Raw genomic sequence first — 111,999 nt, 5'->3', positions numbered from 1 at the left:
AGTAGTCGTCCCCGTCACGTCCGACCCCCGAAACCGTCAGCGAGATGCCGTCGACGGTGATCGAGCCCTTCTCCACCACGTAGCGGGCCAGCGCAGCCGGCAGCGCGACCCGCACCACCTCCCAGTGCTCGCCGGGTGTGCGGGCCAGCACCCGCCCGGTGCCGTCGACGTGGCCCTGCACGATGTGCCCGCCCAGCCGGCTGCCCAGTGCGGCGGCGCGTTCCAGGTTGACCGGGCCGCCGACCTGCAGCGATCCCAGACTGGAGCGGTTCAGGGTCTCCCGCATCACGTCGGCGGTGAACCGGCCGCCGTCCAGCACGTCGACCACCGTCAGGCAGACCCCGTTGACCGCGATCGAGTCGCCGTGGCGGGCGTCGGAGGTGACGGTGGGGCCCGCGATGAGCAGCCGTGCGGCGTCGGCCAGCTCCTCGCGGGCCACCAACTCACCCAGTTCCTCGACAATTCCGGTGAACATCACATCAGGCTAGGTCCCCGGCAAGGCTTCTCCACAGAGTGGCCTCGATACGATGTCTGCCATGCGCAGACTCCTCACCGCCCTGGTCGCCACGACCGCCGCCGCCACGCTGTTCACCGGTTGCTCCGGAAAGCACTCGGGCGGACCGCTGCCCGAAGCTGCACCGCTGGTCAAGGAGGCCAGTGCCACCACCGCCGGGATCAAGAGCGCACACCTGGTGCTGTCGGTGGCCGGCAAGATCAAGGGTCTGCCGGTGAAGACGCTGGAGGGTGACCTGACCACCGACCCGGCGACCGCCGCCAAGGGCACCGCGAAGATCACGCTCGGCGGCAGCGACATCGAGGCCAAGTTCGTCGTGCTCGACGGTGACCTGTACGCCGCGATGTCCGGCGACGACTACCTCGACATCGGCGCGGCCAAGGACGTCTACGACGTCGGCGCGATCCTCGACCCGAGCCGCGGGCTGGCGAACCTGCTGGACAACCTGACCGACGCCAAGTCCGTCGCCCACGAGAAGATCAACGGCCAGGACACGGTCAAGATCACCGGTGAGACCCCCGCCGACGCGGTGAACAAGCTGGCCTCCCAGCTGAAGGCGTCCGCGCCGATGCCGACCACGGTCTGGATCGTCGAGGGCGGCAACCACGACCTGGTGCAGGCGCAGCTGGAGCCCAGCGCGGGCAACTCGATCACGATGACGCTGTCCAACCCGAACGTCCCGGTCACGGTCGAGAAGCCGGCTGGGGTCTGATGCGGGCCAATCGCGGGCTGGCGATCAGCGCCGGCAGCCTGGCCGTCCTGCTGGGGGCGCTGGACACCTACGTCGTCGTGACGATCATGCGCGACATCATGGACGGTGTCGGCATCCCGATCAACAAGATCCAGCAGGTCACCCCGATCATCACCTGCTATCTGCTCGGCTACATCGCGGCCATGCCGCTGCTCGGGCGCGCCTCCGACCGGTTCGGCCGCAAACTGCTGCTGCAGCTGAGCCTGGCGGTGTTCGCGATCGGGTCGGTGGTGACCGCGCTCGCGATGGACCTGGACACGCTGGTGATCGGCCGCACCATTCAGGCGGTCGCCGCCGGTGCGCTGCTGCCGGTGACGTTCGCGCTCGGCGCCGACCTGTGGGCCGAACGCAACCGGTCGGTGGTCCTCGGCTGGATCGCCGGCGCCCAGGAACTCGGCAGCGTGCTCGGACCGCTCTACGGGATCTTCGTCGTCTGGGTGCTCCGCGACTGGCGCGACGTGTTCTGGATCAACGTGCCGATGACCCTGCTCGCCATGGTGATGATCCACTTCAGCCTCCCGCCGCGCGCCAAGGACGACGGGCCGCAGGAGCGGGTCGACGTGGTCGGCGGGCTGCTGCTGGCCGTGATCCTGGGCTTGCTGACGATCGGGCTGTACAACCCGGACCCCAGCGCCAAGCAGGCACTCCCCGACCACGGGGCGCTGTACCTGATCGGTGCCGCGGCCACGCTGGTGGCGTTCGCCGCCTGGGAGTTCTTCTCGCCGACCAAGCTGATCGACCCGAAGGGTGCCCGGTTCGGGCCGTTCCTGGCCGCGCTCGGCTCCTCGGCGTGCGCCGGGGCGGCGCTGATGGTCACGCTGGTCGACGTGGAGCTGTTCGCCCAGGGTGTGCTCGGGAAGGAACAGGACCAGGCGGCGATGATCCTGCTGTGGTTCCTGGCCGCACTGCCGATCGGCGCCGTGGTCGGCGGTGTCATCGCCACCCGGATCGGCGACCGGATCGTCACACTGATCGGCCTGCTGATCGCCGCCGGCGGCTACTGGTGGATCTCCACCTGGAACCTGGATCTGGTGACCCAGCGACCGGAGATCTTCGGTGTGGTCGTGCTGCCCGAACTGGTGGTGGCCGGCCTCGGACTGGGGCTGGTGATCGGTCCGCTGACCTCCGCGGTGATGCGGGTGGTGCCGGCCCGCGAGCACGGCATCGCCGCGTCCGGCGTGGTGGTGGCCCGGATGACCGGGATGCTGCTCGGGATGGCCGTGCTGTCGGCGTGGGGCCTGCACCGGTTCAACCAGATTCTTGCGGGGCTGCCCAAACCGCAGACCCGCGACCTGATCGAGATCGCGGTTGCGGTCGGCCACAACTCCCGCGTTGCGCTGTCGATGATGTACGGCGAGATCTTCACCATCACCGCCGTCGTCTGCGTGGTGGGTGCGGTGCTCGGGCTGCTGATCGGCAGCAACAAGACCCGCGTCGAGGACCCCGAGTCGGCAGCGGCCGAACCGGTCGTCCCGGTCGCCTAGTTGGGGACCAGGCTCAGCAGCAGGTCCGGTCCGATCTGCTGCAGGGTGTCGTAACGCCAGCGCAGCGCGCGGGCGATGTTCGGCACGCCGACGTCGCCGACGGCGGTGATCGGTCCGCCGAGCAGGATCGGTGCCACATACGCCAGGATGCGGTCGATCGCCCCGGCTCGCAGGAACGCCCCCGCCAGCGTGGGGCCGCCCTCGAGGATGACATCGGTGCGGTCCGAGAGTGCCCGCAGCACCTCCGCCGGGTCGTGGGTGCGGATCACCATGGTGCGGGAGTCGTCGTTGAGCACCTTGGCGTCCGTGGAGATCTCCCGATCTCCGACCACCACCCGCAGCGGCTGACGGTCGGCCAGGCTGCCGTCGGGCAGTCGGGCGGTCAGCGTCGGGTCGTCGGCCAGCACGGTGCCGGTGCCGACGACGATCGCGTCGGCGGCAGCCCGGCGGCGGTGCACGTCGGCCCGGGCCGCCTCGCTGGTGATCCACTGGCTGGACCCGTCCGCGGCGGCGCTGCGGCCGTCGATGCTGGCGGCGTACTTCCAGGTGACGTGCGGCCGGCCGGTGCGCTGCTTGTGCAGCCATTCCCGCAGTGGTCCGGTCGTCACGGCGTCGGCCTGCACCCCGGTGAGCACCTGCACGCCGGCGTCGGCGAGCCGGGCCGCCCCGCCCGCGGCGACCGGGTTGGGATCCGCGACGGCGTACACCACCTGCGCCACCCCCGCTGCCAGCAGGGCCTCGGTGCACGGCGGCGTCTTGCCGTGATGGTTGCAGGGTTCCAGGGTGACGACGGCGGTGCCACCGGCCGCCAGTTCCCCGGCGCGGCGCAGCGCCACCACCTCGGCGTGCGCCTGCCCGGCGGGCTTGGTGGCGCCGACGCCGACGACGGTGCCGTCGCGGTCGAGGATCACCGCGCCGACCGGCGGGTTGGGGTAGGTCGCGCCCTTGACCTTCTCGGCCTGCTCGATCGCGAGCGTCATCGCTGCGTCGAAGACGGTGCTCATCAGCGCAGATGTGGTGAGGCGGCCACCGCCTGGCGGCGCAGGGACTCGACCGCGGCGGCCGGGTCTGCGGCGCTGTAGACGGCGGAGCCGGCGACGAAGCAGTCCACCCCGGCCTCGGCGGCCTGTTCGACGGTGTCGGCGTTGATGCCGCCGTCGATCTCCACCAGGATCGAGAGCTCCCCCGCGTCGACGAGTTTGCGCACGGTCCGGACCTTGTCGAGCACCTCCGGGATGAACGACTGCCCGCCGAAGCCAGGCTCCACCGACATCACCAGCAGGGTGTCGAAGTCGCGCAGGATCTCCAGGTAGGGCTCCAGCGGGGTGCCCGGTTTGATGCTCAGCCCGGCTTTGGCGCCGGCGGCGCGGATGTCACGCCCGACGGCGACCGGGTTCTCGGTGGCCTCGGCGTGGAAGGTGACGTTGTAAGCGCCGGCCTCGGCGTAGCCCGGCGCCCAGCGGCCCGGGTCGTCGATCATCAGGTGGCAGTCCATCGGGATGTCGGTGGCCTTGAGCAGACTCTGCACCACGGGCAGTCCGAGCGTCAGATTCGGCACGAAGTGGGCGTCCATCACGTCGACGTGCAGCCAGTCCGCACCCTTGACCGCGGCGACTTCGTCGGCGAGGCGGGCGAAGTCGGCGGACAGGATCGAGGGGGCGATAAGGGGGTGCGACATGGGGTTAAGGGTAATCGGCGCAGTGCCGGGCTACCCCAGCACCCGCAGCGCTGCCGCGAACATCGCGTCGGTGCCGTGCCGGTGCGGCCACAGCTGCACGTAGGGCCCGTCCCCCAGTCGGTCGGTGGGCGCGAAGAACTCGCGGGTGTCCAGTGCCTGCACGCGGTGCCGGCGCAGCGCGTCGGCGACGACGCCGACGGTCTCGACCAGGTGCGGCGAGCAGGTTGCGTACAGCACCACCCCGCCGGGCCGGGTCAGCGCGATCGCCGCGCCCAGCAGTTCCCGTTGCAGCTTGGTCAGCGTGGGCACGTCAGCGGGCTGACGCCGCCAGCGCGCCTCCGGGCGCCGCCGCAACGCCCCCAGCCCGGTGCACGGCGCATCCACCAGCACCCGGTCGAAGCCTGGTTGCAGGCCGGCATCGCGGCCGTCGGCGGTCAGCACCTGCACCGGCAGACCGCGGGTGTTCTCCTCGACCAGCGCGGCCCGCTTGGCCGCCTGCTCCACGGCGGTGATCTGCGCGCCTACCCCGGCGCCGATCCCGCCCAGCAGCGCGGTCTTGCCGCCGGGGCCGGCGCACAGGTCCAGCCAGCGCCCAGTGTCGACGCCCTCCACGGGTGCCACCGTCAGCGCGCGGGCCACCAGTTGGCTGCCTTCGTCTTGCACCAGCGCCTGGCCGTCGCGCACCGGCGCCAGCAGGCCCGGATCACCGCCGGGCAGATACACCGCATACGGCGAATACCGGCCGACGGTGCCGTCCACCGCGGTGGCCAGGTCCGCTGCGGTCAGCGTTCCGGGTCGTGCCGCCAGGTGCACCTGGGGGCGTTCGTCGTCGCTGGCCAGCACCGCGTCGAGTTCGCCGGCGTCGGCGCCGAGCGCATCGGCGAACGCCTGGGCGATCCACCGGGGGTGCGCGTGGGTGAACGCGGCGTGGCCCACCGGGTCGGTCGTCGCATCCGGTGCGAGTTCGGCGACCCAGGACGCCTCATCGCGGGTGCTGATCGTGCGCAGCACGCCGTTGACGAATCCGGCTCGCGCCGAGTCGAACTCGATTCCGGCCTGCTCCACGGTGGTGGCCACCGCGGCGTGCTGCTCGACCCGGGTGCGCAGCAGTTGGTAGCTGCCCAGCCGCAGCAGATCCAGCAGCACCGGGTCGATCGCGCCGGGTGACCGCCCCGCCGCCGCGCTGATCACCGCATCCAGCAGCCCGCGGACCCGGCAGGTCCCGTAGGTGAGCTCGGTGGCGAAAGCGGCGTCACGACCGGTGATTCCGCGTTCCCGCAGCAGCGGCGGCAGCGCCAGGTTGGCGTAGGCGTCGCGTTCGGAGACCGCACGCAGCACATCGAAAGCAGCCTGCCGGGCGGGGTCCAGCGGCTTACGCCGGGGCCTGCGGTCGAATGACTTGCGGCCCGGCGCATTCCGGTCGGTCCGGTCGCCGCGGCGGGGGTGGTTCACGATGCGCGTACCTCCGCGTCGAGTCGGGCGCCGCGAGCCCAGTCGGCGGCGTCCATCAGTTTCTTACCCGGCGGCTGAATCCGCCCCAACCGGATCGGCTCCGATCCGGTGCCCACCCACACGTCGCGCCGGTCGGCATGAATCTCCCCGGGCGCCAACACTTCCGGTCCACCACCGAGCGACACCGGTCCGACCTTGACCCGCAGGTCGCCGATCACCGTCCAGGCACCGGGGTGCGGGGTGACGGCCCGGATCTGCCGGTCGATGACCTGCGCGGGAAGCTCCCAGCGCACCCGGGCGTCGTCGACGCTGATCTTCGCCGCGTAGCTGACACCCTCAGCCGGCTGCGCAACAGCGGTCAACGCGCCCTCCGCGACGCCATCGAGGGTGGCTTCCAGCAACTCCGCGCCGCTGTGCGCCAGCCGATCCAGCAACTCACCGGCGGTGTCGTCAGCCCGGATCGTCTCGGTGACCACCCCGTACACCGGACCGCTGTCCAGGGCCGGTTCGATCACGAACGTCGTCGCGCCGGTCACTGCGTCCCCGGCGGCGATCGCGGCCTGCACCGGTGCCGCGCCTCGCCACGCCGGTAGCAGCGAGAAGTGCAGGTTGATCCAGCCGCGGGGCGGCACCGCGAGCAGGCCGTCGCGCAGCAGCGCGCCGTAGGCGACCACCGGGCAGCAATCCGGGGCGAACTCGGCCAGTGCGGCGACCGACTCGGCGCCGTTGGGCTGCGCCGGTCGCAGCACCGGAATGCCGCAGTCCAGGGCCCGCTGCGCCACCGGTGACGGCTGCAGGTGCCCGCGCCGGCCTGACGCGGCATCGGGCCTGGTCAGCACGGCGACCACGTCGTGGTGCGGCGAATCGATCAGTCGCTGCAGCGAGGGCAGCGCGGTTTCGGGGGTGCCGGCGAAGACGAGACGCACCGGGACAGTCTAGGGACACCAGCCACGGCGGCGATGCGGGGAATTAACGGCCGCGTCACCCGGTTACTTAAATTTGCTTGGCTAATCAATTTTTTTCCCAGTTGTCCATCCCTTCAACTTTCCGGGAGTCCGCCCCATGAGTAACAGCACCGTTGTCACCGAGACCGTCGAGTCGGGCCCCAGCCTGGCCGCGCACGCCGTCGCCGAGGCCACCCGTCTGACCGTGGGCAACTTACTGTCGGTCGGTTACCGCGCCCTGCGGCTGCCGCTGCCGTTCGGTGCGATCGAGCACGTCGCGCATCTGCTCCCGGCCCCGGCCGGCACGCACCGGTCGTCGGTGGAGTTGCCGCACGCCCACGCGGAGCTGATCCGATCCCGCGGTGTGGCACAGCGCACCGGCCGGGTGGTGCTGTACTGCCACGGCGGCGCCTTCCTGTGCTGCGGGATCAGCACCCATCTCCGGCTGATCGAGCGGCTCTCGGCGTTCGCCGATGCCCCGGTGCTGGCGGTCAACTACCGGATGCTGCCCAAGCACACGGTGACGATGGCGCTCGACGACTGCGCCGACGCCTACCGGTGGCTGCGCAAGAACGGGTACGCCGCCGACCAGATCGCGATCGCCGGGGACTCCGCCGGCGGCTATCTGGCGCTGGCCCTGGCCCAGCGGCTGGTCCGCGAGGGTGAGGAGCCCGCGGCGCTGGCACTGCTGTCGCCGCTGCTGCAACTCGACGGCGACCGCCCGGATGCGCACGGCCCGATGCTGCCGCACAACGCGTTCGCCGCGCTGACCGCGCTGATCGAGGCGCACGACGGTGCCCTGTACGAGCCGCTGGACCACATCACCGCGGAGCTTCCCCCAACGCTGATCCACGTATCGGGTTCCGAGGAGCTGCTCTGCGACGCGCGGGCGGCGGCGGCCAAGCTGGCCGCGGTCGGAGTCGACGCCCAGCTGACGGTCTGGCCCGGCCAGATCCACGTGTTCCAGATCGGTGCCCCGCTGATCCCCGAGGCCACCCGGTCGCTGCGACAGATCGGCGAGTACATCCGGGCTGCGGTACCGGACGACGAGTGCTCGGAGCCGGCGGCCTGAACTCATCCGATGTGCAGCGGGTCGATCTGCACCCGCACCGGATGCTGCGATTGCCGGGCGCTGAGCACCCCGATCCCGTGCCGCAGTGCCGCGGCCAGCGCGGATCCGTGCTCCCGATCGGTCCGGACCAGCATCCGGATCACACCGAGCTCGGCGGGGACCCCCGGCGGCCGGCGCACCCCGGGCGGCAGTGGCACCGGGCCGAGCAGGTCCGCCCCGGCCGATAGCCGCGCCGCATCCAGCAGTGCTGTCACCGCGTCAGGGGCACCGTCCAGCGCGGCCATGTGCACGCTCGGCGGTAGCCCGACCTCGGCCCGGCTGGACAGTTCGGATTCGGCGTGGCCCACCGGATCCCAGCGGACCAGCGATTGCACGGTGCGGATCGCCGAGTCCGCGACCACGCTCACCAGCCCTCCCGCCTCCCGGGCGCGCACCAGGGCCGCCGCGGCCATCCAGCGCCGCAGCGTGTCCTCGGCGGCCCGCAGGTCCTGGCGGCCCAGCAGAGCCCAGCTGTCCAGCAGCAGCGCGGCCCCGTAGCCGCCGGGGGCATGCGGTTCGGCCCCGGGGGTGGCGATCACCAACGCAGGTCCGGGTTCGATGCGATCCACGATGGTCTCCCCCGCCGATGTCACCACCGCGATGCCGGGGAATGCGCGGCCAAGTTCCTCGGCGGTGCGACGGGCACCGACGACGACGGCACGCACCGCGTCCGAACCGCAACTCACGCAGCGCAGGGACGAATCGGCCCGGCCGCACCAGCGGCATTCGGCTGCCCCGGCGCCGCGCCCGGTCAGTGCCAGTGGCCCGGTGCAGTGCCGGCAGCGGGCGACCGTGCGACAGCGGGCGCAGGCCAGCGAGGGCAGGTATCCGCGGCGCGGCACCTGCACCAGCACTGGGGCGCCGGCCTGCAGCGCGGCCCGGGCGGCGTGCAGCGCCACCGTCGGCAGCCGGGCGGTGCGGGCGGCCGGGTCGCGCTCGTCGGCGTACCCGGTGTCATCGAGGGCCACCACCCGCGGGGCGACCGCGCGCACCGTCGCCCGCGGGGCCACCAGGTCGTGCGCCCACCCGCTGCGCACCAGGGCGTGCGCCTCCGCGGTGCGGGCATAGCCGCCGATCAGCGCGGCGCAGCCGGCCAGGTGCGCCCGCAGCATCGCCACCTCGCGGGCATGCGGATACGGGGCACGCGGTTCGGCGAGAGTGTCGTCGCCGTCGTCCCACACCAGCACCAGCCCCAGGTCGGTGATCGGGGCGAATACCGCACTGCGGGTACCGATCACCAGTCGGGCGGTGCCCCGCAGCGCCGCCAGCCAGCGCCGGTAGCGGGCGGCCGGTCCCAGCCCGGCCGACAGTGCGACGACACTCGTCTCGTCGATGCGTGCGGTGGCCGACAGCGTCAGCGCGTCGATGTCCCGCTGGTCGGGCACCACCGCCAGCACGCTGCGCCCGGTCTGGATGGTCTGCGCGGCCGCGTCGGTGAACCGCTCGGTCCAGGAATCCCCCGGCAGCACCTGCCAGACCGCGCGGGCGGCTCGGCCCTCCGCCAGCGCCGCCAGGAACTTCGCACCCGCCCCGTACCGCTGCCAGCCCGCCGGGTCCACCGGCGCGATCACCGGAAGCCCCGGCGCAGAGGGGGTTTCGCGTTCCACCCGAGCATGCCGGGGCGGTATCGCCAGCCGCAGCACGTCGGCCCGACTGCCGGCGTACCGGCCGGCGACGGCCTCCACCAGTTGCCGAACCTCCGGGGTCAGCACCGGTTCACCGGAGATCACCCGTTCCAGCCTGCCGAGCTTGCCGGTGTGGTCGGTGTCGTCGCGGCGCTCCAGCAGGAACGCGTCGACCAGTCGGCCGTGGAACCGCACCCGCACCCGCACTCCGGGCCGGGCGTCGGCGGCCTGCTCGGCGGTGACCAGGTAGTCGAACTCCCGATCCAGGTGCGGCACCGACAGCATCGGCAGCACCCGCGCGATGGGTCGCTCCACCCCGTCGCGGTGCTGGTCGTCGACGCTCACCACGCAGGTTTAGCAGACGCCACCGGGCCGGGCACCTCAGGTCGCGCTGTCACCCCTGGCCCGCCGGCGGTCCTCCTCGGTGAAACCGACCTCACTCGCCGATCCCACCGGCGCCGAACGCATCCGGTCCCGGACCCCCGTCACGGTCAGGAACGCACCCGCCACCCCGGTCGGCGACGCATCCCAGGTCAGTGAGCGGTGCGGCGCAAAACCGAGGTCGGCACCGACCGATACCGCGTCCATGTTGGCCCCGAGGAAGATGAACGTCCAGCCGTAGTCGTTCTCGTACTGCGAGATCAGTTGCCGCACACCGTCGCCGGTCCACTCGACGCTGGAGTTCTCCTCTCCGTCGGTCATCACGAGCACCGTGACACTGCCCGGACGGTCCGATTCCGGTCGAGCCGCGAGTGCGGCGCCGACGTCGGTGATCAGCCGCGCCAGCGAATCAAGCAGCGCCGTGCCGCCTCGAGGCTGCAACGCCAGCGCCGGAACGTCCGCGATCGGCCGGTCGGCGTACACCAGTTCGTACTCACCGTCGAACTGCGCCAGCGTCACCTGCGTGGTGGCTGCGGCGGCCCGCTCAGCGGCGATGAACGCGTCGAATCCGCCCTGCATGTCGGTGGCGATCGACGTCATCGATCCGGACCGGTCCAGCAGTGCCGCAATCAAACTCAGTTCGGAATTGGTCATGGGGTCCCCTCCTCATCGGTGTTGCCCGCAGACTAGCGACGGGCACCGACAGCGGAGCGGCCGAAGAAGAAGCCGGCGGTGATCGCCAACTGCGCGGCGGCGTAAAACCACCAGATCGGCGCGGCCAGTGCCTCATTGCCCAGCACGAACCGGCCGATGCCGATCATCGCGTCCGACACCGCGAAACACACCGCACCGATCGCCGTCCACCGGGTCGGCAGATCGGCCAGCAGCGCCGCGCACACCATTGCCCCCAGCACCGTCACATACACCGCCACCGGCACCGTCAGCTGTTCGCGGACCAGGCCCGGCCAGAACCACACCAGCAGACCCACGCAGGCCGCACCCACCGCCGCGGCTCCGGCCAGTCGCCCCGGCGACACCACCGCCAGCGGCAGCAACGCACCCAGGTAGCACAGGTGCGCCACCAGAAACGCGGCCAGCCCGGCCACGAACGACGGCTCCCACCACGGGATCGCCAGCAGCCAATCACCGGCCGCCGAGAAGACCAGCGCCGGGATCAGCCACCGGGCGTCGCGCAGGATCGGGTGCGCGGCCGCGGCGACCGCCAGCAGCGCCGCCATCGCCGCCTTGCACGCCGGCTGCCCGAACCAGTGCCCGGTCAGCGGATCACCGGGCGGTGACCGCAGCGCCAGCACCGTCAGGGCGACGCCGTAGCCCACCCCGGCCCAGCCGGCCGCCACCCAGGCCCGGGACACCAGCGGCGGTGCGTACGGTGTGTCCATGTCTGGTGACGCTGAATCCGCTATCGACCCCATAGTGCGCAAGGTACTGGACCTCGTCCCGTACCGGTTGACTCTTGACGACGGGATCGACGCCGCGCGCGCCGCCCTGCGGAACCTGCCGCGTCGCCCGGTCTATCCGGAGCTGCCCGCCGAGGACCGCATGATCCCCGGCCCCGGCGGTGACCTGCCGGTGCGCATCTACCGGCCGACCGGCCTCGGTGAACCGGCCCCGGTGGTGGTGTTCTTCCACGGCGGCGGTTTCGTCGCCGGCGACCTCGACACCCACGACGGCACCGCCCGTCAGCACGCGGTCGAGGCCGACGCGGTGGTGGTGTCGGTGGATTACCGGCTGGCCCCCGAGCATCCCTTCCCCGCCGCGGTCGAGGACGCCCTGGCGGCCACCGAGTGGGTCGCGGCGCACGCCACGGAGCTGGGCGTGGACCCGGCCCGGCTGGCGGTCGCCGGCGACTCGGCGGGCGGCAACCTGGCGGCGGTCGTCGCGCAACTGGCCCGCGACGCCGGCGGCCCCGGCATCTGCTTCCAGCTGCTCTGGTATCCGGCCACCAGCTACGACACCAGCCTGCCGTCGTTCACCGAGAACGCCGAGGCCCCGATCATCGACGGGAAGGCGCTGGCCCAGGTCACCCTCGCCTACGCCGGCCACGTGGATCTGAGCAATCCGCCGGCCACCCTGGCGCCGGCCCGCGCCGCGGACCTGGCCGGGCTGCCGCCGGCCTACATCGCGGTCGCCGGCCACGACCCGCTGCGCGACGACGGCATCCGCTACGGCGAACGGCTGGCCGCCGCCGGGGTGCCGGTGCAGGTCGACAACGCCACAACCCTGGTGCACGGCTTCCTCGGCTACGCCGGCGTCATCCCGGTGGCCACCGAGGCGACCGACCGCGGGCTGGCGGCACTGAAAGCGGCGCTGCACGGCTGAGTCGCCCCTACAGTGAGGTATGGCCGTACCTGACCACCACATCCTGATCGTCGGCGCGGGTTTCTCCGGCATCGGCTCGGCGATCGAACTCGACCGGGCCGGCATGTCCGACTATCTGATCGTGGAGGCCGGCGACGGGGTCGGAGGCACCTGGCACTGGAACACCTATCCCGGTATCGCCGTGGACATTCCGTCGTTCTCGTATCAGTTCTCGTTCGAGCAGAGCCCGGCGTGGTCGCGCACCTACGCACCCGGCCGGGAGTTGAAGGCCTACGCCGAGCACTGCGCCGACAAATACCGCATCCGCGACCGGATCCGGTTCAACACCAAGGTGCTCTCCGCCGAGTACGACGACGCGGACTCGCTGTGGCGGGTGCAGACGGACCCGGGCAGCGAAGTCACCGCCCGGTTCCTGGTCAACGCCAGCGGCGTGTTGACGACGCCGAATCCGCCCGACATCGCCGGAATCGACACCTTCGACGGTGTCCTGATGCACACCGCCCGCTGGGATCACGCTCAGGATCTGACCGGCAAGCGGGTGGCGGTGATCGGGACCGGCGCCTCCGCGGTGCAGGTGGTCCCGGAGATCGCGCCGATCGTCCAGCGGCTCAACGTGTTTCAGCGCACGCCGATCTGGTGCTTCCCGAAACTCGATGTGGCGCTGCCGAAGGCCACCCGTGCGCTGATGCGGCTGCCCGGCGGTATGACGCTGCAGCGACTGGTCAGCCAGGCGTTCGTCGAGGCGACGTTTCCGATTGCAGCGCAGTACTTCACGGTGTTCCCGCTGGCCAAGCTGATGGAGTCGGCGGGTCGGGCATACCTGCGCCGTCAGGTGCGCGACCCGGTGGTGCGGGACAAGCTCACCCCGCGCTACGCGGTGGGCTGCAAGCGTCCCGGCTTCCACAACACCTATCTGTCGACGTTCAACCGCGACAACGTGCGGCTGGTCACCGAGCCGATCCGCGAGATCACCCGCACCGGGGTGGTCACCGCCGACGGTGAGCACCACGAGGTGGACGTGCTGATCCTGGCCACCGGGTTCAAGGTGATGGACACCGACAGCGTCCCGACGTTCGCGGTCACCGGCGCCGGCGGGCGGTCCCTGAGCGCGTTCTGGGAGCAGCACCGGCTGCAGGCCTACGAGGGTGTCAGCATTCCGGGCTTTCCGAACCTGTTCAGCGTGTTCGGGCCGTACGGCTACGTCGGCTCGTCGTATTTCGCCCTGATCGAGACGCAGACCCATCACATCATCCGCTGCCTCAAGCAGGCCCGGCGCCGCGGCGCCACCCGGGTGGAAATCTCCGCGGCCGCCAACGACCGCTATTTCGCGGAGATGATGCGCAAACGGCACCGGCAGGTGTTCTGGCAGGACAGCTGCCGGTCGGCGAACAGCTACTACTTCGACCGCAACGGCGACGTCCCGCTGCGGCCCGCCACCACCGTCGAGGCGTACTGGCGCAGCCGCCGGTTCGACCTCGACGACTACCTGTTCAGCTGACCGTCCGGATCACCGTCGTACAGCTCACCGGAGTCCGGTGTCCAGGCCGGCGGCGGAACCACCGGCCGGGGCCCGCCCAGCGCCGCCCGGTAGGAGTCGGTCCCGTCGCCGACCGACCGGTCCGGGAAGCCCTTCGCCCGCACCCCGCGCACGAATGCCACCAGGACGGCGCCGGCGCCGATCACCAGGAATCCGATCAGTGCGATCTGTGCGACGGCGATCATGGCGTCGAACCTATCCCAGCGCGGGCCTCGGCTAGCGTGGGGCGGTGCGCAGAACCCTGACCCGCCCGCGCTACTGGCTGCCGCTGCTCACGGTGATGCTGGTCGCAGCGGCGCTGTGCTGGTGGCAGCCGTGGCGGCCGGCCACCGCGATCGAGGGCACGCGGGAGGCGACGTTCCCGGCCGTCGACACCGCCGGACTGGACCCGGCGCGGATGCAGATCGTCGAGCAGGCGCACGCCCAGTTCGACGCCCGGCACCGGGGCGCGTTCTACTCGCAGGGCGTCGAGGAGCCGTGGTGCGCGGATTTCGTCAGCTGGGTCATGAACGCCGCCGGACAGCCGCTGACGAACCCGAACTCCGGGTCGTGGCGGATTCCCGGGGTGGCGACGCTGCAGGAGTTCTACGAGGCCGCCGGACGGTTCCAGCCGGTCGGGGCTTACCGGCCCCGAGTCGGCGACGTGGTGCTCTACGGCGAACCCAGCCCGTTCGGTCAGCACACCAACATCGTGCTCGGCTACGACGACGGGGTGCTGACGACGGTAGGCGGCAACGAGGACCGCGGCGTCAGCGTGCACCGGTTTCCGCTGGCCGGCGATCCCGGCGTGCTCGGCTTCGGCACGCTGTAGCCGGTCGACGCGAGCAGACGCCACAGACGCCAGAGCCCCCGTTTCGGCGGCGAAACGGGGGCTTCGGCTGGGGGCACCTCCCGCTTGCGCGGGACTGCTGGGTGACTAGATCGCGCGCTTGAGCTCGTCGACCTTGTTCAGCCGCTCCCACGGCAGGTCGATGTCGGTCCGGCCGAAGTGGCCGTAGGCCGCAGTCGGCGCGTAGATCGGCTGCAGCAGCTCCAGGTCGCGCACGATCGCACCCGGCCGCAGGTCGAACACGTCGCCGATCACCTTCTCGATCTTGACCGGGTCGACGGTCTCGGTGCCGAACGTCTCCACGAACAGCCCGACCGGGGCGGCCTTGCCGATCGCGTAGGCGACCTGCACCTCGACGCGCTGCGCCAGTCCGGCGGCGACGATGTTCTTGGCGACCCAGCGGGTGGCGTAGGCCGCCGAGCGGTCCACCTTTGACGGGTCCTTGCCGGAGAACGCGCCGCCACCGTGCCGCGCCCAGCCGCCGTAGGTGTCGACGATGATCTTGCGGCCGGTCAGACCGGCGTCGCCCATCGGCCCGCCGACGACGAACTTGCCGGTCGGGTTGATCAGCAGTCGCACCTTGGAGGTGTCCATGGTCTCGTGGCCGAGGTCGCGCAGCACGCTGTCGATCACGGCCTCTTTGATCTCCGGGGCCAACTGGGCGTCCAGGTCGATCCCGTCGGCGTGCTGGGTGGACACCACCACGGTGTCCAGCCGCACCGGGGTGTGGCCGTCGTACTCGACGGTGACCTGGGTCTTGCCGTCCGGGCGCAGGTACGGCAGCACGCCGTTCTTGCGCACCTCGGTCAGCCGCCGGGCCAGCCGGTGGGCCAGCGCGATCGGCAGCGGCATCAACTCGGGCGTGTCGGCGATGGCGTAACCGAACATCAGGCCCTGGTCGCCGGCGCCCTGGGCATCCAGCGGGTCGGAGGCCTTCTCCACGCGTGCCTCGTGCGCGGTGTCGACACCCTGCGCGATGTCCGGCGACTGGGCGCCGATACCGATGTTCACGCCGCAGGACGCGCCGTCGAAGCCCTTCTCCGAGGAGTCGTAGCCGATCTCCAGGATGCGCTCGCGCACGGTGTTGGTGATGTCGGCGAACGCCTCCTTGGCGCTGGTCGTCACCTCGCCCACCACGTGCACCTGGCCGGTGGTGACCAGGGTCTCCACCGCCACGCGCGACTTCGGGTCGCCGGCCAGCAGTGCGTCGAGCACCGAGTCGCTGATCGCGTCACAGATCTTGTCGGGATGTCCTTCGGTCACCGACTCACTGGTGAACAGCCGACGATGTTCGCTCACAATGTCACCCTTCCGTGCTTGCGCACCGTGAAAAATTAGGCTCGGAAAATATAACGTTCATCGGTCCCGGCGTCGCCCCCCGGCCTGCCCCCAAACGTCAGGCCACCACCGTAGCAGTGCCGCTAACAGTCGTGCCCGTGCAGGAACTCCGCGATCGCGTCCACGATCCGGCTGGCCATCAGCGTCTTCGATCCGGGCTCCAGTGCCGATTCGGTCCCGTCGGCGGCCAGCAACCATCCGTCGTTGTGGTCGACCTCGAACGCCCGGCCATCCCCCACCGCATTGACCACCAGCAGGTCGCAGGCTTTGCGGCGCAGCTTGGCCCGGGCGTGGAACAGCACGTCGCCGTGCTCGTCGCCGGTCTCGGCGGCAAAGCCGACGATCGCGGCCATGTTGGGCAGCTGGCCGTCGGCACGCGCCCGCACCGCACCGGCCAGCACGTCGTCGTTGCGGACCAGTTCGATGGTGGGCGCCGCGGTGGAGTCGGGGTTGTCCGGGGTGTCCTTCTTGATCTTGGCTTGGGCCATCTGCGCGGGCCGGAAATCGGCGACCGCGGCCGCCATCACCAGCACGTGGGCTTCCGGGGCGTGCTTGGAGACCGCGTCGCGCAGTTGCTGGGCCGAGCTGACGTGCACCATCTCGACGCCGGCCGGGTCGATCAGGCCTGCTGTGTGCGCGGCGATCAGCGTGACCTCGGCGCCGCGCTGCGCGGCCACCCGGGCGACCGCGTATCCCTGCTTCCCTGAGCTGCGGTTGCCGATGAAGCGCACCGGGTCGATCGGCTCGCGGGTGCCGCCGGCGGTGACCAGCACCCGGCGGCCGGCCAGGTCGTGCGGCAGGGCGTCGGACCGCTCCAGCAGCAGCGACGCGAACGTGTTGATCTCCTCGGCCTCTGGCAGGCGGCCGGCGCCGCTGTCGGTGCCGGTGAGCCGGCCTGAGGCGGGTTCGAGGACGACGGCACCGCGCTGACGCAAGGTGGCGACATTCGCGACCGTGGCCGGGTGCTGCCACATCTCGGTGTGCATGGCCGGTGCGAACAGCACCGGGCAGCGGGCGGTGAGCAGGGTGGCGGTCAGCAGGTCGTCGGCGCGACCGGCGACGGCGCGGGCCAGCAGATCCGCGGTGGCCGGTGCCACCACCACCAGGTCGGCCTGCTGGCCGATGGCGACGTGCGGAACCTCGGAGACGTTGTCGAAGACCCCGGTCTGCACCGGGTGCCCGGACAGCGCCTCGAAGGTGGCAGCCCCGACGAACCGCAGCGCCGACTCGGTGGGGATGACCCGCACCTCATGGCCGGCTTCGGCGAGCTGCCGCACCACGGTGCACGCCTTGTAGGCGGCGATGCCCCCGGAGACGCCGACTACGACGCGTTTACCGTCCACCGACGCTTCCTGCTACTCGCCTTCGGTGTATTCGAGCAGGTCGCCGTGGATCTCACGCAGTGCGATCGACAGCGGCTTCTCCTGCAGGCCGGGCTCCACCAGCGGCCCGATGTACTCGAGGATGCCCTCCCCGAGCTGGTTGTAGTAGTCGTTGATCTGCCGGGCGCGCTTGGCTGCGTAGATCACCAGGGCGTACTTGCTCGACGCACGCTGCAGCAACTCGTCGATCGGCGGGTTGGTGATGCCCAGCGGCGTGTCATAGCCGCCGATCAGCGCCGGGTCGAACTCGGTTTCGGTGGCCGTGCCGGCCTGCGAGGTGCTCACTGAAGACAATCTCCTGGCGATAAATAGTGCTGAGTTTTCAAGACTTCTGGTTGCGTCCGGTGCTGCCGGGGCCGCTCACGTCGGGTCCGGCGCAGTTCCCATCAGCAACGATACCAATTCTGAGCAGGCATTTTCCAATCGGCGGTTCACGACGACCCGATCGAAGTCGCCCTGGGCCGCCAACTCGGTGCGGGCGGTGCCCAGCCGGCGCTCCCGCACCTCCGCGGATTCGGTGCCGCGGCCGACCAGTCTAGCCTGCAGCGTCTCCCAATCCGGCGGTGCCAGGAACACCGTGAGCACCGTCGGGAGGGCCCGCTTGATGGCCCGGGCTCCGGCCAGGTCGACCTCGATCAGCACCGGGCGCCCGGCCGCCGTGGCATCGGCCACCGGGGCCGCCGGGGTGCCGGACCGCTGCAACCCGCCGTGGATGTCGGCCCACTCCAGCAGCTGATCCGATTCAATCAGCCGACCGAACTCCTCGGCGGTCACGAAGTGGTAGTCGACGCCGTCCACCTCGCCGGGCCGCGGGGCCCGGGTGGTCGCCGAGACGCTGAAGTACAGGTTCGGAATCCGCTCACGCAGGCAGCGAACCACCGTCGATTTGCCGACCGCAGACGGACCGGACAGCACGACCACGCGCCCCGCTGTGGGGGCCCGGTCACCTACGCTGCCCGGTCCGCTGCCGGCACTCACCGTAGTCAGGTTAGGAGAAGTCGAACTTCTCCAGCAGCGCCTTGCGCTGCCGGTCGCCCAGGCCACGCAGGCGGCGGGTGGGGGCGATCTCGAGCTCGGTCATGATCTCCTGCGCCTTGACCTTGCCGACCTTCGGCAACGCCTCGAGCAGCGCCGAGACCTTCATCTTGCCCAGAACCTCATCGGTCTCGGCGTCCTTGAGCACCTGCTTGAGGTTGGTGCCGCCGCGCTTGAGCCGGTCCTTGAGCTCGGCTCGGGCCCGACGCGCGGCCGCAGCCTTCTCCAACGCGGCGGCGCGCTGCTCGTCGGTCAACTGGGGAAGGGCCACGATTCCTCCGTCTCATCAGCATCGACACCTGTCGATGTTCGGTTGTCTGGGCCGGGTACTCCAGCCAGCGACGACGACCGTACTCACGCCGTCTGACGAAATCTAACCCCACCCCCCGATTCCGGCTACAAACCCCCAGCGTGCGGCGTCGTGGAGCGCTTCCCGCCGAGCCCCGCCGGTCGCCCCGCCGGCTGCCGCCACACCCGGCGTCACAGCGGGCGATCGACCCGCAAACACCGATCCCACCTGCGGTTTTCCTCGGAAAGTCGGGATGGTGCCGTCGGCCCGGCCGCCCGGTCACCGGGCGGTCGAAGGCTGTCCGCACCCGAACCGGCATTGATTTCACCGCTCACGGCGTGTCGCGCGTGTCGCCGCACGTCCTACGCCGGCTCCATGGATCCGGACCCCCGCTCAGCGGCGCGCAGGCACCGCCGCGGACGGTCGGATACCATCGCCGATCATGAAGTGGACGCAGATTCTCGGTTCCGCCGCAGCGCTGGTCGCGGCCTGTGCGATCGTGTCACCGGCCACCGCCCGGGCCGACGAACCCACCGCCGGCACCGACTGCAACAGCAGTGAGCTGAACCTGACCACCACCAGCACCGCCGGCGAGGGCCTGCGCTGCCTGGCCGACAACCTGCGGGGCTACACGTGGCAGAAGGACGACGGGACCACCCAGAGCCCCGATGACGCCGAGCGCGTCGCCCGGGATGCCTGCGCCAAGCTGCCGCACCACTCCAACCGGTCGAGCTGCCGGTCGCTACTGGACAGCCTGCCGCAGCGCTGAGCCCGCGCGGCTACTTGCCGCGCCAGGTCCGATCGAACGGCAGCCGCCAGGCGTGCGGTGCGATCAGCTGGTGGATGGCGTTCGGCCCCCAGGAGCCGATGTCGTAGCCGTGCACCGGCGGCGGGTCGTCCAGCAGCGGCGCGGAGACCTCCCAGAGCCGTTCGATGCCCTGCGCGTGCGTGTAGAGCGTGTGGTCGTTGTGCATGGCGTCCAGGATCAGCCGCTCGTACGCCTCCAGCACGTCGCCGGCCGACTCCGTCTCGGCCATCTCGAACTGCATGCTGTGCTTGTCGAGCTTCATGCCGGGGCCGGGACGCTTGCCGTAGAACGACAGTGACAGCTTCGACTGATCCGCCAGGTCGAACGTCAGGTGGTCCGGCCCGTGCGCGCCGACGCCCGAACCCGTCGGGAACATGCTGCGCGGCGGTTCCCGGAACGCGATCGAGATGATCCGCTGGCCCTGCGCCAGGCACTTGCCGGTGCGCAGGTAGAACGGCACCCCGGCCCAGCGCCAGTTGTCGATCTCGCATTTCAGCGCGATGAACGTCTCGGTGTCGGAGTCCGGGGCCACCCCCGGCTCGTCGCGATAGCCGCGGTACTGGCCGCGCACCACGTTGCGCGGATCCAGCGGCACCATCGACCGGAAGACCTTGTTCTTCTCGACGCTGATCGCATCCGAGGCCAGTTCGGTGGGCGCCTCCATCGCGACGAACGCCAGCACCTGGAACAGGTGGGTGACCACCATGTCCTTGAACGCCCCGGTCGGCTCGTAGAAGGCGGCCCGACCCTCCAGGGACAGCTTCTCCGGGATGTCGATCTGGATGTGGTCGATGAACGTCCGGTTCCAGATCGGCTCGAACAGGCCGTTAGCGAAGCGGAACGCCAGGATGTTCTGCGCCGGTTCCTTGCCGAGGAAGTGGTCGATGCGGAAGACCTGGGACTCGTCGAACGTCTCGTGGATCGAGGCGTTCAGCGCGACCGCGCTGGCGAGGTCGGTGCCGAACGGCTTCTCCATGATCACCGCCGCGCCGTCAACCAGCTTGGCTTCCTCCAGCATCCGGATCGCCGGGATCGCCGCGGCCGGCGGCACGCTCAGGTAGTGCAGCAGCCTCGGATCTCCGTCGAGTTGTTCGGCCTGCGCCCGCACCGCCGCCGCCAGCGCCTCCGGTCCGGCGCTCTGCGGCACGTAGGTGAGGTTCTGCGCCCAGCCGTCCCGTTCGGCCGCCGACTCCCCGCCGCGCGAGAACTGCTCGCACGCCGAGGATGCGATCTTGCGGAACCCGTCGTCATCGAGCTCGTCCAGCGAAGTGCCGACGATCCGCAGCTGCGGCGCGAGCTTGGACATCGACAGGTGGAACAGGCCCGGAAGCAGCTTGCGCCGCGCCAAATCGCCCGTGGCACCGAATAAAACGACGACGTGCGGTGCGGCGTTGGAAGCTGCCCGACGACTACTGACCATGGTTGCCCCCTCTCGGTTTGCACCCTACCCACGCGGTGGCGTCGCCCTGTCCGGGGGCGGGCCGGTACAGGTCAATAGGCGGGCTGGAACTCACCGGCCTCCACGTCCTCTTCGGCCCGGATCACGTGCACGACGGCGTTGATCAGTGCCAGATGGGTGAACGCCTGCGGGAAGTTGCCCAGATGCCGGCCGGTGCGGGTGTCGATCTCCTCGGCGTAGAGCCGCAGCGGGCTGGCGAAGGCCAGCAGGCGTTCGCAGAGCTGTTTGGCCCGGACCAGCTCACCGATCTCGACCAGCGCCGACACCAGCCAGAACGAGCAGATCGTGAAGGTGCCCTCCTCCCCGACCAGCCCGTCGTCGGTCTCATCGACCTTGTAGCGCAACACCAGTCCATCGATGGTGAGTTCGTCGGCGATCGCCAGCACCGTCGCGCGCACCCGGGGATCGTCGGGCGGCAGGAAGCGCAGCAGCGGGATCATCAGCACCGATGCATCGAGTGCGTCGCTGCCGTACCGCTGGGTGAACACCCCGCGGTGGTCGACCCCGTTGGCCAGGATGTCGGCCTTGATCTCGTCGGCGACCGCGTTCCACTGCTTCGCGTAGGCCTTCTCCCCGTGCAGCAGTGCGAGTTTCGCGCCGCGGTCCAGCGCCACCCAGCAGAACACCTTCGACGACACGAAGTGCTGCGGTTCGCCGCGCACCTCCCAGATGCCGCGGTCGGGGAGTTTCCAGTTCGCGATCGCCTGCTCCACCTGCTTCTTCAGCACCGGCCAGAGCTGTTCGGGCACATGCTCGTCACGCGAACGGGCATGCAGGAACACCGAATCCAGCATCGCACCCCACACGTCGTGCTGCTGCTGCCGGAACGCGCCGTTGCCGATCCGCACCGGCCGTGCACCGTCGTAGCCGGACAGGTGATCCAATTCGGTCTCGGTCAGCGTCTTCTCCCCGCCCACCCCGTACATCACCTGCAGCGTCTGCGCTTTGCCATCCGCATCGATCGCCGCGTCGGACAGGAAGTGGAAGAAGTTGTTGGCCTCCCGGTCCAGTCCGAGCGTGTGCAGCCCCCACAGCGCGAACGTGGAGTCCCGCACCCATGCGTAGCGGTAATCCCAGTTACGCACTCCCCCGGGTGTTTCCGGCAGCGACGTGGTGGACGCCGCCATCAGCGCACCGGTCGGGGCGTAGGTCAGCCCCTTGAGCGCCAGCGCACTCTGCTGCAGGTAGCCGCGCCACGGGTGGTCCGGGAACTTGCCGATCGTGATCCACTGCCGCCAGCATTCGGCGGTCTGCCACCGTTTGCGCAGCGCCTCCTCCTGGGTGCGCGGCGCCGGCAGCGGTGACCAGGACAGTGCGACGAACGCCTCGTCGCCCTCGGTCATCCGGGTTCGGGCGTTGGCCTCCGGCCCCTCGATGCCCAGTCGCAGGCTGGTGGTGAGTTTCAGGGTGGGGTGGCTGCCGTCGGCGCTGCCCGCGCAGGTGGCGGTGGCCTCCTCGTAGACCTCCCCGGTGTACTCCCAGTGCGCTTCCTGGCGGTGATAGTCGAACGCCGGCTCGCAGCTGACCTCCACCTCGACGGTGCCGCTGACGCACCGGATGGTGCGCAGCAGGATGTGCTCGGCGTCCCAGTCGGTCGGCGCACGGCGGTGGGTCCGCGACCGTTTGTCGGTGTTGTGCCAGCCGCCCATCACCAGGCAGTCGTGCACGGTCAGCCAGCCGGTCTCGGTCTGCCAGGTGGTCTCCACGATCAGCCCGCCGGGCTGGTAGATGCGTTGCGACGGCACGCTCTGGCCGTACGGGCCGACCCGGAAGTGTCCGGCGCCGCGGTCCAGGATCGCCCCGAAGACGCTGGGCGAGTCCGGTCGTGGCAGGCACATCCACTCGACCGACCCGTTCGGCGCGATCAGACAGGTGTTCTCGCAGTCGGAGAGGAACGCGTACTCGTCGATCGGCGGGAACGGACTGCGGGTCGACAGCAGCACGTCGAGCGCCCCGGGCTCCGATGGTGGCGGCGCTCCGGACCTGCCGTTAGCACTGATCTCCCCCGCCTGTTTCCTGCTGGTCCCCATGTAGATCATCTTGATCCGCGCACCCCGCGTTTGTCCGGGTTATCAAGCGAGCCATCGGCGGCATCGGCGGACCGGTCACAGCGGCGGTCAGGCCGGACCGGGGCGCGCGCCGGGACCATCGGGGCGCCGGTATCACCGGTCCGACCCCCACCCATCCCACCGGCATTGTTTGTTCCCTTTGAATTTGCCCGCCGGATTCGGTGATGAGCACACCCTGATCGAACACGGTTATCAGAATTCGATTCCATCGGTGACGACGCACGTGAACTGTCGGTTACGGGGCCGCTACGGGTCCGTGTCCAGTACAGGAACGACAGCGTGACCAGCTCGGATGTCGCCCGTCAGACCTGCGGCGGTCGATAGACATCGGAATTGAATTCCCTCAGCAAGTAAAGGTTGTCGATCTCCGGTTGCCTGGATATATTCGCGGCTTGGGGGGATAGTCCGCCCGGGGGGTATCAACACGGGGGCGCGTTTGTGCACATGCACGTTTCCCATTGGGTTGTACCTGTTCAGTAACGAAAGAAGGACCCGATGTCTCGCAAACTGCACAATCGGACGCTCGCCGCGTCCATCGGCATTGCGCTCAGCGCGTTCGGCCTGGGCGCCGGAGTAGCGGGCGCCGATCCAGGCGGTGTCGACGGCAGCGTGAACAGCAGCAGCAGCGACAGTGCCAACCTCGGCCCGTTCAACGGGGGCTTCCAAGAGCACACCGGCACCGACGCCAACCTGGGACCGTTCAACGGGGGTTTTCACGACGGCGACGGCGGCAGTGCCAACCTCGGGCCGTTCAACGGGGGCTTCCAGGAACACAACGGCACCGACGCCAACCTCGGTCCGTTCAACGGCGGCGTGAACGACAGCAGCAGCACCGGCGGCCAGTTCGGTTTCTGACGGCACACCCCGGGGTGGGGCGGGTCCACGTGCCCGCCCCTCCTCGGGGTCACCGCACCCGGCGCGGGCGCCGTTGCCGCCCCGGCCCCCGGTGCGGAATGCGCGTAGGGTCGGGGGACGTGCTGCCGTCCGCAGAGCGACGGGGAAACGGAGTTGACGCCATGACCTTCACCCGCCCGCTCACCGCGGCCGCCGTCGCTGCCGTAGCCGCCGGGATCGCCCTGACCGGCGCATTCGGGGTCGGCATCGCCGCGGCCCAGGTGCCATCGCCGGCACCGCTGTCGCCGAGCCACGACAACCCCGACCCGCAGCTGCCGCCCGGTGTGAAGCTCGATCACCACGACAAGCGCCAGCTCAAGAAGTACCTGAAGGAGCACCCCGAGGCGATCCCGCCCGGCTACGGCCAGCGCTGAGGCTCAGGCCAGGTAGGCGACCGCCTCCCGCAGCCGTTCCGCGGCCGCGCGCAGCGCCACGACGTCCGGGCCCGCCCGCAGCACCTCCCGCGACACCGCCGGCAGCAACTGCCCGGGTGCGGCGCCACCCAGTCCGGCCAGCGCGTCGGGCCGACCACCCTGCGCACCGACCCCTGGCACCAGCACCGGCCCGCCCAGGGCACGGAGGTCGGGCACCTGCGCCAAGGTGGCGCCCACGACGACGCCCACCGAGCCGGGCTGCGGCGCGGCGGCCCGGTTGACCTCGGCCGCGGCGTCGACGATCGACTGCGCGACGGTGCGGCCGTCCGCGGTGGCGGCGCGCTGCACGCTCGCGCCCTCCGGGTTGGAGGTGGCGGCCAGCACGAACACCCCCCGACCGTTTTCGGCCGCGACGTCCAGCAGCGGCTGCAGCGAACCGAAGCCCAGGTACGGCGAGGCAGTCACCGCGTCGGCGGCCAGCGGTGACTCCCCCGCCCAGGCGGCGGCGTAGGCGGCCATCGTCGAACCGATGTCGCCGCGTTTGGCGTCGGCGAGCACCAGCACCCCGGCGGCCCGCAGGGCGGCGATGGTGCGTTCCAGCACCGCGAAGCCGGCCGAGCCGTACGCCTCGAAGAACGCCACCTGCGGTTTGACGATCGCGAACCCGGCGAACGCGGTGACACAGGCGTCGCTGAACGCAGCCAGCCCGTCCACGGTCACCGGCAGGTCCCACGCGGTCAGCAACTCCGGGTGCGGGTCGATGCCCAGGCACAGCGGACCGCGGGCCGCGATCGCGTCGGCCAAGCGACTCCCGAACCCGGCCGGCACTACCGGCCGCCGATGGCGCTGTGCAGTTCCTGCAGCGAGCGCACGCCGATGTCGCCCCGGATGCCGGCCTCGATGCCCTGCACCGCAGCCGCGGCGCCCTGCACCGTGGTGACGCACGGGATGTTCATGCTGACCGCCGCCGACCGGATCTCGTAGCCGTCCACCCGGGGACCGGAGTTGCCGTACGGGGTGTTGATCACCAGATCCACCTCACCGGCCTTGATCGCGTCGACCGCGGACAGCGCCGGCCGGTCCGCACTGGGCTCCTCGAAGTTCTTGCGCACCACGTTGCACGGAATCCCGTTGCGGCGCAGCATCTCCGCCGTCCCCTCAGTGGCCAGCACCCGGAAGCCGAGATCCGCCAACCGCTTCACCGGAAACACCAGGGAGCGTTTGTCGTGGTTGGCGACCGAGACGAAGACCGTGCCCTGCACGGGCAGCGACCCGTAGGCGGCGGTCTGGCTCTTGGCGAACGCCGTGCCGAAGTCCCGGTCGATGCCCATCACCTCACCGGTCGACTTCATCTCCGGTCCCAGCAGCGAGTCGATGCTGGAGCCGTCGGCCCGCCGGAACCGGTGGAACGGCAGCACGGCCTCCTTCACCGCGATCGGCGCCTGCGGCCCGACGGTGGCGCCGTCCCCGTCGGCGGCCAGCAGGCCCTCGGCCCGCAACCCGGCGATGGTGGCACCCAGCATGATTCGCGCGCAGGCCTTCGCCAGCGGGATCGCCGTGGCCTTGGACACGAACGGCACGGTGCGACTGGCCCGCGGGTTGGCCTCCAGCACGTAGAGCACGTCGTCCTTGAGTGCGAACTGGACATTGAGCAGTCCGACGACGCCGACACCGTGCGCGATCGCCTCAGTCGCCGTGCGCACCTTCTCGATGTCGCTGCGGCCCAGCGTCACCGGCGGCAGCGCGCACGCCGAGTCGCCGGAGTGGATGCCGGCCTCCTCGATGTGCTCCATGATCCCGCCGATGTAGACGTCGGTGCCGTCGCAGAGGGCGTCGACGTCGATCTCGATGGCGTCCTCCAGGAACCGGTCGACCAGCACCGGGTGCTCCGGGGAGAGCTTCGTGGCCCGGGTGATGTAGCCGCGCAGCGTCTCCTCGTCGTAGACGATCTCCATGCCGCGCCCGCCCAGCACGTACGACGGCCGGACCAGCACCGGATAACCGATCTCGGCGGCGATCCGCTTGGCCTGCTCGAAGGTGGTGGCGGTGCCGTACCGCGGCGCCGGCAGACCGGCGCCTGTGAGCACGTCGCCGAACGCGCCGCGGTCCTCGGCCAGATCGATGGCCTCCGGTGTGGTGCCGACGATCGGCACCCCGGCGTCGGCCAGGCGGGCGGCCAGGCCCAGCGGGGTCTGCCCGCCGAGTTGCACGATCACCCCCACCACGCCGGGCCCGCCGGCGCCGGAAGCCTGCTCGGCGTAGTAGACCTCCAGCACATCCTCGAACGTCAGCGGTTCGAAGTAGAGCCGGTCGGCGGTGTCGTAGTCCGTGGAGACCGTCTCCGGGTTGCAGTTGACCATCACGGTCTCGAATCCGGCGCCGCTCAACGTGGTTGCGGCGTGTACGCAGCTGTAATCGAATTCGATGCCCTGCCCGATCCGGTTCGGCCCGGAACCGAGGATCAGCACCTTGGGCTTCTCGGTCTGCGGGGCGACCTCGGTCTCGGCGGCCGGGTCCAGCTCGAAAGTGCTGTAGTGGTACGGCGTCCTGGCTTCGAACTCCGCGGCGCAGGTGTCGACGGTCTTGAACACCGGGTGGATGCCGAGGCGGTCGCGCAGCAGTCGCACGCCGTCCTCGCCGGCCAGTTCCGGTCGCAGCTCGGCGATCTGGTGATCCGACAGGCCGCTGTACTTGCACCGGCGCAGCAGGTCACCGTCGAGCACCGGGGTCGCGACCACCTCGGCGCGCAAACTCACCAGGGTGTTGATCTGCTCGACGAACCACGGGTCCACCCCGGACGCCTCGGCGACGGTCTCCACCGGAGCACCGAGCCGCAGCGCCAGTTCGATGTCGTAGAGCCGCCCCTCGACCGGGGTGCGCAGCCGGGTCAGTACGTCCTCGACGCCGCCGTCCGGGTCCGGGGTGGTCCAGAACCCGGCCTTGTCGGTCTCCAGCGAACGCAGCACCTTGCCGAGCGATTCGATGAAGTTGCGGCCCAGCGACATCGCCTCGCCGACCGACTTCATCGTGGTGGTCAGCCGCGGGTCGGCGCCGACGAACTTCTCGAACGCGAACCGCGGCGCCTTGACCACGACGTAGTCCAGTGCCGGTTCGAAGCAGGCCGGGGTCTCCCCGGTGATGTCGTTGATGATCTCGTCGAGGGTGTAGCCGATCGCCAGCTTCGCGGCGATCTTGGCGATCGGGAACCCGGTCGCCTTGGACGCCAGCGCCGAAGACCGCGACACCCGCGGGTTCATCTCGATGACGATCAGCCGGCCGTCGCGCGGGTCGATGGCGAATTGGATGTTGCAGCCGCCGGTGTCGACGCCGACCTCGCGCAGAATCGCGATGCCCAGGTCGCGCATCGTCTGGTATTCCCGGTCGGTGAGTGTCATCGCCGGGGCGACGGTCACCGAGTCGCCGGTGTGCACCCCCATCGGGTCGACGTTCTCGATCGAGCAGACCACGACGACGTTGTCGTTGCCGTCGCGCATCAGCTCGAGCTCGAATTCCTTCCAGCCGTAAATGGATTCCTCGATCAGCACGTTGGCAGTCGGGGAGGCGGCCAGCCCGTCGCCGGCCATCCGCTCCACCTCGTCGAGGGTCTCGGCCATGCCCGAGCCGAGTCCGCCCATCGTGAACGACGGGCGCACCACCACCGGCAGTCCCACCTCGGCGACGGTCTCGCGGACCTCGTCCATCGTGTAGCAGACCCGGGAGCGGGCCGATTCGCCACCGACCTTGGCGACGATGTCCTTGAACTGCTGGCGGTCCTCGCCGCGCTGGATCGCCTCGAAGTCGGCGCCGATCAGCTCCACGCCGTAACGCTCCAGCACCCCGTTCTCATGCAGCGCGACCGCGGTGTTCAGCGCGGTCTGTCCGCCCAGTGTGGCCAGCAGCGCGTCGATCTTGTTGCCGCGCTCGGCTTGCTGGGCGATCACCTTCTCGACGAACTCCCAGGTGATCGGCTCGACGTAGGTGTTGTCGGCGTACTCCGGGTCGGTCATGATCGTGGCCGGGTTGGAGTTGACCAGACTGACCTGCAGTCCCTCGGCCTTGAGCACCCGGCACGCCTGGGTTCCCGAGTAGTCGAACTCGCAGGCCTGGCCGATCACGATCGGCCCGGAGCCGATCACCAGGACGTGGTTGAGATCGGTACGGCGCGGCACTAGCTCTCTCCTCTACTTGCGCGAGCGTGCACAAATGTGCGGCAAATCCCAGGTCGCAGCGGACATTTCTGCACGCTCGGCGGAGATGGGGTCATTACTTCTCCCCTGCCATCAGGTCGACGAACTGGTCGAACAGGTATTGCGCATCGTGCGGTCCGGCCGCGGCCTCAGGGTGGTATTGCACCGAGAACGCCCGTCCGTCAGCCAGTTTCACTCCTTCGACGACGCCGTCGTTGGCGCAGGTGTGGCTGACCAGCCCCGGCCCGAAGTCGGTGTCGAACCGCTGGCCGGCCTCGCCTTCCAAGGCGAAGCCGTGGTTCTGCGCGGTGACCGCCACCCGCCCGGTGGCGTGGTCGATCACCGGGATGTTGATGCCCCGGTGGCCGAAGACCATCTTGTAGGTGGACAGGCCCAGTGCGCGGCCGAGGATCTGATTGCCGAAGCAGATGCCGAACAGCGGGATTCCCGCGCCCAGCACCTCCCGGGTCACCGCCACCAGGTGGTCGGCGGTGGCCGGGTCGCCCGGGCCGTTGGACAGGAACACCCCGTCCGGCTTCAGGTCGACGATCTGCTCGAACGTCGCCGACGACGGCAGCACGTGGCTGCGGATGCCGCGCCGGGCGAAGTTGCGCGGCGTGTTGGTCTTGATCCCCAGATCCAGCGCTGCGACCGTGAAGCGGTGCGCGCCTTCGGGTTCCACCACGTAACCGGTGTCGGTGCTGACCTGGCCGGCGAGGTCGGCGCCGAGCATCGACGGCTGGCTGCGGACCCGGCTGAGCAGTTCACCGGCATCCGGCGAGTGGGCCAGCGCCGGACCGGAGAACACCCCGGCCTTCATCGAACCGTGGCTGCGCAGATGGCGCACCACGGTCCGGGTGTCGATGCCGGCGATCCCGACGATGTTCTGGCGCACCAGTTCGTCTTCCAGCGTTCCGGTGGCCCGCCAGTTCGACGCCCGCGGCGACGGGTCGCGCACCACATAGCCGGCGACCCAGATCTTCTCGTCGCGACTCTCGCCGTCCTCGCCGTTCCAGCCGGTGTTGCCGATCTGCGGCGCGGTGGCGACCACGATCTGCCGGTGGTAGCTGGGGTCGGTGAGCGTCTCCTGGTAGCCGGACATGCCGGTGGAGAACACCGCCTCCCCGAGGGTCTGCCCGAGTGCACCGAACGGCACACCGGTGAAGGTCCGGCCGTCCTCCAGGACGAGCACGGCACGGGGGTCGGTCATTGTTGCTCCTCTAACCAGCGGGTGTACTCAGCACGGTCGTCGGCCCGGAAGCCGGTGTCGATCTCGGTGCCCGACGGCAGGCGCCAGCGGATCGCCAGCACACCGTCATTGTTTCGGGTCGGGATGGCGCGGCCGACGATGCCGCGTTCGGTGCGGACCGCGATGATCGAGTCCTGCGGAATCCAGATCGGCCGGCCGCCGCTGCGCTGCACCATGATTCCCTGCGCGTAGCGGGTCAGCACCGCCTTGGTGCGGTAGCCCAGATCGCCCACCACCACCCGGTCGTTCCACTTCGGGGCCAGCGTGCAGCCGATGTACACGCCGCGGGTTTCGGCGACGGTGGGTGCGCTCACCGTGTCGGGAACCGGGGGCAGCGTGCCGATCAGCGCCTCCTGCAACCGGCCGCGGTGCTGCCAGCCGCGCATCATCGCCCGCATCAGGAACCCGATCACCACCACCAGTACGGCGGCGAAGATCAGCGAGCCGACCATTGTTCCGGTGTTCACCGCGGGGTCTCCCCGTCTCGGGCGGTGATCTTGCCGCGCAACAGGGTTGCGGTGACGACGGCGGGCAGTTCCATCGCCTCATACGGGGTGTTCGCCGACCGGCTGGCCAGGTGCTCGCCGTCCACCGTCCAGCGGGCGGCCGGGTCGACCACGGTCAGGTTGGCCGGCTCGCCCACCGCCAGCGGCCGGCCCTGATCGGGCAGACCGACGATCTCAGCCGGGCGCTCGCTCAGCACCCGGGCGATGTCACGCCAGGTCAGCAGGCCCGGCTCCACCATGGTCTGTACCACCACCGACAGCGCGGTCTGCAGCCCGAGCATGCCGGGCCGGGCGGTGGCGAACTCGCAGGTCTTCTCGTGCTCGGCGTGCGGGGCGTGATCGGTTGCCACGCAGTCGATGACGCCGTCGGCCAGCGCCTGGCGCAGTGCCTGGGCATCGGATGCCTCCCGCAGCGGCGGGTTGACCCGGTTGCGCCCGTCGTAGTCACTCAGCCGACTGTCGTCGAGCAGCAGGTGGTGCGGGGTGACTTCGGCGGTGACCGAAATCCCCTGCGCTTTGGCCCATTTCAGCAACTCCACGGTGCCGGCTGTGGAGGCGTGGCAGATGTGCAGTCGGGCGCCGGCGTCACGGGCCAGGATCGCATCCCGGGCGACGATCGACTCCTCCGCCGAACGCGGCCACCCGGCCAGCCCCAGCTTCGCGGCGTTCGGCCCCTCGTTGGCGACCGCGCCGACGGTCAGCCGCGGCTCCTCGGCGTGCTGGGCGATCAGCACCCCCAGCCCGGTGGCGTACTCCAGCGCCCGGCGCATCACCAGCGGATCGGCCACGCACACACCGTCGTCGGAGAACATCCGCACCTGCGCGGCACCGGCGGCCATCAGACCCATCTCGGTGAGCTGGGCACCGCCCAGGCCGACGGTGACCGCCCCGACCGGGTGCACGTCGACCAGGCCGACCTGCTGCCCGCGCTGCCAGACGTGCTCCGTGACCACCGGGTTGTCGGCGACCGGGTTGGTGTTGGCCATCGCGAACACCGCGGTGTAGCCGCCGAGAGCCGCTGCCGCCGAACCGGTCTCGATGTCCTCGGCGTACTCCCGGCCGGGTTCGCGCAGGTGGGTGTGCAGATCGACGAAGCCGGGCAGCAGCACCTGACCGGACGCGTCGATGATCTCGGAACCGTCGGGAACCGCAAGGCCCACACCGATTTCGGCGATCTGGCCGTCAGCCACCAGCACGTCGACGGCGTCGCCCTCACCGTAGAGCCGCACCCCGCGGATCAGCACGCTCATGCTGTTGCCTCCCCTGATCCCGACCCTGATCCCGACCCTGATCCCGCAGAATCGCCGCCCACCAGCAGGTGGAACAGCACCGCCATCCGCACATGCACACCGTTGGAAACCTGTTGCAGCACCGCTGATTGCGGCGAGTCCGCCACCGCCGAGGAGATCTCCATGCCGCGCAGCATCGGGCCGGGGTGCAGCACCACCGCGTGCTCGCCCAGCATCGCCCGGCGCTTCTCACTCAGCCCGTAGCGCACCGAGTACTCCCGGGTCGACGGGAAGAACCCGCCGGTCATCCGCTCGGCCTGCACCCGCAGCATCAGCACCGCATCGGCGGCCGGCAGTTCGGCGTCGAAGTCGCTGGTCACCGTCACCGGCCAGTCGGTCACCCCGGCCGGCAGCAGGGTCGGCGGCGACACCAGCACCACCTCCGCGCCCAGGGTGGTCAGCAGGCTCACGTTGGAGCGGGCCACCCGGGAATGCACGATGTCGCCGACGATCACCACCCGGCGGCCCTCGATGCCGCCGAGGCGCTGCCGCAGCGTCAGGGCGTCCAGCAGCGCCTGGGTCGGGTGCTCGTGCGTGCCGTCGCCGGCGTTGATCACCGCCGGGCCGCCCCCGTCGAGCTCGGCAGTCCACTCACTGAGCAGATGCGCGGCACCCGAGGCTGGGTGGCGGATGATCAGCGCATCCGCGCCGGCGGCCCGCAGCGTCAGCGCGGTGTCGCGCAGCGACTCCCCCTTGTTCACCGACGACCCGGAGGCGCTGACGTTGATCACGTCGGCGCTCATCCATTTGCCGGCCACCTCGAACGACACCCGGGTGCGGGTGGAGTTCTCGTAGAACATGGTGATGACGGTGCGGCCGCGCAGGGTGGGGAGCTTCTTGACCTCGCGGCCGAGCAGGGCTTCGGCGAACCGGTCGGCGTCGTCGAGGATCGCGGTGGCCTCATCGCGGCTGAGGTCGCCGGCGGCCAGCAGGTGCCGGGTGGTCATCGGGAGATCACCACCGCATCACGGTCGTCGTCTTCACTGAGCAGCACGTGCACGCTCTCCCCCCGCGCGGTCGGGACGTTCTTGCCGACGTAGTCGGCGCGCACCGGCAGCTCCCGGTGGCCGCGGTCCACCAGCACCGCCAGCTGCACGATCGCCGGGCGGCCCACGTCACGCAGCGCATCCAGCGCGGCGCGCACCGACCGTCCGGCGTAGAGCACGTCGTCGACGAGGATCACCAGCGCGTCGTCGATGCCACCGGCCGGGATCGACGTCGTCTCCAGCGGCCGCGGCGGCTTGGTCATCAGGTCGTCGCGGTACAGCGTGATGTCCAGGGAGCCGCAGGGCACCTGAACGCCGCAGAATTCCGCGATCTTGGCGGCCAGCCGCTCGGCCAGGGTGACGCCGCGGGTCGGGATGCCCAGCAGCACCACTTTTGGGGGGCCGGCTGGGTCATCCAGGGCGGTCTTCTCGATGATCTGGTGCGCGATGCGCGAAATGGTGCGACTCACGTCCGCCGAGGACATCAGTTCTCGGTCGGTGCTGGAATTACCGGCAGCGCCCATGGGAAACCGCTGGACCTCCTTCTCCGCCTCACGGGACGGCTCGTTAAAGGATGTCGAACTGTCCGGCAGCCTAACACCGGCGATTAGCCTGGGCGAAATGATCGACCGACACGAGGGCATGCCCCTCGACTTCGACGCCCTCTACCGCGGGGAGAGCCCCGGCGAGGGGATTCCCCCGATGCCGACGCCGCCGTGGGACACCAAAGCCCCCAAGGAGAACGTGCTGGACTGGCACCGTCTCGGGCTGGTGCACGGGCGGGTGCTTGACATCGGCTGCGGTCTCGGCGACAACGCCGTCTACCTGGCGCAGCAGGGCTTCGACGTGACCGGACTGGACATCTCGCCGGCCGCGCTGGTCACCGCCGGGCAGCGCGCCGCCGCCGCGGGCGTGCAGGTCCGGTTCGCGGTCGCCGACGCCACCACGCTCGACGGCTACACCGACGCGTTCGACACCGTCGTCGACTCCGGCATGTTTCACTGCCTCGACGGTGTGAGCCGGCGCCGCTACGCCGCCGCGGTGCACCGGGCGACCCGGGCCGGGGCGTCGCTGCTGCTGTCCTGCTTCTCCGAGGAGAACACGCCACCCGCGCCGGAGCGGCCGCGGCCGACGGTCTCCGAGGCCACGCTGCGCGACGTGCTCGGCGAGGCCGACTGGGAGATTGCATCGCTGCAACCGGTGACCGTGCACCGGCAGGGCTGGGGCGGCGACATGAACTTCTGGTACGTGAACGCCCGTCGGCGCGACGGCTAACCTGGCCCGGTGAATCTCGACCCCAACCAGGCGGCCATCACCGAGGCCTGTGACGCAGGACTGCTGGCCGGTGCGGTGACGCTGGTGTGGCAGCGCGGACAGGTACTGCAGGTCAACGAGATCGGGTACCGCGACGTCGGTGCGGGGCTGCCGATGACCCGCGACACGGTATTCCGGATCGCCTCGATGACCAAACCGATCACTGTCGCCGCGGCGATGAGCCTGGTCGACGAGGGCAGGCTGCACCTGGACGATCCGATCGCCCGATGGCTGCCCGAGTTCGAACGGCCGACGGTGCTGGTCGATCCGGCCGGGCCGGTGGAGCAGACCGTGCCCGCCGGGCGGGCGCTGACCGTCGATGACCTGATGACCCATCGCAGCGGCATCGGCTACGGGTTCACCGTGTCCGGCCCGATCGCCCGGGAGTACCAGCGGTTGCCGTTCGGCAGGGGCCCGGAGGCCTGGCTGACGGCGCTGGCCGCGCTGCCGCTGGTGCATCAGCCCGGTGAGCAGGTCACCTACGGTCAGGGCATCGACGCGCTCGGCGTGCTGCTCGCCCGCATCGAGGGCAAACCGCTGCCGGCGGTGCTCGACGAGCGGATCCTGGGTCCCCTGGGCATGGCCGACACCGGGTTCTTCATCTCCCCGGCGGCCCGGCGGCGCGCGGCGACCATGTACCGGATCGGCGCCGATGGCCTGCACGACGACGCCATGGGTCCGATCCCGATCGCTCCCCCGGTGTTCCCCAACGCCGGCGGCGGACTGCTGTCCACCGCCGACGACTACCTGGCGTTCACCCGAATGCTGTTGGCGGACGGCGAGTTCGACGGGATGCGGGTGCTGTCGGCGGAGTCGGCACGAGCGATGCGGACCGATCGGCTCACCGACGAGCAGAAGCGCCAGCAGTTCCTCGGTGCGCCGTTCTGGGTCGGTCGCGGATTCGGGTTGAACCTGTCGGTGGTGACCGACCCCGCGAAGTCAGGACCGCTGTACGGGCCCGGCGGGCTGGGGACGTTCAGCTGGCCGGGCGCCTACGGCACCTGGTGGCAGGCGGACCCGGCCAACGACCTGATCCTGATCTACCTGATTCAGAACTCGCCGACGCTGACCGCCGACGCCGCCGCCGAAATCGCCGGCAACACCTCGCAGGCGGCGCTGCGGGTCGCCCTGCCCCGGTTCGTGCGCCGCACCTACCGGGCGCTGGGGCTGTGATCGGGCCAGGCGGATCGGTTCGGTGATCGCCGCCGACGGCGCCGGGTTCGGTGCCGCCGGCGGGCGCGGCCGGTGGTCGAACTCGATGCGGTCGACGTCGACGGTGCCGGTACGCACCGCGCGCAACTGGGCGCCCAGGTACAGGCCGATCCCGGCCAGCAGGTAGCCGATCAGGATCAGTACCGGTCGGGCACCACCGTGTCCGTCGAAGAACGTGACGTCACGCAGCAGCGCGCCGGTGGCGCCTGGCGGCAGCAGTTGACCGAACTGCCCCCACGGCGACGGCAGCAGTTCGGGGGCGCTGGCCAGCCCGGACAGCGGGTTGCCCAGCAGCACCAGCAGCACCGCGGCGATGCCCAGGCCGGCGCCGCCGAGCAGTTCCCGCAGGCCCAGCACGGTGAAGCAGGTGGCGGCGATCCCGAGCATTCCGGCGAGGCTGGTCAGCAGGTAGTTCCCGTCGAAGGTGCCGATCACGAACTGCAGGCAGCCGACCACCGCCAGGCCGCCGACGACGGCCACCCCCACCGCGGCGACCGCGCGCCGGCGCGGGTCGGGTACCAGCAGCATGATGATCATTGCGCCCATCCAGCCACCCAGCGCCAGCGGCAGCGCCCCGGCGGCCAGCCCGGTGCCGCGAGGGTCCCGGGCGGGAAACGCCCGCAGGTCGACCGGGTGCACGCTGCGTCCGGTCGCAGCGGCGACGCGCTGTCCGAGCCCCTGGACCAGGGTGGCGACGGCCGGTCCGGCTGCGGTCGCATACAGCACGTCCACGTCGCTCATCCCGTCCAGCACCAGCGCCCCGTAGATGTCGCGGTCGGTGATCGCCTGGCGCGCCTGCGCCTGCGACGCGAAGATCTCCACGGCGAACCCGGCGGCGCCGCGTTCGAAGGTCTGGATCTGTTCCGGGGTGCCGACCACGCCGATCGGCACCCCGTGCGGGGCCGAGCGGGACGCCGGTAGGGCGAAGGCGATCACCATGATCGTCAGCAGCGCCGCGGTTCCGACGATGGCGGCCGCCGCTTTGACCCACGGGTTTGCTTGCGCCGCATCAGGATTGGCTGTGGTCATGTAGGGTTCCTTGCCGAGGTGAGGTATGCCGTTGTCATGTCGGCGATTTCGCGGGCCCAGCCGTCCCAGTCCAGGCCGTCCGGCCACCAGCGGATGATCGCGGTGCGGTGCACGGCCGCGCCGGCGACGGTGCGGAATGCGATGCGCAGCGCCCGGTCGGGATCGGGGTGGGCGATCTCGCCGCGATACGGGGTGATCGTGTCGAGGAAGCGCTGCTGCAGACCGGCGAGCACCTGACCGGCCTGCTCCGGCGCCTCCGGCACCCGGGAGCCGGCCAGGATCACCGGGATGACCTGGCCGCTGCCGGCCAGGATCTCCCCCAACGCCCCGGTGAACGCGGCGAGCACCCCGGCCACCGACGGTGCGGCGCCGGCCAGTGCGTCGTCGACGGCGCGCTCCATGCGGGCCAGCAGATCCTGCCGGACCGCCTGGATCAGCTGGTCCTTGCCGGCGAAGCGCCGGTACACCCCGCCGACGGACACCCCGGCGTGCTCGGCGACCCGGGCGATGGTGAATTCGTCGACCCCGTCGTTGATCAACACGTCCTCGGCTGCGGTGAGCAGCCGCTGCAGGGCGGCGCGGCTGCGGGCCTGCTGCGGTGCGGGCATGCCGGTGGTTTCGGCGTTCTCGGCGGCCATGAGCTCAGGCCGCCGCGGTGATGTCGGCGTCTTTGAGCCGCGCGCTGCGACTGCCGGCCACGATCCGGGTGAACAGCGGCTGCGCCCAGGATAGTTGCCGAATGCGGGTCATCACACCGCGGAACACGAGTTCGGTGCGGTTGTCGGGCACGAAGAAGAACCGTTGCCGCACAACGAATCCCTGATAGGCGGTGACGTACGGCCGCAGGATGCGCTCCCACTCGCTCAGCGCCCGGTCCAGGTCGTCGCCGTAGCGCGCCAGCATGGTGCCGAGCAGGTCTGGTCCGGCCAGCGAGGAGGACACCCCCATCCCGGAGTACAGCGTCTCGCACCAGGCGGCGTCACCGACCAGCACCACCCGGCCCCGCCGCCAGCTGTCCATGTGCACCTGCTCGACGGAGTCGAACAGGAACTCGCCGGCGACCTCGAAGGCGTCGAGCACCTCGCCGAGCAGCCGGCCGGTGGGCTGCGGCCCGAATGCCTTGCGCAGCCGGGCAATCGGCGGCTCGCTGAACTCGGCGTCGACGTCGTCGGTGTAGTAGGACAGCAGCGCGGTCTGCGGATGGTCGCGGAACGGGTAGACGACCAGGGACCGGCCCGACTCGACCAGGAAGGCGCCGTCGTCGGCGGCGAGATCGCTGAGACCCCGGGGCAGTTCGAAGGTCGCGATCATGTGGTCGAGCCGGCGCAAGTAGTTCTCGGCCGGACCGAACACCAGGCTGCGCACGCCCGAGCGCACCCCGTCGGCACCCACCACCAGGTCGAAGTCCTCGGTGACCAGTTTCCCGTCGGCGGTGCCCCGCAGCGTCACCGCCACGCCGTCATCACGCTGGACGATCTCGGTGGGCACGGTGGCGTAGCGGATCTCGACGTCGTCGGGCAGCGCGGCGAACGCCGCCGCCTCGACGTCGCCGCGCAGCGCGGTCCACGCCTCACCGGGCAGGTCGTTGAAGCTCAGCCCCACCCGCCGGTTGCCCTTGCGGTCATAGTCGTAGACCGCCCCGGTGGGCCGGCGGTCGTGCAGATGCTCGGCGATGCCCAGTCGCGTCGCAGCCTGCCGTCCAGACCCGAACACCCCGACGAAGTACCCGCCACGACGCCGGCCTGCCGCCCGTTCGACGAGCACCGGGGTCCAGCCGATCTGGCGCAACCGCACCGCGGCGGCCAGGCCGCTGATGCCCGCGCCGACGATCAGGGCACGACGGTTGGTCATGACACTCCTCGAAGCAGAACGTGAATATCGCTTCCGATATTAGGTCGACGGGCCGACCGTCGTCAACAGCACGGCATCCGGGCGCTGGAGCGCTGAGCCCCGCGCGCCGAGTGGAAATTCAGGCACGCTGATCTCGGCAGGTCCGATGCCGGATACCCACTCGGCGAGGTGGGCGGCTGTTAGCCTGCGTCACCATGAACCCCTGGCAGCAGCCGCCCGGCCAGCCGAACTGGGGCCAACCCCCGAGTCCCTATGGCGCACCCCTGGGCCCTCCAACCGGTCAGTCGTCGGGCCCGAGCGGACGCACCGCCATCGCAGCTGTGGTGCTGAGCTTTCTCGGCTGCGCGTTCTCGCTGGTGTACATGGGGTTCTGCGTCATCGTGGCCGCCGATACGGGCGACAGCGCCGCTGCCAGGTTTTTCGGTGCGGTCTCCGGACTGACAGCATTCTCAGTCGCGCTCGGGCTCCTGGTCGGCGGGATCATGCTGGCCCGCCGGCGATTGCCCAGCCGGGCCATCATCACCGCGGCGTGCTTGGTCACGAACTTCGCCGTCATCGGAACCGTCATCTGGACGAGGATGCAGACCACCGGGAACAACGACGGCCCAGAGATGGTCGCCGTCGTCAGCGGATTCGCCCTCATCCCCATCATCGCGTCCGTCTCGACCATCGCCTGCGCATTCACCGACGCCACCCGGCAGTGGTTCCTGGCCGCACCCCCGACCCCACCGCCGCCGCAGACCAATCCCTGGTACCCGCCGCACCCCGGCTGACGCCGCGATCGGCGACGGCACCCTGTCGGCATCCCGAACATGAACCCCGGCTGTCCGGGCTACCCCCGCCGAGACCGAACGCTCAGATCATCGCGACCGGTGAGACCTGCACCCCGGCTTCCAGCGCCCCGGCCAGCTCACGGGCCACGTCGTAGTCGAAGACCACATGCCCGCAGATGACGTCGACATCGCGTTTGATCCGCTGCAGTGGGTTGTCGAGGAACTGCGCACTGGCCCCGGACGCCGCCAGCAGATCGGTGATGACCGCGCGGGACTCATGCACGATGTGTGCGGCGGCGGCCCGCGCGTCGGCGCGGGTCGGCCGGTCGCAGTGCCCGCCGCCGGCGGCGATGTCCTGGATTCGGGCCACCGTGGCGTCGAGCAGACCGTGCAGCGCCCGCAACCGCACCCGGGCGTCCGCCAGCCGGATCTGGGCGGCTGGCTGATTCTTCTGCGCCGCACCGGAATACGCCAGCACCCGCCGGCTCAACCGCTCGGCGTAGAGGTCGGCGGCGCGCTCGGCGCCGCCCAGCGCCGGCATCGCGGCCAGCAGTGCCAGCGCTGGCACCATCGGCCAGCGATACGCCGACCCGTCGCACAGCGCGGCACCGGGCGCGTTGCCGCGGTAGACGTCGGCGACGTTGACCACCCGGTGTCCGGGCACCAGCACATCGGCGACGGCGACGTCGTTGGATCCGGTGGCGCGCATGCCGGCGGTGTGCCAGACGTCCTCGACGACGGTATCGACGGCCGGCAGCAGGACCAGCGCCGGGTACGGCGCGTCATCCAGGCCGCAGAGCGCACCGACCATGATCCAGTCGGCGTGGGCCACCCCGGTCGCCCAGGACCATCGGCCGCTCAACCGGATACCGCCGTCGGCCGGCACCCCGCGCCCGGTCGGGGCCAGCGGCGCCGGGCAGAGCACCGGGCCGTCGGCCAGCACCTCATCCTGGGCACGCTCACCGAACAGCGCGATCATCCAGTTGTGCAGGGTGTAGAAGCCCAGCGTCCAGGCGCTGGAGACGCAGCCGTGCGCCATCCGGCGAACCGGGTCCAGGATCTGCGGGAAATCCGCCTGTGCGCCGCCGTGGCGGGCCGGCACCAGCAGGCCGGCCAGCCCGGAGGCGCGGTAGTCGTCGATGGTGGCCGCTGGCAGCCGACGCAGCCGTTCGGCCTCGTCGGCGCGATCGGCCAGTCCGTCGATGAATTCAGCGGTGACCTGCGGCAGCGTGGGCGTTCCCGTCACACGCCGGACCATACCGTACCTTTCGGTATGGAGTGGTCAGTGTCGCAGCATCAGGTCGAGGAAGCTCTCGTGCCGCTCGGCCTGCTGCGAGCCGGGACTCCGCCCCGCCAGGTGCAGGAACCCGATCCCGGCGGCGAAGGTGGCTTCGGCGCGCAGGTCGGCATCGTCGGGGCTGAAGCCGTCGTCGACGAACACCTGCCGCACGGCCGCCAGCACCCGGCGGTCGGAAGCCCGCACCGCGGCGGCAACCGAGGCATCCGAACGCGCCCACTCACGCATCGCGCGCTCCAGCATCCAGTGCCGGGGGGCGATCAGCGCGGCCATCATCGCCGACAGTCGCTGCCGGGGCGGGCCGGAGGCGTCGTCGAAAAAGCTGCGGTCCTGGTCCTGTACCGCCGCGAAGGTCTCGGTCAGCGCGCCGCGATAGGTCGCCAGGTCGGCGAAATGCCAGTAGAAACTGCCCTTGGTCACCCCGAGTCGGCTGCAGAGCCGGCTGATGGTCAGCGCTTTGATGCCCTCCTCGGCCAGGATCGCGAACCCGGCCGCAACCCAGTCGTCCACCGACAGTCGCGGCGGCCCGATGGTGCTCATCGCCGGTCAGCGTAGTCGGGCGCGCCCGCTGCCCGGAACCGATCGCGGTCGCTAGCCTCGGGGCGTGGAGTTGCTGATCGCGGTCAACCCGAACCCGGAGTCGCGGCTGCGCTACCTGCTGCGGCTGCCGCTGGGCGGCGGGCAGGTGTTCGCCACCTCCGATGTATGGCCGCGCACCAAGGCGCTGTACTGCCACCCACTGCCCGCCGGGGACTGGCCGGCGGACCCCGAGTTGATCGAGACCGTCGAACTGCGGTCCTGCACCCGGCGCGGCGCGGCGATCGACGTGGTGGCCGCCCGGGCCCGGGAGAACCGCTCCCAGTTGGTGTTCACCACCGCCCGCGGGCGCGACGTGGTGTTCTGGCAGAGTCCGCGCACCGCCAAGCAGTCCCGACCCGGGGTGCGCACCCCGACCGCACGGGCCGCCGGACTGGCCGGCCTGGATGTCGTCGTCGACACCCGGGAGCGCTACGGCTACACCTTCGCCGGGATGCCGGTGAGCATCACCCGCGCCGCCCTGCAGTGCGGCGACTATGGGCTGACGATCGAGGGCCGGCTGGTCGCCGCGGTGGAACGCAAGTCGCTGGCGGACCTGACCGCCGGGCTGCTCAACGGCAAGCTGAAATACCAGCTCACCGAGTTGACGACGCTGCCTCGCGCCGCAGTCGTCGTCGAGGACCGGTTCTCGGAGGTGTTCACCCTGACCCATGCCAAGCCGGCGGCGGTCGCCGACGCCCTGGCCGAACTGCAGATCGCGTTCCCGACGGTGCCGATCGTGTTCTGCCAGACCCGCAAGCTCGCGCAGGAGTACACCTACCGCTACCTGGCGGCCGCGCACAACTGGGCTGTGGACGCCGGTTATGCCGCAACCACTTTGGGCGCTGATGAGTCGATCGCAGCCGCCCCGGCCCGGCCCGAGCCGCGCACCGCCGACGTCCGCGCCTGGGCGCTCGCCACCGGGCTGGCGGTCTCCGACCGGGGCCGGTTGCGCCCCGAGATCATGCAGGCGTGGCGCGACGCGCACCAGTGAGCACGCGCCCAACGTGAACACAGATTCACGCTCGAAGTACGAGCGTGAGCGTAGGTTCACGCTCGGCGCGGCGGGTGGCGGCTCACGCCGAACCAATCCCGATCAGCGCCCGGCCGCGATCCGGGCCAGCGCCTCCGCGGTGAACACCGACAGTCCCAGGTCCGGGTTGTAGCCGTGAATCTCTTTGACGTCGAGTTCCGCCAGGAACACCAGGATCTCCTTGGAGACCACCTGGCCGGGCACCAGGACCGGGAACCCCGGCGGATAGGGCACCACCAGCGTCGTCGACACCAGCGTCGCACCCTCCGCGATCCGCCGGCCGGCCTCCCCGATCAGCACGTGCTCGCGGTCGCCCTCGGCGTAGCCGTCGTAGAACGCCGCCCGCATGTCACCGAACGCGCAGGCCGGATCCGGCCGGAACGTCGCGTCGAACTCACTGAAGTCCGGCAGATGCGGCAGACCCTCGGTGATCTCGGCGACCCGACGCTGGTGCAGTGCCAGATCGTCGGGGCCGGCGCCGTCCTGCTCGCGCTCCAACTCGGTGGCGATCCGGCGCAGCACGTCGAGCAGGAAGTGCACGCTCGACCAGGTGACGCCGATCGTGAAGATCAGCAGCACCGAGTTGATCGACGTCTTGTTGATCTGAATCCCGAACTGCGCCATCAGGATCTTCTCCCGGAAGTCGTAGCCGTTCATCCCGGTCTTGCCGATGAACAGCGTGACCCGGGTCGGGTCGAGGACGAACTCGTCGGACCGCCACGCCTCGTTCCACTCGGTCAGCAGGCCCTCCCGCACCTGTCGATATGAGCTGACCCCCGACTCACGGAACTCCTCGGGAATCAGGTCCGCCTCGTCGAGGATGTGAAACCACTTGCCGATCAACCGATCCCGACGCACCCGATGCCGGAACACCAGCGCCATGTCGTAGACCCGGCGGACCATCAGGAACCCCTCGATGTCGACCTGCCGCCGGGCCAGATCCAGCGACGCCAGCAACTGCTGGTTGGGCGAAGTGGAGGTGTGGGTCAGAAACGCCTCCGCGAACGCGTCCCGGCTGCGGGCGTTGAAGTCCCGGTCCCGGACGTGGATCATCGACGCCTGCCGCAGCGCCGACAGCGACTTGTGCGTGGAATGCGTGGCGTACACCCGGATCCGGGCGAGTTCGGGGTCCGGCAGCAGCCGGTGATTCACCCACTCGCTGCGCGGCACACCGGCCATCGACTCCCGCCACGCTTCATACCGGGCGGCGTAGGACTCCGACGCCAGCTCGGCCTCCAGCGCCTGGGCCGCCACCATCGCGGTGCGCTGCCGCGCCCAGGGCACCGCGGTGGCGAACGCGTACCACGCCTCGTCCCACAGGAAGCAGATGTCCGGCTTGATCGCCAGCACCTCCGCCATCACCCGGCGCGGGTTGTAGACGACGCCGTCGAAGGTGCAGTTGGTCAGCAGCAGCATCCGCACCCGGTCCAGCTGCCCGGCGGCCTCCAGATCCAGCAGCACCTGTTTGATCGTGGCCAGCGGCACCGCGCCGTAGATCGCGAACGGTGCCAGCGGGTAGGCGTCCAGGTAGAGCGGATAGGCGCCGGCCAGCACCAGGCCGTAGTGGTGGGACTTGTGGCAGTTGCGGTCGATCAGCACGATGTCGCCGGGCCGGGTCAGCGCCTGCACGACGATCTTGTTCGCGGTCGACGTGCCGTTGGTGACGAAGTAGCTGTGGTCGGCGTTCCAGGTGATCGCCGCCTTGTCCATCGCGGCGCGGATGGTGCCGTGCGGTTCCAGCAGCGAGTCCAGCCCGCCGGAGGTCGACGACGTCTCCGCCATGAAGATGTTGCGGCCGTAGAACTCCCCCATGTCCTGCAGTGAGCGGGAATTGAAGATGGAGGCACCGCGAGCCACCGGCAGTGCGTGGAACTGGCCGACCGGCTCGGCGGCGTACGCCCGCAGCGCGTCGAAATACGGTGTGGCGAACCGTTTCCGGATGCCGGCAAGCACAGTCGAGTGCAGGTCGGTGACGTCGTTGAGCCGGTAGAACGTGCGGTCGTAGACGTCCGGCTCGTCCTCGGTGTCCGCGGCGATCGACTCGTCGGTGAGCAGGTACAGGTCGATGTGCGGGCGCAGTTCCCGCATCCATTCGGCGCACTCGATCACGTCGTAGCTGTGGTCGGTGACCGGAGTGTCGTCGGCCGCGCCGATCAGGTTGGTCATCAGCGGCACCGGGTCGGCCGACCGCAGCGGTACATCGTCGCGGATGATCGCCGCCTGGATCTCGCCGTTGAGCGCGACCGCGGCGATGGCGTCCTCGACGCTGGAGACCACCAGCAGTTCGATCTGCACCTCGTCACCCGGCTCACGCAGGTCACGCAGGCTGGCGGCCAGGCTGTCGGGTGCCTCCGACGGCGTGCCGTCGGCCAGCAGCACCGTGTAGAACTGCTGATGACGGGCCTGGGCGAGCAGTTCCTGGTCGGCCAGCGGGGTCGAGGTGTCGAACAGCGCCGCCCGGTCGCCGTACTCCGACAGCAGCCGCACCGCCAGCGCCACCTCGTCGGAGAGCCCGACGGTCGCCATCGCGGCCAGCTTGTCGCGGCAGTCGGCGACGGTCGCCGCGCCCGGGAAGAGCCAGTACCGCTCGTAGCTGCCGATCCGGTCCAGCAGCCGTCTGACCCGTGTCGCATGGTGACCGGTGTCGGCTCCCGCCCGGTCCACCTCGGCCAGTTCGCGGCACGCGTCGTCGAGCATGTTCCAGGTGTCGACCCGCGAGTACGACGGGTTGGCCACCGCCGCCAGCGCGGACACCCTCAGTCGCCGGCCGCGGCCGTCATCTCGGACCATCCCGCCAGTGTGGTCTCGATCCGGCCGGCCTGGGGCGGCTTTCGCCGACGCGGCGGGCTGCCATGCGGTATGACGATAGGCAAGGGCCGGAAGGCCTGCGAGTCAGGAGATTAATGCCATGGTCGGAACAGCTTCGCCCTCGGTAACGTCGGTCGCGTGGTTGAGACAATCGTGAACGCGAACGAATACATCGCCGCCATCGCCGGCGCCGACGACGCGCAGGAGGCCTGCGACCGGCTGACGGCGGCGGGGCATCAGGCGGCCGTGCAGGACGACTCGGTGGTGATCGGCGACGGCGAGGCCAAAGCCGTCCCGTTCGAGGGCACGAACCAGATCGGCGACCAGTTCTTCCTGTGGTGCATCCACGATGCGTCCGACGAGCTCGTGCTGTGCGTCCCTCGGGGCAAACAGGGCAGCTGCCCGCCCCGGCACTAGCGGCTAGGCATCCGGGTCGGGCGACGGTGTGTCTAGCTGAGTGTCTTCGGCCGCCGCCCGGACGGCCTGCGACGCCGCCCGCGCCGACGGCGTCACCAGCATCACCTGACCGAGCACACCGTTGACGAAACCGGGCGAGTCATCGGTGGACAGTTCCTTGGCCAGCTGCACGGCCTCGTCGACGGCGACCGGCTCCGGCACGTCCTCGGCGTGCAGCAGCTCCCAGACCGCCACCCGCAGGATCGCCCGGTCCACCGCCGGCAGCCGCTCCAGCGTCCAGCCCTGCAGGTGCGAGGAGATCAGGTCGTCGATGTGGGCGCTGTGCGCGGTCACGCCCTCGGCGACCGCCACCGTGTACGGGTGCAGCGGCGCCACGTCGGGCTGCTGCTCGGCCAGCGCGGCGCGCAGTTCCGCGGTGTGCGCCGCGGTCAGCCCGCGCGCTTCTGCTTCGAACAGCAGGTCGACCGCGCGCTTGCGGGCCAGATGACGTCCCCGTACGGGTTTGGCGGGCTTGGCCGCCTCGGCCGCTCGGCCCTTAGGAGTGGGCACGGTCAGCCGTTGACCCGGCCCAGGTAGCTGCCGTCGCGGGTGTCGACCTTCAGCTTGTCCCCGGTGTTGATGAACAGCGGCACCTGGATCTCCGCGCCGGTCTCCATGGTGGCGGGCTTGGTGCCGGCACTGGACCGGTCGCCCTGCAGGCCCGGCTCGGTGCTCGCGACCACCAGCTCGACGCTGACCGGGAGCTCCAGGTACAGCGCGGCGCCGTTGTGGAAGGCGATCTGCACCAGCATGCCCTCCAGCAGGTAGTTCGCGGAGTCGCCGACGAGTGCCTCACCCAGCGGGTGCTGCTCGAAGTCCTGGCTGTCCATGAAGACGAAGTCGGCCCCGTCGCGGTACAGGTAGGTGGCGTCGCGACGGTCGACGGTGGCGGTCTCCACCTTGACGCCGGCGTTGTAGGTCTTGTCGACGACCTTGCCGGAGACGACGTTCTTGAGCTTGGTGCGCACGAACGCCGGACCCTTGCCCGGTTTGACGTGCTGGAACTCGGTGATCTGCCACAGCTGGCCGTCGATCACCAGCACCAGCCCGTTCTTGAAATCAGCGGTCGAGGCCACGGTCTTCTCCGTCTTCTTAGGTCACGATGGTCAGTTCCCTGGGGAACCGAGTCAGCAGTTCTGGGGTCTGCCCGGGGGTGTCAGCGACAACGAGGGTGTCCTCGATGCGGACACCGCCGCGTTCGGGCAGATAGACACCGGGTTCCACGGTCACCACGGCACCGGCAAGCAGTGTACCTGCGGCCGTCGCGTTGATTCCCGGCGCTTCATGAATCCGCAGGCCCACCCCGTGCCCCAGGCCGTGACTGAAGGTCTCGGCGTACCCGGCGGCGGCGATCACCTCGCGGGCGGCGGCATCCACCGCCCGCAGGTCGGCGCCGGGTTCCAGCGCTGCCCGGCCGGCGCTCTGGGCGTCGGCGACCACCTGGTAGATCTCCCGCTGCCAGTCCGCGGGGGAACCCAGCACGAACGTCCGGGTCATGTCGGAGTGGTAGCCGGCCACCAGCGCCCCGAAGTCGATCTTGACGAGATCACCGGCGGTCAGCACCGCATCGGTCGGCCGGTGGTGCGGGACCGCCGAGTTGGCGCCGGTGGCCACGATCGTCTCGAACGACGCCGCGTCGGCGCCGTGGTCGAGCATCAGCGACTCCAGCTCCCGGCGCACCTCGCGTTCGGTACGGCCCGGGCGCAGCCCGCCGCGGGCCAGCAGATCCGTCAGCGCGGCGTCTGCCGCCTCGCACGCCAGCCGCAGCAGGGCCACCTCGCCGGCGTCCTTGGTCTCGCGCAGCGCCTCCACGCTGCCCGCCGCGCGCACCAGGTTGACGCCCTCGGCGGCGGCCGACAGCGTGTCGAAGGCGTCGACGGTGACGACATCGGCCTCGAAACCGAGCCGGCGCACCCCCGACTCGGCCGCACCGGCCGCCAGCCGGCTCGCTCCGGCCCGTTCGATGAGGACCGACAGATCCGGTGCCTGGCGGGCCGCCTGGGTGCGGTACCGGCCGTCAGTGGCCAGCACCGTGGGCCGGTCGTCGGCGTAGACCAGCAGCGCGCCGGCCGAGCCGGTGAACCCGGACAGATAACGCACATTGACCAGGTCTGTGACCAGGATCGCGTCCAGATCCGCCGCGGTGATCGCGGCGCGCAGCCGCGCCCGACGGGAGGAATGTGTCACGCAGTGTGACGGTACTCGCTACGCTGTGCCCCCATGAGGAACTGGTTGCTGCGCGGATTGGTCCTGGCGGTGCTGATGATCGTGATCCGCCTTGTCCAGGGTGTGCTGATCAACGCCTTCGAGGCGCGCGCCGGGCTGATCAGCCTCGCACTGATGGCCGTGTTCGTGGCGGCGGTGATGGTGTGGGGGCTCAAAGACGGCCGCGCCGACGCCGCCGCCAACCCGGACCCGGACCGCCGTCGCGACCTGGCGATGACGTGGCTGGGCGCGGGCCTGTTCGCCGGGGTGGTCAGCGGCGCGGTGTCGTGGCTGATCGCACTGGTCGACAAGGCGCTGTACGCCAGCAGCCTGGTCAACGAGGTCAGCACGTTCGCGGCGTTCACCGCGATGCTGGTGTTCGTGCCGGCGGTGGGTGCGGTCACCGTCGGCCGCAAGCTGGTCGACCGGCAAAACGCCAAGATGCCCCAGCACCACCACGGCCTGGCCGCGCTGGAGGCCGGTGAGAGCACCGACGTGTTCGCCGCGGTCGGCGCCCCGCTGGCCGTCGAAGCCGATGCGGCCGGTGAGGCGACAGCCGCTGAGGCCGCCGCGCCGGCCACCGTGGCGGCGCCCGCCCCGAGCGCCGGCTTCACCACCGAGGAGATCCCCGGTGACACCGAGGAGATCAACCTGGCGACGCTGACGGCGCCCGCCGAACAGGCTCCAGAGGCCGCCGACGACCCCGGTCAGCCGGCGAGCTGACGGGTCAGTCCGCCGACTCGACCAGGTAGCGCAGCGCGAGCAGATAGCCGCGCACCCCGAGGCCGACGACCACGCCGGTGGCGATCGGACTCAGGTAGGAGTGCCGCCGAAACTCTTCGCGCGCATGCACATTCGAGATGTGCAGTTCGATCAGCGGTGCCCGCAGCTCCGCGCAGGCATCCCGCAGCGCCACCGAGGTGTGGGTCAGGCCACCGGCGTTGAGGATCACCGGCTCACCGGCGTCGGCGGCGTCGTGGATCCACTCCAGCAACTCCGCCTCGCTGTCGCTCTGCCGCACGACGACGTCGACGCCCAACTCGGCGGCTTCGGCCTCGATCAGCGCGGTCAGATCGTCATAGCTGGTGTCGCCGTAGACATCCGGTTCCCGCCGTCCCAGCCGGCGCAGGTTCGGCCCGTTGACGACGTTGATCCGGTTCATGCCCGCCCCAGTTTGAAGCGCTTGCCGACCTCGTCGTAGGCGGCGGCCAGCAGCATCGGGTCGGGACCTTCCAGCCGGCCCGGCTTGGCCAGCCCGTCGAGCACCACGAACCGCAGCACGCCGCCGCGAGTCTTCTTGTCCCCCAGCATGTATTCCAGCAGCACCGGCAGCGCGTTCTCGTAGTAACTGACCGGCAGCCCCAGTGCCATCAGGATCGAACGATGCCGGTCCGCCGTCTCGTCGTCGAGGCGCCCGGTGACCCGGGCCAGTTCGGCCGCGAAGACCAGGCCCACCGACACCGCGTCGCCGTGCCGCCACTGGTAGTGCTCCAGCGCCTCGATCGCATGCGCCAGGGTGTGGCCGTAGTTGAGGATCTCCCGCAGATCCGATTCCTTCTCGTCGGCCGCCACCACGCCGGCCTTCACCGCGATCGCGCGCTGCACCAGCTCGCCGAGCACGTCACCGGCGGGGTCCACCGCGGCCTTGGGGTCGGCCTCGATCAGGTCCAGGATCACCGGGTCGGCGATGAAACCGGCTTTGACGATCTCCGGCATCCCGGCGGTGATCTCCCGCGGCGGCAGCGTCTCCAGGGTGGCCAGATCCACGAAGACCGCGTCCGGCTGGTGGAACGCCCCGACCAGGTTCTTGCCGGCGTCGGTGTTGATGCCGGTCTTGCCGCCGATCGCGGCGTCGACCATCGCCAGCAGCGTGGTGGGAACGTGCACGACGGAGATGCCGCGCAGCCAGCTGGCCGCCGCGAAGCCGGTGACGTCGGTGGCGGCGCCGCCGCCGAGGCTCACCAGTGCGTCCTTGCGGCCGAGGCCGATCTGGCCCAGCACATCCCAGATGAACCCGAGCACCTGCACCGTCTTGGCTTCCTCAGCGTCCGGGATCTCCACACGGTGCGCTTCAATGCCCTTGTCGCACAGGTACGTTCGGATGGCCTCGGCGGTCTCGGTCAGCGTCGGCTGGTACAGGATCGCGACCTTGTGCCGGCCCTCGAGGTGTTCGGCCAGATCACCGAGCAGGCCTTTACCGACCACCACCGGGTACGGCGGGTCGGTCTCCACCGTGATGGTGATCGGCTCGGTGATGTTCGTCATTTACGTCCTCCGGTCTGTCGTGCGGCCAGCGCTGCTGGGGTGAGTGGGGTCGGCGCGCACGTGGGTGCGGCCGTGGGGGGTGATGTCGGTGCGGGAGCGGGCGCCGGGTTCTTCGGCCGGCGGGAGTCCAGCCGGGCCACGATATAGCGCACCACCGCTCCGGGGTTGCGCCGGTTGGTGTTGACCCGGATCGTCGCGACCCGGCGGTACAGCGGGGCCCGCTGCGCCATCAGCTCGCGGAACTTCTCCGCGCGGCCCGGCCCGGCGAGCAGTGGCCGCACCGCGCCGCCCCCGGTGCGCCGCACGCCCTCGGCGGCGCTGATCTCGAGGAACACCACGGTGTGCCCGGCCAGCGCGTCCCGGACGGCGGGGGTGGTGACAGCGCCGCCGCCGAGCGACAGCACGCCGTCGTGCTCGGCCAGCGCCGACCGGACCACATCCTCTTCGATGCGGCGGAATTCCTGTTCGCCGTCCACCGCGAAGATGTCGGCGATGCTGCGGCCGGTTCGGGCCTCGATCTCCGCGTCGGTGTCGATCATCGCGACGCCCAGCGCCTTGGCCAGCCGCCGCCCGATGGTGGACTTGCCCGCTCCGGGCAATCCCACCAGTACGGCCCTGGGTGCCATGACCGGGTTATCCCGATACCCGGTCGCGGACCGGCTCCCGGTCTGCCACCGACTGCCGGTATGCCTCGATGTTGCGCCGGGTCTCGTCCAGCGAGTCGCCGCCGAATTTGGCCAGCGCAGCCCGGGCCAGCACCAGCGCCACCATCGCCTCGGCGACGACGCCGGCGGCCGGGACCGCGCAGACGTCGGAGCGCTGGTGGATCGCGACCGCCTCGTCGCCGGTGGCCATGTCGACGGTCGCCAGCGCCCGCGGCACGGTCGAGATCGGTTTCATCGCGGCGCGGACTCGCAGCGGCTGACCGTTGGTCATGCCGCCCTCCAGGCCGCCGGCCCGGTTGGTGGAGCGGACCACGCCGTCCGGGCCGGGGTACATCTCGTCGTGGGCGGCGCTGCCGCGTCGGCGCGCGGTGGTGAAACCGTCACCGATCTCGACGCCCTTGATCGCCTGGATGCCCATCACCGCGGCGGCCAGCTGACTGTCCAGCCGGTCGTCGCCGCTGATGAACGAGCCGAGGCCGATCGGCAGCCCGGAGACCACCACCTCCACCACCCCGCCGAGGGTGTCGCCGTCGGCCTTGGCGGCCTCGATCTCGGCGATCATGGACTGTTCGGCGGCGGCGTCGAACGCCCGCACCGGGCTGGCGTCGATCGCGGCCAGGTTCTCGGGCAGCGGCGCCGGACCGTCGTAGGGCTGCGACGCCCCGATCGAGATCACATGCGAGATCACCTGCACGCCCAGCGCCTGCGCCAGAAACGCACGGGCGACGGTGCCGGCGGTGACACGCGCCGCGGTCTCCCGCGCACTGGCCCGCTCCAGCACCGGGCGGGCGTCGTCGAAGCCGTACTTGAGCATGCCGGCGTAGTCGGCGTGGCCGGGCCGCGGCCGGGTCAGCGGCGCGTTGCGGGCCCCGCCCTCGGCTTCCAGGACCGCCGGATCCACCGGGTCCGGCGACATCACCGTTTCCCACTTGGGCCATTCGGTGTTGCCGATCTCGACGGCGATCGGCCCACCCAGGGTGCGGCCGTGTCGCACGCCAGACAGCACGGTCACCGCGTCGGCCTCGAATTTCATCCGCGCCCCGCGCCCATAGCCGAGTCGACGGCGGGCCAGCTGGGCGGCGATGTCGTCAGACGTGACGGCGACTCCGGCGACCATGCCCTCGACCATGGCCACCAGCGCACGTCCGTGTGATTCCCCGGCGGTTATCCAACGCAACACAAGTCCCATCTTCCCATGCCGATCCCGGTGTCTGGGATTCGAGGACCCTGCCGAACAGCGTGCGATCAGTCACGCACGGCAACGCAGTGGGTGTGCAGTGGGTGTGGCGACAGTGAAACGCGGGACGGTCAGGAACCGTTTTTGAGGATCAAGTAGGTGACCGCGTCCGGCCCGTTGCTCGGTGAGGTCACCGCGTTCAACTGGCTGCCGGCGTTGCCGACGACGCCGTCGAGGATCCGGTCGAAGTCTTCGGCCGAGGTCTGCGGACCGAGCACCACCAGCGGCGACTCGCCCGAACCCGGGTCCATCAGGTACCCGCCGTACGAGTCGGCGTTGCCGGAGGTCTGCGCGAACAGATCCAGCCACTGCACGGTGGTGTCGACACCCTCCGCGCTGGACAGTTGCACAGCCGGAACCTGCACGTCAGGCAGCGACGGCGCAGACATGTTTGTTGCGGCCAGTGCGGCGCCGACAACGACCGCCCCTGCGGCCACGCCCCCAATGACAGATCGCTTCACGGTCACCCCCTTTATAGGCTTCACCCGGACAACGGGCTTCACACTGCGCTCCATACTACCTAATAGTCGGCTGAGCGGCAAACGTTGTCTGTAAAGATTCGTCGCAGCATTAATTTTGTTGCACCCTGCTGCGCCGACGACCATCGTCGCACGCCGATGCTGCGCTGTCGCCTCAGAACGCGCCGAGTGCCACGGCGGCCGCACTGGCCGCACACATCGACGGCCCGTGTGGCACCGTCCGGCCACCACGACACAGCAGCACCAGCAGCCCCAGCCCGGCGGTGAGCAGCGGTGCTGCCACCGCCGCCAGTGACCACACCGGCGCACCGAATGCGCCGGTCAGCGCCCCCAGACTGACCGCCAGCTTGACGTCCCCACCGCCCAGGCCACCCGGCGCGATCAGATGCACCACCAGGTAGACCGTGCTCAGGGCCGCCGCGCCGGCCAGCGCCCCGGCTCCCCGCCCGGCGTACACCGCCACCAGTGGCACCAGCACCGCTGCGGGCAGCGTCAACCAGTCCGGCAGCCGGCGACACCGGATGTCGTAACCGCTGAGCAGCCCCATCCACAGCACCACGAACCCCGCCGCCATGCGGGCATGCTTACGACAGTTCGGGCAGCGCGCAAGTCATCGCGGCGCGCGGGGCCGGCAACCCGGTGAACAACTCGACCTGGGTGAACGCCTGATGCAGCAGCATCTGCAGGCCGCTGATCACCGTTCCGCCCGCCGCACTCACCGCGGCGGCCAGCGGCGTCGGCCACGGGTTGTAGATCGCGTCGAGCAGCACCGGAACCCCGGCCAGCACCGGTGCGTAGCGGGCCGCCACCTCGGCGGGAACCGTGCTCACGGCCGTCGTGCAGCCCGCGACCGCGACGGCCAGTCCCGGATCGTCCAGTCCGCAGAACCGGGCGGGAACCCCCAGTTCAGCGGCCAGTGCCACGATCCGGGCGGCCTTACCGGGATCGCGCGCGGCCACCGTGAGGTCGGTGACGCCGAGTTCGGCCAGCGCCACCACGGCCGCCGGTGCGGTGCCGCCCGAGCCGAGCACCACCGCGGGCCCCCCGGAAACCGCGGCGCCCAGCGCACCGGCCACCCCGTCGACGTCGGTGTTGTCGGCCAGCCAGCCGGTGGCGGTGCGCACCAGGGTGTTCGCCGAACCGACCAGCTCAGCTCGCGCGGTGCGCTCGTCGGCGCAGGCCAGCGCCGCGAACTTGCCGGGCATGGTGACTGAGACCCCGACCCATTCCGGCCCGAGCCCGCGCACCAGTCCCGGCAGTTCGTCGGCGCCGCACTCGATGCGCTCGTAGGTCCAGTCGGTCAGGCCCAGGGCGCGGTAGGCGGCCAGGTGCAGTTGGGGTGAGCGGGAGTGGGCGATCGGCGAACCGAGCACCGCCGCCCGGCGGCTACCGGGAGCTGTCCAGGACACCGTTGCCCAGCGCTAACTCGATGTTGTTCAGGTGCTGCTGATAGCTGTGGGTGAACAGCGTCGTGCCGTCCTTGTCGATCGTGACGAAGTACAGCCAGTCGCCCGGTTCGGGGTGTTCCGCGGCCTGCAGCGCCTCCATCCCCGGCGAGCAGATCGGGGTGGCGGGCAGTCCCTCGGAGGCGTAGGTGTTCCACGGTGTCACCTTGGCCCGATCGGCGTCGGTGGTGGCGACCTCCTGGCGGTCCAGCGGATAGTTCACCGTCGAGTCGAATTCCAGTCGCTGCGGCTCCCGCAGCCGGTTGTCGATGACCCGGGCGACCTTCGCGAAGTCCTGCGGCAGCGACTCCCGCTGCACCAGCGACGCCACCACCAGCAGGTCGTACGGCGTCATGCCCAGTTGCGCCGCGGTCTGGGTCAGCCCGGACTTGGCCAGTTCCGCACCGCTCTGCGCGATCAGCTTGGCCAGCACGGTCGGTGCCGGTGCGGTCGGGTCGACGTTCCAGGTGCCCGCCATGATCAGACCCTCGATACGGCGGTGGTCGTGGCCCATCTTCGTGGCGGGCCCGATCGCCCAGTCCGGCACCGACAGCGCCTGCAGCGACTCCGTCTCCGAGGCACGCCGCAGATCCGCCGCCTTGAGGCAGTGGTGCTCGTCTTCCAGGTCCAGGCAGCTGGCCTCGGCGATCAGCGTGAACACCCCGGGCGTCACCCGCCCGGTCCGCGCCTCGACGGTGTCGTCGAGTTGACGGCCCTCCGGGATCACCAGCTTGCCGACCCGATTCGCCGGGTCGGTCAGTTCCTGCACCGCGGTCGCGGCCGGGATCTCGGTGCGCAGCCGGTAGAAGCCGGGCTGGATCGCCTGCACCGCGGCGCTGCTCTGCGCGATGGTCAGGAACGGGCCGACCTCGGCGATCACCCCGGCGTTGCGCAACGTGTCGGCGACCGCGCTGGTCCAGTCGCCTTCGTGCACCTCGATCAGAACCTGCGGACCGCCCTCACCGGTGAAGTCGACGACGGGGGTGCTGGAGTGCCAGAGCTTGGAGCCGACGAACACCGCGGCGATGACGGCCATGGTGACCAGCACGCCGCCGAGCCCCAGGACGGCACGCCGGCGGCGGCGCCGCAGGCGATCCGCCCGGGCGCGCTCGGTCCGGCTCATCCGGCGGCGCGCCGGACCGACGGCGGTCGGCTCGGCTTTCCGGCCACGCTTGTCGTCAGGCATCCTCGTCCTCCGTCGGGCGGACCAGGGTTCGCCGTTGATCGAGCCAGGTCTGCAGGATCGTCACTGCCGCCACCTGGTCGATGACCGCCCGATGATTCTTGGTCCGCATCCCGGCCTCCCGCAGTGACCGGTGCGCGCTGACCGTGCTCAGCCGCTCGTCGGCCAGTCGCACCGGGATCGGCGCGATACGGGCGGCCAGCGCGTCGGCGACGCCGATGGCGTCGTCGGCGGCAGAACCCGCCCGATCGGCCAGGGTCCGCGGCAGCCCGACCACCACCTCGACCACGCCCAGATCGGCGACCAGGCCGGCGAGACGGCGCAGGTGCGAACCGGAGGAATGCCGGCGGACGGTCTCCACCGGGGTGGCCAGCAGCCCGTCGGGGTCGCTGCACGCCACCCCGATCCGCACGCTGCCGACGTCGACGCCGAGGCGGCGTCCCCGGCCGGGATCGTCGGACCCGCCGGGCCGGTCCGGGGCGCGGTCCTGACCGGTCACGAGGACTGGCTCTGCCCGACCGCCGATCGCACCGCCGCCAGTGCGGTGTCGATCCCCGCGGCGTTCTTACCCGATCCCTGCGCGAGGTCGGCCTTGCCGCCGCCGCGCCCGTCGACCGCCGCGGAGAGCTGCTTGACCAGGTCACCGGCGCTCAAACCCAGCTCCTGCGCGGCAGGGTTGATCGCGACGACGTACGGCACGCTGTCGGCGCCGTCGGCGATCAGCGCCACCACGGCCGGGTCGGCGCCGAGCTTGCCGCGGACGTCGCCGGCCAGCGAACGCAGATCGGTACCTGTCATTCCGCTGGGCATTCGCTGTGTCACCAGCCGCACTCTACCGATCTGCTCGGCTCCGGCGGCCGCATTCGATGCTGCGGCCCGCGCGTTCGCGAGCCGGGCCCGGTCGAGTTCCTTCTCGGCGACCTTCAGCTTCTCCACCAGCGTGGCGACCCGGGCCGGCACCTCCTCCGACGGCACCTTCAACGTCGACGCCAGCCCGGCCATCAGCGCCCGCTCCTTGGCCAGGTGGCGGAACGAGTCGAGCCCGACGTAGGCCTCCACCCGGCGCACGCCCGAGCCGACCGACGACTCGCCGAGCAGGGTCACCGGCCCGATCTGCGCCGAGTTGTGCACGTGGGTGCCGCCGCACAGTTCCAGTGAGAACGGTCCGCCGATCTCCACGACCCGCACCTCATCGGGGTAGGCCTCGCCGAACAGCGCCATCGCGCCCATCGACTTGGCCTGCTCGAGCCCGGTCAGGAAGGTGTTGACGGCGTAGTCGGCCTGCACCGCCTCGTTGGCAAGTTCCTCGACCCGGACCCGCTGGTCCTCGGTGAGCGCGCCCTGCCAGTGGAAGTCGAACCGCAGGTAGCCCGGCCGGTTCAGCGATCCGGCCTGAACAGCGTTGGGTCCCAGCACCTGTCGCAGCGCGGCGTGCACCATGTGGGTGCCGGAGTGGCCCTGGGTGGCACCGCGGCGCCAGGCCGGGTCGACGGCGGCCACCACGGTGTCGCCCTCGACGAACTCCCCCGACTCCACGTTCACCCGGTGCGTCCACAGCGTTTTGGCGATCTTCTGCACGTCGGTGACGGCGGCCTTGGCGGTGTTGGTGGCGCCGCTGATGCTGCCGGTGTCGGCGATCTGCCCACCGGATTCGGCATACAGCGGGGTGCGGTCCAGCACTAGTTCGATCCGGTCGGTGGCCGCGGAGTCCGCGTGCGTGACGACCGGAACCCGCTTTCCGTCCACGAAGATTCCGAGAATCCTTGCCTCCGACGACAATTCGTCGAAGCCGGTGAACTCGGTGGGTGCGGTGTCGACCAGTTCGCGGTAGGCGGACAGGTCGGCGTGCGCGTGCTTGCGGGCGGCGGCGTCAGCCTTCGCCCGGGCGCGCTGCTCGGCCATCAGCTCCCGGAAGCCGGACTCGTCGACGGAGAGGCCCGCCTCGGCCGCCATCTCCAGCGTCAGCTCGATCGGGAACCCGTAGGTGTCGTGCAGAGCGAAGGCGTCCGAACCGGACAGCACGGTGGTCCCGGCGGATTGGGTCGCGGCGGCTGCATCTTCGAAGAGCTTCGAACCCGACGCCAGGGTGCGGTTGAACGCGGCCTCCTCGGCGACCGCGATCCGCTGGATCCGGTCGAAATCGGTGACCAGTTCCGGGTAGGACGGGCCCATCGCGTCGCGGACCACCGCCATCAGGTCACCGACGATCGGGGCGTCGATGCCGAGCAGCTTCGCCGACCGGATCACCCGGCGCAGCAGTCGGCGCAGCACATAGCCGCGGCCGTCGTTGCCGGGGCTGACGCCGTCGCCGATCAGGATCGCCGCGGTGCGGGAGTGATCGGCGATGATCCGGTAGCGCACGTCGTCGGCGTGGTTGCCGGAGTCATAGGGACGGGCCGCGACGGTGGCGACCTTGTCGATGACCGGCCGCACCAGGTCGGTCTCGTAGACGTTGTGCACGCCCTGCAGCAGGAACGCGACCCGTTCGACGCCCATCCCGGTGTCGATGTTCTGCCGCGGCAGCGGTCCGAGGATCTCGAAGTTGTCCTTGCCGGTCCCCTCGCCGCGTTCGTTCTGCATGAACACGAGGTTCCAGATCTCGATGTAACGGTCCTCGTTGGCGACCGGGCCGCCGTCGACGCCGAACTCCGGGCCGCGGTCGTAGTAGATCTCCGACGACGGGCCGCAGGGGCCGGGGATGCCCATCGACCAGTAGTTGTCCGCCATGCCGCGGCGCTGGATCCGCTCGGCGGGCAGCCCGGCGATCTCCTGCCACAGCGCCATCGCCTCGTCGTCGTCGAGATAGACGGTGGCCCACAGCCGTTCGGGGTCCAGCCCGTACCCGCCATCGTCGACGCTGTTGGTCAGCAGCGTCCACGCCAACTCGATCGCACCGCGCTTGAAGTAGTCGCCGAACGAGAAGTTGCCGGCCATCTGGAAGAAGGTGTTGTGCCGGGTGGTGATGCCGACTTCGTCGATGTCGGGGGTGCGGATGCACTTCTGGACGCTGGTGGCCGTGGCATACGGCGGGGTCCGCTGGCCCAGGAAATAGGGCACGAACTGCACCATGCCGGCGTTGATGAACAGCAGGTTCGGGTCGTCGAGAATCACTGAAGCGCTGGGCACCTCGGTGTGCCCCGCCTTCACGAAGTGATCGAGGAAGCGCTTCCTGATCTCGTGTGTCTGCACTACTTGATCGCTTTCTGGTCGCTTCCCGGGGAAAATCCGCACGTCGAATGGACCGCACCACAGTACCGGGCAGAGCCGGCCGGCCGCGCGCTAGCCACCGACGAAGCTCAGCCGCGCCGACCGCTGGGGTCGTCCCCGTTGAGGTCTACCAGCACCACGGACCGCCACGTTCCCCGCACCGACCACCGGGGTCATGATCGCCGGTGCCACGAACCCCGGCAGCACGTGATCGGCGGTGTGGCGAGGTGAGCCGTGCGTATGCCGGTACCGATCGTGCCGCGGCAATCGCCCGCATGCGGGAGGTACCCCTGTTACTCCAGGGCATCGACGAGGTCGTCGTCGGAGCCCACTTCGGGACACGCGTGGTGAGCGCCGGTGTAACCGCCTCGGACAGGATCAGTCGCGCAGCGGACGGCCCTGCGCGTCGGGAACCTTGCCGACGAGCATCAGGATTCCGTCGATGAACGGCCAGATAGCCCCCAGTCCGAAGGTCAGCCAGGTAGCCGCGATCTGCGCGATGCCGATCCCGGTGTAGCCCAGATAGAACCGGCCGACCCCGAACCCGCCGAGAAATATCTGCAGCAGACCGGCGACGATCTTGCTCTTGTCGGACAGTTGACCGCCGTATCCGTAACCACCGCCAGGAGTCGGATACTGCGGATAGCCCTGCTGCGGGTGATAGCCGGTTTGCGGGTAGGCACCTGGCTGGGGCGGCGGGTATCCGCCGGGCGTCGGGTGCTGCGATGCATTACCTGCATGTCCACTGAAGTCGTCAGGCGTCGTCATAGTTGATCAATCTACCGCGTGTTTCGACTGAGTTAGCCGCTCCGGCGGCGGATGATCGCCCGTAATTTCGCCAGCCGCCCGCCGATCTCGCGTTCCGCTCCCCGGCCGGTCGGCCGGTAGTAGTCGACGCCGACCAGTTCGTCGGGCGGGTACTGCTGCGGCACCACACCGTCGGGATGGTTGTGCGAGTACTGGTAGCCGACGGCGTTGCCCAGGGCTTTCGCCCCGGAGTAGTGGCCGTCGCGCATGTTCGGCGGCACCAGCCCGGCCTTGCCGGCCTTGATGTCGTTCATCGCCGCGGCCAGCGCGGTGGTGACCGCATTGGATTTCGGTGCGGTGGCCAGGTGGATGACGGCGTGCGCCAGCGTGAGCTGGGCTTCCGGCAGGCCGATCAGCGCGACGGTCTGGGCGGCGGCCACCGCCAGCGGCAGCGCGGTCGGGTCGGCCATGCCGATGTCCTCGCTGGCCAGGATCATCAGCCGGCGGGCGATGAACCGCGGATCCTCCCCCGCCGTCAGCATCCGGGCCAGGTAGTGCAGTGCGGCGTCGACGTCGGAGCCGCGCACGCTCTTGATGAACGCGCTGGCCACGTCGTAGTGCTGATCGCCGTCGCGGTCGTAGCGCACCGCCGCCTTGTCCAGCGACTGTTCGACGGTCTCCACGGTGATCGCACCGCCGGGCGGTACCCCCTCGGCCGCCACCTCGAGTGCGGTCAGCGCGCGGCGGGCGTCCCCGGCGGCCAGTCGCACCAGCAGGTCCACCGCGTCGATGTCGGCCCGCACCCGCCCGTCCAGCCCGCGCGGGTCGGCGAGCGCCCGGTCGACCAGGGTGCGCACCGCGTCGGCGCCCAGCGGCCGCAGCTGCAGGATCAGCGAACGCGACAGCAGCGGGGCCACCACCGAGAACGACGGGTTCTCGGTGGTCGCGGCGACCAGCAGCACCACCCGGTTCTCCACGGCGGCCAGCAGCGCGTCCTGCTGGGTTTTGGAGAACCGGTGCACCTCGTCGATGAACAGCACGGTCTGCTCGCCGTAGGCGGCGGCCCGGCGGGCGTCGTCGATGACGGCCCGCACCTCTTTGACCCCGGCGCTCAGCGCTGACAGCGCCTCGAACCGCCGCCCGGTGGCCTGTGAGATCAGCGACGCCAGCGTGGTCTTGCCGGTGCCGGGCGGGCCGTACAGGATCACCGACGCCGCCCCCGAGCCGTCGACCAGTCGGCGCAGCGGCGAGTTCTGCCCGAGCAGATGACCCTGCCCGACCACCTCGTCCAGCGACACCGGTCGCATCCGCACCGCCAGCGGCGCCCCGGCCGGCGGCACCCTGGCGGGTTCCGGGCGGACCTCCCCGGTTACGTCGAACAGACCGTCGGACACGGGTTCAGGCATACCACGCCGGCACTGGTGCGGCTCAGTCGTAGGTGATCACGCCCCGGATGATCGTGCCGTCGCGCAGATCCTGGTAGCCCTCGTTGACCTGTTCCAGGGTGTAGCGGCGGGTGATCAGCTCATCGAGTTTGAGCTGCCCGGCGTCGTAGAGCCGCAGCAACCGGACGATGTCGTACTGCGGGTTGGCCGAGCCGAACAGACTGCCCTTGATCGTCTTCTCGAACAGCGCCATCACCGAACCGGAGACGTGCACGTCGAGGTCTTCGAGCCGGCCCAGCCCGATGATGACGACGGTGCCGCCCTTGCCGATGGTGTTGAAGCCCGCGGTGATGACGGCTTCGTCGAGGTGCCCGACGGTGACCAGCGCCTGATCGGCCATCTGCCCCCAGGTCAGCTCCGCGATCTTGATCATCGCCTCGTCGGCGTCGGCGAAAGCGTGGGTGGCGCCGAACTTCAGCGCGGTGTCGCGTTTGAACGCCACCGGGTCGACGACCACCACGTGCTTGGCGCCGGCGTGCACCGCACCCTGGACCGCGTTGATGCCGACCCCGCCGATGCCGTAGATGACCACGGTGTCCCCGGCGCGCACCCCGCCGGAGTAGTTGGCGCCGCCCCAGCCGGTGGGCACCCCGCAGCCGGCCAGCACCGCGGTCTGCAGCGGCAGCCAGTCGTCGATCTTCACCACCGAGTACTGCGAGACCGTGGCCCGTTGCGCGAACGTGCCGAGCATGCAGAAGCCGCCGTAATCCGTGCCGGCCTTGCGGTCGTGGAACCGGAAGGTCCCGTCCGGCATGCAGCCCTCCAGGATCGTCGCGCCCAGGTCGCAGAGGTTCTGCCGGCCGGTGGAGCAGTACCGGCAGGTGCCGCAGCTGGGGATGAAGCAGCACACCACGTGATCGCCGGGCGCCACCTTGGTCACGCCGGGACCGACGTCCTCGACCACCCCGGAGCCCTCGTGCCCGCCGACGATCGGGTAGCGGGCCGGCCAGTCGCCGTCGGCCACGTGCAGATCGGAGTGGCACAGCCCGGCGGCGCTGAACTTGACCAGCACCTCACCGGGCCCCGGGCCGTCCAGGTCCAGCTCCATGATCTCGAACGGCTGATGCGGTGCATGCGCCACTGCGGCAACTGTTTTCATGATTGCCATCCAACCGGTTGGGGCGGTCCCGGCGGCGCGTTTCAGCCGGATTAGTGGGCCGGTCCAGCGTCAGCGGGCTGCGTCACGAAGTCGATCAGCTCCTCCACCCGACCGATCAGCTCCGGCTCCAGGTCCGTCCAGTCCCGCACGCTGCCCCGGATACGGCGCCACGCGGCGGCGATGTCGGCCTGGTCGGCGTGCGGCCAGCCCAGTTCCGCGCAGACGCCGTGCTTCCACTCGACGTTGCGCGGGATCACCGGCCAGGCGTCCCGGCCGATGCGGGCCGGCTTCACCGCCTGCCAGATGTCGACGAACGGGTGCCCGACGATCAGGACGTGCTCGCCGCCGGGTCCGCGGCGCACGGCCTCGACGATGCGGGTCTCCTTGGAGCCGGCGACCAGGTGGTCGACCAGCACGCCGAGCCGCCGGTCGGCGGTGGGCGCGAACTCCTCGACGATGCCGGCCAGGTCGTCGATGCCGCCCAGGTACTCGACCACCACGCCCTCGATCCGCAGGTCGTCGCCCCAGACCTGTTCGACGAGTTCGGCGTCGTGCCGGCCCTCGACGTAGATCCGGCTGGCCAGCGCGACCTTCGCCCGAGCACCCGGCACGGCCACCGAGCCGGACGCGGTGCGGGCGGGCGTCTTCGGCGCGACCGGGCGCGGTTCGGTGAGGATCACCGGCCGGCCGTCGATCAGATAGCCGGGGCCGACCGGGAACCCGCGGGTGCGCCCGTGCCGGTCCTCCAGATCCATCCGGCCGTACTCCACTCGCACCACGGCGCCGACGTAACCGCTCTGAGCATCCTCGACCACCATGCCCAGTTCCAGCGGCACTTCGACGGAGCGCGGCCGACGTGCGGCGTGCGGGTTGGCGGCGAGGATGTCGGTTCCGTAGCGGTCAGCCATTCCGGCGATCTTTCCGCAGCGGGCGTCCCCGCCGTGGGCGGCTCGCCGGGCGGCCGGGTCCCGCGCGGCCACCGGGACTCAAAACCACAGCAGTCACACCAGTAACTTCCGTCACTCTAATTAGCTTTAACCTCAGATAACAACTACATCAACATCAATCACTTTGATCAACGAATACCACTCATTTAACATTACTAAGTTTTTGTCTCATAAAGCGATATCAATATGCAACTGCATCAATATTCGCGTTATGCTCGGGAACCTCACGGATTGACAGATATCACGGAGGTTGCGAAATGTACCGGAACGCGACACGGCGTGTCGTGCGGTTCGGGAAGCGACACTGGGTCGTATCCGGGCTGATCACCGGGGGGATTGTGGGCGCACTGACGGCATCGCCGGCGGTCGCCTGGGCGGACGGCATCGGTCTCGGCATGGGTTGGGATGCCGTCGCGCAATGCGAATCGGGCGGCAACTGGGCCGCCGACACCGGCAATGGCTTCTACGGCGGTCTGCAGTTCAAACCGTCGACCTGGCATTCGTTCGGCGGGGTGGGGTCCCCGGCGAAAGCGTCACGCGAGGAGCAGATCGCCGTCGCGAATCGGGTGCTGGACGAACAGGGTCCCTACGCGTGGCCGAAATGCGGACCGGGCCGGGTCTTCCCGTCGAACCCGAAAGGCTGGGTGCCGCCGGCACTGCGCGGCCTGCTCAAGCCACTGTGGTGAGACCGGCTACGTCAGCACCGCCTGCGTCTGGGTGACCCGGGCGACCGCCTTCCCGCGGTCGTCGACGAGATCGGTCTGCACGACGATCGTGCTGCGCCCGACGTGCAGCGGGGTACTCGTCGCGGTGACGGTGCCGTCCCGCACCGCCCGGAAGAAATTGGTCTTGGACTCAATCGTCGAGGTGCTGGCACCCTGGGGCAGGTTGGCGACCGCGCACACCGCGCCGACGGTGTCGGCGAACGCCATCAGCGCTCCCCCGTGCAGGATGCCGGCGGTGGTGCACCGCTCCTGCGCCCACGCCATCGTGGCGCTCACCTGCTGCGGGGTCAGTTCGGTGACGTCGATCTGCAGCGCAGCCGCGAACGGCATGCTGTCGATGACCAGTCGGGCGAATTCGCTGGGTTCCATGCCTGACAGCCTCGCGTGCCGTCCCCCTGCATGCCGCCGATTCCCGCGAGTTCAACGCCAGCGCGGGAAACCCCGACAGCACGTCACGCTGACGTCGAACTCGGCGGGGAACCTCAGCGCGGCTCGGGCTTGGCGTCGATCCCGGACTCCTTGCGCTGCTGCGCGGTGATCGGCGCCGGGGCATCGGTCAGCGGGTCGATGCCGCCACCGGACTTCGGGAAGGCGATCACCTCGCGGATCGAGTCGACCCCGGCCAGCAGCGACACCACCCGGTCCCAGCCGAACGCCAGCCCGCCGTGCGGCGGTGCGCCGTAGCTGAAGGCGTCGAGCAGGAAGCCGAACTTCTCCTGCGCCTCCTCGGCGCCGATCCCCATCACCTCGAAGACCTGCTGCTGCACGTCGCGGCGGTGGATACGAACGGAGCCACCGCCGATCTCGTTGCCGTTGCACACCACGTCGTAGGCGTCGGCCAGCACCGCGCCGGGGTCGGATTGCAGCGTCGCCTCGTGGCCGGGCTTCGGCGAGGTGAACGCGTGATGCACCGCGGTCCACGCCCCGGAGCCGACGGCGACGTCCCCGGCGGCGGTCGCGTCGCCGGCCGGCTCGAACAGCGGCGGGTCGACCACCCAGGTGAACGCCCAAGCGGCCGGGTCGATCAGGTCGAGGCGTTTGGCGATCTCGATGCGCGCTGCACCCAGCAGCGCCCGCGCACCCTTGGCGGGCCCGGCCGCGAAGAAGATGCAGTCCCCCGGCTTGGCGTCGACATGCCCGGCCAGGCCGGCCCGCTCGGCGTCGGTGAGGTTCTTGGCGACCGGACCGGACAGCTCGCCGTCCTCGCCCACCAGGACGTAAGCCAGGCCCTTGTGCCCGCGCTGCTTGGCGAACTCCTGCCAGCCGTCCAGCGTGCGCCGCGGCTGCGACGCCCCACCCGGCATGACCACCGCGCCGACGTACGGCGCCTGGAACACCCGGAACTCGGTGTCTTTGAAGAACTCCGCGCACTCCACCAGTTCCAGGCCGAACCGCAGGTCGGGCTTGTCGGAGCCGAACCGGCGCATGGCGTCGGCGTAGGTGATCCGCGGCAGCGGGGTCGGCAGGGCGTAGCCGATCAGCGCCCACAGCGCCGTCAGCACCTCTTCGGCCACCGCCATGACGTCCTCGGCGTCGACGAAGCTCATCTCCAGGTCGAGCTGGGTGAACTCCGGTTGCCGGTCGGCGCGGAAGTCCTCGTCCCGGTAGCAGCGGGCGATCTGGTAGTAGCGCTCCATGCCGGCGACCATCAGCAACTGCTTGAACAGCTGCGGGCTCTGCGGCAACGCGTAGAACGAACCGGGCTGCAGCCGGGCGGGCACCAGGAAGTCGCGGGCGCCCTCCGGGGTGGAGCGGGTCAGGGTCGGGGTCTCGATCTCGACGAAGTCGTGGCCGGCCAGCACCCCGCGGGCGGCGGCGTTCACCTTGGAGCGCAGCCGCAGCGCCGCGCCGGGGCCGTCCTCGCGGCGCAGGTCCAGGTAGCGGTGCCGCAGCCGGGCCTCTTCACCGGCCGGCTCGTCGAGCTGGAACGGCAGCGGCGCGGCCTCGTTGAGCACGGTCAGCGACGTCGCGTTGACCTCGATGGCGCCGGTGGGCAGGTCCGGGTTCTCGTTCCCAGCCGGCCGGACCTCGACGACACCGGTGACGGCGACGCAGAATTCGGCACGCAACCGGTGCGCCTGCTCCAGGATCTCCGCGCTGCGGAAGACCACCTGGGACACCCCGGAGGCGTCGCGCAGGTCGATGAAGATCACCCCGCCGTGGTCGCGGCGGCGGGCAACCCAACCGGCCAGCGTGACGGTCAGCCCGGCGTCGGTGGCTCGCAGTGAACCGGCGTCGTGGCTGCGCAGCACGGAATACCCCCTGAACGGAATCGGTTTGGTAGCGCGCCCAGTCTAGAGGGAGCGCATGGCACGGACCGGGGCGGTCGGTGCTTTAAGCTCTCTGACTGTGACCGATGGCACCCTCGACGGGGACAAGTTCGATGACGGCTTCCCCGACGGCGGAGCCACCGAGGCCTACGAAGCTCAGGACGCTTCGGATTTCGAGGACGGCGACGACGAGTACGACTCCGACGATGAGTACGACGAGGATTCGGAACTCGCTGACGACGAGTACGACGAAGACGACGAAGACGGCGGGGACGACGAGTCGGAAGTCGAAGAAGAAGACGAAGACGACGACGACACCGAGTACGTCGAGACCCCGGTCGTCCGGTCGCGCGGTGCGCACGCGGTGTACTCCGACGACGATGACGACGAAGAAGAAGAGGAAGAAGACGAGGAGTCTTCAGCCAAGGGCCTCAGCGGCAGCCTGAAGTGGGGCCTGATCGCGGTGGTACTGCTGGCGGTGGTGGCCGTCGTGCTGGTGGGGGTGGTGTTGCTCGGCGGTGATCCCGGCAAGGGCGGCATGGCCGAGGGCACCGGCGCCGGACGCGGGGCGGCCCCCTCCGGGATCGCGAGCGCCGACGACACCGGCCCGGTGACCGTCATCATCGATGACCCCAGTTGCACCGCATGGACCGCGATCAGTTCCAACCTGGCCAACACGCTGTCCCTGCTGGGACACGGCAAGTGGAACGAGCGCGACCAGTCGATCCCGGCCTCGGAGTGGAACGACGAGCAGAAGAAGGAGTACCTGGCCGCCGGTCAGGTGGTGCGCAGTGCGGCCGCCCAGACCATCGGGCTGGTGAAGCTGACGCCGCACCGGGTGATGCGGGAACTGTACGAGCAGTTCATCGCCTACTCGCGGGCATTCGTCGAGCACATCCCCAACTACACCGCGCGGGACGCCGCCCTGTCCGGCACCGCGCACAGCGCCGCCTCGGCGCTGGCCGCGATCTGCGCCGCCACCACGAACGGCTCGGCAGCCTCGCGTGGCCCGCTGGTGGAGGCCCAGTCCGCGCCGACCAAGACCGCGACGCCGGGCAATCCGACCAATCCGCAGCGCTACCTGACCGGACCCAACCCGGTCTGCGCCGACTGGCGGACCGCACTGGACAAGTTCGGTGCCGACACCGCGGATTGGCAGGGCATCGACCCGAGCATTCCGTCGACCTACTGGAACCCGCAGCAGAAGGCCGCCAACCTGGCGGTCGGCCCGATCATGATCAGCCTGGCCAACAAGATGCAGCAGTTGGGTCGTCGCAGCAACAACCCGGTCCTGCAGGACTTCGCGGAACTCTCTGCGCAGTACCGGCGGGCGTTCGTGGTCGCGCTGCCGACCTACGACCCGTCGGACAACTATCTGGCCAACGCCGCGACGTTCGTCTCCACCACCGTGCTCGGCGGGTGTGCGGCGGTGACGCCGGCCGGCGGGTAACGCCAGGTCGCGGATACAAAAAACCGGCGCAGCCCACGGGCTGCGCCGGTTTTCTTGTCGGTTGGGTCAGGCCCAGCTGGAGCCGACGGCCGAGTCGGTGTTGGCCATGTTGTTGCCGGCCGACTGCACCTTCTGACCGTGCGAGTTCGCCTGCTCGTAGATGACCGCGAAGTTGCGGCCGAGCTGGGTCACGAACTCCTGGCACGCCACCGAACCGGCGCCGCCCCAGAAATCCCCGGCGGCGAGCACGTCGTGCACGATCGCCTGGTGCTCCGCCTCCAGGGAGGCGGCCTGGGCGCGGATCAGCGCACCGTGGGCGTCGACGTCGCCGAACTGGTAATTGATGCTCATCAGAGGGTCTCCTTCTAGCTCGACAGGATCTGCTGCGAGGCAGCTTCCTGCTGCTCGTAGTGGTTCGCGTCGCGGATCAGCCCGTCCCGCACCCCGTGCAGCATGTTCACGATGTTGCGGAACGCCGTCTGCATCTGGCCCATGGTGTCGTAGCTGGTCTTCTCCGCCAGACCACCCCAGCCCGAGCCGGAGATGTTCGTCGACGACGCCCACATCCGGCGGGCCTCGTCCTCAACGGTCTGCGCGTGAACGTCGAAACGCCCCGCCATCGAACGCATCGCGTCCGGGTCGGTCATAAAACGTGCCATGAGACTCTCCTAAGTCGATCGAAATTCCTGTGGTGCCGGGGCCGACCCGGCGCGAACGTGTGTCCAGGCCCCTTCCGTCACCCGCCGGCCGGCGAACGGGGGATCACCTTGGGGGCTTTAGCGGCGATGGCGCCCATGCCGCGGCCGGCCATCGCACCCATCATCGCGTGACCGAACGGGCCGCCGGGCAGACCGGAGGTGGCCGACATGGTCTGCACCGGGGCGCTGACCGTGGTGGCCGGCAGCACCGGGGCGGCGCGGACCATGCCGTCGGCGGCCGCCGCCCAGGCTCCCGGCACCTTCAGCGCGCCCATCGAAGCGGCTTCACCCAGCTTCGCCGAGATCGCGCTGGTGGCCGAGCTGAAATGGCCGGCCAGCACGCCGACCGCGCCCTGCAGCTTGTCGTTGACGAAGTCGCCGATCTGCGTCATCAGCGTGCCGGTGCCGCCACTGGCCGCGCCGCTGGTCTGGCTGGCCAGCGAGGACCCGGCGGCTGAGCCCATCCGGGCGAACTGCTGCAGCATCATCAGGTACCGGATCGCCGTCGAGCCGTAGGTCGCCGGGTAGTAGAGGAACTGGGAAGCCGTCTGCAGATTGGCGCTGGTGAAGGACTCCGGAAGAGCCTGGATCGTTGAATCCGGGACACCCAGCATCGACAGCGTCTGCCCGATGGTCGCTTGTGGCGCGCCGGTGCTACCGCCGGGGGTCTGCGGCGTCGTCGGCGACGGCTGTGTCCCGGTTTGGCCGCCATCCGCGGCCGATCCCGCCTGGCTCTTCGCCGTCGCCGGCTGCGCCAGCGCCTTGTTGTTGGTCTTCGACGCGCCGTCGTAGGTGTCCATGGTGGCACCGTCCTGCGCCCACATCACCTCGTACATGTGCTCGGTGGCCATGATCGCCGGCGTGTTCTGGCCCAGCCAGTTCGTCGCGATCAGCGACAGCAGCGTGGCCCGGTTGGCCGCGATCACCGCCGGCGGCACCGAGGCGGCCTGCGCGGACTGGAACAGCGCGGCCGCAGTGGTGGCCTGCTGCGCCATCTCCGCCGCCGCCGAGGCCGCCTGCTGCAGGCTGGTGATGTGCGTCGCGATCGACGATTCCGCCACCAGTGACGCCGGGCTGTTCCACACGAACGGCAGGTCCGAGGCCACCCCGTGGGTGGCCGTCGCCGATGACGACAGGTCCGCCGCCATCGCGGTCCAGGCGGCCGCTGCCTCCAGCAGCGGCCCCGCGCCGGGGCCGGTGTTGATCATCCAGGAGTTGATCTCCGGCGGAAAGAGCATGAAGCTCATACAGGCGTCTCGTCTCAGATCGCAGATGTCGCGGCGGCGCTGGCGGCGTTGGCAGCCTCGGCGATCGCGTAGCGGGCGGCATTGTTGTTCATCGTGGCCACGATCTGCTGGTGGGCGGCGGCGGCCAGCGCACTGAACTGCTGGAACAACTCGCCGTTGGTGTTCAGCTGCCCGGCGGCCATCCCGGACACCGGGTCCACGGCCGCGGGTATCACACCGGTCGTCGGCGCGGCACCGGCCGCGATCCCCTCGGTCATCGCGTCACCGATGCCCGAGAGATTGCCGGCGGCGGCCGTCAGAAGCTCAGGGTGGACATCTACGAACGACATCTGTTCCTCCTGGAATACGAAGCGGGGATGCTCGGTGTTGCGTGGTCGAAATCTGCGTCACGATTTGACGCACGTCACTCTAGCCGAAGCCGATTAATAGCGATCTGATAAATCCGGGCTGCTCGGCGCGCACCGTCACCCGCGTCCGACCGGCTCCATGCCGGTTCGGGTCGACGCGACCAGTCGTGTTCACCGAGCAGACGACCTCTCCGAGTAGTTGTGGTGGTGCCAGTAGCCGTTACGGCCCGTTACGTGTGTTCTCCACAACAGGCCGGAGACAGAACGTAACACCGGTTCAAGCCGCAGTACAGCGGGGCTACAAACTTTCAGTAAAGGTTTGGCAACTGACCAGACGTCACAACTCCGGTTAAGTAAAGTGCCCGGATTGTGGCCGGCCAACGCAGGGCAGCACGGCGCCGGTCTGTGCAAAGCTGATGGGGCTGAACCGGCCTCACCTCGAACCTCACGGAGCGTGCGATGACCTTCAACGAAGGCATGCAGATCGACACGAGCACCACTAAATCCGGCGGAGGCGGGCGCGGGATCGCGATCGGCGGTGGCGTGACCGGCCTGTTGATCATGGTGGTGGCGCTGCTGCTGGGCGCCGACCCGGGTGATGTGCTCAGCCAGCAGCCGGTGAGCCCGGGTCAGTATTCATCGCCGGGCTTCGATCTGAACAAATGCCGCACCGGCCAGGACGCCAATAAATATGTGCAGTGCCGTGTGGTGGCTACCAGCAATTCGGTAGACGCGGTGTGGTCGGACCTGATGCGCGGCTACACCCGCCCGCACGTCCAACTGTTCACCGGTCAGGTCGGCACCGGCTGCGGAACCGCCAGCAGCGCGGTCGGACCGTTCTACTGCCCCGTCGACCAGACCGCCTACTTCGACACGGACTTCTTCCAGGTGCTCGTCAACCAGTTCGGGTCCAGCAGCGGTCCGCTGGCACAGGAATATGTAGTAGCCCATGAGTTCGGCCACCACGTGCAGAACCTGCAGGGGGTGCTGGGCCGCGCTCAGCACGGCGCGCAGGGTGCGACCGGCGCCGGGGTGCGCACCGAACTGCAGGCCGACTGCTACGCCGGGGTGTGGGCGCACTACGCGTCGGTCACCAAGCAGGAGAGCACGGGGGTGCCGTTCCTGGAGCCGCTGACCGACGACGACATCCGCGATGCACTGTCGGCGGCGTCGTCGGTGGGCGACGATCGGATTCAGAAGGCCGCGACCGGCCGGGTCAACCCGGAGTCCTGGACGCACGGCGCCTCATCGCAGCGCCAGCACTGGTTCACCGTCGGCTACCAGACCGGCGACCCGAAGCAGTGCGACACGTTCGCCGCCGCCGATCTGGGGTAGGCGGTTCGCGCCGAGACGACGAGTGACGCGCCCGGCTATCCATTCCCGGCCAGCAGCCCTTCCAGCTCGGCGCGCCCGGCGTCGTCCAGTGGCAGCAGCGGGCGCCGCGGCACTCCGGCGGTCACCCCGAGTAGTTCCAGGCCGGCTTTGACCGTGGTGGCCAGTCCCCCGGCGACGATGAACTCCAGCAGCGGTTTCAGGTCGTTGTACAGGGCCTGGGCGTGATCCAGATTCCCGGTGATCACCGCCTCGTACAAGTCCAGGCACGCCTGCGGCCGCAGGTTCGGCGCCGCCGTGCACCAGCCGGCCGCGCCGGCGCGCAGTGCCTCGAGGACCAGCGGGTTGCTGCCGTTGTAGAACGGCAGGTGGCCGTCGGACAGCTTCGCGATCCGCAGCATCCGGGTGATGTCGCCCGTCGACTCCTTCACCATCGTGACGTTGTCGATGGTCTCGAACATGCCCACCAGGAATTCGGGGCTCATGTCCACCCCGGAGGTGGCCGGGTTGTTGTAGGCGACGATCGGGACGTCGACGGCCGCCGAGATGCTCGCGTAGTGCGCCGCGATCTCCCGCTCGGAGAGCTTCCAGTACGCCACCGGGGCCACCATCACCGCGTCGGCGCCGGCCTGCCGCGCGTATTCAGCGCGTCGCACCGTCTTCGCCGTCGTCACATCGGAGACGCCGACCAGCACCGGCAGTCGGCCGGCGACCGCCGCCACCGAGGTGTCGACGACGGCGTCGAACTCGTCCTCGGTGAGGTAGGCCAGCTCACCGGTGCTGCCCAGCGGGGCGATGGCGTGCACGCCGGCATCGACCAGTCGCTCGACGATCACGGTCAGCGCAGTGGTGTCGATGCGCTCGTCCGCGGTGAACGGGGTGACGGGGTAGGCGATGATGCCGTGGAAATCGGGCTGCTCTGTCATGTTCGGTGCTTTCTAGGTTTGGGTGATCGCGTCGGGGTGGTTGACCAGTGCCCGGCGGGCGTAGTAGGCGAAGTTGGCCGCGCTGCGGGCCGGGCGCAGCGTCCAGTCGTGGGCTTCGCGGGCGAGTTGCTCCGGCAGCGGTTTGATCTCACCGGCCGCCATCGCGGTCATCTGCAGTTCGGCGGCGCGTTCGATCAGCACGCCCAGCGAACAGGCCTCCTCGATGCTGGCGCCGGCGATGATCTGGCCGTGGTGCGCCAGCAGGATCGCCTTCTTGTCCCCGAGGGCCGCAGCGATGGTCTCCCCCTCCTCGTTGCCGACCGGGACGCCCGGCCAGAACGGCAGGAATGCCACGTCGTCGTAGAGCGCGGTGGTGTCCATGTGCGAGATCACCAGCGGAACCTCCAGCATCGACAGTGCCGCGACGTGGTAGGCGTGACTGTGCACGATGCACTGCACGTCCGGGCGGGCCCGGTAGATCCAGCTGTGGAATCGGTTGGCGGGGTTGGCCATTCCGTCCCCTTCGAGGACGTTCAGGTCCTCGTCGACCAACAGCAGATTGTCCTGCGTGATCTCGTCGAACCCCAGCCCGAGCCGCTGCGTGTAGTAGGTGCCGGGCTCCTCACCGCGAGCGGTGATCTGGCCGGTCAGACCGGAGTCGTGCCCACGGTCCGACAGCGCCCGGCAGGTCAGCGCGAGCTTCTGCCGGATGGTCCAGTCCGGTTCGGTGAGCGTCTGCGCCATCCGGTCCTGTGCACGCTGCATCAGATCGGACTTGGAATCGCCGAATGTGGTCGCCATCGCCAGCTCCCGGGGTCGGTGGGTTGATGAAACGATCGTATGCGTCAGGACACTTTGTGTCATCATGGCGCCATGTCGGCATTGCTGCGCACGGTCCGCAGGCAGCGGGGACTCACGCTGGCAGACCTCGCCGAGCAGACCGGGCTGACCAAAAGCTACCTGTCGAAGATAGAACGTCGCCAGAGCACGCCGTCGATCGCGGTGGCCCTCAAAGTGGCATACGCGCTCAACGTCGATGTGGCGCAACTGTTCTCCGAGCGCAGCGACGCGGAGAAGATCACCGTCGACCGGGCGGCGGACCGCACGTCGGACCGCAGGCGCCATCAGCCGGTGGCCGCCGAGATGCTGGGAAAATCCATGTCCCCGTTCGTTGTTCACCCGTCCGGCCGCAGCACGGGCAGCGCGCACCCGCTGCATTCCGGCCAGGAGTTCGTATTCGTCCACACCGGGACGGTGCGACTGGAGTACGGCGATCAGACGTGGACGCTCTCGGCGGGTGACAGCGCCTACTTCGACGCGTCGATCAGCCACCGGATCCACAGCGTCGGAACGCAACCGGCCGAAGTCGTCGTCGTCACCGCCGACGAACCCGGCGGTTCAGCGAGGTTCGACGAAGGAGAAGCGAAGCTGGAACCGCCGCAGATACCCCGCGGCTCCCGGTGAGCCAGGAGCTGCTGTTCTCCTACGGCACGCTGCGCCAGCGCGAGGTGCAGCTCGCCACGTTCGGACGCGAACTCGACGGCCGGCCCGACGCGATCATCGGCTACGAACTGCAGCACGTGACGATCACCGATCCGGCAGTGGTCGCACTCAGCGGCAGCGACCGGCACCCGATCCTCACACCGTCGGGCCCGGACGCGCAGGTGGCCGGCACGGTGTTCGCGATCAGCACCGAAGAACTGGCGGCCGCCGACGACTACGAGGTCGACGCCTACCGGCGGATCTCGGTGCCGCTGCGCTCCGGCGGCCGGGCCTGGGTGTACGTGTTCGCCGGCTAGCGCCTACCAGGGCCGGGTCGAGCAGGTCACCCCACTGCCGCCCTGCACCGAGACGACCTCCTCGCCGTCGATGGCGATCGCGCAATGCAGTTCGGGGTTGATCCGCAGGCCGCCGCTGGCGGTGACCAGCGCCCACTGACTCGGGTCGGCCAGTGTGGCGGTGTACACCAGCGGTGAGCCGGGGTTGATCGGGGTCCGCCGCGACGTCGCGAGGTACTTGTCGGCGTCGGAGTTGTAGGCGGCCTTGCTGGGCGGGTCGGTCTGGATGTACTGGACGTCGACGTTGAGTTCACTGGTGGCGGTGATCGTGTAGGTCACCTGGTGGCCGCCGGCGGTCGACGGGCTGCTCGTCGGGGTCTCGGTGGCCGTCGGCGCCTCGGTCGCCGCCGGGGTCTCGGCCGTCTCCGACGCATCCGGGTCGGCCAGCGCGCTGGCCTGACCTGCCACGACACCGAACGCCGCCACGACCAGTGCCGCGCCGATCCGCGCTGCCGCCCCTCGCATGTTCGTCATAGCCGCCAACGCTACCGGAATCGGCGATCCCCCTGCCGAGTGTCGGATTGCAGCACGGTCTTTGGCTGAAAGCGTGTGCCGAGCCGACACTCACGCAAGGCCCGGGCAACCCGCCGCGCGCAGGGCGGCGCTGACGCGGGCGACCACGATGCCCGGCCGGTAGCGCAGCAGATCACTGCTGACTCGGATGATCACCCACCCCCGCGCCTGCAATTCGGCGTATCGATCGATGTCAGCAGTGCGTCGCGCCGGATCCGTCCAATGCTGCGCGCCGTCGAACTCGACGCCGACGAGGTAGTCGGGCCAACCCATATCGATGCGAGCGAAGATCCGGCCGAAGGCATCGCACACCACGATCTGCGTCGTCGGGGTGGGAAGCCCGGCGCGCACCAGCAGCAACCGGGTCCGAGTCTCCTGCGGCGATTCTGCACCCGCATCCATCAGCCTCAGCGCCTGCCGTAGCTGGACCAGCCCTCGCACCCCACGATGCCGGTCCACCAACGGGTCGATGTCGACCGACCGCAGGCCCGTGGCGTTGGCCAGCGCGTCCAATCGGATGACCGCAGTGCTCAACCCCGGCTGACGGCCGAGGTCGAAGGCGGTTCGCGCCGGCGTCGTCGTCGGAATGCCGCTGATCCGGCACACCTCGTCGGCTTCCAGGCGCTCGCGGTGGATGACGATCCCGTCGACCGTCGACGGGGTCATGCGATTCAATTCGGCCGGGAGGCGCGCGTCCAGCCACCGCGACCCGTGCAGCGCCGCGGCGGACACCCCGGCCGCCGTCGCTCTGCGGCCGGACCACAACCATGCGGCCGCCGCCCGCCCGGTCGCCGTCAGCTCAGCACCGTCGTGCAGGTAGACGTTGCGGTAGATCATCCGGTAGCGCCGGGCCAACGCTCGCCTGCTGACCCGGCCCGCAGCCAGTGCCTCGGTGCCGATGAACGGCCGGTTCGACGTCCCCATCCGGTCACCGTGGCGGATCGGCCGTCATCACGCCGACGAGCGTCGGGCTATTTCACATTTTCTGTGGATAACCGTGCGTCAAGCCGACATTCGCCGCAGGACATCGGCCACCACATCGTCGAACGCCACGTCGACCTGCTCGCCGGTCGCCAGGGTCTTCACACCGACCACCCCGGCCTCGATGTCCCGGTCACCGGCGACCAGCGCCAGCGTGGCCCCGGACCGGTCGGCGCCGCGCATCGCACCCTTGAGTCCGCGGCCGCCGTAGGCCAGATCGACCCGCACCCCGGCGGCGCGCAGCTGTGCTCCCAGCACCGCCAGCCGCAGTTTGGCGGCTTCGCTCAGCCCGACGCCGTACACGTCGCATCGGCTGGCGGCACCCACGCTCACCCCTTCGGCAGCCAGCGCCAGCAGCGTGCGGTCCACCCCGAGACCGAAGCCGATGCCGGAAAGGTCTTGGCCGCCAAGCTGACTCATCAGCCCGTCGTACCGGCCGCCGCCGCCGATACCGGACTGCGCGCCCAGGCCGTCGTGCACGAACTCGAACGTGGTCTTGGTGTAGTAGTCCAGGCCCCGCACCATCCGCGGGTTGATCACATACGGCACCCCGAGCGCGTCGAGGTGCGCCAGCACTGTCTCGAAATGCTGCTTGGCCTCGCCGGAGAGGTGGTTGAGCATCAGCGGGGCGTCGGCGGTCATCTCCCGCACATGCGGGCGCTTGTCGTCGAGCACCCGCAGCGGGTTGAGCTCCGCGCGCCGGCGGGTCTCCTCATCCAGATCCAGCTCGAACAGGAAGCTCTGCAACAACTCCCGGTACTGCGGACGGCAGGTGTCATCACCCAGCGAGGTCAGCTCCAGCCGGAAACCGGTCAGACCCAGCGACCGGAAGCCGGCGTCGGCGACCGCGATCACCTCGGCGTCCAGCGCCGGGTCGTCGACGCCGATCGCCTCCACCCCGACCTGCTGCAACTGCCGGTAACGCCCGGCCTGCGGGCGCTCGTAGCGGAAGAACGGACCGGCGTAGCAGAGTTTCACCGGCAGCTGCCCGCGATCCAGACCGTGCTCGATCACCGCGCGCATAACCCCGGCAGTGCCCTCCGGGCGCAGCGTCACCGAGCGGTCGCCGCGATCGGCGAAGGTGTACATCTCCTTGGAGACGACGTCGGTGGACTCCCCCACCCCGCGGGCGAACAGCGCGGTGTCCTCGAAGATCGGCAGTTCGACGTCGCCGTAACCGGCACGCCGGGCGACGGCCAGCAGGCCGTCACGCACCGCCACGAAACCAGCGGAGGCCGGCGGAATGTAATCGGGCACACCCTTGGGTGCGGCAAAGGTCGTCATCGGCTCAGTCCTTCGAGGAACGGGTTGCGCCGGCGCTCGGCGCCGATCGTGGTCTTGGGGCCGTGCCCGGGCAGCACTACGGCAGCGTCGTCGAGCACCAGCAGCTTGTCGATGATCGAGTGCATCAGGTCGCGCCCACTACCGCCGGGCAGGTCGGTGCGCCCGACCGAGTTCTGGAACAGCGTGTCCCCGCTGAACACCAGTTCGGCGTCATCCCCCTCGACCCGGAAGCAGACCGAGCCGCGGGTGTGGCCGGGGGTGAAGTCGACGGTGACGGTGGTGTCGCCGAGGCCGATCTTGTCACCGTCGCGGTCCAGTTCGATCAGCTGCCGCGGCTCGGAGAACATCACCCCGACCAGCGCCCCGACCAACCCCAGGCCGGTTCCGGTGCCGAGCGCGCGAACCGGGTCGGTGAGCATGTACCGGTCCTCGGGGTGGATGTAGACCGGGCAGCCGAACGTGTCGGAGACCTTCTGCGCGCTCCAGATGTGGTCGATGTGGCCGTGGGTGAGCAGCACCGCCGCCGGGGTGAGCCGGTTCTCGTCGAGAATGCGGCGCAACTGGCCCATCGCGCGCTGGCCCGGGTCGACGATGATCGCGTCGGCACCCTGCCGCGTCGCCAGCACGTAGCAGTTGCACGCCAGCATTCCAGCGGGAAATCCGGTGACCAACACGCCGACCAGTTTCCCACTGCGCGCCCCCGCCGCCGTTACGCGGGCAGAACTGGCAGACTCGAACGCAACTCACCAGCAAGCCCAGGAGGTTTTCGGCGGTGCCCTCGAACGAAGAACGACGCGCTCAGGCGAAGCGCAATCTGGATCAGCAGGTGGAGCAGCGTGCCAAGGAGACCCGGCAGCGCCGCTACCTGATGATCGGCGCAGCGGTGGCGGCGGCTGTGCTGGCGATCGGTGCGACGACGACGGTCGTGCTGCGCACCAACCACACGTCCGACACCGCGGCCGTCGACAGCGCGGCCGGCGGGGAGTCGACCGGCCAGCCCGGCGAGTCCGGTCAGCTGCCGAAGTTCGTCGCCTCCCCCACGCTGGGCGCCAACTGCCAGTACCCGAAGTCGTCGCGGCCGGCCAGCAAGCAGGTCGAGCCGCCGCGGACCGGCAAGGTTCCGACCGAGCCGGCGCAGGTCAGTGTCTCGATGATGACCGACCAGGGCCCGATCGGGCTGATCCTGAACAACGCCCAGGCGCCGTGCACGGTCAACAGCTTCGTCAGCCTGGGCAACAAGGACTTCTTCAACGACACCTTCTGCCACCGGCTGACCACCTCACCGTCGCTGAAGGTGCTGCAGTGCGGCGACCCCGACGGCGACGGCACCGGCGGCCCGGGATACGAGTTCGCCAACGAGTACCCCACCGATCAGTACCAGCCGAACGACCCCGCGGCCCGCGAGCCGGTGGTGTACCCGCGTGGCACGGTGGCGATGGCCAACGCCGGCCCCGGCACCAACGGCAGCCAGTTCTTCCTGGTGTACGCCGACTCCCAGTTGCCGCCGCAGTACACGGTGTTCGGCACCATCCAGGAGGACGGCCTGACCACCCTGGACAAGATCGCCAAGGCCGGCGTGGCGCCCGGCGGCAACGGCCCCAGCGACGGTCCGCCGGTGCTCAAGGTCAAGATCAAGTCGGTCCGGACGGACTGACCGGTGTACCGGTTCCTGCCCGTCGTCGTCTTCGGCATCGCCGCGCTGGCCGCCGGCGCCGCGGCCGTCACGGTCCATCCGGACTGGTGGTGGCTTGCGGCGCCCAGCGGACTGCTGTTCGCGCTCGGAATCTACGACCTGCTCCAAACCCGGCACACGATCCTGCGCAACTACCCGATCCTGGGGCACATGCGGTTCCTGATGGAGGATCTGCGGCCGGAACTGCAGCAGTACTTCATCGAGCGCAACTTCGACGGCCGGCCCTACGACCGGGCGCGGCGCACGATCATCTACGAGCGCGCCAAGGGCATCCATTCCGAGCAGGCGTTCGGCACCGAACGCGACATCGACTCGGTCGGCTACGAGCACCTGGCGCAGTCGGTCGCACCGGTGCCGGTTGCCGAGGAGCCGCCCCGGGCACTGATCGGCGGGCCCGACTGCAAGCACCCGTACCCGATGGCGCTGGTGAACGTCTCGGCGATGAGCTTCGGGGCGCTGTCGTCGAACGCGATCCTGGCGCTGAACAAGGGCGCGGCGATGGGCGGCTTCGCCCACGACACCGGCGAGGGCGGCCTGACCCCGTACCACCTGGAGCACGGCGGGGACCTGATCTGGGAGATCGGGTCGGGGTACTTCGGGGCGCGCACCCCCGACGGCTTCTTCGACCCGGCGCAGTTCTCCGACAAGGCTGCGCATCCGAACATCAAGTGCGTCTCGTTGAAGCTCAGCCAGGGCGCCAAACCCGGTCTGGGCGGGGTGCTGCCGGCCGCGAAGGTCAGCGAGGAGATCGCCGGTTACCGGGGCGTGCCGGTTGGCCAGAAATGCGTCAGCCCCGCCGCCCACTCGGCGTTTTCCACCCCGCGTGAACTTGTCCGGTTCATCGCGCACATGCGGGAACTCACCGACGGCAAGCCGACCGGGTTCAAACTGTGCGTCGGCACCCGCACCGACATCATCGCGATCGGCAAGGCGATGCTCGACGAGGGTGTCACCCCGGACTTCATCATCGTCGACGGCGCCGAGGGCGGAACCGGGGCCGCACCGCTGGAGTACGAGGACCACGTCGGGATGCCGCTCACCGACGGGCTGATGACCGTGCACAACGTGCTGGTCGGCATGGGCCTGCGGGACCGCATCAAACTCGGGGCCAGCGGGAAGGTGGCCGGCGCCACCGACGTCGTCAAACGGCTGATCCAGGGCGCCGACTACACCAACTCCGCGCGGGCGATGATGATGGCGCTCGGCTGCATCCAGGCGCAGCGCTGCCACACCAACACCTGCCCGACGGGCATCACGACGCAGGATCCGAAACGGGTGCGGGCGCTCAACGTCCCCGACAAGAGCGTGCGGGTGCAGCGCTACCAGGAGGGCACCGTCCGCACCGCGATGCAGATGATCGCCTCGTTGGGCGCACACAGCCCGCAGGACCTGACACCGCACATGCTGCGCAAGCGGGTCTCACCGTCGATCGTGCGGAGCTACGCCGAGATCTACGAGTGGCTCGAACCGGGCCAGTTGCTGGCGGACCGGCCCACCTCCTGGGCGGCCGACTGGGCGGCGGCGAACCCGGACAGCTTCGCACCCGGCGGGTAGCGAGGCTCGACGGAGGAGAGCCGAAGCTGGCCCGCCGCAGAACACCCGGCGGGTAGCGAGGCTCGACGGAGGAGAGCCGAAGCTGGCCCGCCGCAGAACACCCGGCGGGTAGCGAGGCTCGACGGATGAGAGGCGAAGCTGGCCCGCCGCATACACCCGAGCTAATCACACGCGCCGACCGTGCAGAGTTGACCACCCCCACCTGGGGTTTTGCCGGTGAACTCCGCACGGTCGCGCGGGTTAGGCCGCTGAGGTCACCCGGTAGACGTCGTAGACGCCCTCGACGTTGCGGACCACGTTCAGCAGGTGCCCGAGGTGTTTCGGGTCGCCCATCTCGAACGTGAACCGGCTGATCGCGACCCGGTCGCGCGACGTGGTGACGGACGCCGACAGGATGTTGACCTTCTCATCGGCGAGCACCTTGGTCACGTCGGACAGCAACCGGTGCCGGTCCAGCGCCTCGACCTGGATCGCCACCAAGAACACCGACGACGGCGACGGCGCCCACTTGACCTCGATGATCCGCTCGGCCTGCTCCTGCAGCGACGCCGCATTGGTGCAGTCGGTGCGGTGCACGCTGACCCCGCCGCCGCGGGTGACGAAACCCATGATCTTATCGCCGGGCACCGGGGTGCAGCACTTGGCGAGTTTGGTCAGCACCCCGGCGGCGCCGGGCACCGCCACGCCGACGTCGTCGGTGCGCCGCTCCCGGCGCGGGATCGTCAGTGGCGTGGTGCGTTCGGCCAGGTCGTCCTCGGCCTGATCGACTCCGCCCAGCTGCGCCATCAGCCGCTGCACGACGTGGTGGGCCGAGACGTGGTTCTCCCCGACCGCGGTGTACATCGCCGACACGTCGGCGTAGTGCAGTTCCCGCGCCACCGCCACCATCGACTCGCCGCTGACCAGGCGCTGCAGCGGCAGCCCGACCTTGCGGACCTCGCGGGCGATGGCGTCCTTGCCGGTCTCCAGCGCCTCCTCGCGGCGCTCCTTGGCGAACCACTGCCGGATCTTCGCCTTGGCGCGCGGCGAGACCACGAACTGCTGCCAGTCGCGTGACGGTCCGGCGTTCTGGGCCTTGGAGGTGAAGACCTCCACCACTTCCCCGTTCTCGAGCTTGCGCTCCAGGGCCACCAGGCGGCCGTTGACCCGCGCGCCGATGCAGCGGTGGCCGACCTCGGTGTGCACCGCGTAGGCGAAGTCGACGGGGGTGGATCCGGTGGGCAGCGTGATCACGTCGCCCTTGGGGGTGAAGACGAAGATCTCCTTGACCGCCAGGTCGTAGCGCAGTGACTCCAGGAATTCCCCGGGGTCGGCGGCCTCCCGCTGCCAGTCCAGCAGCTGCCGCATCCAGGCCATGTCGTCGATCTCGGCGGCGGCCCCGTGCTGTGGAATACCGTTGCGGCCCTTGGCCTCCTTGTACCGCCAGTGCGCGGCGATGCCGTATTCGGCGGTGCGGTGCATCTCCCGGGTGCGGATCTGGATCTCCAGCGGCTTGCCCTCCGGACCGATCACCGTGGTGTGCAGCGACTGGTAGACGCCGTAGCGCGGCTGGGCGATGTAGTCCTTGAACCGCCCGGCCATCGGCTGCCACAGCGAGTGCACGACACCGACGGCGGCGTAGCAGTCCCGGATCTCGTCGCAGAGGATCCGCAGTCCCACCAGGTCGTAGATGTCGTCGAAGTCGCGGCCGCGCACGATCATCTTCTGGTAGATCGACCAGTAGTGCTTGGGCCGGCCCTCGACGGTGGCGGCGATCTTCGACTTGGCCAGGGTGTTGACGATCTCGGTGCGCACCTTGGCCAGGTAGGTGTCCCGCGACGGCGCCCGGTCGGCCACCAGCCGGACGATCTCCTCGTAGCGCTTGGGGTGCAGGATCGCGAACGACAGATCCTCGAGCTCCCATTTGACGGTGGCCATGCCGAGCCGATGTGCCAGCGGCGCAATGACTTCCAGTGTTTCGCGGGCTTTGCGGGCCTGCTTCTCCGGCGGCAGGAACCGGATCGTGCGCATGTTGTGCAGCCGGTCGGCGACCTTGATCACCAGCACCCGCGGGTCGCGGGCCATCGCGATCACCATCTTGCGGATGGTCTCTGCTTCGGCAGCGGTACCCAGCACCACCTTGTCGAGCTTGGTCACCCCGTCGACCAGGTGGCCGACCTCGTCGCCGAACTCCGCGGTCAGGGCGGGCAGCGTGTAGCCGGTGTCCTCGACGGTGTCGTGCAGCAGCGCCGCCACCAGGGTGGTGGTGTCCATGCCCAGTTCGGCCAGGATGGTGGCGACAGCCAACGGGTGGGTGATGTAGGGGTCACCGGAGTGCCGCACCTGGGTTGAGTGCCGTTGCTCGGCCACCTCGTAGGCGCGCTGCAGCGGCGCCAGGTTCGCCTTCGGGTAGAACTGCCGGTGCACCGCCACCAGCGGTTCCAGCACCGGGCTGATCGCGCCCCGCTGCGCGGTGATGCGCCGGGCGATCCGCGCCCGCACCCGGCGCGACGCGCTGGTCGGCACCTTCAGCAGGTCGGTCTTCTCACCGGGTGAGTCCTGCGCGACGCTCCCGGCCTGGGCAACGTCGGCGCCGTGCTGCTCATCCGCCACTGGACTCACCTCCGCCCACGAGAATACGGCTCAGATCCGGTGCAGGCTGTGCACCTCAAGCGGCGCCACCGCGGCGCGTCCGCCCAGATCGGTCAGCTCCAGCACCACCCCGGCGGCGATCACGTCCGCGCCGGTGTGCTGCAGCAGCCGGTGCGTCGCCGCCAGCGTCCCGCCGGTGGCCAGCACGTCGTCGACGATCACCACCCGGCGCCCAGCCAGCGGAATCCCTTCGGCGGGAATCTCCAGGACGGCGGAGCCGTACTCCAACTGGTAGCTCTCGCTGTGCACCGGCGGCGGCAGCTTTCCGCCCTTGCGCACCGCCAGCGCCCCGACCCCGAGCCGTTCGGCGACGGCGCCGGCCAGCAGGAATCCCCGGGCGTCGATGCCGGCCACCAGCTCGACACCGGCCGCGACCTGCGCCAGCGCCACCGTCACCGCGGCCAGCCCGGCGGCGTCGGCGAACACCGGGGTCACGTCCTTGAACGCGATGCCCGGGGTCGGGAAGTCCGCGACCTCGCGGGTCAGGGCGGCGACGAGTTCCCCCGCGCGCCGGGCGGCGGGTCCGGGTTCGGTCACGAGTTCCTCACTGCTGGAGCGCCCAGCGGTCCATGTTCCAGCCCGCACCCCAGCGGGTGGGGTTGGCGGCGACACCGTAGGTCTTCTTGGATGCCAGCAGGGTGCGCTGCTGGCGGTACAGCGGCAGCGTCGGCATGTCCGCCCAGAGCACCGGGGCGCCCTCCCGCAGCAACCGGACCATCTCGGCGGGGTCCGCGGTCACCGCCAGCGCGGAGACGATGCCGTCGATCTGGTCGTTGTGGTAGCCGGACAGGTTGTTGCCGTTGCCGCCGAACAGTTCGTAGGCGTCCACCGCCGAGGAACCGCTCGACCCGCTGCCGGTGGCCCCGCCGGTGCTGGCCAGCAGCACGTCGAGCTGCCCCTCCCGCAGCGCCTGCGGCCCGATGCCGTCCGAGGCCACCTCGGTGACCGTGATGCCGGCCGGCTCGCAGGAGGCGGTGATCGCCCCGACGACGGCGGCCAGCCGGGTGTTCGGGGCGCGGTAGCCGATCCGCACGGTCAGCGGCTTGCCGCCCAGCGCGTCACGGGCCGCGACCGGGTCGGCGTGCATGAACTGATCCGCCTCGGGCACGTTCTCGGCCTCGTCGAACGCGTCGTCCATCGCGGTGTTGAGCCGGGAGTTCACCACCGGCACACCGGCGTCCCGGGCGATCACGTCGCGGGGCGTGCACAGTGCCAGCGCCCGTCGCGCCGGGGTCTCCGACAGCGGCCCGGTCGGGGCGAAGATCAACTGCTCGATGCCGCCCGACGGGGTGTCGCTGCCCTGATAGCCGTCGGGGGTGATCAGCGAGCCGGCTGAGCCGGTCGCGACATCCACCACCTCGACGACCCGCTTGCTGACCCGGTCGGCGATGTCGGCGCCCTGCGGCCACACCGTGATTCGCTGGCTGGCCGGCTTCGCCCCCCACCAGCGGTCGTTGGCGACCAGTACGACGGCGCCGCCGTCGAGCACCGAGTCGATCTTGTAGGGGCCCGACGACGGGAAGTACCGCAGGTCGACGCCGTGGTTCAGCCGCCAGAGGGTGTTCCAGGTCTGGGCGATCCGCTCCACCGCCGGACCGGTCTGCCCTGGGTCGCCCAGCAGCGCCTCGGTGGTGTTCAGGCCCAGCTTGGCGCCGAGCACGTGCGACGGCAGCATCGAGGTGGCGGTGAACAGTTCCTCGTAGCCGACGATGTTGCGGCCCTCGAAGAACGACACCCTGGCCCTGCGCGCCCCCGGCTGGCATTCGATGCGCTCGATGTCGAGGTAGCCGGCCCGACTCGCGGCGTCGAAACCGGGGAACCGCCCGGACTGCGCCGCCCAGGCCAGCACCAGGTCGTCGCAGGTGATGGGTGCACCGTCGGAGTACACCGCGGCGTCGGCGATCTGGTAGTCCAACACCAGCGGTGCCCGGCCCACCACCGCGACACTGCCGAAGTCTCGGTCGGCGACGACCTGTCCGTCCGGACCGTGGTAGCCGAAACCGGTCAGGGTGCGCGCGAACGCCTGCGGGCCGGCCGAGGCGGCACCGGCCACCGAGGTGGTGTTGTAGCTGATCAGCGCCCCGTCGACGGCGTAGTCGATCTGCGCATCCTCAGCGCTGCTGCACGCCGACGCCGACCACACGCCGACCGCGGTGGCGACGCTCACCAGCAGTGCAGCAGCGCGTCGACCGCGGGCCGCCATCGCCGGTTACTTCCCGGCGCCCGGCTTGCCGGTCGGCCGCTGGGTGCGCCGGCTGGTGGGGCGCACCGGTTTGGTGCCCGCCGTCGGCGCGTCACCGACACCGGCCGCGACCGGGGTCTGTTCCGCGGATTCGTCGCCGGCATCGTCGGTGTCGTCGATGGCGTCGTCGAGGGTGTCGTCGTCGGCGGTCTCGTCGTCACCCGCCGCGGCGGCCTTGGCCCCGCCCGACCCGGCCCGGCGCCGCAGCACCCGGCGGTTGTGGTTCTGCACCAGTTCGGTGCGCTCCCGCAGGCTGACCAGCAGCGGCGTCGCGAAGAAGATCGACGAGTAGGTGCCGACGATGATGCCGACCAACTGCACCAGCGCCAGGTCCTTGAGCGTGCCCACACCCAGCAGCCAGACCGCGACCACCATCAGCGCGATGATCGGCAGCGCCGAGATCAGGCTGGTGTTGATCGACCGCATGAAGGTCTGGTTCACCGCCAGGTTCGCCTCTTCGGCGTAGGTGCGCCGGGTGGTGTGTTCGAAGCCGTGGGTGTTCTCCTCCACCTTGTCGAACACGATGACGGTGTCGTAGATGGAGAAGCCGAGGATCGTCAGCAGGCCGATGACGGTCGCCGGGGTGACCTCGAAGCCGACCAGCGAATAGACGCCGGCGGTGACGGCCACGTCGAAGACCATCGAGATCATCGCCGAGATCGTCATGTACCACTCGTAGCGGACGGTGATGTACAGCGACGCCAGCAGCAGGAACACCACCAGCGCGATCACCGCCTTCTGGGTGATCTGCCCGCCCCAGGTCTCCGAGACCGCCGAGTCGCTGATGGCCTGCATGCTGGGCTGCCCGTCGGGGCCGGCCGGCGCGAACGCGTCGAACAGTGCGGTGCGCAGTTTCTCGGTCTGCTCGTTGGAGAGCGTCTCGGCCCGGATCTGCACGGTCGCCGCGTTGCCGTTGCCGACCACGACCACCGATTCGGGGTTGCTGCCGACGCTGTCGTGGAACACCTGCTCGACCTGGGCGACGGTGGTGTCGCCGCGCGGGAACGACACCTTGGTGCCGCCGGCGAAGTCGATGCCGAAGGTGAAGCCGCGGATCAGGATCGACAGGATCGCGATCGCGACCATCGCACCGCTGATCACGTACCACATCCGGCGCTTACCGATGACCTCGAAGGCGCCGGTGCCGGTGTAGAGCCGGGACAGGAAGCCGTGCTGCGGCGGCGCGGCCGGAGCGGAGGCGGCCTTCTTCTTGGGCGCCGGTGCGGCCGGCTTCTTGACGCTCTTGGTGCTCGGTTTGGCCATCTGACTAGCCCCGTCCCGTCGATTGGGCCGTCACCCGCGCGCCCGATTTGGCTGCTGTTTTGGTTCCCGGCTTCGCCCCGGCCTTCGGTCCGGCTTTCGCCACCGCCCGCCGTTCGCGGGCCACCTGCTGCACCGCACCCAGGCCGTTGTAGGCCGGTTTGGCCAGTGTCGGCGACTTGGACGCCAGGTACACCAGCGGCCAGGTCACCAGGAACACCACCACGATGTCGAGGATCGTCGTCAGTCCGAGGGTGAACGCGAAGCCCTTCACCTGACCGACCGCGAGGAAGTACAGCACCGCCGCGGCCAGGAAGGTGACGGCGTTGCCGGACACGATCGTCTTGCGGGCGCGGGCCCAACCGCGGGGCACCGCGGACCGGAACGAGCGGCCCTCCCGGATCTCGTCCTTGATCCGTTCGAAGAACACCACGAACGAGTCGGCGGTGGTGCCGATACCGATGATCAGACCGGCGATACCGGCCAGGTCGAGGGTGTAGTTGATGTATCTGCCGAGCAGCACCAGGATCGCGTACACCATGGCGCCGGCGACGATCAGCGACAGTGCGGTGATGAATCCCAGCACCCGGTAATACAGCAGCGAGTAGACCAGCACCAGGACCAGGCCGATGGCGCCGGCGATCAGCCCGGCCCGCAGCGACGTCATCCCGAGGGTGGCGGAGACGGTCTCGGCCTCCGACGCCTCGAACGACAGCGGCAGCGACCCGTAACGCAGCACATTCGCGAGCTGACGGGCGGTGTCCTGGGTGAAGTTGCCGCTGATCTGGGTGCGTCCGCCGGGGATCGCCTCCCGGATCACCGGGGCGCTGACCACCTGCGAGTCCAGCGTGAACGCGGTCTGCACACCGATGTGGGCGGCGGTGAAGTCGGCCCAGATCTCGGCGCCGGTGCTCTTGAACTGCACCGAGACGACGTACCCGCCGTCGCGCTGGTCCATGCCGGAGCTGGCGTCGGCGATCTGGTCGCCGCTGATGATCGACGGAGCCAGCAGGTAGACGGTCTGGTGGTCCTGCGAGCACGTCACCAGCGGCAGGTCCGGGTCATCGTTGCCGGCGAGGATGTCGTCCTTGTCGCACTGCGAGGCCTGCATCCGCATCGCCAGCGCCTGCATCATCTTGTTGTCGCTCTGCCGCAGCTTCTTGGCCATCGCGATGCGCGCGGCCAGGCCCTGCTGGCCGGGCCGGACGGCCGGCGCCTGCGGCGCGGCGGGGGTTTCGGCAGCGCCGCCCTCGGCGGGCGTAGCGGGGGTTCCGGGGGTTTCGGTCGCCCCGGACGCGGGTGCCTCGGGGGCGGTGGTCTGCTCACCCGGCGTCTCCGAGGTGGTTCCCGGCGTCGGGGTCGGCTCCTTCGGGAACGGCCGCGGCTGCGCGGGCGGGCTCACCGGCTGCTGCTGCGCCGGCTCACCGCCGAACAGGCCCTCACCGGACGTGCCCGACTCCCCCGACTGGCCCTGACCGCCCGGAGCGGGCTGGACGGGAACGGCGGGCTGGCCGGGGATGACGGGCTGGCCCGGCTGACCGGGAATGGCGGGCTGGCCGGGCTGGCCGGGCTGGCCGGGCTGAGCCGGCTGGCCGGGCGCGCCGGGGATCCCGGGTGCCAGACCCGGCATCTGTCCACCGCCCTGCAGTGCCTGCACCGGCACCGCCTCGCCGACCGGCCGGATGTACAGCCGGGCCGTCTGGCCCAGCGTGCGGGCCTCGTTGCCGTCACTGCCGGGGACCGTGATGACCAGGTTGTTGCCGTCGATGATGACCTCGGAGCCGGAGACGCCGAGGCCGTTGACCCGCGCGCTGATGATCTGCTGCGCCTGGTTGAGTGCGTCGCGGGTCGGCGCGGAGCCGTCCGGGGTGCGCGCGGTCAGCGTCACCCGGGTGCCGCCCTGCAGGTCGATCCCGAGCTTGGGCTCGGCGAGCTTGTTGCCGGTCAGGAACACCAGCAGGTACAGACCGACGAGCATGACCAGGAACACCGCCAGGTTGCGGGCAGGGTGCACCGGTGCCGAAGGCGATGCCACGTGTTGAGTCTCCTTCGCTCCGTGCGCGATCCGCTATCGGGATCGCCGGGACTGGTCCGTGCGTGCATCGCCCGGGCCGGTCAGTTCGACCGCACCCGCAAAAGGGTACGTCGTCCACTGTCCGGCTCGGGCGTTGGGCGGGCGATGGTTCTCGCCCGAGGTTCAGGCGCCCTCTACGGCCTGCTCCACCGCGGTCTCGTCGGCCAAACCGTCCTCCGGCATCTCGGGCTCGATCTTGTCCCGAATCGCCAGTTTCATCCAGGTGGTCACCACGCCCGGCGCGATCTCCAGGTCGACGGTGTCGTCGGTGATGCCGGTGATCGTGCCCTGCAGGTAAGCGATGGTGTTCACCCGGTCGCCCGGCTGGAGCGACTCGTGCAGCGCGATGGTGGCCTCCATCGCCCGACGCTGGCGTCGGGACGCGAAGAACATGAACGCACCCATCACGATGAGCAGCGGAAGGAAGGCAACCATGTTGTTCATGACAGGTATCGGTCTTTCGTGTCGGTCAGTCGATCTTCCGTGTCAGTGTGCCACTGTGCTGCCCGACAACCGAGCCCCACTGGCACGGACGGCATAGTCTGTCTGAGTCTGTCTTGGTCTGACGCCGGGGGCACTGACGGGAAGGTGCACGATGAACAAGATTGTGTGTGGGTTGACGACGGCGGTCGCGACGGCGGCGGCTCCGTTCCTGATCGGGCTGCTCAACGAGCCGGCAGTGAGCTCGGCGGCGCCGCCACTGGACTGCCCCGGCGGCCAATACTGGGAGCCCAGCACCAACACCTGCATGCCCCTGGGGCAGGGCCCCACCCCGCTGGACTGCCCCGGCGGCCAGTACTGGGAGCCCAGCACCAACACCTGCATGCCGCTCGGTCAGGGCCCGACCCCGCTGGACTGCCCGCCCGGCCAGTGGTGGAACCCGTTCGGCAACGCCTGCCGGCCGCTCGGCCAGATGTAGAACCGCCGCAGCCGCCGCCCGCTGAGGAGACCCATGCCCGTGCCGCTTGAGCAGAGCCGTCACCTGGTCACCGAGATCCCCGGTCCGAAGTCAGTGGCGCTGAATCATCGCCGCGCCGCGGCCGTCGCGGCCGGGGTGGGCGGTGCGATGCCGGTCTATGCCGCGTGCGCCGACCGGGGCATCGTCGAGGACGTCGACGGCAACCGGCTGATCGATCTGGGTGCCGGGATCGGGGTGATGACCGCCGGCAACACCGCACCGCGCGTCGTGGAGGCGGTGCGTGCCCAGGCTGGCGAGTTCCTGCACACGAACTTCACCACCACGCCGTATGAGTCCTACGTGGCGGTCGCCGAGCAGCTCAACCGGATCACCCCCGGGTCCGGCGAGAAACGCTCGACGCTGTTCAACGCGGGCGCCGAAGCCGTCGAGAACGCCGTCAAGATCGCCCGGTCCTACACCCGGCGGCCGGCGGTGGTGGCGTTCGACCACGCCTTCCACGGCCGCACGAACCTGACAATGGCGCTGACCGCCAAGTCGATGCCCTACAAGAGCGGGTTCGGCCCGTTCGCGCCCGACGTCTACCGCGCACCGATGTCCTACCCGTACCGGGACGGCCTGATCGACAAGGAGTTGGGCGCCGACGGTGAACTGGCCGCGGCGCGGGCGATCAGCATGATCGACAAGCAGATCGGGGCTGCCGACCTGGCAGCGGTGATCGTCGAGCCGATCCAGGGTGAGGGCGGGTTCATCGTGCCCGCCGATGGCTTCCTGCCGGCCCTTTTGGCGTGGTGCCGCGACAACGGCGTGGTGTTCATCGCCGACGAGGTGCAGTCCGGCTTCGCCCGCAGTGGGGCGATGTTCGCCTGTGAGCACGAAGGTTTGGTGCCGGATCTGATCTGCACCGCCAAGGCGATCGGCGGCGGGCTGCCGCTGTCGGCGGTCACCGGCCGCGCCGAGATCATGGACGCCCCGCAGCGCGGCGGGCTGGGCGGCACGTTCGGCGGCAACCCGGTGGCGTGCGCGGCGGCGCTGGCGGTGATCGAGACCATCGAGAGTGACGGCCTGATCGAGCGGGCTCGACAGATCGAGCGGGTGGCGTTCGACCGGCTGCGCCGGCTACAGGCCGACGACGACCGGGTCGGCGATGTGCGCGGCCGCGGCGCGATGATCGCCTTCGAGTTGGTGCATCCTGACACCGCGGAGCCGGATGCGGCACTGACCGCGCGGGTGGTCGCTCAGGCCAGGGCGGCCGGGGTGATCGTGCTGACCTGCGGCACCTACGGCAACGTGGTGCGGCTGCTGCCCCCGCTGACGATCAGCGATGAGCTGCTGCTCGACGGACTGGACGTGCTGGCGGGGGCGCTGGGCCGGCAGTAGCCGGCCTTCTGCCCGGGCGCAGCCGACTCCACCTAGCCCGTCCCCGCCCCGGCTGCCTGTGGATAACCCGGCCCGTTGCCGTCATACCGGCAGTAGGCTCCTCCCATGCCATCAGATGAGTCCGATCCTCGCATCGACGCCCTGGAACAGCAGGTCAGCAAGCTTAACGAACGAGTCCGGGCCAGCGAGCAGGACGCAGCCGCAGCGCGGATCCTGGCCGGGGCCGCCGATCGCGACGTCGCGGAGTTCAGGACCGAACTGCGCGGACTGCACGGCGAACTGCGCGGCTTCCGTCGCGCCACCACCGCTAGCTTCAACGCGCTCCGTGAGGACATGAACGATCGATTCAACCAGGTCGCTGAGCGTTTCAACCAGGTCGACAGCGGGTTTATCGAGATGCGCGGCAGATTGGACGCCACAGCCGCAGGCCAGCAGCACATCGTCGAACTAATCGAAGGGCTGATCGCCGGCGGGAACTGACCCGCTGGGCTTAAATCGGCGTCCGCGCAGGAAATCGCGAGATCCTGGATGCCACGGCAGTGCCGTGCACGTCGAACTGACCGGCTACTCGAACAGCACCGGTCCCTCGCAGGCGGGCGGTGCCCCCAGCCCGAGCCCCGCCCCGGCCGGCGGCACCATCCCCAGGTGCGTCCACGCCAGTGCGGTCGCCACCCGGCCCCGCGGGGTGCGGGCCACCATGCCGGCGCGCACCAGGAACGGCTCGCAGACCTCTTCCACGGTCGCCGGTTCCTCTCCCACCGCCACCGCCAGCGTCGACACCCCTACCGGGCCGCCGCCGAAGCTGCGGGTCAGCGCCGAGAGCACCGCTCGGTCCAGCCGGTCGAGCCCGAGTTCGTCGACGTCGTAAACCGCCAGCGCCGCCTTCGCGACATCGCGGGTGACGACACCGTCGGCGCGCACCTCGGCGTAATCACGAACCCGGCGCAGCAGTCGGTTGGCGATCCGGGGCGTACCGCGTGAACGACGCGCCACCTCCACGGCGGCCTCCGGCCCGAGATCGATGCCGAGGATGCCCGCCGAGCGGGCCAGCACCCGCTGCAACTCGGTCGGTTCGTAGAAGTCCATGTGCGCGGTGAACCCGAACCGGTCGCGCAGCGGCCCGGTCAGCGCCCCCGACCGGGTGGTCGCACCGACCAGGGTGAACGGCGCCACCTCCAGCGGAATCGACGTCGCCCCAGGGCCTTTCCCGACGACCACGTCGACCCGGAAGTCCTCCATCGCCAGGTACAGCATCTCTTCGGCGGGCCGAGCGATGCGATGGATCTCGTCGATGAACAGCACGTCGCCCTCGACCAGGTTCGACAGCATCGCCGCGAGGTCCCCGGCCCGCTCCAGCGCCGGGCCCGACGTCAGCCGCAGGGAGCTGCCGAGTTCGCTGGCGATGATCATCGCCAGCGACGTCTTGCCCAGTCCCGGCGGGCCGGACAGCAGGATGTGATCCGGTGTACCGCCGCGGTTCTTGGCGCCCTCGAGCACCAGCTGCAACTGTTCGCGCACCCGCGCCTGGCCGATGAACTCCGCCAGCGACCGCGGCCGCAACCCGGCGTCGATGTCACTCTCCCCGACCGTCAGCGCCGGGGAGACCTCCCGCTCCTCAACGTCGTCGGGATCGCTCATTTGGTCTTCCCCAGCCGGCTCAGCGCCGCCCGCAGCGCCGACGACGTCGTCGCGCCCGGCTCGTCCGCCAGCACCTTATCGGTGGCGTCTTCGGCCTGTTTGATCGCAAAGCCAAGTCCGACAAGTGCTTCCACGACCGGTGCGCGCACCGCATGGCCATTGACGGCACCGCCGGCCGCACCGGCGCTCACCGGACCGATCTTGTCACGCAACTCCAGTACGAGTCGCTCGGCGCCGCGCTTGCCGATCCCGGGCACCCGGGTCAGCGCGGTCACGTCGCCGTCGGCCAGTGCACGGCGCAGCGCGTCGGCGTCGTACACCGCCAGGGTGGCCAGCGCGATCTTCGGTCCGATCCCCGACACCGAGATCAGCGTCAGGAACAGATCGCGTGCGTCGCCGTCGGCGAAGCCGTACAGCGTCATCGAGTCCTCGCGGACGATCATCGCGGTGATCAGCCGGATCTCGTTGCCGCGTCGCAGCGTCGACAGCGTCGCCGGGGTGGCCATCACCTTGTAGCCGACGCCGGCAGCCTCCAGCACCGCGTGGTCGAGCGCGATGTCGATCACTTCGCCGCGCACCGAGGCGATCATGCCTTCGCCGCCTTCAGTCGGGCGGTGTATTTCCTGCGCTGTTCGGCCGCCTGCGCCTCGGCGGCCGCCATCCGGGCGAGCATCGGCGCCCGCCAGAGGTGGCAGATCGCCAGCGCCAGGGCGTCAGCGGCATCCGCCGGTCTCGGTTTCGCTTGCAGCCCAAGGATTCTGGTGATCATCTCGGTGACCTGCGCCTTATCCGCCCGGCCGTTGCCGGTGACGGCGGCCTTGACCTCGCTGGGCGTGTGAAAATGCACATCGATGCCGCGTCGCGCGGCGGCCAGCGCGATCACCCCGCCGGCCTGCGCGGTGCCCATCGCGGTGTTGGCGTTGGCGTTGGCGAACACCCGCTCGATCGCCACGACCTGCGGGCGGTGGGTGTCGAGCCAGTGTTCGACCTGATCGCTGATCGCCAACAGGCGCTTGGCCAGCGGGGCATCGGCGGGGGTGCGCACCACGTCGACGTCCAGTGCGGTCACCTTGCGACCGGCACCGCCCTCGACCATCGACAGCCCGCAGCGGGTCAGCCCGGGATCGACGCCCATCACCCGCATCCGCTCCACCTCACTAGTGAACATTTGTTCGATAGGTTAGCCGGTCGGGTCCGTCGTATCCGACAGGACACGCGGGGTCAATCGCAGTCGCCATCGATGATCGGCCAGACGGTGCCGTCCCTGGCCCGCCAGTAATTGTTCCGGGCGTCGTTGCGCTGCAACCGTTCGATGATCTGCCCCGGAGACTCCCCCATCCGGAACGCACCGCACACCGCATCGGTCGTAGTCGGCTCCGCCGCTGCCGGTCCCGCCGACCACAGCGCGGACGGCACGGCCAGTGCCACGGTCAACACCGTCAGCCATGTCCTCATGCCGCAGTCATACCGCGGCGTACCGACACGAAGCCGGTGTCAGACCACCCGCAGGTCGGCCGGGATGTTGGCCGGGTCGCGCCAGAACGCGTCGTTGACGAAGCGGTTGAACAGATCCGGCGGCAGCACCGTCTCCCGCGGCACCGCCCTGACCTGCCCGTGCACGGTGTGCAGTCCCGGGGTACCGGCCCGCTCATCGAATTCGGTGACGTCGTAGTCCACGTTGTCGAAGTCGTGGGGGAAATACGGCTCGTCGATGAAGTCGTATATCGCGTTCATCACCCGACTCGGCGCGGTCGTCAGCGTCTCGTACTGGACCAGCAGCAACCTGTCCCGCTGCGCGCCGTAGCAGGCCTGTTTGAGCATGTCGTAGGGGGCGCCGACCATGCCGTCCTGTCCCACAACACCGTTGGCGCGGGTGTAGACGGTGCCACCAGCGCTGAAGTTGAAGATCGACGACGGGCTGAACACGTTCTTCTGGATCAACCGCTCGATGCTGTCGACCACCCAGGGCAGATCGCGCACACAGGCGATGACCTTCGACTCCGGGAACAGTCGCGCGACCGCCGGCATCCACCCGCACCAGGCCCGGCTGGTGTCGAAGATGACGTCGGCGGGCGAGTCCGCGTAGAAACTCTCGAACAGCCCGTGCAGGACCCGCTCCCGCTTGGCGTCGTCGATGAACACCGAGAACTCGTTGCGGGCGCTCATCTCGTGCAGCAACGCCCCGAACAGCCCGGCGAGCGGTCCGGACATGCCGGCGGAGAACCGCGGGTTCTGCCGCAGCAGCGCCGCCAGCAGCGTCGAACCCGAGCGCGGCAGACCGGAGATGAAGTGAATAGCCGCCACGGTCGGTTCTCCTGCCTCCGGTCCGCGCGCTGGCCTCATCGACGGACGTCGATCCTCATGACGGACGACAGATTATCCGATCCACCGCCCCGCACAACAGCTTTCGCGCCCGCTTAGTCGGCGTCGAGCGCCGCCAGCACCTCGTCGGAGAGGTCGATGTTGGTCCACACGTTCTGCACGTCGTCGCTGTCCTCCAGCGCGTCGACGAGTTTGAACACCTTGCGGGCGGTGTCCACGTCGGCCGGGACGCTCATCGACGGCTGGAAGCTGGCCTCGGCGGATTCGTAGTCGATGCCGGCGTCGACCAGCGCGGTGCGCACCGCCACCAGATCGGTCGGCTCGGAGATCACCTCGAAGCTGGTCCCCAGGTCGTTGACGTCCTCGGCGCCGGCGTCGAGTACCGCACCCAGCACGTCGTCCTCGGTCAGGCCGTTCTTCTCCAGCGTGACCATGCCCTTGCGGCTGAACAGGTAGGCGACCGAGCCGGGGTCGGCCATGGTGCCGCCGTTGCGGGTCATCGCTACCCGCACCTCGCCGGCCGCCCGGTTGCGGTTGTCGGTGAGGCACTCGATGAGCACCGCCACCCCGTTGGGCCCGTAGCCCTCGTACATGATGGTCTGGTAGTCCGCACCGCCGGCTTCCTCGCCGGCTCCGCGCTTGCGGGCCCGCTCGATGTTGTCGTTGGGCACCGAGGACTTCTTCGCCTTCTGGATGGCGTCGTAGAGCGTCGGGTTGCCGGACGGGTCACCGCCGCCGGTGCGAGCCGCGACCTCGATGTTCTTGATCAGCTTCGCGAAGCTCTTGCCGCGGCGCGCATCGATGACGGCCTTCTTGTGCTTGGTGGTCGCCCACTTGGAATGGCCGCTCATCTACCGCTACCTCAGCTTCCTGCGATGTCTGTGACCCGACGATTCTACGTGCCAGATCGTGCCGCGCCGATGTCACCCACCTACCGTCCCGACGTGCAGAGCGGTCCGGCCACGATTGTCGCGCCGAGGCGGGCACAACACCACCTGTCCCACCCAGGTGACGAATGCGTCCGATGAGGCAGCTGTGACGCACTGCCCCTGACGTGTCAGGCCCGTCCGGCCACCATCTCCACGAACAACCGGTGCAGCCGCCGGTCCCCGGTCACCTCCGGGTGGAACGACGTGGCCAGCACCTTGCCTTGGCGCACCGCCACCGGATGACCGGCGGCCCGGGCCAGCACCTGCACATCGGAGCCGACCCGCTCCACCCACGGCGCCCGGATGAACACCGCGTGCACCGGCTCGGCGAAGCCATCGAACGCGATGTCCCCTTCGAAGGAATCCACCTGACGCCCGAATGCGTTGCGCCGCACCGTCATATCGATGGCGGACAGCGGAATCGCCGCCCGCCCTGGAACACCGGCGTCGACGATCTCAGTGGCCAGCAGGATCATCCCCGCGCACGACCCGTAGGCCGGCATCCCAGCAGCCAGCCGATCACGCAGCGGCGCAAGCAGATCGAACTCACGCAGCAGGTGGCTGATCGTGGTCGACTCGCCGCCGGGCAGCACCAGCGCGTCGACGTCGTCCAACTCCGCGCGCCGGCGCACCGGGACAGCGTCGGCACCACACACCCGCAGCGCGGCCAGATGTTCTCGAACGTCACCCTGCAGTGCGAGAACGCCGATCCGGGGGGGACTCACGACTCCGGAGGGGTGTAGCCCCGGGGGTAGCGGGTCAGCCCCTCCTGCACCACCGCGGCGACCATCGCACCGTGCTGGTCGTAGATCTTGCCCTGCACCAGCGCACGGCCCCCGCCCGCCGACGGCGACGACTGGTCATACAGCAGCCACTCGTCGGCCCGGAACGGCCGCATGAACCACATCGCGTGGTCCAGCGAGGCCACCTCCAGGTGGTCGCGTTCCTTGGGGTGGATCGACCAGGAGGTGCCGAGCAGGGTCAGGTCGCTCATGTAGGCCAGCGCGCAGATGTGCAGCACCGGATCGTCCGGCAGCGTCTCCTTGTGCCGGAACCACACCTGCTGCTCGGCGATCTTGCCGGGCAGGTGCGGCAGTTCGTCGCGCGGCACCCGGCGCAGGTCCCATTCGTCGAACTGGCGGAAACCCTCGTCGTCGAAGGCGATCACCGCGCTGATCGGCGGCACGCTGTCGGGTGGCGGCGCGGCCGGCATCTCATCCTGATGCTCGATACCGTGCTGGGCGACCTGGAACGACGCCGACATGTCGAAGATGGTCTCGCCGTGCTGCACCGCACTGACCCGCCGGGTGCAGAACGACCCGCCGTCACGCACCCGCTCGACCAGGAACACCGTCGGAAACGTCGGATCCCCGGGCCGCAGAAAATGCCCGTGCAGCGAGTGCACCTGGAAGCGCGGGTCGACGGTGCGCGCCGCCGATACCAGCGACTGCCCGGCCACCCGTCCCCCGAACGCCCGGGTGCGCGCCCCCGGCGACGAGTTGACAACGGTGCTACGGAAGATGTTGATCTCGAGTTGCTCGAGGTCAAGGATTTCTTCGATCGCCACAGGACGGTTTTACCAGCCGCGCTCGGCCAACCGGTGCGGTTGGGCGATCTCCTCGACGTTGATGCCGACCATCGCCTCACCCAGCCCCCGGGAGACCTTCGCCAGCACGTCGGGGTCGTCGTAGAAGGTGGTGGCCTTGACGATCGCCGCCGCGCGGGCCGCCGGGTCACCGGACTTGAAGATGCCGGAGCCGACGAACACGCCCTCGGCTCCGAGTTGCATCATCATCGCGGCGTCGGCGGGGGTGGCGATGCCGCCGGCGGTGAACAGCGTCACCGGCAGCTTGCCGGCCTTCGCGACCTCGGCCACCAGGTCGTAGGGCGCCTGCAGTTCCTTTGCGGCGACGAACAATTCGTCCTCGGACAGCGAGCCCAGCCGGCGGATCTCCCCGCCGATGGAGCGCATGTGGGTGGTGGCGTTGGAGACGTCGCCGGTGCCGGCCTCGCCCTTGGAGCGGATCATCGCCGCGCCCTCGGTGATCCGGCGCAGCGCCTCGCCCAGGTTGGTCGCGCCGCAGACGAACGGGACGGTGAACTTCCACTTGTCGATGTGGTTGGTGTAGTCGGCGGGGGTGAGCACCTCGGACTCGTCGATGTAGTCCACGCCGAGGCTCTGCAGGATCTGCGCCTCGACGAAGTGCCCGATGCGGACCTTGGCCATCACCGGGATGGTGACCGCGGCGATGATGCCTTCGATCATGTCCGGGTCGCTCATCCGCGACACCCCGCCCTGGGCACGGATGTCGGCGGGCACCCGTTCCAGCGCCATGACGGCGACCGCGCCGGCGGCTTCGGCGATCTTGGCCTGCTCGGGGGTGACGACGTCCATGATGACGCCGCCCTTGAGCATCTCCGCCATGCCGCGCTTGACCCGGGCGGTCCCGGTCTGACCGGTGCCGGCTGAGCCGTTCTGCGCCGCGCTGTCCACTGCTGACTTCCCTTCGATTGGTATTCGCCCAGTCTAATTGCTGGGTCGCGCCGTCCTCCCCTTGCCCGCGACCGTGCATGATTGCCCGGCAAACCGCAGGTCAGGATGGACAATTGCGCACGGTCAATCCGGCTCGGGTGGTGGCTGCCTGGGCCGTCGCCGCTGGCTGCCAGGCGTCTGATCCGACGACGCGAGCGGGCCGAGCAGCCTCGACAGCCAGCGAGGATCCCCAAGCTGGAAAAGCCTGTCGGGATAGTCCAGCGGCACCTCGCCAGGTGCAGACTGCGCGATCAGGTGGTCGATTACTCGGCGGATGCGCCGCGGCCGCGGCGTGGCACCGGACGGGTATTCGAACGTGCGGGTCTTCTGCGGGTTGTCGAAATAGACCGTCCACTGGTGCGCCTGAACCACCACCCCCCGGCCGTCCGTCTGAGCCAGATAGGACACCCGCTGCACCCGCTCCCCGCCGATGAACCCCGGATCACCGACCACCACGGGCGGGTATCCGATGCCGTCCGCCGACAGCCACAGCAGAGTGCGGTCGCGTGCCCGCAGGATCCGACGGGGAATCGCCGTGGCCATCAGGATTCCGCCCAGCAGGAACGTGAGCATCGACAGTGAGTCAGCCACGGCGATCACGCCCGATGACTCATTCGCCGGCCCGATTCCGGACCCGGGGAGTCCGAGCAGTCGTTCGACGACCATCGCGGTCGCCACGATCAGCACCGCGACCAGACCGGAGAACAGCCAGAACACGACACCGAGCTGCACCTACACCCGCAGCACGGCCGGCGCGCCGACCGGTTCCGGCGCCGCGGGACGCACCGGCGCCGCGGTGGCCAGCGTGTACGCGATACCTGTGCACCCCACCGCCGCGAACGCCATCAGGAAGGGCATCGGCCCGGAGTCGATCCGGTCACCGCGGGCCAATCCCACCAGATACAGCAGGGTGGCCAGCCCGGCGATCACGGCGGTCCCGATCAGCGTCCACTCGAACATCCCGAGTCGGATCTTCTCCGGCCTGGCTGCGCCGTGTCTCGCCACGGGACCCCCTTCCGTTCCCTCGCGACCGTGCAGAACTCACCACCAAACTCGCAGGTCGGCCCGGACAATTGTGCACGGTCGCGGGATGGTCAGCGGATGTAGCGGGCCGGTCGCCCCGGCCCGGGTGGTGCGTCGGCGACGGCACCGGCCTCGGCCAGCAGCTCGCCCAGCTGCAGCGGGTAGACGGTCTGCCCGGACGCGGTCAGCTCCGCGATCTGCGCGGCGTCGCACCAGCGGTGCCCGTGCAGGTAGCGCTGCTCCAGTTCGGTGCGCGACGACGGCGACGGCGTGAACCGGGCGGTGCGGTGCACGAAGTAGAACTCCTGGCTGTTCATGGTGGCGCCGTTGAAACTGAACACCGCGTTGCGCCGCCACACCGGGCCGATCAGCGCCTCGCCGTCGACCCGCAGCCCGGTCTCCTCGGCCAGTTCGCGGGCGGCAGCCGCCGACAGCGCCTCCCCCGCATCGACCTGACCGCCGACGGTGAACCACCACCAGGGTGCGTCCTCGCCCAGCGCCGGGTCCGACCCGCACAGCAGCAGCACCGCCCCGGTCTCGTCGAGCAGCACCGTGCGCGCCGAGGTACGCGGGTTGAGCACACCGTGCCCGACCCGGGCGGCGGCGTCGGCGCGCTCCGCGATCTCGAAGTATTCGGGGATCCCCGCGGTGCCGCCGAGCCGCAGCAGTCGCACCAGCGGTCGTCCGCCGAGTGCCCGGGTGTCACGCACCGCGTCGTTGTGAAACCGCCGCGCCAGCAGGACCCGGGCCTCCGCGTCGGCCAATTCGGCGACCAGCTCCGCCGGCAGCGCCGACGCATCCACCAGGGCCAGTGCGGCGGACAGTTCGTTCTCGGTGTTCTCCCGCAGGTTGCGGGGTGCACGTTCGGCGACGTCGGCCAGTGTCGCGAGTCGTTTGCCTTCCGGCGCACCGTGATAGGCGTCGACGGCCACCGCCCGGGCCACCACCGCACGGCGGGCCAGCGCCGCGTCCAGCGCCTGCCAGGACAGGTCGTAGCGCACGTGCAACCGGTTGAGCCGGTTGGCGGTCTGATACGCCCAGGCGGCGAAAACGGCCAGCACCGCCACGCCGAGCAGCAGCAGGACGGTGGCGGTGATCGTCAGATCCATCAGCTCGCCACCGACACCTTGCCGCCGACACCGGCGACGGTCTCGTAGACCCGCATGATCTGGTCGGCCACCACCGGCCAGTCGTAGCGGCGCACCGCGTCGGTGCCCGCCGCGGCGTAGGACGCGCGCAGGGCGTCGTCGTCGAGCATCTCGATCAGCGCGGCGGCCAGCGCCTCGGAGTCACAGACGGGCACCAGCCGCCCGGCCCGCCCGTCGCACAGCACCCGGCGGAACGCGTCCAGGTCGCTGGCCACCACCGCGGTGCCGGCGGCCATCGCCTCGGTGAGCACGATCCCGAAACTCTCCCCACCGGTGTTGGGGGCGCAGTACACGTCGGCGCTGCGCAGCGCCGATGCCTTCTCCGCATCGGAGACCTGACCCAGGAACTTCAGGTGCCCAGCGAATTCTCCTGCCCTGCTGCGTAATTCGTCTTCATCGCCGCGGCCGACGATCAGCACCTGCACGTCACCGAACCGCTCCACCAGCGCCGGCAACGCACCGATGAGCACCGCCATGCCCTTGCGGGACTCGTCGTAGCGCCCCAGGAACAGCACGGTGCGGCCCGGCCGTGGGTAGCCGGGCAGCGGTGCGGCCGAGGCGAATGCGGCCACGTCCACCCCGTTGGGGATCTCGACGGCGTCGGAGCCGAGCGCCTCCATCTGCCAGCGCCGGGCCAGATCGGAGACCGCGATCCGGCCGATGATCTTCTCGTGCATCGGCCGCAGCAGCGCCTGCACCACGCTGAGCGTCAACGACCGGGTGGTCGAGGTGTGAAACGTCGCCACGATCGGCCCGTCGGCCATGTTCAGCGCCAGCATCGACAGGCTGGGCGCGTTCGGTTCGTGCAGGTGCAGTACATCAAAGTCACCCCGCATGAGCCACCGCTTGACCTTGCGGTGCGCGGCCGGGCTGAATTGCAGGCGGGCCACCGACCCGTTGTAGGGGATCGCGACAGCCTTGCCGGCGGAGACGACGTAGTCGGGCAACTCGATGTGCGGTGAGGCCGGCGCGAGCACACTGACCTCGTGGCCGCGGGAGCGCAGCACCTCCGCCAGTTGCAGCACATGCGCCTGCACGCCGCCCGGCACGTCGAACGAGTACGGGCAGACCATGCCGATCCGCATCAGGCCTGCCCATCCCCCAGCCGGGCCCGTCGCGACTCAGGCAGGTCGGCTACCCACTGCGGCTGCAGCATGTGCCAGTCCGCCGGATGCGCGGCGATACCCTCGGCGAACCGGTCAGCCAGCGCCTGGGTGATCACGGCAACGTCGCCGCTGCCGCAGTCCAGCGGTGCATGGATGTGCACGCCCCAGCCGTCACCATCGAACCAGCAGTGCGTCGGCAGCAGCGCCGCCCCGGTCTCGATCGCCAGCCGCGCCGGGCCGGCCGGCAACCGTGTTGTCTCGCCGAAGAATTCGACGGGCACCCCGCTGCGGGTCAGATCGCGGTCGGCCATCAGGCAGACGAGGCGGTTGGCGGCCAGGCGTTCGGCCAGAACATCGAACGGTGGCCGGTCCCCGCCGGACAGTGGCAGCACCTCGAAGCCGAGCCCCTCGCGGAAGTCGAGGAATCGCCGGTACAGCGACTCGGGTTTGAGCCGTTCGGCCACGGTGGTGAACCCGCCGCGGGTCTGCGCCATCCACACCCCGGCCATGTCCCAGTTGCCACTGTGCGGCAGTGCCAGCACCGCCCCGCGCCCGGCGGCCAGTGCGGCGTCGACGTGCTCGTTGCCGATCACCGTCTGCGCCACCTGCCGGGCCACCGCCGCGTGGTCCATCGCGGGCAGCCGGAACGCCTCCCGCCAGTACCGGGCGTAGGACTCCAGCGAAGCGCGCAGCAGCGACGACGGCACCTCGGCGGCGGGCACCCCGAGCACCCGGGCGAGGTTCTTGCGCAGCTGCTCGGGTCCGCCGCCACGGGCCGCGTACAGCGCACCGGCGTCGAACAGGTTGCGGGCGACGAACTCCGGCATCGCGCGCACCACCATCCAGCCGGCAGCGTATCCGGTGTCGGTGGCCCACTCGTCGAGCAGATCCATCCCGGGAAGGCGGGGCATCCGGGGCCGCAGCGAGATCACGACTGCGCCTCCCCGTCACCGGCCGGGCGCAGCGGATCCACCGCCCCCGGCGAGGTGCGCACGGTGTGCAGCCGCTGCGCGCAGGTGATCAGGCTGGCGACCGCCAGCAGCCACATCGCGATCGGCAGCGCCAGCGGCAGCGGGAAGACCGGCAGGTCGGACAGGCCCGCACCCACCAGCACGATGATCAACCGCTCCGGGCGTTCGATGTAACCGCCGTCGCCGCGCAGGCCACTGGCCTCCGCGCGGGCCTTGATGTAGGAGATCACCTGCGAGGTGACCAGGCAGATCAGCGTGGCGACCACCAGCGGCGGATCGTGCAGCCCGAACGCCGCCCACCAGGCCAGCCCGCAGAAGACGGCGCCGTCACTGATCCGGTCGCAGGTCGCGTCCAACACCGCCCCGAACGCGCTGCCGCCGCCGCTGAGCCGGGCCATCGCGCCGTCGAGCATGTCGAAGTGCACGAAGAACCACACCACCAGCGTGCCGGTGAACAACTTCCCGATCGGGAACAGCGTCAACGCCGCCGACACCGCACCGGCGGTGCCCAGGATCGTGACGGCGTCCGCGGTCAGGCCCGTCCACAGGAACGCCCGTGCCACCGGTGTGGTGATGCCGGCGAACGTGGCCCGGGACAGGAACGGCAGCCGGCTCACTGTTGGTTCGCCCACTCATCGGCCAGCAGCCGGCGAGTGTCGCGCAGCAGCTGCGGGATGACCTTCGCACCACCGACGACCGTGATGAAGTTGGCGTCGCCGCCCCAGCGCGGCACGACGTGCACGTGCAGGTGCTCGGCCAGCGATCCGCCGGCTGACTCGCCCAGGTTCAGCCCGACGTTGAAACCGTGCGGGCGCGACACCGCCTTGATGACCCGGATCGCCTTCTGGATGAACGTCATCAGCTCGGCGCCCTCGGCCTCGGTGAGGTCCTCGAACTCCGAGAACCGCCGGTAGGGCACCACCATCAGATGGCCGGGGTTGTACGGGTACAGGTTCAGCACCGCGTAGACGTGTTCGCCGCGGGCCACCACCAGTCCCTCCTCGTCGGGAAGGGTGGGGATGTCGGTGAACGGCTGGCCCGAGCCGCCGCGATCGCGTTTGACCGCCTCGGCCAGGTAGGTCATCCGGTAGGGCGTCCACAGCCGCTCCAGCCGGTCGGGCTCGCCGACACCCGTATCAACGATCGCGCGTTCGCCCGAACAGTCAGCCGTCACTTGCTGTCGCCCACCTTCACCGATTCAGCGGTCGGAATGCTGTTGTTCCGCACGGTGATCCAGTCGACGATCGCGTCGACCGCCTGATCGCGCGGCACCCCGTTGATCTGGGTTCGGTCACCGAAGCGGAAGCTCACCGCACCGGATTCGACGTCGCGGTCGCCGGCCAGCAGCATGAACGGCACGTGCGTGTTGGTGTGGTTGACGATCTTCTTCGGCATCCGGTCGTCGCTGCCGTCCACCTCGACCCGCACACCGCGCGAGCGAAGCTGCGCGGCAACGTCTTCCAGATAGGGCACATGCTTGTCGGCGACGGGGATGCCGACCGCCTGCAGCGGCGCCAGCCAGGCCGGGAACTCCCCCGCGTAATGCTCGGTGAGCACCCCGAAGAACCGTTCGATGGAGCCGAACAGTGCGCGGTGGATCAGCACCGGCCGCTGCCGGGTGCCATCGGATGCGGTGTACTCCAACTCGAAACGGTCCGGCATGTTGAAGTCCAGCTGGATCGTCGACATCTGCCAGCTGCGCCCCAGCGCGTCCTTGACCTGCACCGAGATCTTCGGTCCGTAGAACGCCGCGCCGCCCGGGTCGGGCACCAGGGTCAGTCCGGAGGCCTCGGCGACCTCGCGCAGCGTCTCGGTGGCCTCCTCCCACACCTCGTCGGAGCCGACGTACTTCTCCTCGTCCTTGGTGGACAGCTCCAGGAAGTAGTCGTCGAGCCCGTAGTCGGCGAGCAGGTCCAACACGAAGCGCAGCAGCGACGCCAGTTCGTCGCGCATGCTCTCCCGGGTGCAGTAGATGTGCGCGTCGTCCTGGGTCATGCCGCGCACCCGGGTCAGGCCGTGCACCACGCCGGACTTCTCGTAGCGGTAGACGCTGCCGAACTCGAAGAGCCGCAACGGAAGTTCCCGGTAGGACCGCCCGCGCGATCGGAAGATCAGGTGGTGCATCGGGCAGTTCATCGGCTTGAGGTAGTAGTCCTGGCCGGGTTTGCGCACCGTGCCGTCGTCGTTGAACTCGGCGTCGATGTGCATCGCGGGGTACATGCCCTCGCGGTACCAGGCCAGGTGCCCGGAGGTCTCGTAGAGCTCGGACTTGGTGATGTGCGGGGTGTTGACGAACTGGTAGCCGGCCTCGATGTGCTTACGCCGCGAGTACTCCTCCAGCTCCCGGCGGATGATGCCGCCGCGGGGGTGGAAAACCGGTAGCCCGGAACCGATCTCGTCGGGGAAGCTGAACAGGTCGAGCTCCACGCCGAGCTTGCGGTGGTCGCGGCGCAGCGCCTCCTCGATCAGCTCCAGGTGCGCGTCGAGCGCCTCCTGCGACTCCCACGCGGTGCCGTAGACCCGCTGCAGGCTGGCGTTCTTCTGGTCGCCGCGCCAGTAGGCCGCCGAGGAGCGGGTGAGCTTGAACGCCGGGATGAACCGGGTGGTGGGGATGTGCGGACCGCGGCACAGGTCACCCCAAACCCGTTCTTTGGTGCGGGGATTGAGGTTGTCGTAGGCGGTCAGTTCGTCGCCGCCGACTTCCATGATGTCGCTGTCACCGGACTTGTCGTCGACCAGTTCCAGCTTGTAGGGCTCGCCGGCCAGTTCGGCGCGGGCCTGCTCCTTGGACTCGTAGACCCGGCGGGCGAACAGCTGACCATCCTTGATGATGGCCTTCATCCGCTTCTCCAGCTTCGCCAGATCCTCCGGGGTGAACGCCTCGGGAACGTCGAAGTCGTAGTAGAAGCCGTCGGTGATCGGCGGGCCGATGCCGAGCTTGGCCGCCGGGAACAGGTCCTGCACGGCCTGGGCCAGCACATGCGCGCAGGAGTGCCGGATGACGCTGCGGCCGTCGTCGGTGTTCGCGGCCACCGGGGTCACCTGCGCGTCGGCGTCCGGGGTCCAGCCCAGGTCGCGCAGCTTCCCGTCGGCGTCGCGCACCACCACGATCGCGTCGGGGGCACCGCGACTCGGCAGCCCCGCCTCGCGCACCGCCTCGGCCGCCATAGTGCCGGCCGGCACCCGGATCGGGGTGGCTTCGGCAGGCGTAGCGGGCGCGCTCATGGCGTGTTCTCCAATGGTCGGTCAGGGCGGTACAGATGTCCGCGACCATGCTATCGGGGCGGGTACCGGCCGTTACCCCAGGTCGAGCAAAGGTCGCCGGTCACTAGGGCTCGATCAGGTTTATCCGCGCGATGGCGGACGGGTAGTTCTTGGCGAAGTCGAGTCGTTCCTCGTCGATCTGGGCCGAGTCGATCACGTAGGCGACGTCGACCCACAGATCGCGCATGGTCCGGCTGATCTGCGTTCCGACCATTCGCGCGCAGATGACCAGGGCCGGCACCCACACCGCGTCGACGCCGTCGGGTGTCTGGACCACCAGGTCCGGGCTGGCCCGGGCGATGTCGAATCCCGGCGTCGGCCAAGCATTGACCGCGATGCGTTGCTGGAGCCAGTCGGGAATCTCCTTCGGTGGCTCGGGTACGAACAGCATCGGCCGGTCGAGCCTGACCAGGCAGTAGTCCGGTCGGTCGTCACCGGCCAGAAACCGGATCAGCTCGCCGTTGAGCGGAAGCCGTGCGGCGAACTCCGCCGGGCCGGTATCCATCTCGTCGAAAACGATGATCGGCACGGCTGGCAGCTTCGCACGCCGACGGTCGCCTCGACGCCGGGCGCGCCGAGCGCCCTCACGGCTGCCCCGGCTTGAGCACCACGAACAGCGCCTCTCCGTCGGCGAGCAGGGTGTCGCCGTCGCACAGCCGGGTCTCCAGGAAGATCTTGCGGCCCTCCACCCGGCTGACGCCGGCCTGCACCTGCAACTCCTTCTCGATCGGGACGATCTTGCGGTAGTTGACGTGCAGGTAGGCGGTGCGCTGATACGGCCCGCCGGTGAGCAGCCACGACGCGGTGCCTAGCACCGAGTCGAACAGCAGCGCGATCGCCCCGCCGTGCACCGCCCCGTTGCGGCCCAGGTGGAAGCGGCGGAACCTCGCCCAGCCGGCCAGCCGGTCGACGCCGCCGTCACCGGGGACTTTGTGGACCTGCATCGGCACCGGCAGCAGGTTGCCGCGGGTCGGCAGGTCCAGCCGGCGCCCCGACGGCGACGACCATTCGTCGGTGTCGTACGGCGCGAGCAGGTCGCAGACCTCGGCCAGTGCGTCGGCGGCCCGGGTGATCACCTCGTCGGGCGCGTCGACGGCGCGGGCGTGGTCCTGCAGGACCCGCATCGTCTCGATGAAGCGGCCGTAGTCGGGCCCGCCTTTGGCGGTGGGTTCGGGCGGGGTGAATCCCCCGCCAGGGTGTCCGGGTGCGCTGGTCACCGGGACACCGTATCCGGCGTTGACTCTGCGGCTACGGCGCAGAAGTGCGAGAGGATCCCGCCGTCAACGCAGAGTCAACCCGCCGCGGCGGCCGCCAGCTCGTCGAATTCGGCGTCGGTCAGCGTGATCTCGGCGGCGGCGACGTTCTGCTCGAGGTGCTCGACGTTGGCGGTGCCGGGGATCGGCAGCATCGCCGGGGACCGTTTCAGCAGCCACGCCAGCGCCAACTGCGACGGCGTGACGCCCCGCGCCGCGGCGAGCCCGGCCAGTGGCCCGTCCGCGGCGATCAGCGGTCCGGCGGCCAGCGGCGCCCACGGGATGAAGGCGACACCTCGCTCGGCGGCGGCGTCGAGCACCGGATCGTCTTTGCGGTCGGCCAGGTTGTAGCGGTTCTGCACCGACACGATCGGGGTGATCTTTTGTGCGGCGTCCAGCCACTTCACGCTGACCTGGGACAGACCTAGGTGGCGGATCTTGCCCTCGTCGCGCAGCGTGACCAGTTCGCCGAGTTGGTCGGCCAGCGGGATGTGCCGGTCGACGCGGTGCAACTGGAACAAGTCGATGCGCTCCACGCCGAGCCGGCGCAGGCTCATCTCCACTTCCTGACGCAGGTAGTGCGGGTTGGCCAGCGGAATCCACTTGTCCGGGGCGGTCCGCAGCAGCCCGGCCTTGGTGGCGATCACCAGCCCGTCGTAGGGGTGCAGCGCCTCGTGGATGATCTCCTCGGAGACGTAGGGGCCGTAGGAGTCGGCGGTGTCGATGAAGTTCACCCCGAGGTCGACGGCCCGGCGCAGCAGCCGCACACAAGCGGCACGGTCGGCGGGCGGTCCCCACACCCCTGGGCCGGTGAGCCGCATCGCGCCGAAGCCGAGCCGGTTGACGGTCAAATCCCCGCCGAGGGTCACCGTTCCCGCCTGCGCTGCGCTCACCTGATCGACGGTACGCCTGCAAATGGCAAGGTGGACCAATGGATTTCAGCACGCTGCGTGACCTGCCGCTGACCTACGCGGAGGTGGGTGCCACCGTCGGGGTGCTGCCCGACGGGTACCACCACCTGGATCTCACCGCGCCGATCGGCCGGGGCCGGCAGCGTTTCGAGCAGGCAGCGGATGCGGTGCTGCACTGGGGGATGCAGCGCGGCGCCGGGTTGCGGGTTAAGGCGGAGCACGACGTCGCCGCGGTCGACACGACGGTGCTGGTGCGGATCGGTTTCCTGACCGCACCCTGCCGGGTGGTGCGCCTGCTCGACGAGCCGAACCGGCGCGGGTTCGCCTACGGCACCCTGCCGGGGCATCCCGAGCGCGGGGAGGAACTGTTCGCGGTGCGTTACGACCCGGCCGACGACGCGGTGTATGCGCAGGTGCGGGCGTTCTCCCGGCCGGCCACGTGGTGGCTGCGGGCCGCCGGTCCGGTGGCGACGCTGGCGCAGCGCGCGATCGCCCGGCGCTACCTGCACGCGATATGACGCGACCGCGCCACGAACTGATCGGGTTGTCGTGACGCGGTCGCGGGTTCTCCTGCGACGGTGACCGTGTTTAGGTCACATGCCTGGTGTGTTCGTACTCGGCCAGCCGGGCCAGTGCGACGGCGGCGACCAGCAGACCGAAGTCACGCAGGGCCACGTCGTAGTACCCGGACAGCGTCAGCAGGTCGACGACGATGCCGCCCAACCAGGCCGCGACCACCCAGGCGCCGATCCGCGGCGCGAACGCGACCAGCAGGCCGGCCACGATCTCGATGCAGCCGATCAGGTACATGGCCTGGTCCCCGTTGCCCGGCAGGATGTCGTTGATCCAGCCGGCCAGGTATTTATCCCAGTGGTTCGTCATCGTGTCGCCCGGAACGTGCGGCAGCACATTGAAGAATTTGTCGAGGCCGAACAGAATCGGTGCGACCGTGAACAATGTGCGAAGCAGGAAATACGCTTCGAACACCGGATCCTTCAATCGTGTCGTCAGGGCAGGTGAGCTAGTGTCGTGGCTGGTGCTCATGGCATCCTCCCGCTAGTGTGACGTGGCTTACATCATCAATGCTAGGAGCGACTCGCTGTATCGTCAAACGATTTATCCGATAGAGAATTGGTAACGATGAGCGCACTGGACCGCAACGCCGCCGGAATCGCCGCACTCACCGATCCGGTGCGCCGTGCGCTGTACCGGATGGTCGCCGCCGCGCCGGAGCCGGTCAGCCGCGACCAGGCCGCCGACGCCGTCGGCATCGCCCGCCACCAGGCCAAGTTCCACCTCGACAAGCTGGAGGCCGAAGGGCTGCTGGAAAGCGATTACGCCCGGCTGACCGGCCGGTCCGGCCCCGGTGCGGGCCGCACCGCCAAGCGGTACCGGCGGGCGCCGGTCGACATCGAGGTCAGCGTGCCGCCGCGGACGTATCGGCTGGCCAGTCAACTAATGGCCGACGCCATCGCCGAGGCCGCGATCTCCGGCGCACCGGTGGCCGAGGTGCTCAACCGCACAGCGCGTGAGTTCGGGATCGGCGTCGGGCAGGCCGCCGCGGGAAACCATCCCGCGGGTGACCCCGCCGCCGCACTGGGATTACTTACCGATGCCCTGGACGGGTACGGCTACGAACCGCAGCGCAGGGGTGACGAGGTACAGCTGACCAACTGCCCGTTCCATGCGGTGGCGCAGGCCCAGCCGGAGTTGGCGTGCGCGATGAGTCACGCCCTGATCAGCGGGGCCGCGCAGGCGCTGGCGCCGCACTGCCCGCAGGCGCAGCTGGATCCGGCGCCGGGCCGGTGCTGCGTCGTGCTGAGCAGCGCGCCGGATTAACCGAACCGGCTGAGCAATTCTGCTGCGCCGCTGCATATCTCGTCGATCAACACTCCGGCGGCCGTGCTGACGGTGAGCATCCCCACCCCCTGACCGGCGTCCACCGGATCGCACGGACCGACCCCGGCGGCGGCCAGTTCGGTTTCCCGACCAGTCCAGCGGACGGCGAACTCGTCGCGCAGCACCCGGGACGGGAACCGGTCCGGCCAAGGCAGCCCGGCGGCGATGTCGAAGACCCGGGTGGCCACGGTGTCGGTGCTGCCCGCGGCGATCAGCGCCGAGCGGGCGCCGGCACCGGTGAGCGACTCCGGGCAGGCCGACAGGCAGGTGCCCAGCCAGGCGCCGTCGGCGCCGGCGGCTAGCACCGCGGCCAGGCTGCGCGGCGACCCGATCCCGCCGGCCGCCAGCACCGGCACCGTCGCCACGTCCAGCACGGTGTCCAGCAGGGGCAGTGTCGCGAGCCGGACCTCACCGTGCCCGCCGCCCTCGGCGCCGCGGGCCACCAGCACGTCGATCCCGGCGTCCTGCGCGACGCGGGCCCCGTCGGCGTCGTAAACCTGTGTGGCGGTGCAGATTCCGGCGGCACGCGCCCGCTCGACCCAGGAGAGGTCCGTTCCGAAACTCACCGACAGCAGCGAAGGTCCGGCGGCCAACGCCGCGTCGAGCAGATCCGGTTGGGCACGAATCACCCAGTCCACCAAGCCGATTCCGAACCGTGGAACCTCACCCAGCAAACCGAGTTCGACACGCAAAGCCTCAGCCGAAGACGTGCTGCCCATCCCGATCATGCCCAGGCCGCCGGCCGCGGTCACCGCCGCGGCCAGCCGCCCTCCGGCCACGCCGCCCATCGGCGCGTTGACGACCGGAACCCGCAGCCCGAAGCTGCGGGCCCACGGCGTCAGCACCGTCAGTGTGAGCCTTCGGCTTCGTGCGACGCCGTTTTCGCGACGGTCAGCAGCACCACGGAGTCCTCCAGGGAGTCCAGGGCGTGCCGGGTGCGCGGCAAGATGCACAACTCCCCTGCCGAACCCTCCCAGACGTCGTCGCCGGCGGTCAGCTTCACCCGGCCGCGCAGCACCTGCAGGGTGGACTCGCCGGGGCTGTCGTGCTCGGCCAACGCCTGGCCGCCCTTCAGCGCGACCAGGGTCTGTCGCAGGTGGTGGACCGCGCCGCCGTACACGGTGTGCGCCGAACGCCCGCTGTGGTGCGCCAGGGCGTCCTGCAGCTTCTCGTCGGCCAGCTTCTCCAGGGATACAGAGTCCATCACCAAATCCTCACGCTCGTCGGTATCTGTCTCGTCGGGTAACTCAGCGGGCCAGCAGAAGAATTCCCATCGGCACCAGCGCCGCCACCTTAACCACTTCCAGCCCGACGTAGGCGTAGTGCGCGTTCGACCGCGGCGCATCCAGTCCGGCGAGCACCTCGTCGGCGCGGCGACTCAGCCGGGGACGCACCCCCAGCAACTGGCCGAACAGCATCACGACGGCCACCGCGAACGCCACGATCACCGGCGTCGACGGCCGGTCGGTGACGAAGGTGACCGCGATGACGGCGGCCAGGATCAGCTCGGCGGTGTTGAGCGCGCGGAAGACGATCCGGCCGATGCCGAGGCAGACGGGGATCGTGGCGTTCGGCGCCCGGAACTTCAGCGGCGCTTCCATGAACGAGATCGCGGTCACCATGCCCAGCCAGAGGAATGTCGCGGCGATCGCGACGGCGGAGCCAATGCTCACCCGGTGGTCCCTTCCACTCGTATCGTTCCGGCGGGCGAATGCTCCACGGTGACCCCGCTCGGGACCGACCGGGGCTTGCCCGCGGTCACCGGCCGCAAGTGCGCCACGCACAGGTCCGGTTCGGCGAACGCATCCAACCGGTCGATCGCCACCGGCGCATCCCAGGCGTCCAGCGCGCCCTGCATCAGCCCGAGATGGATCGGGCAGACGACGTCGGTGCACGACTCGGCTAGCTCCAGGAACGGGCAGTGCCGCAGCCCGAGTTGCCGCTCGCCGTCGGGCTGCTCGGCCTCGGGTTCGAGCCACTCCGGCTCGAACCCGAGTTCGTCGAGCATGTCGACGAGATGCTCGGTCGACTCTTCAGCATCCAGCGGCCTGGTCTCGTCGTCCAGCGGCCGCATCCGCTGCCCCCAGGCCCGGCCGGCCGCGAGCGCTTTGGCGCTCGGATCCCGGTCGGTGGCGAGCCCGATGGTGAGGATCTCAGCGAGCAGCCGGAACCGGCGCGTCCCGCCGCGGTCCATCTGTCGGACCGCGCGGAACAGCAGCGCCGGCCGGCCCCGACCTTTGTGGTCGGGTTCGGCGAGTTCGACGCGCCCCTCCTCGACCAGGGTGTCGAGGTGGAAGCGCACGGTGTTGGGGTGCACCCCCAGTTCGTCAGCGATCTGCGCGATGCTCATCGGAGCATCCGCGGCCTGCACCAGCCGCAGCACGTCGAGGCGACGTCCTCCGGGCCCTCCGGATACGGCCGGCTTGGCGATGTCGCTCACTCCCCGTTATTCAGCGTCACCCTGCGGGGGGAAGCTGGCCACCAGCGGGGTGTCGACGCCGAGCGGGCCGATCTTGGCGGCGCCGCCGGGCGAGCCCAGCGGCTCGTCGCGACCCGGCAGGGCCTCGGTGAAGAACGCCGCATTGTCGCCCTGGTGGATCTGCAGCTCGTCCGGGAGGTCGTCCTCGTAGTAAATGGCCTCAACCGGGCAGACCGGCTCGCAGGCGCCGCAGTCCACGCACTCGTCAGGGTGGATGTAGAGAGCTCGACCGCCTTCGTAGATGCAGTCGACCGGGCACTCCTCCACGCAGGCCCGGTCCATCACGTCAACGCACGGCTTCCCGATCACATATGCCATGGGCTAGAGTTTACACAAGCGATCTTGTAGAAACTAGAAAGGTAAGCCTAAATGCCGGAGACCGAACTCGACGCCCGGATCCTGCCCAAGCCGGTCAGGCACAAGACGATCTTCGAGACCTTCGCCAAACTGGCTGTCGGCGAGGCGTTTGTGCTGCTCAACGACCATGAGCCGGAACCGCTGCGCCAAGAGTTCGAACGCGAGCACCCCGGCAGCTTCGGCTGGGAGTACCTGGAGAAGGGCGCCGAGCGCGGCGCGTTGTGGCGGACCAAGATCTCCCGGCTGAGCACCACCGCCCTGCCGTGGGTGCTGACCGACACCACCACCACCGGCGCCGGCGTGGAACCGGACCCGGCCGGCCTGGTCTGGAAGCTGGAGGTGCAGAACCGCGAACTCGACGCCGACGTCACCGAGTTGCCTGCCCACGGCGACACCGGCATGCACACCGGCCCCGAGGTCGACGCGCTGATCCACGTGCTCTCCGGCGACGGCGAGTTGCACACCGAGCTTGGCACGATCGACCTGAAGCCGGGTGCGCTGCTGTACATGCCGAAGCGGTCCCGACGGCAGTTCTCCGCCGGCTGCGAGGGGCTGCGCTACCTGACCATCAACCCCAAGCGGCAGTTCCTGAATCTGATGAGCCTGGGTTCCGGCGTCGCGCAGATGACCCGATGAGCGGCTCCAAGGTCAACGGGGCACTGCCCTCGGCGGATCGCGACGACGACAGCATCCAGGGCCACTGGCTGCTGGTCCGACTGGGCAAGCGGGTGTTGCGGCCCGGCGGTATCGAGATGACCCGGGGTCTGCTGGAGCGGGCCGGCCTACCCAACTCCGACGTGGTGGAGTTGGCGCCCGGGATGGGTCGCACGGCCACCGAGATTCTGGCCCACCAGCCGAAGTCCTACGTCGGCGCCGAACGCGACCCGGATGCCGCCCGCAACGTGGAGCGCATCGTCGGCAAGAGCGGCGGCACGGTGAAGGTCGCCGACGCCGCCGACACCGGGCTGCCCAACGGCAGCGCCGACGTGGTGATCGGCGAGGCGATGCTGAGCATGCAGAG

118 protein-coding genes and 2 pseudogenes (2 of these 120 running past the window's edge) are annotated in these 111,999 nt (G+C 69.9%); 29 read left to right on the top strand and 91 right to left on the bottom strand.

Features of this window, described 5'->3' with window-relative positions; translation table 11 throughout:
- Nucleotides 1–475, bottom strand: partial view of a riboflavin synthase gene (locus KIH27_RS01245; protein WP_214091078.1) — the 5' portion only. It extends 125 nt beyond the left edge of the window; 475 of the gene's 600 nt are visible here — the first part of the coding sequence; it begins with the start codon at nt 473–475; the stop codon falls past the left edge of the window.
- 52 nt (nt 476–527) lie between these two features.
- Here KIH27_RS01245 and KIH27_RS01240 point away from each other — a divergent pair, with 52 nt between their 5' ends.
- Both KIH27_RS01240 and KIH27_RS01235 read left to right on the top strand, forming a co-directional pair.
- Nucleotides 528–1,226, top strand: a complete 699-nt coding sequence (locus KIH27_RS01240; protein ID WP_372451282.1) for an LppX_LprAFG lipoprotein — start codon at nt 528–530, stop codon at nt 1,224–1,226.
- Nucleotides 1,226–2,749, top strand: a complete 1,524-nt coding sequence (locus KIH27_RS01235) for an MFS transporter (RefSeq protein ID WP_214091076.1) — start codon at nt 1,226–1,228, stop codon at nt 2,747–2,749. The genes KIH27_RS01240 and KIH27_RS01235 overlap by 1 nt, the downstream gene beginning before the upstream one ends.
- Here KIH27_RS01235 and ribD read toward each other — a convergent pair.
- The 4 genes from ribD to fmt are packed head-to-tail and all read right to left on the bottom strand — an operon-like array spanning nt 2,746 to nt 6,805.
- Nucleotides 2,746–3,753 carry a bifunctional diaminohydroxyphosphoribosylaminopyrimidine deaminase/5-amino-6-(5-phosphoribosylamino)uracil reductase RibD gene (gene ribD / locus KIH27_RS01230; protein WP_214091075.1) on the bottom strand — a complete coding sequence of 336 codons (1,008 nt, stop codon included), beginning with the start codon at nt 3,751–3,753 and terminating at the stop codon, nt 2,746–2,748. The two genes, KIH27_RS01235 and ribD, sit on opposite strands and share 4 nt — an antisense overlap.
- Nucleotides 3,753–4,427 (bottom strand): ribulose-phosphate 3-epimerase, encoded by a 675-nt coding sequence (gene rpe / locus KIH27_RS01225; protein WP_214091074.1) that lies wholly within the window; start codon nt 4,425–4,427, stop codon nt 3,753–3,755. The genes ribD and rpe overlap by 1 nt, the downstream gene beginning before the upstream one ends.
- Before the next feature lie 30 nt (nt 4,428–4,457).
- Nucleotides 4,458–5,879, bottom strand: a complete 1,422-nt coding sequence (locus KIH27_RS01220; RefSeq protein ID WP_214091073.1) for an RsmB/NOP family class I SAM-dependent RNA methyltransferase — start codon at nt 5,877–5,879, stop codon at nt 4,458–4,460.
- Nucleotides 5,876–6,805 carry a methionyl-tRNA formyltransferase gene (fmt, locus tag KIH27_RS01215; protein WP_214091072.1) on the bottom strand — a complete coding sequence of 310 codons (930 nt, stop codon included), beginning with the start codon at nt 6,803–6,805 and terminating at the stop codon, nt 5,876–5,878. The genes KIH27_RS01220 and fmt overlap by 4 nt, the downstream gene beginning before the upstream one ends.
- A 136-nt stretch (nt 6,806–6,941) precedes the next feature.
- Here fmt and KIH27_RS01210 point away from each other — a divergent pair, with 136 nt between their 5' ends.
- Complete coding sequence (locus KIH27_RS01210) at nt 6,942–7,895, top strand: alpha/beta hydrolase (protein ID WP_214091071.1); 954 nt, start codon at nt 6,942–6,944, stop codon at nt 7,893–7,895.
- Between the two features lie 2 nt (nt 7,896–7,897).
- Here the strand turns inward: KIH27_RS01210 and KIH27_RS01205 are convergent, their stop codons facing one another.
- The 3 genes from KIH27_RS01205 to KIH27_RS01195 all read right to left on the bottom strand — a co-directional run bounded on the left by KIH27_RS01205 (nt 7,898) and on the right by KIH27_RS01195 (nt 11,340).
- Nucleotides 7,898–9,844, bottom strand: coding sequence for a primosomal protein N' (locus tag KIH27_RS01205; RefSeq protein ID WP_214091178.1), 1,947 nt, complete (start codon nt 9,842–9,844; stop codon nt 7,898–7,900).
- A 96-nt stretch (nt 9,845–9,940) separates the two neighbouring features.
- Nucleotides 9,941–10,594: a vWA domain-containing protein gene (locus KIH27_RS01200; protein WP_214091070.1), complete on the bottom strand. Its 654-nt coding sequence runs from the start codon at nt 10,592–10,594 to the stop codon at nt 9,941–9,943.
- A 32-nt stretch (nt 10,595–10,626) separates the two neighbouring features.
- Nucleotides 10,627–11,340 (bottom strand): lysoplasmalogenase, encoded by a 714-nt coding sequence (locus KIH27_RS01195; protein ID WP_214091069.1) that lies wholly within the window; start codon nt 11,338–11,340, stop codon nt 10,627–10,629.
- Here KIH27_RS01195 and KIH27_RS01190 point away from each other — a divergent pair.
- The gene (locus KIH27_RS01190; protein WP_214091068.1) at nt 11,339–12,280 is read left to right on the top strand and encodes an alpha/beta hydrolase; all 942 of its coding nucleotides are present in this window, start codon (nt 11,339–11,341) and stop codon (nt 12,278–12,280) included. The genes KIH27_RS01195 and KIH27_RS01190 overlap by 2 nt on opposite strands.
- A 19-nt stretch (nt 12,281–12,299) precedes the next feature.
- A complete protein-coding gene (locus tag KIH27_RS01185; protein WP_214091067.1) occupies nt 12,300–13,778 on the top strand; it encodes a flavin-containing monooxygenase in 1,479 nt (492 codons plus the stop codon).
- Here KIH27_RS01185 and KIH27_RS01180 read toward each other — a convergent pair.
- A complete protein-coding gene (locus KIH27_RS01180; RefSeq protein WP_214091066.1) occupies nt 13,763–14,002 on the bottom strand; it encodes a hypothetical protein in 240 nt (79 codons plus the stop codon). The two genes, KIH27_RS01185 and KIH27_RS01180, sit on opposite strands and share 16 nt — an antisense overlap.
- A 44-nt stretch (nt 14,003–14,046) precedes the next feature.
- On the opposite strand from KIH27_RS01180, the gene KIH27_RS01175 reads away from it, so the two are divergent.
- Nucleotides 14,047–14,628 (top strand): CHAP domain-containing protein, encoded by a 582-nt coding sequence (locus KIH27_RS01175; RefSeq protein ID WP_307856755.1) that lies wholly within the window; start codon nt 14,047–14,049, stop codon nt 14,626–14,628.
- A 105-nt stretch (nt 14,629–14,733) separates the two neighbouring features.
- Here the strand turns inward: KIH27_RS01175 and metK are convergent, their stop codons facing one another.
- From metK to mihF, 5 genes are all read right to left on the bottom strand, one after another.
- Entirely contained in the window at nt 14,734–15,945 is a 1,212-nt protein-coding gene (gene metK / locus KIH27_RS01170; RefSeq protein ID WP_214091065.1) for a methionine adenosyltransferase, read from the bottom strand.
- 122 nt (nt 15,946–16,067) lie between these two features.
- Entirely contained in the window at nt 16,068–17,327 is a 1,260-nt protein-coding gene (gene coaBC, locus KIH27_RS01165; protein WP_214091064.1) for a bifunctional phosphopantothenoylcysteine decarboxylase/phosphopantothenate--cysteine ligase CoaBC, read from the bottom strand.
- A 12-nt stretch (nt 17,328–17,339) separates the two neighbouring features.
- The gene (gene rpoZ, locus KIH27_RS01160) at nt 17,340–17,651 is read right to left on the bottom strand and encodes a DNA-directed RNA polymerase subunit omega (protein WP_372451281.1); all 312 of its coding nucleotides are present in this window, start codon (nt 17,649–17,651) and stop codon (nt 17,340–17,342) included.
- 75 nt (nt 17,652–17,726) lie between these two features.
- Nucleotides 17,727–18,344 (bottom strand): guanylate kinase, encoded by a 618-nt coding sequence (gmk, locus tag KIH27_RS01155; RefSeq protein WP_307856754.1) that lies wholly within the window; start codon nt 18,342–18,344, stop codon nt 17,727–17,729.
- Nucleotides 18,345–18,354: 10 nt separating this feature from the next.
- Nucleotides 18,355–18,672 carry an integration host factor, actinobacterial type gene (gene mihF, locus KIH27_RS01150; protein WP_003932123.1) on the bottom strand — a complete coding sequence of 106 codons (318 nt, stop codon included), beginning with the start codon at nt 18,670–18,672 and terminating at the stop codon, nt 18,355–18,357.
- Nucleotides 18,673–19,132: 460 nt separating this feature from the next.
- Here mihF and KIH27_RS01145 point away from each other — a divergent pair, with 460 nt between their 5' ends.
- Complete coding sequence (locus tag KIH27_RS01145; RefSeq protein WP_214091062.1) at nt 19,133–19,459, top strand: hypothetical protein; 327 nt, start codon at nt 19,133–19,135, stop codon at nt 19,457–19,459.
- Between the two features lie 10 nt (nt 19,460–19,469).
- Here KIH27_RS01145 and zwf read toward each other — a convergent pair whose 3' ends face one another.
- The gene (gene zwf / locus KIH27_RS01140; protein ID WP_214091061.1) at nt 19,470–20,918 is read right to left on the bottom strand and encodes a glucose-6-phosphate dehydrogenase; all 1,449 of its coding nucleotides are present in this window, start codon (nt 20,916–20,918) and stop codon (nt 19,470–19,472) included.
- A gap of 71 nt (nt 20,919–20,989) precedes the next feature.
- Nucleotides 20,990–22,987, bottom strand: a complete 1,998-nt coding sequence (locus tag KIH27_RS01135; RefSeq protein ID WP_214091060.1) for a glycoside hydrolase family 15 protein — start codon at nt 22,985–22,987, stop codon at nt 20,990–20,992.
- 534 nt (nt 22,988–23,521) lie between these two features.
- Here KIH27_RS01135 and KIH27_RS01130 point away from each other — a divergent pair.
- Together KIH27_RS01130 and KIH27_RS01125 are read left to right on the top strand one after the other, a co-directional pair.
- On the top strand, nt 23,522–23,881 hold the full coding sequence (locus KIH27_RS01130) for a hypothetical protein (protein ID WP_214091059.1): 360 nt from the start codon (nt 23,522–23,524) through the stop codon (nt 23,879–23,881).
- Nucleotides 23,882–24,042: 161 nt separating this feature from the next.
- Nucleotides 24,043–24,294, top strand: coding sequence for a hypothetical protein (locus tag KIH27_RS01125; protein ID WP_214091058.1), 252 nt, complete (start codon nt 24,043–24,045; stop codon nt 24,292–24,294).
- Nucleotides 24,295–24,297: 3 nt separating this feature from the next.
- Here the strand turns inward: KIH27_RS01125 and pyrF are convergent, their stop codons facing one another.
- From pyrF to pyrR, 7 genes are all read right to left on the bottom strand, one after another.
- Nucleotides 24,298–25,122, bottom strand: a complete 825-nt coding sequence (pyrF, locus tag KIH27_RS01120; RefSeq protein WP_214091057.1) for an orotidine-5'-phosphate decarboxylase — start codon at nt 25,120–25,122, stop codon at nt 24,298–24,300.
- The gene (gene carB, locus KIH27_RS01115) at nt 25,122–28,463 is read right to left on the bottom strand and encodes a carbamoyl-phosphate synthase large subunit (protein WP_214091056.1); all 3,342 of its coding nucleotides are present in this window, start codon (nt 28,461–28,463) and stop codon (nt 25,122–25,124) included. The genes pyrF and carB overlap by 1 nt, the downstream gene beginning before the upstream one ends.
- 94 nt (nt 28,464–28,557) lie before the next feature.
- The gene (gene carA, locus KIH27_RS01110; RefSeq protein ID WP_214091055.1) at nt 28,558–29,691 is read right to left on the bottom strand and encodes a glutamine-hydrolyzing carbamoyl-phosphate synthase small subunit; all 1,134 of its coding nucleotides are present in this window, start codon (nt 29,689–29,691) and stop codon (nt 28,558–28,560) included.
- On the bottom strand, nt 29,688–30,197 hold the full coding sequence (locus KIH27_RS01105) for a PH-like domain-containing protein (RefSeq protein WP_214091054.1): 510 nt from the start codon (nt 30,195–30,197) through the stop codon (nt 29,688–29,690). The genes carA and KIH27_RS01105 overlap by 4 nt, the downstream gene beginning before the upstream one ends.
- Nucleotides 30,194–31,486, bottom strand: coding sequence for a dihydroorotase (locus KIH27_RS01100; RefSeq protein WP_214091053.1), 1,293 nt, complete (start codon nt 31,484–31,486; stop codon nt 30,194–30,196). Before KIH27_RS01100 ends, KIH27_RS01105 begins: the two co-directional genes overlap by 4 nt.
- Nucleotides 31,483–32,472 (bottom strand): aspartate carbamoyltransferase catalytic subunit, encoded by a 990-nt coding sequence (locus KIH27_RS01095; protein ID WP_214091052.1) that lies wholly within the window; start codon nt 32,470–32,472, stop codon nt 31,483–31,485. Before KIH27_RS01095 ends, KIH27_RS01100 begins: the two co-directional genes overlap by 4 nt.
- Complete coding sequence (gene pyrR / locus KIH27_RS01090; protein ID WP_214091051.1) at nt 32,469–33,035, bottom strand: bifunctional pyr operon transcriptional regulator/uracil phosphoribosyltransferase PyrR; 567 nt, start codon at nt 33,033–33,035, stop codon at nt 32,469–32,471. Before pyrR ends, KIH27_RS01095 begins: the two co-directional genes overlap by 4 nt.
- Before the next feature lie 97 nt (nt 33,036–33,132).
- On the opposite strand from pyrR, the gene KIH27_RS01085 reads away from it, so the two are divergent.
- Both KIH27_RS01085 and KIH27_RS01080 read left to right on the top strand, forming a co-directional pair.
- Nucleotides 33,133–33,786, top strand: coding sequence for an SAM-dependent methyltransferase (locus KIH27_RS01085; protein ID WP_372451280.1), 654 nt, complete (start codon nt 33,133–33,135; stop codon nt 33,784–33,786).
- 9 nt (nt 33,787–33,795) lie between these two features.
- Complete coding sequence (locus KIH27_RS01080) at nt 33,796–34,998, top strand: serine hydrolase domain-containing protein (RefSeq protein ID WP_214091050.1); 1,203 nt, start codon at nt 33,796–33,798, stop codon at nt 34,996–34,998.
- Between the two features lie 1,064 nt (nt 34,999–36,062).
- Here KIH27_RS01080 and KIH27_RS01075 read toward each other — a convergent pair.
- The 3 genes from KIH27_RS01075 to KIH27_RS01065 form a co-directional block, all read right to left on the bottom strand.
- Nucleotides 36,063–36,704: a TetR/AcrR family transcriptional regulator gene (locus KIH27_RS01075; protein ID WP_214091049.1), complete on the bottom strand. Its 642-nt coding sequence runs from the start codon at nt 36,702–36,704 to the stop codon at nt 36,063–36,065.
- Between the two features lie 4 nt (nt 36,705–36,708).
- Nucleotides 36,709–37,917 (bottom strand): FAD-dependent monooxygenase, encoded by a 1,209-nt coding sequence (locus KIH27_RS01070; RefSeq protein ID WP_250149358.1) that lies wholly within the window; start codon nt 37,915–37,917, stop codon nt 36,709–36,711.
- Nucleotides 37,918–38,197: 280 nt separating this feature from the next.
- Nucleotides 38,198–38,485, bottom strand: coding sequence for a hypothetical protein (locus KIH27_RS01065; RefSeq protein ID WP_214091048.1), 288 nt, complete (start codon nt 38,483–38,485; stop codon nt 38,198–38,200).
- A gap of 10 nt (nt 38,486–38,495) precedes the next feature.
- Between KIH27_RS01065 and KIH27_RS01060 the strand changes: the two genes are divergently transcribed.
- Nucleotides 38,496–38,690 carry a hypothetical protein gene (locus tag KIH27_RS01060; RefSeq protein WP_214091047.1) on the top strand — a complete coding sequence of 65 codons (195 nt, stop codon included), beginning with the start codon at nt 38,496–38,498 and terminating at the stop codon, nt 38,688–38,690.
- An 82-nt stretch (nt 38,691–38,772) separates the two neighbouring features.
- Here KIH27_RS01060 and KIH27_RS01055 read toward each other — a convergent pair whose 3' ends face one another.
- On the bottom strand, nt 38,773–39,948 hold the full coding sequence (locus KIH27_RS01055) for an acyl-CoA dehydrogenase family protein (RefSeq protein ID WP_214091046.1): 1,176 nt from the start codon (nt 39,946–39,948) through the stop codon (nt 38,773–38,775).
- A 24-nt stretch (nt 39,949–39,972) separates the two neighbouring features.
- Nucleotides 39,973–40,527 carry a TetR/AcrR family transcriptional regulator gene (locus tag KIH27_RS01050; RefSeq protein WP_214091045.1) on the bottom strand — a complete coding sequence of 185 codons (555 nt, stop codon included), beginning with the start codon at nt 40,525–40,527 and terminating at the stop codon, nt 39,973–39,975.
- A gap of 64 nt (nt 40,528–40,591) precedes the next feature.
- On the opposite strand from KIH27_RS01050, the gene KIH27_RS01045 reads away from it, so the two are divergent.
- Nucleotides 40,592–41,557: an ERCC4 domain-containing protein gene (locus tag KIH27_RS01045; protein WP_214091044.1), complete on the top strand. Its 966-nt coding sequence runs from the start codon at nt 40,592–40,594 to the stop codon at nt 41,555–41,557.
- A 102-nt stretch (nt 41,558–41,659) separates the two neighbouring features.
- Here the strand turns inward: KIH27_RS01045 and KIH27_RS01040 are convergent, their stop codons facing one another.
- Nucleotides 41,660–44,386: an aminotransferase class I/II-fold pyridoxal phosphate-dependent enzyme gene (locus tag KIH27_RS01040; RefSeq protein WP_214091043.1), complete on the bottom strand. Its 2,727-nt coding sequence runs from the start codon at nt 44,384–44,386 to the stop codon at nt 41,660–41,662.
- Nucleotides 44,387–44,542: 156 nt separating this feature from the next.
- Between KIH27_RS01040 and KIH27_RS01035 the strand changes: the two genes are divergently transcribed.
- A complete protein-coding gene (locus KIH27_RS01035; RefSeq protein WP_214091042.1) occupies nt 44,543–44,821 on the top strand; it encodes a hypothetical protein in 279 nt (92 codons plus the stop codon).
- Nucleotides 44,822–44,824: 3 nt separating this feature from the next.
- On the opposite strand, the gene nusB is transcribed toward KIH27_RS01035, so the two are convergent.
- From nusB to KIH27_RS01020, 3 genes are read right to left on the bottom strand one after another with little or no spacing between them, the layout of a single operon-like run.
- On the bottom strand, nt 44,825–45,370 hold the full coding sequence (gene nusB, locus KIH27_RS01030; RefSeq protein WP_214091041.1) for a transcription antitermination factor NusB: 546 nt from the start codon (nt 45,368–45,370) through the stop codon (nt 44,825–44,827).
- Between the two features lie 2 nt (nt 45,371–45,372).
- Nucleotides 45,373–45,936, bottom strand: a complete 564-nt coding sequence (gene efp / locus KIH27_RS01025) for an elongation factor P (RefSeq protein ID WP_214091040.1) — start codon at nt 45,934–45,936, stop codon at nt 45,373–45,375.
- Between the two features lie 16 nt (nt 45,937–45,952).
- Entirely contained in the window at nt 45,953–47,047 is a 1,095-nt protein-coding gene (locus KIH27_RS01020; protein ID WP_214091039.1) for a M24 family metallopeptidase, read from the bottom strand.
- 33 nt (nt 47,048–47,080) lie between these two features.
- Between KIH27_RS01020 and KIH27_RS01015 the strand changes: the two genes are divergently transcribed.
- A complete protein-coding gene (locus tag KIH27_RS01015) occupies nt 47,081–47,788 on the top strand; it encodes a B-4DMT family transporter (protein ID WP_214091038.1) in 708 nt (235 codons plus the stop codon).
- Nucleotides 47,789–47,792: 4 nt separating this feature from the next.
- On the opposite strand, the gene aroQ is transcribed toward KIH27_RS01015, so the two are convergent.
- The 15 genes and pseudogenes from aroQ to KIH27_RS00945 all read right to left on the bottom strand — a co-directional run bounded on the left by aroQ (nt 47,793) and on the right by KIH27_RS00945 (nt 61,745).
- Nucleotides 47,793–48,227, bottom strand: coding sequence for a type II 3-dehydroquinate dehydratase (gene aroQ / locus KIH27_RS01010; protein ID WP_214091037.1), 435 nt, complete (start codon nt 48,225–48,227; stop codon nt 47,793–47,795).
- On the bottom strand, nt 48,224–49,321 hold the full coding sequence (aroB, locus tag KIH27_RS01005; RefSeq protein WP_307856759.1) for a 3-dehydroquinate synthase: 1,098 nt from the start codon (nt 49,319–49,321) through the stop codon (nt 48,224–48,226). The genes aroQ and aroB overlap by 4 nt, the downstream gene beginning before the upstream one ends.
- 110 nt (nt 49,322–49,431) lie before the next feature.
- A pseudogene (locus tag KIH27_RS01000) lies at nt 49,432–49,956 on the bottom strand (shikimate kinase); the annotation flags it as partial.
- A gap of 7 nt (nt 49,957–49,963) precedes the next feature.
- A complete protein-coding gene (aroC, locus tag KIH27_RS00995; RefSeq protein ID WP_214091034.1) occupies nt 49,964–51,175 on the bottom strand; it encodes a chorismate synthase in 1,212 nt (403 codons plus the stop codon).
- A 128-nt stretch (nt 51,176–51,303) separates the two neighbouring features.
- Nucleotides 51,304–51,669: a hypothetical protein gene (locus KIH27_RS00990; RefSeq protein WP_214091033.1), complete on the bottom strand. Its 366-nt coding sequence runs from the start codon at nt 51,667–51,669 to the stop codon at nt 51,304–51,306.
- A 196-nt stretch (nt 51,670–51,865) separates the two neighbouring features.
- Entirely contained in the window at nt 51,866–52,285 is a 420-nt protein-coding gene (locus KIH27_RS00985; RefSeq protein ID WP_214091032.1) for a prepilin peptidase, read from the bottom strand.
- Between the two features lie 10 nt (nt 52,286–52,295).
- Nucleotides 52,296–53,120: a shikimate dehydrogenase gene (locus KIH27_RS00980; RefSeq protein ID WP_214091031.1), complete on the bottom strand. Its 825-nt coding sequence runs from the start codon at nt 53,118–53,120 to the stop codon at nt 52,296–52,298.
- Complete coding sequence (gene mltG / locus KIH27_RS00975; RefSeq protein ID WP_214091030.1) at nt 53,098–54,342, bottom strand: endolytic transglycosylase MltG; 1,245 nt, start codon at nt 54,340–54,342, stop codon at nt 53,098–53,100. Before mltG ends, KIH27_RS00980 begins: the two co-directional genes overlap by 23 nt.
- Nucleotides 54,335–54,838 (bottom strand): Holliday junction resolvase RuvX, encoded by a 504-nt coding sequence (ruvX, locus tag KIH27_RS00970; RefSeq protein WP_372451279.1) that lies wholly within the window; start codon nt 54,836–54,838, stop codon nt 54,335–54,337. The genes mltG and ruvX overlap by 8 nt, the downstream gene beginning before the upstream one ends.
- Complete coding sequence (alaS, locus tag KIH27_RS00965; protein WP_214091029.1) at nt 54,835–57,528, bottom strand: alanine--tRNA ligase; 2,694 nt, start codon at nt 57,526–57,528, stop codon at nt 54,835–54,837. Before alaS ends, ruvX begins: the two co-directional genes overlap by 4 nt.
- Before the next feature lie 90 nt (nt 57,529–57,618).
- A pseudogene (locus KIH27_RS22320) lies at nt 57,619–57,875 on the bottom strand (YjbQ family protein); the annotation flags it as partial.
- 49 nt (nt 57,876–57,924) lie between these two features.
- A complete protein-coding gene (locus KIH27_RS00960) occupies nt 57,925–58,314 on the bottom strand; it encodes a TM2 domain-containing protein (protein ID WP_214091028.1) in 390 nt (129 codons plus the stop codon).
- A gap of 32 nt (nt 58,315–58,346) precedes the next feature.
- A complete protein-coding gene (locus KIH27_RS00955; RefSeq protein ID WP_214091027.1) occupies nt 58,347–59,699 on the bottom strand; it encodes a replication-associated recombination protein A in 1,353 nt (450 codons plus the stop codon).
- Between the two features lie 22 nt (nt 59,700–59,721).
- A complete protein-coding gene (locus KIH27_RS00950; protein WP_214091026.1) occupies nt 59,722–60,837 on the bottom strand; it encodes an NDMA-dependent alcohol dehydrogenase in 1,116 nt (371 codons plus the stop codon).
- A 50-nt stretch (nt 60,838–60,887) separates the two neighbouring features.
- Nucleotides 60,888–61,745, bottom strand: a complete 858-nt coding sequence (locus KIH27_RS00945; RefSeq protein ID WP_214091025.1) for a DUF3097 domain-containing protein — start codon at nt 61,743–61,745, stop codon at nt 60,888–60,890.
- A gap of 296 nt (nt 61,746–62,041) precedes the next feature.
- On the opposite strand from KIH27_RS00945, the gene KIH27_RS23250 reads away from it, so the two are divergent.
- Nucleotides 62,042–62,470, top strand: coding sequence for a transglycosylase family protein (locus tag KIH27_RS23250; RefSeq protein WP_214091024.1), 429 nt, complete (start codon nt 62,042–62,044; stop codon nt 62,468–62,470).
- Nucleotides 62,471–62,476: 6 nt separating this feature from the next.
- Here KIH27_RS23250 and KIH27_RS00935 read toward each other — a convergent pair whose 3' ends face one another.
- Together KIH27_RS00935 and aspS are read right to left on the bottom strand one after the other, a co-directional pair.
- A complete protein-coding gene (locus KIH27_RS00935) occupies nt 62,477–62,878 on the bottom strand; it encodes a PaaI family thioesterase (RefSeq protein WP_214091023.1) in 402 nt (133 codons plus the stop codon).
- A 113-nt stretch (nt 62,879–62,991) separates the two neighbouring features.
- Nucleotides 62,992–64,761, bottom strand: a complete 1,770-nt coding sequence (gene aspS, locus KIH27_RS00930; RefSeq protein ID WP_214091022.1) for an aspartate--tRNA ligase — start codon at nt 64,759–64,761, stop codon at nt 62,992–62,994.
- 97 nt (nt 64,762–64,858) lie between these two features.
- On the opposite strand from aspS, the gene KIH27_RS00925 reads away from it, so the two are divergent.
- Entirely contained in the window at nt 64,859–66,229 is a 1,371-nt protein-coding gene (locus tag KIH27_RS00925) for an ESX-1 system-associated protein (protein WP_250149356.1), read from the top strand.
- 66 nt (nt 66,230–66,295) lie between these two features.
- On the opposite strand, the gene KIH27_RS00920 is transcribed toward KIH27_RS00925, so the two are convergent.
- The 4 genes from KIH27_RS00920 to KIH27_RS00905 all read right to left on the bottom strand — a co-directional run bounded on the left by KIH27_RS00920 (nt 66,296) and on the right by KIH27_RS00905 (nt 68,503).
- Nucleotides 66,296–66,580: a WXG100 family type VII secretion target gene (locus tag KIH27_RS00920; RefSeq protein WP_214091021.1), complete on the bottom strand. Its 285-nt coding sequence runs from the start codon at nt 66,578–66,580 to the stop codon at nt 66,296–66,298.
- Between the two features lie 14 nt (nt 66,581–66,594).
- On the bottom strand, nt 66,595–66,888 hold the full coding sequence (locus KIH27_RS00915; RefSeq protein ID WP_214091020.1) for a WXG100 family type VII secretion target: 294 nt from the start codon (nt 66,886–66,888) through the stop codon (nt 66,595–66,597).
- Nucleotides 66,889–66,965: 77 nt separating this feature from the next.
- On the bottom strand, nt 66,966–68,174 hold the full coding sequence (locus tag KIH27_RS00910) for a PPE family protein (RefSeq protein ID WP_214091019.1): 1,209 nt from the start codon (nt 68,172–68,174) through the stop codon (nt 66,966–66,968).
- Nucleotides 68,175–68,188: 14 nt separating this feature from the next.
- Nucleotides 68,189–68,503 carry a PE family protein gene (locus KIH27_RS00905; protein WP_214091018.1) on the bottom strand — a complete coding sequence of 105 codons (315 nt, stop codon included), beginning with the start codon at nt 68,501–68,503 and terminating at the stop codon, nt 68,189–68,191.
- Nucleotides 68,504–68,980: 477 nt separating this feature from the next.
- Between KIH27_RS00905 and ypfJ the strand changes: the two genes are divergently transcribed.
- The gene (gene ypfJ, locus KIH27_RS00900; RefSeq protein WP_214091017.1) at nt 68,981–69,856 is read left to right on the top strand and encodes a KPN_02809 family neutral zinc metallopeptidase; all 876 of its coding nucleotides are present in this window, start codon (nt 68,981–68,983) and stop codon (nt 69,854–69,856) included.
- A 35-nt stretch (nt 69,857–69,891) separates the two neighbouring features.
- On the opposite strand, the gene KIH27_RS00895 is transcribed toward ypfJ, so the two are convergent.
- Both KIH27_RS00895 and KIH27_RS00890 read right to left on the bottom strand, forming a co-directional pair.
- Nucleotides 69,892–70,779 (bottom strand): dihydrodipicolinate synthase family protein, encoded by an 888-nt coding sequence (locus KIH27_RS00895; protein ID WP_214091016.1) that lies wholly within the window; start codon nt 70,777–70,779, stop codon nt 69,892–69,894.
- A gap of 12 nt (nt 70,780–70,791) precedes the next feature.
- On the bottom strand, nt 70,792–71,580 hold the full coding sequence (locus KIH27_RS00890; RefSeq protein WP_214091015.1) for an aldolase: 789 nt from the start codon (nt 71,578–71,580) through the stop codon (nt 70,792–70,794).
- Nucleotides 71,581–71,652: 72 nt separating this feature from the next.
- Between KIH27_RS00890 and KIH27_RS00885 the strand changes: the two genes are divergently transcribed.
- Together KIH27_RS00885 and KIH27_RS00880 are read left to right on the top strand one after the other, a co-directional pair.
- Nucleotides 71,653–72,243: a helix-turn-helix domain-containing protein gene (locus KIH27_RS00885; protein ID WP_214091014.1), complete on the top strand. Its 591-nt coding sequence runs from the start codon at nt 71,653–71,655 to the stop codon at nt 72,241–72,243.
- Nucleotides 72,240–72,578: a gamma-glutamylcyclotransferase family protein gene (locus KIH27_RS00880; RefSeq protein WP_214091013.1), complete on the top strand. Its 339-nt coding sequence runs from the start codon at nt 72,240–72,242 to the stop codon at nt 72,576–72,578. The genes KIH27_RS00885 and KIH27_RS00880 overlap by 4 nt, the downstream gene beginning before the upstream one ends.
- A gap of 3 nt (nt 72,579–72,581) precedes the next feature.
- Here KIH27_RS00880 and KIH27_RS00875 read toward each other — a convergent pair whose 3' ends face one another.
- From KIH27_RS00875 to KIH27_RS00860, 4 genes are all read right to left on the bottom strand, one after another.
- Nucleotides 72,582–73,091 (bottom strand): Rv2576c family protein, encoded by a 510-nt coding sequence (locus KIH27_RS00875; protein WP_250149355.1) that lies wholly within the window; start codon nt 73,089–73,091, stop codon nt 72,582–72,584.
- A gap of 90 nt (nt 73,092–73,181) precedes the next feature.
- Nucleotides 73,182–74,054: an endonuclease domain-containing protein gene (locus KIH27_RS00870; RefSeq protein WP_214091012.1), complete on the bottom strand. Its 873-nt coding sequence runs from the start codon at nt 74,052–74,054 to the stop codon at nt 73,182–73,184.
- A gap of 78 nt (nt 74,055–74,132) precedes the next feature.
- Nucleotides 74,133–75,395: a histidine--tRNA ligase gene (gene hisS / locus KIH27_RS00865; RefSeq protein WP_214091011.1), complete on the bottom strand. Its 1,263-nt coding sequence runs from the start codon at nt 75,393–75,395 to the stop codon at nt 74,133–74,135.
- Complete coding sequence (locus KIH27_RS00860; RefSeq protein ID WP_214091010.1) at nt 75,392–76,069, bottom strand: MBL fold metallo-hydrolase; 678 nt, start codon at nt 76,067–76,069, stop codon at nt 75,392–75,394. Before KIH27_RS00860 ends, hisS begins: the two co-directional genes overlap by 4 nt.
- Before the next feature lie 98 nt (nt 76,070–76,167).
- Here KIH27_RS00860 and KIH27_RS00855 point away from each other — a divergent pair, with 98 nt between their 5' ends.
- Both KIH27_RS00855 and KIH27_RS00850 read left to right on the top strand, forming a co-directional pair.
- Nucleotides 76,168–77,049, top strand: a complete 882-nt coding sequence (locus tag KIH27_RS00855) for a peptidylprolyl isomerase (protein ID WP_214091009.1) — start codon at nt 76,168–76,170, stop codon at nt 77,047–77,049.
- 3 nt (nt 77,050–77,052) lie between these two features.
- The gene (locus KIH27_RS00850) at nt 77,053–78,642 is read left to right on the top strand and encodes an FMN-binding glutamate synthase family protein (protein WP_307856753.1); all 1,590 of its coding nucleotides are present in this window, start codon (nt 77,053–77,055) and stop codon (nt 78,640–78,642) included.
- A 240-nt stretch (nt 78,643–78,882) separates the two neighbouring features.
- Here the strand turns inward: KIH27_RS00850 and KIH27_RS00845 are convergent, their stop codons facing one another.
- The 6 genes from KIH27_RS00845 to yajC all read right to left on the bottom strand — a co-directional run bounded on the left by KIH27_RS00845 (nt 78,883) and on the right by yajC (nt 87,293).
- Entirely contained in the window at nt 78,883–81,243 is a 2,361-nt protein-coding gene (locus KIH27_RS00845) for a RelA/SpoT family protein (RefSeq protein WP_372451278.1), read from the bottom strand.
- Between the two features lie 21 nt (nt 81,244–81,264).
- On the bottom strand, nt 81,265–81,810 hold the full coding sequence (locus KIH27_RS00840; RefSeq protein WP_214091008.1) for an adenine phosphoribosyltransferase: 546 nt from the start codon (nt 81,808–81,810) through the stop codon (nt 81,265–81,267).
- Between the two features lie 7 nt (nt 81,811–81,817).
- Complete coding sequence (locus KIH27_RS00835) at nt 81,818–83,476, bottom strand: ABC transporter substrate-binding protein (RefSeq protein WP_214091007.1); 1,659 nt, start codon at nt 83,474–83,476, stop codon at nt 81,818–81,820.
- 6 nt (nt 83,477–83,482) lie between these two features.
- Complete coding sequence (gene secF, locus KIH27_RS00830; RefSeq protein WP_214091006.1) at nt 83,483–84,778, bottom strand: protein translocase subunit SecF; 1,296 nt, start codon at nt 84,776–84,778, stop codon at nt 83,483–83,485.
- 4 nt (nt 84,779–84,782) lie between these two features.
- Nucleotides 84,783–86,810, bottom strand: coding sequence for a protein translocase subunit SecD (secD, locus tag KIH27_RS00825; RefSeq protein ID WP_214091005.1), 2,028 nt, complete (start codon nt 86,808–86,810; stop codon nt 84,783–84,785).
- A gap of 162 nt (nt 86,811–86,972) precedes the next feature.
- A complete protein-coding gene (yajC, locus tag KIH27_RS00820) occupies nt 86,973–87,293 on the bottom strand; it encodes a preprotein translocase subunit YajC (protein ID WP_214091004.1) in 321 nt (106 codons plus the stop codon).
- Nucleotides 87,294–87,444: 151 nt separating this feature from the next.
- Between yajC and KIH27_RS00815 the strand changes: the two genes are divergently transcribed.
- From KIH27_RS00815 to KIH27_RS00805, 3 genes are all read left to right on the top strand, one after another.
- On the top strand, nt 87,445–87,768 hold the full coding sequence (locus KIH27_RS00815) for a hypothetical protein (RefSeq protein ID WP_214091003.1): 324 nt from the start codon (nt 87,445–87,447) through the stop codon (nt 87,766–87,768).
- Nucleotides 87,769–87,801: 33 nt separating this feature from the next.
- Nucleotides 87,802–89,145, top strand: a complete 1,344-nt coding sequence (gabT, locus tag KIH27_RS00810) for a 4-aminobutyrate--2-oxoglutarate transaminase (RefSeq protein WP_214091002.1) — start codon at nt 87,802–87,804, stop codon at nt 89,143–89,145.
- A gap of 105 nt (nt 89,146–89,250) precedes the next feature.
- Nucleotides 89,251–89,625, top strand: coding sequence for a hypothetical protein (locus KIH27_RS00805; protein ID WP_214091001.1), 375 nt, complete (start codon nt 89,251–89,253; stop codon nt 89,623–89,625).
- An 84-nt stretch (nt 89,626–89,709) separates the two neighbouring features.
- Here KIH27_RS00805 and ruvB read toward each other — a convergent pair whose 3' ends face one another.
- The 20 genes from ruvB to KIH27_RS00705 all read right to left on the bottom strand — a co-directional run bounded on the left by ruvB (nt 89,710) and on the right by KIH27_RS00705 (nt 106,225).
- Nucleotides 89,710–90,783: a Holliday junction branch migration DNA helicase RuvB gene (gene ruvB / locus KIH27_RS00800; protein WP_214091000.1), complete on the bottom strand. Its 1,074-nt coding sequence runs from the start codon at nt 90,781–90,783 to the stop codon at nt 89,710–89,712.
- Entirely contained in the window at nt 90,780–91,373 is a 594-nt protein-coding gene (gene ruvA / locus KIH27_RS00795) for a Holliday junction branch migration protein RuvA (RefSeq protein ID WP_214090999.1), read from the bottom strand. Before ruvA ends, ruvB begins: the two co-directional genes overlap by 4 nt.
- Nucleotides 91,370–91,927 (bottom strand): crossover junction endodeoxyribonuclease RuvC, encoded by a 558-nt coding sequence (gene ruvC, locus KIH27_RS00790; protein WP_214091169.1) that lies wholly within the window; start codon nt 91,925–91,927, stop codon nt 91,370–91,372. Before ruvC ends, ruvA begins: the two co-directional genes overlap by 4 nt.
- Before the next feature lie 77 nt (nt 91,928–92,004).
- Nucleotides 92,005–92,238: a hypothetical protein gene (locus KIH27_RS00785; RefSeq protein WP_214090998.1), complete on the bottom strand. Its 234-nt coding sequence runs from the start codon at nt 92,236–92,238 to the stop codon at nt 92,005–92,007.
- A gap of 39 nt (nt 92,239–92,277) precedes the next feature.
- A complete protein-coding gene (locus KIH27_RS00780; protein WP_214090997.1) occupies nt 92,278–93,087 on the bottom strand; it encodes a sulfotransferase family protein in 810 nt (269 codons plus the stop codon).
- 113 nt (nt 93,088–93,200) lie between these two features.
- Nucleotides 93,201–93,956, bottom strand: a complete 756-nt coding sequence (locus tag KIH27_RS00775) for a YebC/PmpR family DNA-binding transcriptional regulator (protein ID WP_214090996.1) — start codon at nt 93,954–93,956, stop codon at nt 93,201–93,203.
- A gap of 206 nt (nt 93,957–94,162) precedes the next feature.
- Nucleotides 94,163–94,759, bottom strand: coding sequence for a pyridoxal 5'-phosphate synthase glutaminase subunit PdxT (gene pdxT, locus KIH27_RS00770; protein ID WP_214090995.1), 597 nt, complete (start codon nt 94,757–94,759; stop codon nt 94,163–94,165).
- On the bottom strand, nt 94,756–95,601 hold the full coding sequence (tesB, locus tag KIH27_RS00765; RefSeq protein ID WP_214090994.1) for an acyl-CoA thioesterase II: 846 nt from the start codon (nt 95,599–95,601) through the stop codon (nt 94,756–94,758). Before tesB ends, pdxT begins: the two co-directional genes overlap by 4 nt.
- 9 nt (nt 95,602–95,610) lie before the next feature.
- Complete coding sequence (pdxS, locus tag KIH27_RS00760) at nt 95,611–96,528, bottom strand: pyridoxal 5'-phosphate synthase lyase subunit PdxS (RefSeq protein WP_214090993.1); 918 nt, start codon at nt 96,526–96,528, stop codon at nt 95,611–95,613.
- 123 nt (nt 96,529–96,651) lie between these two features.
- A complete protein-coding gene (locus KIH27_RS00755) occupies nt 96,652–97,299 on the bottom strand; it encodes a hypothetical protein (RefSeq protein ID WP_214090992.1) in 648 nt (215 codons plus the stop codon).
- Complete coding sequence (locus KIH27_RS00750) at nt 97,300–97,572, bottom strand: hypothetical protein (RefSeq protein WP_214090991.1); 273 nt, start codon at nt 97,570–97,572, stop codon at nt 97,300–97,302.
- A gap of 89 nt (nt 97,573–97,661) precedes the next feature.
- Nucleotides 97,662–98,699, bottom strand: coding sequence for an NUDIX hydrolase (locus tag KIH27_RS00745; protein ID WP_214090990.1), 1,038 nt, complete (start codon nt 98,697–98,699; stop codon nt 97,662–97,664).
- Nucleotides 98,699–99,823, bottom strand: coding sequence for a glycosyltransferase family 4 protein (locus KIH27_RS00740; RefSeq protein WP_214090989.1), 1,125 nt, complete (start codon nt 99,821–99,823; stop codon nt 98,699–98,701). Before KIH27_RS00740 ends, KIH27_RS00745 begins: the two co-directional genes overlap by 1 nt.
- Entirely contained in the window at nt 99,823–100,755 is a 933-nt protein-coding gene (locus KIH27_RS00735; RefSeq protein ID WP_214091168.1) for a phosphatidylinositol mannoside acyltransferase, read from the bottom strand. Before KIH27_RS00735 ends, KIH27_RS00740 begins: the two co-directional genes overlap by 1 nt.
- Before the next feature lie 17 nt (nt 100,756–100,772).
- A complete protein-coding gene (gene pgsA, locus KIH27_RS00730) occupies nt 100,773–101,432 on the bottom strand; it encodes a phosphatidylinositol phosphate synthase (RefSeq protein WP_214090988.1) in 660 nt (219 codons plus the stop codon).
- Nucleotides 101,429–101,989, bottom strand: coding sequence for an ATP adenylyltransferase (locus tag KIH27_RS00725; protein WP_214090987.1), 561 nt, complete (start codon nt 101,987–101,989; stop codon nt 101,429–101,431). Before KIH27_RS00725 ends, pgsA begins: the two co-directional genes overlap by 4 nt.
- Nucleotides 101,986–104,040 carry a threonine--tRNA ligase gene (gene thrS, locus KIH27_RS00720; RefSeq protein WP_214090986.1) on the bottom strand — a complete coding sequence of 685 codons (2,055 nt, stop codon included), beginning with the start codon at nt 104,038–104,040 and terminating at the stop codon, nt 101,986–101,988. Before thrS ends, KIH27_RS00725 begins: the two co-directional genes overlap by 4 nt.
- A 103-nt stretch (nt 104,041–104,143) precedes the next feature.
- Nucleotides 104,144–104,608, bottom strand: a complete 465-nt coding sequence (locus tag KIH27_RS00715) for a hypothetical protein (protein WP_214090985.1) — start codon at nt 104,606–104,608, stop codon at nt 104,144–104,146.
- Between the two features lie 55 nt (nt 104,609–104,663).
- Nucleotides 104,664–105,296 carry a PaaI family thioesterase gene (locus KIH27_RS00710; RefSeq protein WP_214090984.1) on the bottom strand — a complete coding sequence of 211 codons (633 nt, stop codon included), beginning with the start codon at nt 105,294–105,296 and terminating at the stop codon, nt 104,664–104,666.
- Between the two features lie 74 nt (nt 105,297–105,370).
- Nucleotides 105,371–106,225, bottom strand: a complete 855-nt coding sequence (locus tag KIH27_RS00705; protein WP_214090983.1) for an aldo/keto reductase — start codon at nt 106,223–106,225, stop codon at nt 105,371–105,373.
- Between the two features lie 38 nt (nt 106,226–106,263).
- Here KIH27_RS00705 and KIH27_RS00700 point away from each other — a divergent pair, with 38 nt between their 5' ends.
- A complete protein-coding gene (locus KIH27_RS00700) occupies nt 106,264–106,761 on the top strand; it encodes a DUF1990 domain-containing protein (RefSeq protein ID WP_214090982.1) in 498 nt (165 codons plus the stop codon).
- 70 nt (nt 106,762–106,831) lie between these two features.
- Here the strand turns inward: KIH27_RS00700 and KIH27_RS00695 are convergent, their stop codons facing one another.
- Nucleotides 106,832–107,287: a DoxX family membrane protein gene (locus KIH27_RS00695; RefSeq protein ID WP_214090981.1), complete on the bottom strand. Its 456-nt coding sequence runs from the start codon at nt 107,285–107,287 to the stop codon at nt 106,832–106,834.
- 87 nt (nt 107,288–107,374) lie between these two features.
- Between KIH27_RS00695 and KIH27_RS00690 the strand changes: the two genes are divergently transcribed.
- On the top strand, nt 107,375–108,082 hold the full coding sequence (locus tag KIH27_RS00690) for a helix-turn-helix transcriptional regulator (RefSeq protein WP_250149352.1): 708 nt from the start codon (nt 107,375–107,377) through the stop codon (nt 108,080–108,082).
- Here KIH27_RS00690 and KIH27_RS00685 read toward each other — a convergent pair.
- The 5 genes from KIH27_RS00685 to fdxA are packed head-to-tail and all read right to left on the bottom strand — an operon-like array spanning nt 108,079 to nt 110,939.
- Nucleotides 108,079–108,930 (bottom strand): NAD(P)H-dependent flavin oxidoreductase, encoded by an 852-nt coding sequence (locus KIH27_RS00685; protein ID WP_214091167.1) that lies wholly within the window; start codon nt 108,928–108,930, stop codon nt 108,079–108,081. The two genes, KIH27_RS00690 and KIH27_RS00685, sit on opposite strands and share 4 nt — an antisense overlap.
- Nucleotides 108,931–108,989: 59 nt before the next feature.
- A complete protein-coding gene (locus tag KIH27_RS00680) occupies nt 108,990–109,346 on the bottom strand; it encodes a cupin domain-containing protein (RefSeq protein ID WP_214090979.1) in 357 nt (118 codons plus the stop codon).
- Nucleotides 109,347–109,389: 43 nt separating this feature from the next.
- A complete protein-coding gene (locus KIH27_RS00675) occupies nt 109,390–109,815 on the bottom strand; it encodes a hypothetical protein (protein ID WP_214090978.1) in 426 nt (141 codons plus the stop codon).
- Entirely contained in the window at nt 109,812–110,582 is a 771-nt protein-coding gene (locus tag KIH27_RS00670) for a helix-turn-helix transcriptional regulator (protein WP_214090977.1), read from the bottom strand. Before KIH27_RS00670 ends, KIH27_RS00675 begins: the two co-directional genes overlap by 4 nt.
- A gap of 6 nt (nt 110,583–110,588) precedes the next feature.
- Complete coding sequence (fdxA, locus tag KIH27_RS00665) at nt 110,589–110,939, bottom strand: ferredoxin (protein WP_214090976.1); 351 nt, start codon at nt 110,937–110,939, stop codon at nt 110,589–110,591.
- 51 nt (nt 110,940–110,990) lie between these two features.
- Between fdxA and KIH27_RS00660 the strand changes: the two genes are divergently transcribed.
- Both KIH27_RS00660 and KIH27_RS00655 read left to right on the top strand, forming a co-directional pair.
- The gene (locus tag KIH27_RS00660; RefSeq protein ID WP_214090975.1) at nt 110,991–111,614 is read left to right on the top strand and encodes a DUF2249 domain-containing protein; all 624 of its coding nucleotides are present in this window, start codon (nt 110,991–110,993) and stop codon (nt 111,612–111,614) included.
- Nucleotides 111,611–111,999, top strand: the start of a protein-coding gene (locus KIH27_RS00655; protein ID WP_214090974.1) for a class I SAM-dependent methyltransferase. 463 nt of this gene lie beyond the right edge of the window; 389 of the gene's 852 nt are visible here — the first part of the coding sequence; the start codon lies at nt 111,611–111,613; its stop codon lies off the right edge, out of view. The genes KIH27_RS00660 and KIH27_RS00655 overlap by 4 nt, the downstream gene beginning before the upstream one ends.

Source organism: Mycolicibacter acidiphilus (genome assembly GCF_018455725.1).
GTDB lineage: Bacteria > Actinomycetota > Actinomycetes > Mycobacteriales > Mycobacteriaceae > Mycobacterium > Mycobacterium acidiphilum.
The sequence above is the reverse complement of the archived record's forward strand: the minus strand, read 5'-3'. Positions and strand labels throughout refer to the sequence as shown.

Bases quoted from the DNA above. Each gene is read 5' to 3' on its own strand.
- KIH27_RS00695 (WP_214090981.1), bottom strand. From the start codon at position 107,287: ATGAGCACCAGCCACGACACTAGCTCACCTGCCCTGACGACACGATTG.
- secF (WP_214091006.1), bottom strand. From the start codon at position 84,778: ATGGCCAAACCGAGCACCAAGAGCGTCAAGAAGCCGGCCGCACCGGCG.
- KIH27_RS01095 (WP_214091052.1), bottom strand. From the start codon at position 32,472: ATGACCACCCGGCACCTGCTGGCCGCCGGCGACCTCAGCCGCGATGAG.
- KIH27_RS01060 (WP_214091047.1), top strand. From the start codon at position 38,496: ATGCAGACCACCGGGAACAACGACGGCCCAGAGATGGTCGCCGTCGTC.
- KIH27_RS00945 (WP_214091025.1), bottom strand. From the start codon at position 61,745: ATGGCTGACCGCTACGGAACCGACATCCTCGCCGCCAACCCGCACGCC.
- ruvA (WP_214090999.1), bottom strand. From the start codon at position 91,373: ATGATCGCCTCGGTGCGCGGCGAAGTGATCGACATCGCGCTCGACCAC.
- rpe (WP_214091074.1), bottom strand. From the start codon at position 4,427: ATGTCGCACCCCCTTATCGCCCCCTCGATCCTGTCCGCCGACTTCGCC.
- KIH27_RS00740 (WP_214090989.1), bottom strand. From the start codon at position 99,823: ATGCGGATCGGCATGGTCTGCCCGTACTCGTTCGACGTGCCGGGCGGC.
- KIH27_RS00805 (WP_214091001.1), top strand. From the start codon at position 89,251: ATGCCATCAGATGAGTCCGATCCTCGCATCGACGCCCTGGAACAGCAG.
- KIH27_RS00660 (WP_214090975.1), top strand. From the start codon at position 110,991: ATGCCGGAGACCGAACTCGACGCCCGGATCCTGCCCAAGCCGGTCAGG.
- KIH27_RS00680 (WP_214090979.1), bottom strand. From the start codon at position 109,346: ATGGACTCTGTATCCCTGGAGAAGCTGGCCGACGAGAAGCTGCAGGAC.
- KIH27_RS00890 (WP_214091015.1), bottom strand. From the start codon at position 71,580: ATGGCGACCACATTCGGCGATTCCAAGTCCGATCTGATGCAGCGTGCA.
- carA (WP_214091055.1), bottom strand. From the start codon at position 29,691: ATGACCGACCCCCGTGCCGTGCTCGTCCTGGAGGACGGCCGGACCTTC.
- KIH27_RS01100 (WP_214091053.1), bottom strand. From the start codon at position 31,486: ATGAGCGTGCTGATCCGCGGGGTGCGGCTCTACGGTGAGGGCGACGCC.
- KIH27_RS00685 (WP_214091167.1), bottom strand. From the start codon at position 108,930: ATGGGCGGCGTGGCCGGAGGGCGGCTGGCCGCGGCGGTGACCGCGGCC.
- hisS (WP_214091011.1), bottom strand. From the start codon at position 75,395: ATGACGACCTTTGCCGCACCCAAGGGTGTGCCCGATTACATTCCGCCG.
- KIH27_RS00895 (WP_214091016.1), bottom strand. From the start codon at position 70,779: ATGACAGAGCAGCCCGATTTCCACGGCATCATCGCCTACCCCGTCACC.
- KIH27_RS01185 (WP_214091067.1), top strand. From the start codon at position 12,300: ATGGCCGTACCTGACCACCACATCCTGATCGTCGGCGCGGGTTTCTCC.
- KIH27_RS00745 (WP_214090990.1), bottom strand. From the start codon at position 98,699: ATGGATCTGACGATCACCGCCACCGTCCTGCTGCTGCTCGGCGTGGCG.
- KIH27_RS01040 (WP_214091043.1), bottom strand. From the start codon at position 44,386: ATGGTCCGAGATGACGGCCGCGGCCGGCGACTGAGGGTGTCCGCGCTG.
- KIH27_RS01210 (WP_214091071.1), top strand. From the start codon at position 6,942: ATGAGTAACAGCACCGTTGTCACCGAGACCGTCGAGTCGGGCCCCAGC.
- KIH27_RS01085 (WP_372451280.1), top strand. From the start codon at position 33,133: ATGATCGACCGACACGAGGGCATGCCCCTCGACTTCGACGCCCTCTAC.
- KIH27_RS00915 (WP_214091020.1), bottom strand. From the start codon at position 66,888: ATGGCACGTTTTATGACCGACCCGGACGCGATGCGTTCGATGGCGGGG.
- fdxA (WP_214090976.1), bottom strand. From the start codon at position 110,939: ATGGCATATGTGATCGGGAAGCCGTGCGTTGACGTGATGGACCGGGCC.
- pyrR (WP_214091051.1), bottom strand. From the start codon at position 33,035: ATGGGCGCTGCCGGTAATTCCAGCACCGACCGAGAACTGATGTCCTCG.
- mltG (WP_214091030.1), bottom strand. From the start codon at position 54,342: ATGCCTGACGACAAGCGTGGCCGGAAAGCCGAGCCGACCGCCGTCGGT.
- KIH27_RS00935 (WP_214091023.1), bottom strand. From the start codon at position 62,878: ATGGAACCCAGCGAATTCGCCCGACTGGTCATCGACAGCATGCCGTTC.
- KIH27_RS00835 (WP_214091007.1), bottom strand. From the start codon at position 83,476: ATGGCGGCCCGCGGTCGACGCGCTGCTGCACTGCTGGTGAGCGTCGCC.
- aroQ (WP_214091037.1), bottom strand. From the start codon at position 48,227: ATGAACCGGATCAACGTCGTCAACGGGCCGAACCTGCGCCGGCTGGGA.
- KIH27_RS01240 (WP_372451282.1), top strand. From the start codon at position 528: ATGTCTGCCATGCGCAGACTCCTCACCGCCCTGGTCGCCACGACCGCC.
- KIH27_RS01065 (WP_214091048.1), bottom strand. From the start codon at position 38,485: ATGACGGTTCCGATGACGGCGAAGTTCGTGACCAAGCACGCCGCGGTG.
- KIH27_RS01195 (WP_214091069.1), bottom strand. From the start codon at position 11,340: ATGGACACACCGTACGCACCGCCGCTGGTGTCCCGGGCCTGGGTGGCG.
- KIH27_RS00960 (WP_214091028.1), bottom strand. From the start codon at position 58,314: ATGACGACGCCTGACGACTTCAGTGGACATGCAGGTAATGCATCGCAG.
- KIH27_RS01050 (WP_214091045.1), bottom strand. From the start codon at position 40,527: ATGAGCACCATCGGGCCGCCGCGACTGTCGGTGGACGACTGGGTTGCG.
- ruvC (WP_214091169.1), bottom strand. From the start codon at position 91,927: ATGCGGGTGATGGGCGTCGATCCCGGGCTGACCCGCTGCGGGCTGTCG.
- KIH27_RS01145 (WP_214091062.1), top strand. From the start codon at position 19,133: ATGAAGTGGACGCAGATTCTCGGTTCCGCCGCAGCGCTGGTCGCGGCC.
- KIH27_RS01125 (WP_214091058.1), top strand. From the start codon at position 24,043: ATGACCTTCACCCGCCCGCTCACCGCGGCCGCCGTCGCTGCCGTAGCC.
- KIH27_RS23250 (WP_214091024.1), top strand. From the start codon at position 62,042: ATGTACCGGAACGCGACACGGCGTGTCGTGCGGTTCGGGAAGCGACAC.
- thrS (WP_214090986.1), bottom strand. From the start codon at position 104,040: ATGAGCGCGCCCGCTACGCCTGCCGAAGCCACCCCGATCCGGGTGCCG.
- KIH27_RS00910 (WP_214091019.1), bottom strand. From the start codon at position 68,174: ATGAGCTTCATGCTCTTTCCGCCGGAGATCAACTCCTGGATGATCAAC.
- ypfJ (WP_214091017.1), top strand. From the start codon at position 68,981: ATGACCTTCAACGAAGGCATGCAGATCGACACGAGCACCACTAAATCC.
- KIH27_RS00985 (WP_214091032.1), bottom strand. From the start codon at position 52,285: ATGGCGGCGGGGTTCGTGGTGCTGTGGATGGGGCTGCTCAGCGGTTAC.
- KIH27_RS00950 (WP_214091026.1), bottom strand. From the start codon at position 60,837: ATGAAAACAGTTGCCGCAGTGGCGCATGCACCGCATCAGCCGTTCGAG.
- KIH27_RS00870 (WP_214091012.1), bottom strand. From the start codon at position 74,054: ATGGGGACGTCGAACCGGCCGTTCATCGGCACCGAGGCACTGGCTGCG.
- gabT (WP_214091002.1), top strand. From the start codon at position 87,802: ATGCCCGTGCCGCTTGAGCAGAGCCGTCACCTGGTCACCGAGATCCCC.
- KIH27_RS00775 (WP_214090996.1), bottom strand. From the start codon at position 93,956: ATGAGCGGCCATTCCAAGTGGGCGACCACCAAGCACAAGAAGGCCGTC.
- KIH27_RS01015 (WP_214091038.1), top strand. From the start codon at position 47,081: ATGAGGAACTGGTTGCTGCGCGGATTGGTCCTGGCGGTGCTGATGATC.
- KIH27_RS01180 (WP_214091066.1), bottom strand. From the start codon at position 14,002: ATGATCGCCGTCGCACAGATCGCACTGATCGGATTCCTGGTGATCGGC.
- KIH27_RS01190 (WP_214091068.1), top strand. From the start codon at position 11,339: ATGTCTGGTGACGCTGAATCCGCTATCGACCCCATAGTGCGCAAGGTA.
- ribD (WP_214091075.1), bottom strand. From the start codon at position 3,753: ATGAGCACCGTCTTCGACGCAGCGATGACGCTCGCGATCGAGCAGGCC.
- KIH27_RS00735 (WP_214091168.1), bottom strand. From the start codon at position 100,755: ATGCCCCGCCTTCCCGGGATGGATCTGCTCGACGAGTGGGCCACCGAC.
- KIH27_RS00815 (WP_214091003.1), top strand. From the start codon at position 87,445: ATGAACAAGATTGTGTGTGGGTTGACGACGGCGGTCGCGACGGCGGCG.
- KIH27_RS00700 (WP_214090982.1), top strand. From the start codon at position 106,264: ATGGATTTCAGCACGCTGCGTGACCTGCCGCTGACCTACGCGGAGGTG.
- ruvB (WP_214091000.1), bottom strand. From the start codon at position 90,783: ATGAGCGATCCCGACGACGTTGAGGAGCGGGAGGTCTCCCCGGCGCTG.
- KIH27_RS00885 (WP_214091014.1), top strand. From the start codon at position 71,653: ATGTCGGCATTGCTGCGCACGGTCCGCAGGCAGCGGGGACTCACGCTG.
- KIH27_RS01075 (WP_214091049.1), bottom strand. From the start codon at position 36,704: ATGGCCGCCGAGAACGCCGAAACCACCGGCATGCCCGCACCGCAGCAG.
- KIH27_RS00955 (WP_214091027.1), bottom strand. From the start codon at position 59,699: ATGCCTGAACCCGTGTCCGACGGTCTGTTCGACGTAACCGGGGAGGTC.
- zwf (WP_214091061.1), bottom strand. From the start codon at position 20,918: ATGGTCAGTAGTCGTCGGGCAGCTTCCAACGCCGCACCGCACGTCGTC.
- KIH27_RS01070 (WP_250149358.1), bottom strand. From the start codon at position 37,917: ATGACCAACCGTCGTGCCCTGATCGTCGGCGCGGGCATCAGCGGCCTG.
- KIH27_RS00785 (WP_214090998.1), bottom strand. From the start codon at position 92,238: ATGAGGACATGGCTGACGGTGTTGACCGTGGCACTGGCCGTGCCGTCC.
- yajC (WP_214091004.1), bottom strand. From the start codon at position 87,293: ATGAACAACATGGTTGCCTTCCTTCCGCTGCTCATCGTGATGGGTGCG.
- KIH27_RS01055 (WP_214091046.1), bottom strand. From the start codon at position 39,948: ATGGTCCGGCGTGTGACGGGAACGCCCACGCTGCCGCAGGTCACCGCT.
- KIH27_RS01135 (WP_214091060.1), bottom strand. From the start codon at position 22,987: ATGGGGACCAGCAGGAAACAGGCGGGGGAGATCAGTGCTAACGGCAGG.
- KIH27_RS01130 (WP_214091059.1), top strand. From the start codon at position 23,522: ATGTCTCGCAAACTGCACAATCGGACGCTCGCCGCGTCCATCGGCATT.
- KIH27_RS01235 (WP_214091076.1), top strand. From the start codon at position 1,226: ATGCGGGCCAATCGCGGGCTGGCGATCAGCGCCGGCAGCCTGGCCGTC.
- KIH27_RS00875 (WP_250149355.1), bottom strand. From the start codon at position 73,091: ATGACGAACATGCGAGGGGCGGCAGCGCGGATCGGCGCGGCACTGGTC.
- KIH27_RS01205 (WP_214091178.1), bottom strand. From the start codon at position 9,844: ATGCTGTCGGTGCCGCACCTGGATCGGGAGTTCGACTACCTGGTCACC.
- KIH27_RS00920 (WP_214091021.1), bottom strand. From the start codon at position 66,580: ATGAGCATCAATTACCAGTTCGGCGACGTCGACGCCCACGGTGCGCTG.
- KIH27_RS01200 (WP_214091070.1), bottom strand. From the start codon at position 10,594: ATGACCAATTCCGAACTGAGTTTGATTGCGGCACTGCTGGACCGGTCC.
- KIH27_RS00905 (WP_214091018.1), bottom strand. From the start codon at position 68,503: ATGTCGTTCGTAGATGTCCACCCTGAGCTTCTGACGGCCGCCGCCGGC.